This window comes from Exiguobacterium sp. R-17, from assembly GCF_049913315.1.
In the GTDB taxonomy this organism is placed as follows: domain Bacteria; phylum Bacillota; class Bacilli; order Exiguobacteriales; family Exiguobacteriaceae; genus Exiguobacterium_A.
Genome location: NZ_CP184372.1, coordinates 2,095,110 through 2,210,452, shown reverse-complemented (window position 1 = coordinate 2,210,452; position 115,343 = coordinate 2,095,110). Strand labels below are relative to the sequence as shown.

Below are 115,343 nucleotides of genomic sequence, written 5' to 3'. Positions count from 1 at the left end.
GTTCGGTGTTTTTGTCATTCCGAACGGTTTGTTCCAGCATGATACGGAAGGCAAGTTGAAACAGTACTTTGAATCAAAAGCGCACGTCATCGGCATTTTACAATTGCCGTTAACCATGTTCAAACAAGAACAGGCAGCAAAAAGTTATTTGATCGTCCGTAATCATTTAGCCGGTATGAAGATGCCAAACCAAGCGTTACTTGCTGAACTACCATCTTTCACAGATGCCCGTGCGTTTGGTGGTATGGTGAAACAGATTGATGAATGGATTAACACAGAATTAAAATGAATTACGCAAAGTGATTGAAATCTGTCGTTAATTTGACTATTCTAGTTGTAGAACAGAAATAGAAGAAAACCTAAACAGATGTGAATGTTCATTGGATTCAAATGGAAAAGGGGAAAAATCATGGCAAAAATTATGGCGGTAAACGCAGGTAGTTCGTCTTTGAAGTTCCAATTGCTCGAAATGCCGAACGAAACGATGATTGCAGTCGGACTCATTGAACGTGTCGGTAAAGACGATGCAATCTTTACGATTAAATATGGTGAAGGACAAAAGTATACAGATGTCCTCCCGCTTGCAACACATAAAGAAGCAGTCGAGTTATCACTCGAAAAATTAATGGAGTTCGGAATCATCTCGTCTTACGATGAGATTAAAGGTGTCGGACATCGTGTTCTTCATGGTAAAGAAAAATATGCAGACTCTGTATTGATCACGGATGAAGTCATGCAAGATATCGAGTCGTATACAGAACTCGGACCACTTCACATTCCACCAAACTTGATCGGAATCCGGGCATTTCAAGCATTGCTTCCGGAAGTGCCACAAGTGGCGGTCTTCGATACGGCGTTCCATCAAACGATGCCAGAAGAAAACTTCCTTTACAGCTTACCGTATGATTACTACACAGAATACGGTATCCGTAAATATGGTTTCCACGGTACGAGCCACAAATATGTTACGGAACGTGCATCTGAATTACTCGGTCGTCCATTAAAAGACCTTCGTTTGATCTCATGTCACTTAGGTAGCGGAGCATCAATCGCAGCAGTTTCGGGTGGCGAATCAATCGATACGACGATGGGCTTCACACCGCTTGAAGGAATCACGATGGGAACACGTTCTGGTTCACTTGACCCGGCTTTGATTCCATTCTTGATGGAGAAAACAGGGAAAACAGCGGAAGAAGTCTTGAACGTCATGAACAAAGAGTCTGGAATCTACGGACTCTCAGGTCTTTCAAGTGACTTGCGTGACGTCCAAACGGCTGCGAAGGAAGGAAACCACCGTTCAGAGATGGCACTCCGTATCTTCGCGAACCGTATCCACGGATACATCGGGCAATATGCTGCTGAGATGAATGGTGTTGATGCCATTATCTTCACAGCTGGTGTTGGGGAAAACTCAGATTCAATCCGTGAGCGTGTCCTACGTGGTCTCGAATTTATGGGCGTTTACTGGGATCCATCACTCAACAATGGAGCTCATGGAGAAGAACTCTTCATTAACTACCCACACTCACCAGTCAAAGTCATTATCATTCCAACGAATGAAGAATTGATGATCGCACGCGATACAGTTCGTATTGGTGGATTGGTTGCTCAAAACGCATAATTTTTAAAAAGGACTGAATCGTTAATACGACGATTTAGTCCTTTTTTTTGATGAAATCCTAGAAAGTTAATATGCGAACGTATGATCTATTGTTACGACGTTTGTCATACAACGAAAAAAGAAGCGTCATCATCGTAAAAATAAACCTAAAAAAGGGTCATTTCTTAAAAAAATGAGTCTTTTGTAACACAACGGTAATAGTACAGACATATTTTTGTGGTCTATATGTAACGGCACTACTTGCTTTTGTCATGTATATTAATCTCAGTTAACAAACACGAAACAATGATGGAGGAGAAAATACATGATGAAACGAATGCTCGCAAGTGTTTTAACGGTCGTGTTAGCACTCAGTTCGTTCGCAGGTCTTCAAGCAGAGGCTGCAACTAAGAAAAGCGTCAAGTCAACAGTCGATAGCCTAGTCATTCGTCAAAAAGCTACTACTTCTTCGAAGAAACTCGGTCTTCTATATAAGAACCAAACGTTATCGTACAAAGCAAAAACAGGGAACTGGTACAAAGTAAGCTACAAAGGTAAGACGGCTTATCTTAGCGCGAGTTACTCGAAGGTCGTGACGTCAAGCGGATCAAAAAAACAATCTACGGGCGGTTGGAAAACAGTCACGAACGTGAGTGCGACAGCCTATACACCGTATGATCCAGGCAGTGGTAACCTGACAGCAATCGGTTGGAACATCAAAAGCTCGAAAAAGAAAGTCGTAGCTGTTGATCCACGTGTCATTCCACTTCGTTCGACAGTCAAAGTGTATTACAAAGGGAAGTTGAAAGGGACATATACAGCTGCTGATACTGGCGGTGCCATCAAAGGTAAGAAGATGGATATCCTTTACTACTCTCGTTCAGAAGCATTCAACTGGGGTCGTCGTACCGTTACAGTAAAATACAAATGATTTCAAACCATCGGACATCGGTTCGATGGTTTTTTGTTTAAGCAGGTCGTCAAAAAGCCTCTCTTCCTTTGAGATGAAGGGAGAGAGGCTTTGTTTGATAGAAGAGTGGTTCATAAACGAACGATCAAGACATCACATTTTGCGTAACGCGTAATGCTTTCAGAGACACTACCGATGAAGAAACGCTCAACAGCGTTTAAGCCGGTCGCGCCACAGATGATTAAATCAGCATCGTGATTAGGAGCAAGTTTTTTGGCAATCGTGACTTTTGGAGAACCGTATTCAATTGCAACTTCGACTTCCTGTACACCGCGGTCTTGAGCGGTCTTGACATATTCGTCTAGCAATTCCTTCGCGTAAGATTCAGCACGTTCCGTGATGGTACGGTCATATGCTTCTACTGTTGCGAACGTCCGTGTATCAATGACGTGTGCGATGATCAATTTTGCATCATTTCGCAATGAAACATCGATTGCCGTCTCGAAGGCACGTTCTGCCTCTTTTGAGCCATCTACTGCTACAAGTACATTATGATAGACGATTGCCATGATGAATCCATCCCTTCGTAATCGATATGATGAGTACACCCTAATTATACCATTCTCTTACTGGAAGCGGACGAAACATTCAACGAGTTCTAAAAATTGTCCTACCTTTCCATTCCGTCGTAAGATGGAGTCAGTGAAAGGGGGCGATGCCAAGATGAGGCACGCGTTAATTACAGCAGGTACAAAAGGACTGGGAGAACGAGTAACACGCCATTTATTGGAAGAAGGATGGAAAGTAACAGCGTTCCATCGTTCTGAACCCGAGTTTACACATCCGAATCTTGTGACGATTCAAGCAGACGTGACGAACCAAGAAGAAGTGGAACACGCAGCTCAACAAGCGATTAACGAGCAAGGTCGGATTGATGCGTTGATACTTAATGCAGGACCATATATATTCGAGCGGAAAGCATTAGTAGATTATAGCGATCAAGAATGGAATGAAGTCATTACCGGGAATCTGACCGCTAGTTTCTGGTTATTACGTCAAGTATTACCCGTCATGCGTAAGCAAGCCTATGGTCGAATCATCACGTATGGTTTTCCGGAAAGTGCGACAGCGCCAGGATGGGTGTGCCGGGCGGCGTTCGCTGCTGCTAAAAGCGGGATGGTGAGTTTGACGAAGAGTGTGGCGCTTGAAGAGGCAGAGCACGGCATTACGGTCAACATGGTCAATCCGGGGAACATCGTCGGTGATAACAAGACGAAACGGATTTCCGAAGCAGAGCAAGATGAAGAAACACCAGTCGGAAGAACGGGTGTCGGGGAAGATATCGCTCGCGCCATCTCCTTCTTACTCGCAGAAGAATCAAGTATGATCACAGGTGCGATTCTTGATGTGACAGGGGGCGTCAATGTCGTCCATCAATCCCGTAAGTAAATAAAAAACACCTAATCCATCGCTTGGATTAGGTGTTTTTACTGATTTAAGATGATGGAATCGATTGAAGGTGTTTTGGTGTGCGAGTTAACGCAACCGGACCTTCCGCAGTAAGATGGATATCATCTTCGATCCGGACGCCGCCGACTCCGGGAACATAGATACCTGGTTCGAGCGTGTAGACGATACCAGCTTCAGCCGTCAGTAAGTTGTTTGAAGCGAGGGACGGGAATTCGTGAACCTCGATTCCGAGTCCGTGACCAACGCGATGTGTGAAGTACTGACCGTAACCAGCCTCTGTGATGACGTCGCGGGCTGCTTTATCCAACGAGCCGAGTGTCGTACCGATTTGACTCGCTTTTGTTGCGGCTTCAAGTGCTTGGCGGACCGTTTCATAGATTTTCGTCTGTTCTTCGCTTGCCTGACCATAAATGAAGGTCCGTGTAATGTCTGAACAGTAGCCTTTCCAAATGACACCGAGATCGAATAGGACGAAATCGCCTTCTTGGATGACGCGGTCACCTGGGACACCGTGTGGATCAGCACTGTTTGCACCAAATAGGACAAGCGTATCGAACGACATCTCGCGGACGCCTTTTTTCTTCATTTCATATTCGATTTCCGCAATGACTTCGATTTCCGTGATACCTGGACGGATCGCTTGTTTACCGATTTCGATCGCTTCATCCGCAAGTGCTGCTGCTTCTTGAAGGATAGCGATTTCTTCCGGTGTTTTCTTCAAGCGAAGCGCTTGTAAGGACTCACCAATATCAAGAATGGCTGCATTTTCAAGATGTGAGCTCAGTTCTTGATATCGACTAAACGTCATATGTTCACCTTCAATACCGATCCGATTGTTCGAATGTTCAAATGTCTTGAATAATTCAGCTAAACGATCGAATGGATTTTCATGATCCTCATACGTGACGACGTCTCCTTCCCAAGGACTCGCTGCAACGATACTTGCTTCGAGTGCCGGGCAGAATAATACATGTTTGCCGGTTACATCAACGAGGACTGCCATGACACGTTCGTGAGGTTCTGCGTAGACTCCTGAAAAGTAAAAGACATTTGCCTTTGAAGTAATGACGGCTAAATCGATTCCTTGTTCTTTCAAGAAAGCACTAATGTAATTCGTACGTTCGCTCATATGTGACTCCACCTCTCTACTCATTTTCTACATAAGTATACCATCGTCCGATTCGAAAAACATTTCTCGTAAATCAGACTAGTACACGTTTTCATCTTTAGAGTAGTACAGTATAATGACAGGAGAGTAGAAAAAAGGAAAAGAAGGGATACAGTATGCCTACGAAACACGAACAGATCATTCGACATATCGAAGATCTTGATGTCGGAACGAAGATTTCCGTCCGACAAATCGCGAAGGACTTGACCGTATCCGAAGGAACGGCCTATCGCGCCATCAAGGAAGCGGAGAATCTTGGGTTCGTCTCGACGATCGAACGAGTCGGAACGATTCGAATCAAAAAGAAACAAAAAGAAAATATTGAGAAGCTGACATTCGCGGAGGTCGTGAATATCGTCGATGGTCAAGTTCTCGGTGGAAGAAATGGATTACACAAGACATTGACGAAATTCGTCATTGGCGCAATGAAGCTTGAAGCGATGATGCGTTACATCGATGTCGACAGTCTCGTCATCATCGGGAACCGTGAAAAAGCACACGAACTCGTGCTTGAAGCAGGAGCCGCTGTATTGATCACTGGTGGATTTGATACAACGGAGGATGCAAAACGATTGGCGGATGAGATGGAGTTACCAATCATTTCGACGTCATACGATACATTTACGGTCGCAACGATGATCAACCGAGCGATTTATGATCGATTGATCAAAAAAGAAATCTTACTCGTCTCGGATATCTTGATTCCTTTACATGATACGTTCTATTTACAGACGACGGATCCGATTTCACGTTGGCACGAGTTGAACGAACAGACGAAACACAATCGTTACCCTGTCATCGATGAACAAATGAAGGTCGTCGGTGTCGTGACGGCGAAGGACATCATTGACCGTCCACATGACTGGGCTGTTGAAAAAGTCATGACGCGGCATCCAATTACGGTCGGCATTCGAACGAGTGTCACAAATTCTGCGCATCAGATGGTATGGGAAGGCATCGAAATGTTACCGGTCATTGACCAGTATGGGCGATTGCTTGGGATCATTAGCCGTCAAGATGTCCTCAAGGCGTTGCAACTAGCGAATCGCCAGCCGCAGGTCGGGGAGACATTCGATGATCTGATCACAGGGCAGATTAAAGCGGCAGAGGACGAACGGGGACCGTACTTATCCCTTGAGGTTTCTCCACAAATGACGAATTTCATGGGGACTGCTTCAAGTGGTGTATTGACGACGCTTCTCGTCGAAGGGGCGACGCGAATGTTGCGTCACATGAAGAAAGGTGACCTTGTCATTGAAAACGTCAGCATCTATTTCATTAAACCTGTTCAGATCGAGAGCACGGTAACGATCCGGGCCAATGTCTTTGACGTTGGTCGGAAATTCGGGAAAGTCGATGTCGAAATGTATCAAGGTACACAAATCGTTGCGAAAGCACTCGTGACTTCGCAACTCATCGATCGTTAAGTGAATACAAAAAGAACCGAAGTCTATTGACTTCGGTTCCTCTGAATCTCGCTCAGGATTGCTCCATCTCACGGACGACATATGGATAAATCTTTTTGTAACGGATGAATCCAGCGATGAATGAAGCAACACCGACGACGATTAAAATAGAACAGACCACTTTTCCGACGAGTGTCGTTAATCCGTTCCCGGAAACGAACTGATTGACGGCAAATAGGATGACGAACAGACTCAACCAAATGCTCGCTTGTGTATTGAACAAGTATTTTCGGTTCGTACTTTTCGTATGGAACGCGCGGCGTTTTGCTAACAAATACCCACCAAGCGAGAAAACGATGAGGGCGATGAGGATGAATTGCATGTTAAAAGGACCTCCTTTTTGTCTTCATCTAGTATCATATCAAGATTAGAGGAGCTGTGCACAGTGAAAGAGCAAATCAAACAAATGATTGAAGCTGCAAATACGATCATCATTCATCGTCACGAACGACCAGATCCCGATGCACTCGGTAGTCAGTTCGGCTTACAATTGACATTGCAACACCAGTTTCCTGAGAAAACAGTCTTGTCGGCAGGTGAGATGGCGACATCATTGTCATTTATGGGGAAGCTCGATCGGATAGAGAACGAATTATACAAAGAGGCGTTAGTCGTGATTCTGGATACGGCGAATCAAGCACGGATTGATGGGAAGATCGCGATGACAGGAAAAGATGTCATTAAAATCGACCATCATCCCGATGAGGATCCATACGCGTCAGTGCAACTCGTCGATACGACGATGAGTTCGACATCGGAACTGCTCGTTCATCTATTGAATGAATGGGAATACGACATTCCGGCATCAGCTGCTATTCAATTCTATGCGGGAATCGTCGGTGATACGGGACGTTTTCAATTCCGTGGTACGACGAAACGAACGTTTGAAGTCGCGGCGCAATTGATTGATGTAGGGATTGATACAGATTGGTTGTATCGGAACATGTACCAAACAGAACTGGCGGCGCTTCATCTACAAGGATATGTTCTTCAACAGATCCAATTGACGGATAAAGGCGTCGGTTATGTCGTTTTGACACAGGATACATTGAAGCAATTTGGAGCAACGGTCGAACAAGCATCGTTACTCGTCAATAGTTTTGCCGGTTTACAAGGAATGAAGTGCTGGGCGCTGTTCCTCGAAACAGATATGGAAGTTCGCGTCCGAATTCGCTCGAAGGGTCCAGTCATCAATGAAGTAGCAAAAGAATTCAATGGCGGTGGACATCCAATGGCGTCTGGTGCGACGATTGAACAGTTAAGTGAAGTTGAACGTGTCGTTAATCGTCTGAATGAGGTCGCTGCAAACTTCCAGTTTTAAATGGAAAAAAGGCTGCTCGGTCTCATTCCTCTCGTGAGGAAGCGGAGCGAACAGCCTTTTTATGCTTATTTCGTTTTTGTTTCTTCTTGCGGAATGAACCATACGCCACGATCTGTGTGGTCTTCAATGACATTCAGTTGAAGTTCAGCGACCGACTTGCGAATCTTCTCAGCGATTTCTTCCGTTTCAGTAAAAGCAGTAACACCTAACTTTAGTTGTTCAACCTTTTCACGTGCGATTTGACTACGATTCAAAATCATGAGAAATGCTCCTTCCGTACCCGTCATGATATTTCTATACTTATTGTAGCGAATAATAAATCAGATGGCGAGTACTTGAGTTAGTTAGATATGAATGTTCTGAAAACTTTTTAAGCTTTCATCAGAAGAGAGAGGAGAATAGAAGATGCACTTAAATGTCCGGACACAATATAGTCCCTTACAAAGTTTGATTCGAATCGAGACGTACCTCGATGAGCTTGTTCATCGTCAGCTTGGACGAGCGATCATCTGTGAAACGACATTAACCGGAGTTCCGGCATTCATCGAGGCGTGTCAGCGTCGACAGTTACAACCGGTCATTGGCTGGGAACAGCGAATCGAGGAAGAAGACTGTTGTATCTTGTGGTTTGCTTTTTCTTCTGATGGCTTACGGCAATTGTACCGATTAGCTAGTGAACAACCGGTTATTGAAGCCTCGTCGCTCATTGCGGTGCTCGTTCCGCTTCGTCAGGCATCGGAAGATATGACACGTCTACGTCGTTCCGTCGTGCAGTGGATGGGACACGTTCGAGGAGCGCGTACATATATGGGAGTGACTTCGAGTCGCTCGACGGTCGAGCGAGAGAGTCGCATGCGTTATCGGGAAGTAGCCGCATCACTCGGTGTAGAGACAATCCCGGTCGATCCTGTCCGTTATCTTCATCGAGCTGAAGCCCCAGCTTATCAAGCAATACGTGCGATCCGTGAAGCAACGACGTTCCAAGATCAAAAAACAGATCGTCTGATGCATTTAAAGACTCGAGAAGAGTTACTCGAAGACTTTACGGAGCGAGAAATCACGATGGCTGAGCAATTTGCCGCGACATCTGAACGCTTAGAGTTACCGTTCCAGCAACGTCCATTACCGCGCGTCGCAGAAGATTCGAATGCGATGCTACGGACGCATGCTGAAGAAGGATTACTGGCACACGGTCATGAAAGTAAAGAGGCGGAGGAACGCCTCGCCTATGAACTGTCCATCATCGAACAAACCGGATTTGCTGATTATTTCTTGATCGTCGAGGAACTTATTCGACGAGCAAAGGCGAAAGGCATTCATGTTGGACCTGGTCGTGGGTCGGCAGCAGGCTCTCTCGTTAGTTATGCGCTTGGAATCACGACGGTTGATCCGTTGAAATATGGATTACTCTTTGAGCGGTTTTTGAATCCAGAGCGGATTTCGATGCCGGATATCGATATTGATATCGAAGATGAACGACGCGAAGAGGTATTAGAAGATCTCGTGATGCGTTACGGAAAAGACCATGTCGCCCAAATCGGAACATTATCAACGCTTGGTGCCAAAGCCGCTCTGCGAGATGTCGGACGAACACTGGAGTTTTCAAAAGATGAACTGGATGCTGCAGTCAAGCAGCTTGGAAAATCGACGACGTTACAAGGAATCGAACAAAATAAACAGACGTATCGCTGGTTCTCTGGAAGTGAAAAACGTCGACAACTCTTACAGCTAGCGCAAGCAGTCGAAGGTCTCCCGCGACAACGTTCGGTTCACGCAGCCGGCGTCGTCATCGGGTCAGAGAATCTCGTCGAGACGACACCCTTAGAGACAGGACCGAACGAGCGATACGTGACGCAGTTTCTGATGCAAGCATTAGAACGTCAAGGATTACTGAAGATTGACTTGCTGGGGCTGCGCAATCTTAGTCGTTTGCGTCGGATGGAAGAATTGATTCGACGAGAACACCCCTCTTTTACGCTCTCGCAAATTCCAGAAGAAGATCGTGCGACGTTCCAAGTCTTTGCCCGCGCTGAGACGGATGATATCTTCCAATTCGAATCACCAGGCATGAAACAAACATTGCGAGAAGTGAAACCGAATCGATTTGAAGATTTGGTCGCCACGATGTCGCTCTATCGTCCAGGACCGATGAAATTCATTGATCTGTACGCAAAACGAAAAGCCGGTCAACCTTATCAGATGGTACATCCTGTATTAGAAGAGGTGCTGGCGTCGACATATGGCATCATCGTCTACCAAGAGCAAGTCATGGAAATCACACGCCGAGTGGCTGGTTTTACGCTTGCTCAAGCAGATATATTACGACGTGCGATTTCCAAGAAGAGTACGGATTCGCTCGAACAGGAACGTCTCCATTTTTTAGAAGGTGCACGAACGAATGGATTCGATGATACAGTAGCACATTCACTTTATGAACAAATCGAACGTTTTGCCGGATATGGATTTAACCGAAGTCATGCAGTCGCCTACTCAAAGATTAGTTATGCCCTTGGGTATATCAAAGCGCATTTCCCGCAAATTTTCTTTCTCGTTTCGGTGGAACAACCGGAACGCCTCGTCCGGTTGATGCGCGAACGACGTCTCCCTGTCCTATCACCGGACGTCTGGATTTCCGATTATCGTTCTTCACTAGAGGGAAAGGGGATTCGACTTGGAATCCATGTGATTAAAGGTATTTCCGAGCGAGAGTTCGAACGGTTAAAAGAAGCGTCGAAGCACACGGCGACGATCGCCGATCTATTGACTCATGTCGGATGGGGTAAAAAGGAACGAGCAAAAATCGAATCACTACTTTATAGTGGCGCATTAGACCGAGCGACGCACGGCGATCGTGGACTCGCTGAACAAGAGGTGCTCGAGTACTTCACGGAATCATCGAATACCTTATTACCGGACGAACTGGCAATCCTCGGGAAACGCCGGACACAGAAGTCATCGAAACGAAGCGATTCCGACTGGGCACGCCTGGAACGAGATGCACTCGGATTCTGGTTAACGTATTCTCCTTTGACGACAGCGATGAAAGCACCAGTCGAATCTGCTTATTTTCATGATCTTAGTGTCGGAGCAGACACACATTATTTAATCTGCTATATTGATCAAATCCGAGAATTCAAGACGAAACGCGGTCAAGAGATGGCGGTCATTCAAGCGGTCGATGGGTATTCAAATGAAGAAGTCGTCGTATTCCCAAGTCAATTTGAGCGGTTCCGTCGTTCTCTTTATTTAGGGAATGTCTTATTGATCGAGTTGAAGGTTCAAGATCGTGAAGGGGAGCGCCAATTCATTTTGGAACGGCTCCGGCCACTCGGACAAGATGTATTGTTCGTCAAGCTAACATCAAAAAATGAGCTAGCCACACTCGAACAATTGTTAGAAGCTGCGCCAGGCGATATTCCAGTCGTCGTTCGCTACGCTGATTCACGCGAGACGAAATCGTTACCCCCACTTTATGCGGTTCGGCATGATGAGGAATTATTAGCTCGTCTACGTATGCAGTTTGGTGAGGATCATGTTGTCCTGAAAAATGTGCCTCGCTCAAACTAGTAGTAGGTAATAAGATTTGTTATAATAAAGGGTAATTGGTCTGACCAATGCCACCGATTAAAGCAACCGACTGAAGGGTCAGAAAGGTGGTGCCGTATCGATATGGAGAAGAAACGAAATGCGTTTGAAGCCAATATCGCGGCGATTAAATTGATGATCGAACAAGATGGATTAGTTCCAGGAGACCGAATCCCATCAGAACGGGAACTGGCAGAACGACTATCCATCAGCCGACCGTCCGTACGAGAAGCATTACGGACGCTCGCTTATTTAGGCATCGTCGAGACACGGCACGGAGGCGGAAGCTTTCTGTTGAACCGTGACGATCATACCTATATTCAAATCATCGCTCAATTCTTAGTGACTGGCGATTCGAAGTTCGAAGACTTGGCAGGAACGCTCCGCTTGCTTGAGCAAGCAGCGCTCGCGCAGCTGGATGACCTTTCGGTGCTTGCACCAGTCGTTGCATCCGATGCAGCGTTTCGTGAGACGTTGATTCAGACGGTCGATAACGATCTGTTTGAACGAATCTGGCGACAAGTCAATGCCTTCCATAAAAGCTTCGGTCAAGGGGAACTCTATACGCAAGTGGAACGGGAACAACTCTTGAACCGCCCATAGATGACAAGGGGGAACTGAACGTGCAAGCATTTTTTCGAAAACCTAAAAAGTTCGTCACGTTGACTTCAAAGGAGCAACGTGTCGATGTGCCTGTTGGCTTAATGACAAAATGTCCGAAATGTAAATTGATCCAATATACGAAACAACTAGAAGCGAACCTACGCGTCTGTTCATGTGGATATCATCATCCATTGACTGCGCAAGAACGTTTTACGCAATTATTTGATGAAGGTTCGGTAACATATTTTGATCTGCCAGCAGTTCAAGCGGATCCCCTCGGATTTGAGGACTATCCGGAAAAATTAAAAGGAGATCAAGTCAGAACGGGTCTTAAGGAAGCGATCGTCTGTGGCGTCGGGAATGTGAATGGTCACCCACTCGTCGCTTGTGTCATGGATGCGCGATTCCGGATGGGCTCGATGGGAGCTGCCGTTGGTGCTGCAATTTCTGAAGCTGTTCGTTATGCGACGAAACATCGTCTACCTGTCACGATATTCTCTGCTTCAGGTGGGGCACGGATGCAAGAAGGAATGGTCAGTCTCATGCAGATGGCGAAATCGAGTCTCTTTTTAAAACAGCATTCAGATGCAGGGTTACTCTATATTTCTTGTATGACCCATCCGACAACCGGTGGTGTATCAGCAAGTTTTGCGATGCTAGGTGATTTCAACATTGCTGAACCGGGTGCGTTGATTGGATTTGCGGGTCGCCGGATCATCGAACAGACGATTCGTGAAAAACTACCGGAAGATTTCCAAACAGCAGAATTCTTATTGCAAGCAGGTCAACTGGACGATGTCGTATCACGACACGATCTGAAGACGTACTATACGCGAATCTTAAAGCTACATGCGGAGGGAACGAACCATGCAACCATTTGACCAACCAGTCATCGCGTTACGCGAAAAAATTCTTGAGCTTCATGACATGGCGGAAACGCAAGGACTTGATTTCAAGGAAGAACTGCAACTTCTTGAAGAACGCCTTCATCGGTTAGAACTCGATATTTACGGGAATATGAAAGCGTGGAATCGTGTTCAGTTGGCACGTCATCCAGAACGTCCAACGACACTCGATTACATTGAATCGATTTGTGAAGATTTCATCGAACTGCACGGTGATCGTCATGGGTATGATGATGCAGCAATCGTCGGTGGAATCGGAACGCTAAATGGTCGTCCCGTGACGATCATCGGTCATCAACGCGGAAAAGATACAAAAGAGAACATTCGTCGTAACTTCGGGATGCCACATCCAGAAGGGTACCGGAAAGCACTGCGTCTCATGCAACAAGCGGAAAAATTCAACCGACCGATCATTACGTTCATTGACACGAAAGGAGCATATCCAGGACGTGCGGCAGAAGAACGCGGTCAAAGTGAAGCCATCGCGAAAAACTTGTTTGAGATGGCTGGGATGACTGTGCCAATCATCTCGATTGTCATTGGTGAAGGCGGTTCAGGTGGTGCTTTAGGAATCGGCGTTTGTGATCAACTCTTGATGCTTGAGAACTCGACGTATTCCGTTATCTCTCCTGAAGGTGCTGCAGCATTATTGTGGAAAGATGCGAGTCTTGCGGAAAAGGCTGCAGAATCGATGAAAATCACAGCACCTGATTTGTTACGCCTTGGAATCGCGGATGCTATCATTCCTGAAGTCATCGGAGGAGCACATCTTGATGTGTCATTACAGGCGGATAAATTAAAATCTGTCTTGGTACAGAAGCTCGAAACTTTGGTTCATCTGACCAAGGAAGAGCTCCTCGATCAACGGACCGAAAAATATCACCAAATTGGCACATAAGCACCATGTAATCGCTATCATGATTGATATTCCTCATTTCCGGAATTGATGATGAAAAAGATAGTGAAAGTTTATGCAATCTGCCCTGTTGTAAAACAAGAAAACAACGTGCTATTTTAGATTCAGATTAATGGAGAGGTGATTAACGTGAGTTTAAAACGGATTGCTGTCTTAACGAGTGGCGGTGATGCACCAGGTATGAACGCCGCGGTGCGTGCTGTCACGCGTAAAGCGATTTTTCATGGCTTAGAAGTATTCGGTGTCTACAACGGGTATCAAGGATTAATCAACGGGGACATCGTCCAGTTGAACCTTGGATCAGTCGGTGACATCATTCAACGAGGTGGAACGTTCCTACGTTCAGCACGTTGCCCTGAGTTCCGTACAGAAGAAGGACGAGCAAAAGCGGTCGTCAATCTTAAGAAATTTGAAATTGATGCACTCGTCGTCGTAGGCGGAGACGGGTCGTATCGTGGTGCCCAAAAATTGACTGGACTTGGCTTCCCGACAATCGGACTTCCAGGTACGATCGATAACGATATTCCTGGAACGGACTATACGATCGGTTTTGATACAGCGCTCAATACTGCGCTTGAAGCGATCGACAAAATCCGTGATACAGCATCGTCGCATGAGCGGACGTATGTCATTGAAGTCATGGGACGCGATGCGGGTGATATCGCATTATATGCAGGACTTGCTGGTGGAGCAGAATCGATTCTTGTTCCTGAACGTCCTGAAGATTTAAAAGAAGTGCTCGATCGCATTCAAAGTGGTGTCAACCGCGGTAAGAAACACTCGATCGTCATCGTCGCTGAAGGTGCAGGTCGTGCTCAGGACGTGGGAGACGCTATCGCAAAAGAAACAGGTCTCGATACACGCGTCACGGTTCTTGGTCACGTTCAACGTGGTGGAGCACCGACGGCAGCGGACCGTGTACTTGCAAGTCGGATGGGGGCACATGCCATCGAAATCCTACTTCAAGGAAAACAAGGACGTGTCGTAGGTGTACGTGGTGGCAAGATGATTGATCTCGATATCGATGAGGCACTCGACGCAAACAAACATGAGCTGGATCTTGAAATCCTTGAGCTTTCAAAACAGCTTTCGATTTAACGAACATCGATAGGATTGGAATGGGCAAGAGAACTTGGCCAAACACCGTAGGAGGTTTATGGAAAATGCGCAGAACTAAAATTGTATGTACGATCGGACCGGCGTCAGAAAAACGTCTCCCAGAAATGATCGAAGCAGGTATGAACGTCGCTCGTTTGAACTTCTCACACGGCGATTATGAAGAACACGGTGCACGAATCACAGATATCCGTCGTGCAGCAAAAGAAGCAAACAAAATCGTTACGATTCTTCTTGATACGAAAGGTCCAGAAATCCGGACGCATACGTTCGAAGATGGAAAAGCACTTCTCGTACGTGGACAAGAAGTCATCGTCGTCAGTGGTGACGCAAACGAAATCGTCGGAACAAAAGATAAGTTCTCTGTTACGTATGAAGGACTTTATGATGACGTCGAAGTTGGTTCGATGATCATGCTTGATGATGGTCTCATCGGTCTTCGTGTCGTTGAAAAACTTCCAAACCGTGAACTTCGTTGCTCTATCGAAAACGAAGGTGTCATCAAAACGAAAAAAGGTGTCAACTTGCCAAACGTGAAGGTTAACCTTCCTGCTTTGACAGATAAAGACGTAGCTGATATCGAATTCGGAATCAAGAGCGATGTCGACTTAATCGCACCATCATTCGTACGCCGTGCGTCTGACGTCGTTGCGATTCGCCAATTGCTTGAGAAAAACAATGCGACTCACATCAAAATCTTCCCGAAAATCGAGAACCAAGAAGGCGTCGATAACATCGAAGAAATTCTCGCGATTTCAGACGGTTTGATGGTAGCGCGTGGTGACCTCGGTATCGAGATCCCGACAGAGGACGTAACACCAACTCAAAAAGACTTGATCAAGCTTTGTAATGACTTTGGTAAACCGGTCATCACAGCAACACAAATGCTTGATTCAATGCAACGTTTCCCACGTCCAACACGTGCCGAAGCATCAGACGTCGCGAACGCGATTCTTGATGGTACGGATGCAATCATGCTTTCAGGTGAGACAGCAGCAGGGGACTACCCGATTGAATCTGTCAAAATGATGCACTCGATCGCAAAACGTACAGAAAAAATGCTCGACTACAAACTCTTGTTGAAAGATCGTCAAACTCGCAGTGAGCACACAGTAACGGATGCGATCGCTCAAGCCGTTACGCACACAGCAATCAACTTGGATGCAAAAGCAATCTTGACACCGACACAATCGGGCTACACAGCATCACGTATCTCGAAATACCGTCCGGAGCCGAACATCGTCGCTGTTACACCAAGCGCACGTGTCGCACGTCAGTTAAACATCGTATGGGGTGTGTATCCAATCGTCGTCGATCATCTCTCAGACAACACGGATGATATGTTGACACTTGCTGCAGATACAGCGAAAGATGCTGGTTTTGTTACAGACGGTGACCTCGTCGTCATCTCGGCTGGTATCCCTGCTTTGACTGCTGGTACAACGAACATGCTAAAAGTTCACATCGTTGGTAAAGAGATCGCAAACGGTCGCGGAATCGGCGAACGTGGTGTTGTTGGTGAAGTCGTCATTGCAAACAATGCTGAAGAAGCAAATGCGAAAGCGAAACCAGGCATGATCCTCGTTACGAACTCAACAGATCGTGACATGATGCCTGCAATCGAATTGGCTGCAGCAATGATCACAGTAGATGGTGGATTGACTAGCCATGCTGGTATCGTTGGACCATCACTCGGTAAACCGGTCATCGTTGGTGTTGAAAATGCATTGACAGTCTTCAAAGACGGTCAAATGATCTCAATCGATCCACTGACAGGTAAACTGTATAACGCATAATTCATTCATGACGGACGTGACTTAGGTCATGTCCGTCTTTTTTTCATGAGGAGGACGTATGGAAGCTTATCTATTTTTGATTGCCCTCGTCTTCATCGGGGTCATCGCACAAAATAAATCATTGATCATCGCTGCTGCTTTCCTGTTGATCGTCAAGGCGATCGGACTAGATGGTCGATTATTTCCATCCTTGCAGGCAAAAGGAATCACGTGGGGTGTCACATTGATTACGGCTGCGATTCTTGTACCGATCGCAGCAGGGGATATCGGATTTAAGGAACTTATTCAAAGTATTCGGGGGCATATCGGCATCATCTCATTTTTATCAGGAATCTTCGTTGCGATCGTAGCGGCACATGGTGTTGGTCTGATGAAAGAAGACCCACTTGTCACGACGGCATTGCTTGCAGGAACGATTCTCGCAGTTGGACTCTTTCGGGGAGTACCCGTTGGTCCGCTAATTGGTGCTGGGATCGCTGCGCTTGTCATCGGAATGTGGGATATCATCGCAAAAACGTTCACGGGATGAGCAGGATCAGCAAAGAATACGAATTAATTTTTTGATAATAGTATGCAAGTTCATTCACTTTTTGGGTAATTTTGTTTATACTAAGAACAGAAACAAGATGGTCTATTCAAGAGTACAGCGGTACAAGCATGGGGAACGACTCTTGAGTGGACGTCTTTTTTTCAATACGGAAATGAAAGCGTTTTAAATTTCTGGGGAAAAAAAGGGGGATTATTGTCATGACGCAAACTAAAGGTTTAGAAGGAATCGTCGCGACGACATCGAAAATCAGTTCGATCATCGATGGTCAATTGACGTACGGCGGTTATACAATTGATGATTTGGCGGAGCACGCCTCATTTGAGGAAGTCGTCTTCTTATTATGGAACGACCGTCTACCAAAAGAAGAGGAATTGAAGCAACTGTCGGAAGCACTCATTTCCGAAGCACCAGTTGCGACTGCCGTTCTCGAGACGATGAAGGCAGCACCAAAGTCGGCGAATGCGATGGCAATGATTCGAACAGCGCTCTCTCAACTCGCGCTTTACGATGAAACATCAGAAGATATGTCGACAGAGGCGAATTACGCTAAAGCCATCAAATTACAAGCGCAAATCGCAACACTTGTTACGGCTTACGCGCGTATCAAAAAAGGGCAGGAACCAATCGCACCTAAAACAGGTCTTTCTTACGCTGCAAACTTCCTGTTCATGTTGACAGGCGAAGAGCCGACAGAAGTGGCTGAAAAAGCGTTCAACCAAGCGCTTGTTCTTCATGCAGACCATGAGTTGAACGCTTCGACATTCACGGCACGTGTTTGTGTTGCGACACTCTCTGACGTCTACTCAGGTGTGACAGCAGCGATGGGTGCATTAAAAGGACCTCTTCACGGTGGAGCGAATGAAGCCGTCATGAAGATGTTGCTTGAAATTGATTCGGTTGAAAAGGTTGACGAGTATGTTCATAATAAACTTGAGAACAAGCAAAAAATCATGGGCTTCGGTCACCGTGTCTACAAGGACGGTGATCCACGTGCGAAGCACCTTCAGGAAATGAGTCGTCAGCTGACTGCTCAAATCGGGGAACCGAAGTGGTACGAGATGTCAGTTAAGATTGACGAGATCGTCCAGTCGGAAAAAGGATTGAAACCAAACGTTGATTTCTATTCCGCTTCTACGTACCATGCACTTGGACTTGATACAGAACTTTTCACTCCAATCTTTGCAGTAAGTCGAATGTCAGGTTGGTTGGCGCACATTTTAGAGCAGTATAGCGATAACCGTCTGATTCGTCCACGTGCAGACTACACGGGTGAAACGCACCGGACATATGTGTCCATCGAAGAACGTTAAAAGGACGGAGAGGAGTAATCCTCTCCTGATTTTTGATGTAGATTACAATTACTTAAGGGGGATTTTTAGACATGGCTACACTTCAAGGCGAAAACATCACAGTAACGAACGGTACACTTCAAGTTCCAAATGCTCCAATCATTCCATTCATCATTGGTGACGGAACAGGACCTGACATCTGGAATGCTGCGGTACGCGTATTTGATGCGGCAGTTGAAAAAGCCTATAACGGTGAGAAGAAGATTGAATGGAAAGAAGTCTATGCTGGCGAAAAAGCATTCAACAAAACAGGTAACTGGTTACCAGAAGAGACACTCGATCTCATCCGTGAGCACATCATCGCAATCAAAGGACCACTTACGACACCAGTCGGCGGCGGTATTCGCTCATTGAACGTTGCATTACGTCAAGAGCTTGATTTGTACACATGCCTTCGCCCAGTTCGTTACTTCACAGGTGTTCCTTCACCGGTTAAACGCCCAGAAGATACAGATATGGTCATCTTCCGTGAAAATACTGAAGACATCTACGCAGGAATCGAATATGCAGAAGGTAGCGAAGGCGTTGCAAAACTGCTTGAATTCCTTCAAAACGAAATGGGTGTCAACAAAATTCGCTTCCCTGAGACATCTGGTCTTGGAATCAAACCGATTTCAAAAGAGGGAACAGAACGCCTCGTTCGTGCAGCAATCGAATACGCACTTGAGCACAAGCGCGCTTCGTTGACACTCGTTCACAAAGGAAACATCATGAAGTTCACTGAAGGAGCTTTCAAAAACTGGGGTTATGAGCTTGCTGAGCGTGAATACGCAGAGCACGTCTTCACTTGGAACCAGTACGATCGCATCAAAGAAGAAGAGGGAACTGAGGCTGCGAACAAAGCACAAGCTGACGCTGAAGCTGCTGGTAAGTTAATCGTAAAAGACTCAATCGCTGATATCTTCTTACAACAAATCTTGACTCGTCCAAAAGAGTTCGATGTCGTTGCGACAATGAACTTGAACGGTGACTACATCTCGGATGCACTTGCTGCACAAGTCGGTGGTATCGGAATCGCACCTGGAGCAAACATCAACTACATGACAGGTCACGCAATCTTTGAAGCAACTCACGGTACAGCACCGAAATACGCTGGACTCGATAAAGTAAACCCATCATCTGTCATCTTGTCAGGCGAAATGATGTTCCGTCACCTCGGTTGGAACGAAGCAGCAGATCTCATCATCAAATCAATGGAAACATCGATCGAATCGAAAGTCGTCACATACGACTTCGCGCGTCTCATGGATGGTGCGACTGAAGTGAAGTGTTCTGAATTCGCGGACGAACTCATCAAAAACATGTAATCCGATCAGGAGGAATGAGTCGATGAACAGACGGAAGAAGATCGCAGTCATTGGAAGTGGCTTTACGGGAGCGACGACGGCACTTTATCTGGCCCAGCAAGAGTTAGGTGATGTCGTCCTCGTCGACCGGCCAGAGCAAGAGAATCCGACGAAAGGAAAGGCGCTCGATATGCAAGAAGCAGCGCCGATCCTCGGATTTGATGCTTCGGTAAAAGGGACATCGGATTATGCGGACATCAACGGTGCGGATATCGTCGTCATCACTGCCGGTATCGCGCGAAAGCCGGGTATGAGCCGTGAAGACCTTGTGAGTACGAATGCTGCCGTCATGACAGCTGTGACGAAGGAAGTCGTCGAGCATGCGCCGGAATCAATCATCATCGTTTTGACGAACCCTGTCGATGCGATGACGTATACGGTCTATCAAGCATCTGGTTTTCCGAAAGAGCGTGTCATTGGTCAATCCGGCGTCCTCGACACAGCACGTTTCCGGACATTTCTAGCAGAAGAACTCAATGTTTCTGTGAAGGACGTATCAGGGTTCGTGCTCGGTGGACACGGAGATGATATGGTACCGCTACTGCGCTATTCTCAGGCAGGAGGAATTCCGATTGAGAAGCTCATATCGAAAGAACGACTCGATGCGATCGTTGACCGGACCCGTAAAGGGGGCGGTGAAATCGTTCAGTTACTTGGAAACGGTTCTGCTTATTATGCGCCAGCAGCGGCGATCGCTGAGATGGTCGAAGCGATTTTGAAGGATCAGCGACGGATTCTTCCGGCAATCGCTTATCTCGAAGGCGAATACGGATACAACGATATGTACTTTGGTGTACCGGTCATTCTTGGTGGGAACGGTGTCGAGCACGTCTACGAACTCGAGCTGACTGCCGATGAACAAGAAGCGCTGAACCGATCTGCGTCTACCGTCCGTTCGGTACTCGACTTATTAAAATCCTGAATCTAAAAAAGACGAATCTGTCACTTTCGACAGGTTCGTCTTTTTCGCCTTTTCATAATCGATAAGGCGAGGCATGGTGTGATAATTTAGCATACCAAGGACAGACCAGTATGAGCAGAAATGTGAACCATGGAACCAAATAACCGATTCGAAGGAAGTAACCTTGGTGTTCCATATGGAGGTGCTGTTGGTTCTGACAATACGGGCAAGGTAGTCCGTGAGCAGACCATATCAAACGATAAATCGTTCGAGCAGACCAAGATTGACGACAAACAGTACAGCGTGCCACAAAATAGGCTCCTTTCATATATGAGCGTGTAATATAAATTGCTTATTTCACATCATACGATCCATGTAGGATAAAAGTTCCAATTTTAAAAAACATGTAGAATAAATGCTTGTATTAGGGTAAGGACAAAGGTACGTCATTTTATTCCACTAAGGGGGATTTTACATGCGCGCCGTAACGTACCAAGGAACAAAAGATGTTCAAGTCAAACAAGTACAGGATCCATCGATTGATAAAAACGATGACATCATCGTAAAGATCACCTCGACTGCAATTTGTGGTTCGGATCTACACATTTATCAAGGGAATATGCCAGCTCACAAAGACTATGTCATTGGTCATGAACCGATGGGCATCGTTGAAGAAGTTGGACCAGGAGTGACGAAGGTCAAACGGGGAGACCGCGTCGTGTTACCGTTTAACGTTGCTTGCGGTCACTGTTTCTTTTGCGAACATGATATGGAAAGTCAATGTGATAACTCAAACGGAAATCCGCATGTCGATACAGGTGGATATTTTGGTTTTACAGAAGAGTTTGGTGGACATCCCGGTGGTCAGGCGGAATATTTAAAAGTACCATTTGGAAATTTCATGCCGCTCGTAATTCCTGAATCGTGTGAACTAGAAGATGAAGCGTTGTTGTTCTTATCTGACGTTTTACCTACAGCATATTGGAGTGTCCTGCATGCTGGTGTGAAAAAAGGGGACACGGTCGTCGTACTCGGATCGGGACCTGTCGGACTGATGACACAAAAATTCGCATGGATGCAAGGTGCGAAACGGGTCATTGCGGTGGATGATCAAGTCTATCGATTAAATCACGCCAAAGTGACGAATAAAGTCGAGACCGTGAATTTTTCAGATCATGCAGAAAGTGGTGCCTACATCAAAGAATTGACGCAAGGTGGGGCAGATGTCGTGATTGATTGCGTCGGTCTTGATGGGAAGATGTCACCGGTTGAAAAAATCGAACAAAAGATTGGTTTGCAAGGGGGAACGTTGAGCGCCATTGATATTGCGAAGGATGCTGTCCGGAAGTTTGGTACCGTACAGTTGACGGGTGTCTATGCAAAAAAATATAATCAATTTCCACTCGGCGACTTTTTCACTCGGAATATCACACTGAAAATGGGACAAGCACCCGTCGTCCATTTGATGCCGGAACTGTTCCAGAAAATCATCAACAAGGAATTTGATCCGACGGACATCGTAACGCATCGAGTGGCACTCGATGATGCTGCTGCAGCCTATCAAACCTTCAACGATCGAACAGATGGATGCATCAAGGTCGTTCTAAAACCATAAGTCACTTCACATGCAAACAACCCATCCAAAATCGGATGGGTTGTTTGCATTAAAAGAAGAAAACTGGCCACAAGATACCGACAGCTAAACCGAGTAAGAGACCAACGAATACTTGAAACTCAGTGTGACCGACGAGTTCATTCAGAAGAGGGGTCTCATGACGAATTCCCTTAAAATAATCATTGAGTAATTTTGCCTGAACACCAACAGCTTGTCTGACACCCGTCGCGTCATACATGATGATTGTGGCAAATATGGCAGCTAGTGCGAAGAGCGAAGATGAGAAGCCTTCCTGAAAACCGATGACCACGGCTAACGCGACGACAGTCGAGCTATGTGAACTAGGCATACCACCGGAAGCAAACATGATCTCCAGGTCGAACTTTCTGGTCCGTACCAAACTCGTAACAAGCTTCGCTGCTTGAGCGATGAACCATGCCGTGATGGCTGCAAAAAGGGGATGATTCCATTCCATACATTCTACCTCCTACGATTGACGATATGTATTGATTCCCCGTTTTTATCGCTTTTACACGAATGATCAAGAGGGATTCATCGTCTCCTTTAAAGATTATGTAAAGAAACAGCAGAAAGATTTGTGATTTTCCAGTAAAAGTCGGTAAGATGAAGACAGACGAAGCGGATTCCACGGAATTCCTCATTCGAAAGAACGAAACTTGAGGGGGATGCAAGGTTTGAAAGATAAAATTATCGTGGTAGATGATGAATTGTCGATTGCAACACTATTGAAGTTTAATTTAGAGCAGGCTGGTTTTGTCGTCGAAACGGCACATGATGGAATGTCAGGTTTGAAATTAGCGGAAAAACAAGATGCCGCACTGATCGTACTGGATCTTATGTTGCCGGAACTCGATGGTCTGGAAGTATGTAAACGACTACGTCAACAGAAAATCAATACACCGATCTTGATGCTGACGGCAAAGGATGATGAGTTTGATAAGGTGCTCGGTCTAGAACTCGGTGCGGACGATTACCTGACAAAACCGTTTAGCCCACGCGAAGTCGTTGCCCGTGTAAAAGCGATTTTACGACGGATGAGTCATCAGACAGCATCCCCGGATGAGGTCACGGACGGAACGATTCTGATTGGTGACGTCAAAATCGTTCCGGATAACTACGAAGCTTTCAAAGCAGAAGAACGTCTTGAACTTACTCCTAAGGAATTTGAATTGCTCGTATATCTCGCTAAAAATAAAGGACGTGTCTTGACACGAGATCAACTGTTATCCGCGATTTGGAATTATGATTTCGTCGGCGATACGCGTATCGTGGATGTGCATATCAGTCACGTCCGTGAAAAAATCGAACCGAATACGAAAAAACCGATTTATATCAAAACGATCCGCGGTCTCGGGTATAAGATGGAGGAGCCGAAACCAGAATGAGTAAGTATCGGAAACGGTTCATCTTTAAAATGATTTCTTTCATTAGTTTGGTGCTTGTTGCACTCGGTTTTCTACTTGGACAATCATTTAAGGAATTCTATGTTCAAAATGAAAAAGAAAAACTGATGGATGAAACCTCGCTTGTCGAGACGATCCTACAAGGGCGCGAAGTTTCTGATATGGCACAGTACGTGAATCAATTGTATGCCGAATCCAACTTTGACATGATCTTATTTAACGGACGTGGGGAAATCATCGCAGGTACCCCTGTTGATGTCACGAAACTGAAAGTAGCAACTCTCAATTTCTCAGCGATTCCCAAAGATGGCACGTTTGAATCGAAGACGGATGACAGTGTCGTCCAGTTCACGAAGCCTGTTCCAACAGCAGATGGTGGAGAAGTGTACGTCAGTTTCATTCGTTATGCTAAAGATTTGAATATTATCTATTCGCGGATTTGGACGGTCATTTTCTTCTCACTCCTTGCTTCGCTCGTAATCATCTTTTTGACAATCTATCGATCAACGAAACGGTTCCTACGACCAATCGCGGAGGCGACCGATGTGTTGCACGAACTGTCACATGGGAATTACAAGTCACGCGTCTACGAGTTAGCGGCGCCAGATGAATCACGTGATTTAGGACGCTCGATCAATCTCCTCGCACGAAATCTAGAGAATGCATCATCCGGTGAAGCGATGCAACGGGCACGACTCGAATCCTTGATCGAATACATGGGAGCCGGTCTCATGCTGATTGATGAAAAGGGTTATGTACTACTTGTTAACCGTACCTATCGGGAGATGTTCCATATTCACGAACCATCTAGTGGAAAATTATATTACCGTGTGCTTCCGAACGAAAAGATGAGTCAGGTGATTGAAGATGTCTATCTGACAGAAAAACCGAATCGCAAACAATCGAGTGTCCGTTTCGGCATCAACAGCCGGACGTTTATGGTCAGTGCCGCACCGATTTTTGATAAGAACGGTCGCGTGCAAGGAACGACCGTTGTCTTCAACGATATTACGGAAATTAAAAAGCTGGAACAGATGCGCAAAGACTTCGTTGCGAATGTCAGCCACGAATTAAAAACACCACTGACGTCCATCAAGGGGTTTGCAGAAACGTTACTCGATGGTGCGCAAGATGTTCCGGAAATCCGGGAACAATTTTTGCGGATCATTCATGATGAGTCAGAACGAATGCAGTCATTGGTCGAAGACTTGCTCGAACTATCGCGACTGGAACAAGACAACTATCAGCTTGAGACAGCAATCGTTGATGTGACGAGTCTCGTTCGCGAAACCGCAGAGCTGTTGCATCGACGAGCAGCGGAAAAAGAGATGATGATTCATATCGAAACGGAAGAGGAAGTCTTCATCCGGGCAGATTTGAATCGGTTGAAACAAGTCGTAGTCAACTTAGTTGCGAATGCGTTGAACTACACACCGAACGGTGGTAACGTCTGGATTCAACTCGAGGATGGAGAAGAGTCTGTCCAACTCATCATCAAAGATGATGGGATTGGTATTCATCCGAAGGAGACACAGCGTATCTTCGAACGGTTCTATCGTGTCGATAAGGCGCGAAGCCGTAATTCAGGTGGAACGGGTCTCGGGCTGGCCATTGTTAAACACATCGTTGATCTTCACCATGGAGAAATTGATGTCGAATCGGCGGAGCAACAAGGAACGACGTTTACGATTCGTTTACCAAAACATGGCTGAATTTCACAGTGGATTCACAATTCCTTAATAGATGTATCTTATGATGAAAGTACCTTCTTCATCATCTGTATGGCGACTGGATCAGCTCCCATGTCGTCATGCTCTTGGCGGTTGACTCTCCGTGAGTCAATCGTCTTTTTTTGGTCATTTTTAGCGAACAAATGTGTGCAGAGTGATACAATAGGGACAGAAAATCGATTAAAGGGGCGTAGATGATGGAAAATAAATTGTTATTGATTGATGGGAACTCATTGACTTATCGGGCGTTTTTCGCTTTACCACCAATGACGGACGCGCAAGGACGAAATACGAACGCAGCCTATGGCTTTACGATGATGTTATTGAAGTTGCTTGAAGAAGAACAACCGACACATATGGTCGTTGCCTTTGATGCTTCGAGTGAAACGTTCCGTCACGATGTCTATCAGGAGTATAAAGGAAGTCGAGAAAAGACACCGTCCGAACTACGGGAACAATTCCCGATCGTCCGAGACATCTGTGAAGCACTCGGTATTCAAATGATGGAACTCCATCGCTATGAGGCAGATGATTTGATTGGTACGCTCGCACGGACGATGCCAACGGATCGGACGCGGATTGTCACAGGAGACAAAGATTTACTTCAACTTGTCACGGATAAGGTCGAAGTCTTGATCACGAAGCGTGGGATCACGGACGTCCAGTGCATGACAGAGGAACTGTTTGCTGAGACGTATGGTGGTCTAAAGCCGATTCAAATGATTGATTTGAAGGGGTTGATGGGTGATAAATCGGATAATATTCCAGGGATTCCTGGGATTGGTGAAAAGACGGCTGTTAAATTGATTTCGGCATATGGTTCTGTTGAAGGACTGTACGAACATGTCGAGGATTTAAAAGGGAAGCAGAAAGAAAAAGTCATCGCGAACGAAGAGCTCGCACGACTGTCGAAAGAACTCGCGACAATCAAGGTGGATGTCCCGCTCGAGACGACGCTAGATGATTTGCAAATTCGCAATGTCGATACCCAAGTTCCTTATTCGTTGTTCCAGTCACTTGGCTTCAAGTCATTGACGAATCGATTCGCCCCTGTCGTCAAAGAAGAGGATAAAGAACAATTAAACGTCGTGACGATCACTTCACTTCCTAAAGACGTCACGGATGCCGTATTGATTGCAGAACAGCTTCGAGAAGATTACATGGAAGAAGACATCATTGGATTTGCGATAGCAACGCCTGACACGATCTATGTTGCTGCTCCGACGCTCGTCGAGGATCCAGCATTCCGTCAATGGATCGAGTCGGAACATCAAAAGATTTGTCTCGATGCGAAACAAGTCGCATTTGCATTGCGTAAACACGGCTTGACATTGAACGGGTACGAAGATCTGTTATTAGCAGGCTATTTGTTAAACTTAAGTGGCGGTACAACACTCGCTTCGATCGCTGGTCATTATGCATTAATGGCGCCGAATGAGGAAGCAGTACTCGGTAAGGGGGCGAAACGTCTCGCGCCAGAAGATGAAGCTCTTCATCCTTATTTAGCTGAGAAAGCACGGATGGTTGAATTGCTGTTCCCAAAAGTCCGAGAAGAACTGAAGGCGAATCAACAATACGAGTTATATGAAACGTTAGAGCGTCCACTATCAGGTGTCCTCGCTGAGATGGAATGGACTGGGATTCGCGTAGACGTCGCGACGCTCCAAGAGATGCAAGCGGATCTTGCTGGGCGTTTAACAGAACTTGAGACATTGGTCTTTGAAGCAGCAGGTGAGTCGTTCAATATTAATTCTCCGAAACAACTCGGTGTAATTTTGTTTGAAAAACTCGAACTCCCTGCCTTTAAGAAAACAAAGACGGGCTACTCGACTGCCGCAGATGTCCTTGAAAAACTGCGCCCGCTGCACCCAGTCATCGATCACATCATGCTTTACCGAGAACTGCAAAAGTTGCAGTCAACGTATGTTGAAGGATTGCAAAAAGTCATCAAGGAAGATGGAAAAATCCATACTCGTTTTGCTCAGACAATCGCTCAAACAGGTCGTTTAAGTTCGGTCAATCCGAACCTTCAGAATATCCCGATCCGGATTGAAGAAGGACGGAAGATTCGAAAAGCCTTCGTTCCGAGTCAAACAGGCTGGTCATTGTACGCTGCTGATTATTCACAAATCGAATTACGTGTCATGGCCGATATGTCGCAGGATCAGACGCTTGTCGATGCGTTCCTCCATGATGAGGATATTCATACTCAAACGGCAAGTAGTGTCTTCGGTGTCGAACCGGAAGATGTCACAGGAAACATGCGGCGTCAGGCGAAAGCCGTCAACTTTGGAATCATTTACGGAATCAGCGATTATGGATTGTCTCAAAACTTGAACATCACACGCAAAGAAGCGCAATCATTCATCGATCGTTATTTCGAGTTGTTCCCGCAAATCAAACAGTTCATGGATACAGCAATCGAGACGGCACGAGCAAATGGATTCGTCGAAACGTTGATGAACCGTCGCCGCAATATTCCGGATATCAACTCGAAAAACTTTAACTTACGTGGTTTTGCTGAACGTACTGCGATCAATACACCGATTCAAGGTTCGGCTGCAGATATCATTAAAAAAGCAATGCTTGATGTTCATGCTGCTTTGAAAGCATCTAATCTGAAGGCACGCTTGTTATTACAAGTACACGATGAATTGATTTTTGAAGCACCAGACGAAGAACTCGACGCTTTACAAGCACTTGTCAAACAAGCGATGGAGCAGACCGTCGAACTATCCGTACCGCTACGCGTCGATGGGGGCGCAGGGCATACGTGGTACGAAACGAAGTAAGCAAGGAGGAATAGATGTGCCTGAATTACCTGAAGTCGAGACCGTTCGCCGCAGTTTAGAACGTTCGGTCTCTGGAAAGACAGTCTCTTCCGTCAAAGTCTACCATCCGAAAATGATTCGGGGGATGGAAGTGGCGCGATTTGCAGATGCCTTACATCAAGAAAGGATCGAACGCGTCGAACGTCGCGGAAAGTTCCTGCTCTTTGATTTTGATCGTTTTTATCTCGTCAGCCATTTGCGGATGGAAGGAAAGTACTTCCCATATCCACAACCGGTTGAACGGGATAAACATACGCATGTCGTCTTCCGTTTCACGGATGGTTCGGAACTTCACTATAATGATGTTCGGAAGTTCGGAACGATGGAATTACGTGATAAGCAAACAGCGATGCAGACTGCTCCACTGGCACAACTGGAGCGTGAACCGTTTGATCCGGAATTTACAGCAGAAGTGTTAGCGGAGAATTTAATTCGTAAAAAGAGAAGTCCAATCAAAACGGCACTGCTCGACCAGTCCATCTTCCTTGGTCTCGGTAACATCTATGTCGATGAGACCCTTCATGCTGCACGTGTCCACCCGTTGACGAAAGCCGGCGCCTTGACACTCGACGATATCTCACGCATTCATCAAGCCGGTGTCAACGTTTTACGACAAGCGGTGGAAGCAGGGGGAAGTACGATCCGGAGTTATGTCTCGCCGTCAGGAAAAGGTGAATTCCAGCTTCAACTTGCGGTATATGGTCAAAAAGGGGAACCGTGTCCTCGTTGTGGTACAGCCATCGAAAAAATCAAAGTCGGTGGACGGGGAACACATTTCTGTCCGACGTGCCAACAGGTTGCCTTATGAGAGTCGGTCTGACAGGGAGTATCGCAACCGGTAAAAGTACGGTTTCTAGCTATTTAAAACAAAAAGGAATAGCGGTCATCGATGCGGATCTTATTGCGCGAGAAGTCGTTGATCCGGGAGGGCGAGCATATGATGCAGTCCAACTGGCATTCCCAGAGGCGTTTGAAAAAGGACGTCTTGTCCGTCCAAAGCTCGGACAAATCATTTTTCAAGATAGTGAAAAACGACAACAATTGAATCAGTTGATGCACCCGAGTATTCGACAACAGATGCTCGAAGCAGCAGATGCCTATGAACGTTCAGGACATTCTCTCGTCGTATTTGATATTCCGTTACTGCTAGAAGGGGATTGGCGAAACCTGTTCGAACGCGTCATTGTCGTCTATTGCCCAGAAGATATGCAGTTAAGAAGATTGATGCAACGTAATGATTTATCAGAAGCAGAAGCGTATGCACGTATCCATGCGCAACTCGGCATCGAACAGAAAAAAGAGCTTGCAGATGATGTATTCTTCAATGACGGTAGTATTGATTCGTTATACCAACAAATCGATGAGTGGTTAAGTCGGTATGGTGATTGATGCAAATGATGACAAGTTATGAAAGACATGAAGTGAGAGAAGTTTCCATCTTCTCTCACTTTTTTTAGAGAACATAATGAAATCGCTTACATTTCATGATATAGTTCTATCTGTAAACGGAGCTACATCCGTCACATTGAAGGGGGATCCGCACATGGGAGTCAAGGTGGCAGTCAATGGTTTTGGTCGAATTGGTCGAATGGTCTTTCGACGTCTGATCGCTGAGGGGAAAAGCGAAGTCGTAGCAATTAATGCGAGTTATCCAGTCGAAACACTCGCGCATTTAATCAAGTATGATACGGTACACGGAAAATTCAATTATCCGGTCGACATCATCGATGGGGCGTTGATGGTTGACGGAAAAGAGATTCAAATCGTCAGTGAACGCAATCCTGAGCTATTGCCGTGGGGGGAACTCGGCATCGATATCGTCGTCGAAGCAACAGGGAAGTTCAATTCGGATACGGGCGCTGCGAAGCATTTAGTGGCAGGAGCAAAAAAGGTCGTCATCACGGCACCTGCTAAAGGGGATGTTCGGACGATCGTCATGGGTGTCAATGATGACATGTATGATCATGAAACGGATGATATCGTTTCGAACGCATCGTGTACGACGAACTGTCTCGCACCTGTCGTACAAGTCATCGACCGTGCATTCGGAATCGAATCAGGTCTCGTCACGACGGTTCATGCGTTTACGAACGATCAAAATAACATTGATAACCCGCATAAGGATTTACGGCGCGCCCGGGCATGCGGCTCATCGATTATTCCGACGTCGACAGGCGCGGCAAAGGCGATTGCGCTCGTCTTGCCACATTTGGAAGGGAAATTAAATGGACTCGCGCTTCGTGTTCCGACACCGAACGTATCACTCGTCGATCTCGTCGTCGAAGTCAGTCGGGATACGACGGTTGCTGAAGTGAACGAAGCCTTCACGAAAGCAGCGGACGGTGCGCTTGAGGGCATTCTCGGAATGACGATGGAACCGCTCGTCTCAATCGACTTTAACGGAGAAGAACGTTCGACGGTCGTCGACGGGCTCTCGACGATGGTCATGGGTGGTCGTCAGGTGAAGGTCCTCGCTTGGTACGATAATGAGTGGGGTTACTCATGCCGCGTCGTTGATCTCGTACACCTCGTCTCGGCACACTTAGAGGCGATGGGAACCGTTGAAAAAGAACTTGAATTGAATTAATTATAACGGGCAGATCCCAGCAATGACGGGGGCTGTCCCGTTTTTTTTCTTAAAATGTATTAATTTTTGAAATTTATCCTTGTGTATCTTTTTGATACTCGCTATAATTCAAATCGTGAACTTCAATCGGTCTGGCAATCGCAGCTTAAAGGGTTAGGACCTCTCTGGACTAACTTTCCCCCGTGGGTGCGAACGACTCAGGCGCAAAGTAAGTGATCAACTACTTTGAAGACCATTGAATGTAGGGGGGATCCACAAATGGATACTATGGGAAGACACATTATTGCAGAACTTTGGGATTGTAATCCTGAAAAATTGAACGACATGGAATTCGTTGAACGACTTTTCGTTGACGCAGCACTTCAAGCAGGTGCAGAAGTACGAGAAGTAGCATTCCACAAGTTTGCACCACACGGCGTCAGTGGCGTCGTCATTATCTCTGAATCGCACTTAACGATTCACAGTTTCCCAGAGCACGGGTATGCATCGGTTGATGTCTTTACTTGTGGGGATCGGATCGATCCAGCCATCGCAGCGAACTACATTGCTGAAAAGCTCGATGCGAAAATCCGTGAAAATGTCGAAATTCCACGTGGTATGGGACCTGTTCAAGTTCCAGCGGCTACTGTCCAGCACGTCAACTGACAATACACACGAATTCGTCAAGCCCTCGTCGTTCAGACGAGGGCTTTTTAATATGTCTGACGTCTGTTATTCTTAATAGTAGAAGAAACAAAGAAAAGAGGATGACCATGGGACTGAAGGAACGTTTGCAAAAACAGCTAGAGACATCCGATACACATAAAAACGAAAACCTACGCACACACTACTACGCAGCAACTGTGGAGATGTTGTTTGCTGGTTTAGAAAATATCTTAAAGCAAGATGGCGGAACGGTTCGTCGTGTTGACGCGGAACGTGGAGAACTCGCTTTTACCTTAAAAGAAGTCGATGGACTTGCGACAGTCATCATGGTGGCAGGCGGACATACTGCCGTCGATCTCTTCTTACACCGTGAAAGTCTTCTCGGACCTGATCTCGAGAAACAAATTGAGCGAATCTATGCATCACTTGATGCAGGGTATCGATTAAAGATGATTGGAACAAAAGAAATCACGTGAACGGAGGTACGGCATGCGCTGTCCAGCCTGTAATTTTAACGGAACAAAAGTACTGGATTCAAGACCAGTCCAGGATTTCGGTTCGATTCGAAGAAGACGTGAATGTGAGTCTTGTGGCTATCGTTTTACGACATTCGAAATGGTCGAGCAGACCCCTTTAATCATCGTAAAGAAAGACGGAACGCGTGACGAGTTCAATCGCGAGAAAATTCTACGCGGATTAGTGCGTGCCTGTGAAAAACGACCGATTTCGATTGAACAGCTAGAAACAGTCGTCAGTCGGGTCGAAAAGGCATTACGAGCGACAGCTCAGCATGAGATTCCAAGTGAGCAGGTCGGACGTCTCGTATTAAATGAACTAGCATCCGTTGACGAAGTGGCATATGTCCGCTTTGCGAGTGTTTATAAACAATTTAAGGACATCAATGTCTTTTTCCAAGAGCTCTCTGAACTGATGGAGCGACATCAGGAAAATGACCGTGAGAATTGAACGTGATATAAGAGAGGTCGTCTGTCCGGTCAGCGCACCTCTCTTTTTCTCCCTAAGGAAAGGACGAGTCAGATGGTAGAACGTGAACTTTCCGGTACCGACCTTTGCTTAGTGATGAGCAATGGTGTCGTCGACCGTGAAGCTTATCAATCTTTATATTATTTATACCAGCCGATTATCGGTGTTAAAGCGCTTGGGCTCTATCAAACGTTTTGGAGTGAGATGATCCCAGGGAAAACGAAATCCCAGTATATTTCCCATGCGGAACTCGGAACACTACTCGGGTTTTCCGTCGATGAGTTCAAGGAAGAGTTATTTAAGCTAGAAGGGATCGGGTTGATTCGAACGTTCGAAGCGCGCCAAGCCGCTTATCGTTACATTTATCAAATCCGGGTTCCGCTCGCGCCGAACACCTTCTTGAATGACGGGGTGTTATCGAGTCTGCTGTTCTATCGCGTCGGTGAAATCCGGTTCCGGTCGTTACAGCATCGTTTTCGGACGGAGCCGCTTCCGAAGAACATCGTTGATCGGACGGTTCGATTTGATCAAGTGTTCGACGTAAAAGCTGGTCTTGCTTCCGCTCATCAGCCGAAAGCTTATGCGAAACAGGAACGTGCGGTATATGAATTCGACTATTCGTTTGATCTAGAAGAGATGAAGCGACAGACCGATCGTTTCCTGCCACGAACATTTTACTCAAAGGCAATCGATCATCTGCTCGTGAAGCTTGCTTACGTCACGCAGTCGAATGAAGCATTGATGGCGGAACTGTTGAATGCCCGTTTCCGTCACGAAGCGTACTTGCCGATGACCGATGCTGAGAAGCAAGAACGCTGCAAACAGATGATGTTGTCAGCGAAACAAAAACTCAGCCGGGAGAAAAAAGCGAAGGTCGCCTCACTAGACACGATCGAGGTCGGAGACATCGAAGCGACGGAGACGATGGAAAGCACCCATCCGAAGCATTATGTAGCGAAGTTGCGAAAGGTCAAAGCGTTGTCTGAACGGGATGAAGAATTGATCCAACAATTGATCATCGATTATGAGATGTCGTCTGGGATCGTCAATGCTGCGTACTACTATGCGCTCGTCATCAAAAAAGATAATCGCTTCAGCAAGAACTTCCTCTTATCGATCGTTGATGATTGGAAACAGAAGGGATACGTGACGGCATCCGAGGCACTAGCGAAGACGCAGGAGCAGGATGAGTTGATTTCAAAAAAGCAGGAGCAAAAACAAGAACGTGCGCGTCAAACTGTTGGTGGTCGCCGGGGACGGACAAGCAACACGAATGGCGGTCCGAATCCGAAGTGGTTGCAAGAAGAGAAAGCAAAACAGCAGGAGTACGAAGCCTCTAAAAAAGCGAGTTTCGAAGCAGATGTTCCAGATGATGAAGAAATGGAACGGATCTTACGAGAACTGAAGGGGAACTAAAGGAGTCGAGACATGGAACATATTCAATCATCTATCGAAAAAATATTAAGTCGACCGGACGTCGCAGAATCGGTTCGAGCGATTCAACAACGAGTGTTGTCTCATCCAGGTGTCGTCATGTTCTTGCGGACACATCCGGAGATCGATCAACGGATGATCGAGCGGGGCATGCTCAAATTGAATGAATATGCGGAACAGATGGACGGAAATCGACTGATTGAAAGTAAGGCAGTCATCGAAGGGTACCAGCCGATCCTGCACGTCGAAAAAGGACAGATCGTCGTCTCGTATGAGAAGTCGCAAGCGTTAAAAGACCGAGAGGATGAACGTGCGCTTGAGAAGAAATTTAAGAGCCTGTTCCTGCCGGATGAAGTCCGCGATGCGAACTTCAGTGATTTTGACTTGTCGACGACGGACCGTAAGCTTGCCTTACGTGCGGCGTCTCAGTTCCTCAATCATCTCCGCTCGAAGGAGACGGTAAAGGGATTGTACCTTCATGGTAGCTTTGGTGTCGGGAAAACATACCTTTTGGCTGCGATCGGGAATGCTTTGAAAAAAGAACGGATTGCAACGATTCTCGTCCATGCCCCGGGGTTTGTCGCTGAAGCGAAACGGAGGATTCGGTCTGACTCGTTTGATACATTCCTCGAAGGATTTCAAACGATTCCAGTATTGTTGATTGACGATATCGGTGCTGAATCGATCAGTCCGTGGGTACGGGATGAATTGTTCGGGATCATTTTGCAGTATCGCATGATGCATCGTCTGCCGACATTATTCAGCTCGAACTTATCTTATGATGAACTCGAGCTCCATTTCGGAATCACAAATGATCAAGGCGATAAATTAAAGGCTGCACGACTGATGGAACGAATCCGGACGACGACGCAACCAATCGAGTTCCTTGGTGAAAATCGACGTCGCTACTAATTTTCCTTGTCAAGGAAGCAACGGATTCGTTATACTAATGACACGTCAATAGACGATGCAACGATTGAGGATATGAAGTATGAAATGAACCAAACTAGCGAGAGAAGAACGGTGGAAGCTTCTCATGGCATCATTCATGTCTTTACTCCCTCATAGCACGAACGGGGCTAATCCGTTTGCGCCTCACGCCCGTTAACGCGTGTTCGAGCCGAACCAGTGCATGGTCCGGGAACGAGGGTGGTACCACGAGATTAAGACTCGTCCCTTTTTAGGGATGAGTCTTTTTTATTTTGTAAAAGGGGGAAACAGTCATGTCAAACATCGCACTTACATTTCCAGACGGCGCCGTAAAGGAATTTGCAGCCGGCACGACAGCTGAAGAAGTGGCAGCTTCGATCAGCCCAGGTCTTCGTAAAAAAGCCTTTGCTGCTAAACTGAACGGGCACGCCATCGATTACCGTCGTCCAATCGAAGAGGACGGTACAATTGAATTGATCATGCCGGATTCAGAAGAAGGGCTCGACTTGATTCGTCACTCATCAGCTCATTTGATGGCACAAGCCATCAAACGTCTGTATCCGGATGAAACGATTCATCTTGGAATTGGACCGACAATCGAGAATGGTTTTTACTATGACATCGATATGGAACGTCGTCTGACAGAAGAGGACCTTCCAGAAATCGAGAAGATGATGAATAAAATCGCCGGTGAAAACTTGCCGATCGAACGAGAAGTCGTCTCGCGTGACGAGGCACTCGCCATCTATAAAGAACTCAATGATCCGTTGAAGATTGAATTGATCGAGTCGATTCCTGCTGATCAGGATTTGACGATTTACCGTCAAGGCGAATTCTTCGATCTCTGCCGTGGACCACACGTTCCAGCGACAGCGAAGCTACAAGTCTTCAAATTGATGAGCATTGCTGGTGCTTACTGGCGTGGTGATTCGAAAAACAAGATGTTACAACGCATTTACGGTACAGCATGGGCAACAAAAGATCAGTTGAAACAACACCTCCACTTCCTCGCTGAAGCAAAAGAACGGGATCACCGGAAACTCGGGAAGGAACTTGGTTTATTCTTCACTTCTCAAGAAGTCGGTCAAGGACTTCCGATGTGGTTACCAAAAGGAGCAGCGATCCGTCGGACAGTCGAGCGTTATATCGTCGATAAAGAACTCGAACTTGGGTATGAGCACGTCTATACACCGGTCCTCGGTTCAGTCGATCTATACAAGACATCGGGGCACTGGGATCACTATCAAGATGACATGTTCCCGAAAATGGAGATGGACAATGAAGAACTTGTTCTTCGCCCGATGAACTGTCCACACCATATGATGGTCTATAAGAACGAACCACGTTCGTACCGTGATTTACCACTTCGTGTCGCGGAGCTTGGTGGCATGCACCGTTACGAAATGTCTGGTGCCTTGACTGGTCTTCAACGTGTTCGTTACATGGTTCTTAACGATGGACATACGTTCGTCCGTCCTGACCAAATGAAAGATGAGTTTAAAGCCATCGTTCATCTCATTCAAGAAGTCTATGCTGATTTCGGGATCACAGATTACAAGTTCCGTCTTTCATACCGTGACCCAGCGGACAAAGAGAAGTACTTCGACAACGATGCGATCTGGGAAATGGCGCAACGTGAGTTGAAAGAAACAATGGATGAGCTCGAACTCGAATACTTCGAAGCAGAAGGCGAAGCCGCATTCTACGGACCAAAGCTTGACGTTCAAGTTCGGACAGCGCTTGGTAAAGATGAGACGCTCTCAACAGTCCAACTCGACTTCCTCTTACCAGAGCGATTCGAATTGACATACAAAGGGAACGACGGACAAGATCACCGTCCAGTCGTCTTACACCGAGGTGTCGTATCAACGATGGAACGATTCGTTGCTTACTTGATCGAAGAATACAAAGGCGCATTCCCAACATGGCTCGCACCCGTTCAGGTGAAATTGATTCCGGTTTCTGGTGTTCATGAAGACTATGCCCGTGAAATCAAAGCGATCCTGTTGAAAAAGGGAATCCGCGTCGAAACAGATTTCCGTGACGAGAAACTCGGTTATCGTATTCGTGAAGCACAAGTCAATAAAGTACCGGTCATGCTCGTTTTAGGTGACAAAGAAGTTGAATCACGCGAAGTCAACATTCGTCGTTACGGTTCAAAAGACTCGAGTAATGCATCACTCGAACAATTCATTGCAGATTTAGAGCAAGAAATCGCAAATCGTTCAAAATAATTCATGTATACAAAAACAATCCGCCCTGCTGATGTAGGGCGGATTGTTTTTGTGATGGGATGCTTGAAAGAAACCAATTTCATACCGATGAAACAGGTAGAACATCCAACTGAATCTATCTAAAATGACCAAATGTCATTTTTCCTTTAATTGGATAAATGCTATAATAAACCTTCAGTGGATGAAATGTTTTGAAGAATGGGAAGGAAGTTACAGATTGAAGAAAACAACTCTCGCTGTATTCATCGCTTCTTCACTTTTAATCGGTATTCATCCGAGCGAAGCGAAGGCGACAACGATTAAAAAAACATACCGGATTACACCAAAAACAGAAGCGATTGACCCAGCAATCCGTAAATATACGACCTATAATGCAAAGACACGCAATCATTATACGATGCGTTCTTATTTGGAACGACTTGAAAAAGAAGGGGGAGGCACCCTCGTTCTAACAAAGGGAACGTATCTGTCCCCGTTACGTGTTGGTATCCCGTCCAATACGACGGTGATCCTAGAGGATGGTGTCATCATCAAAAAGACGACAGAGACAGGGACGACAAAGATTAGTTCGACGACGAGTGTCTTTGATTTCGTTGCGCCATCTGTTTTACGTCTGAATAAAAAAGTTGGCAAATATAACGGTTCCCAGAATGTTAAACTCGTCGGTAAGGGGAATGCACAGATCGACTTGAATCAATATGCGCGTGGTTCGGCTTTCGCTATTGCCCATAATCAAAATTTGTACATCGGCGGTATTACGGTACGGAATCAAAAGGGTTCACATGCGATGGAACTTGATGCAACGAAGAAGGCAGTCATCGAAAACATGAAATTCGTCGATGCCGTCATGATACCGAATACAGGTCCGAATGAATCGATTAATCTCGATACCCCAGATCCAATCACGAAGGGTTTCAACTGGAAGTGGTCGAATCAAGATGGTACTCCAAATGAAGATATCACGATTCGTAATAACTTATTCCGTAACATCAATGTGGCAATCGGCACACATCAATACACGGAAAACAAATTACACACGAATGTCCGGATTGAAAAAAACACGATTGACGGAACGAAGGATTATGCGATTTCGATGATGAACTGGAAGAATCCAACGGTCCGTTACAATACGATCCGAAACGTGCATCGAGCAGATGGAAAAGCGATGACGATTCTCGGTAGAGGAGTTGTCGGAGGGACGATTCGCTACAATCGATTGGAAGACGCGGATCGCGCGATTCAAATGCAACCGTTCCAAAGTAACGGATATGCTCCAATCTATAATACGTTTACAGCAGATCAAAAACGGTACATGCAACAAAATACGGTCAAGCAGGTTGGACTCGATCAAATCGTCTTATTCAAAAAACTGAACGAGTTCACGTATAAAACGGCAGAGCGTTACGATTTTATTCCATACTAAGACACAAACAAGCACCCAAGACTAGTGTCGAGGGTGCTCGTTTTGCGTTATGAACGCATTTGTTGCAGGAACGGTTCGATATTGACTTGTAAAGCTTCTGATAGCTTCTGACCGAGTGATGCATCAGCACGATAGAAGTTACAGATTGCGAGCAGGACCGTATTTTCATGACGGACTTGCTGAAGGTCGTTGACGAGGTTCTTCAAGAGAGCTGCTTGCTCTTCTTCTGTCAGGCGACGGTATACTTCTCCGGCTTGACCAAAGTTATTCGTCTTCTCGATTTCGAGACGACCGTGTTTATCATCAAGCAACGGTTGATTTTCTTCCGTATACTCGGGTGTTTCTTTTGGTTCTTCTTGATAACGGTTCGGTTCGTAGTTGACCGGACTCGTTTGCTGACCGACCGGCATTGCACCGTCACGTTGGTAGTTGTTCACTTGTGCAAACGGACAGTTGATTGGAAGTTGTTGATAATTCGTGCCAATACGATAGCGTTGTGTATCTGAGTAAGAGAACAAGCGACCTTGTAGTAACTTATCTTCAGATGGCAACATCCCTGGAATCAAGACACCTGGGTTAAAACCAACCGATTCTGTTTCAGCAAAGTAGTTGTCGACATTTTTGTTCAATGTCATTGTACCAACGTGTTGGAACGGAATGACATCCTCAAACCAATCTTTTGTCGCATCGAGCGGATCGAAATCGAACTGATCGACGTCAGCCGGATCAAGTACCTGTACGAACAGATCCCATTCCGGGTAATCGCCATCTTCAATCGCTTGGAACGTATCGTTTGAAGCATGGTTGAAATCTTTTCCTTGAATCTCTGTTGCTTCTTCAGCTGAGAGATTATGAACACCAGCTTTTGGTACCCAGCGTAGTTTCACATAAACCGTATTACCGTGTGCATTCACCCATTTGAACGAGTGAACGGAAGAACCACGCATTTTACGGTAGCTTGCAGGAATACCCTCATCCGTGAAAAGATGCATGAGCATGTTCGTCGATTCCGGACGAAGTGTCATGAAGTCCCAGTAACGGTCAGGATCTTGAATATTCGTGCGTGGATCTGGTTTGAGAGAATGGACCATATCCGGGAATTTCATGGCGTCACGAATGAAGAAGACAGGAAGGTTGTTCCCGACGAAATCCCAGTTTCCTTCTTCTGTATAGAACTTGACAGAGAATCCACGTGGATCGCGGAGCGTCTCTGGAGAATGCGTGCCGTGAATAACAGTCGAGAAGCGGGCGAAAACAGGAACTTCTGTCCCTTCTTCTTGTAAAAACGCAGCTTTCGTGTACTTTTTCATCGAATTTTTGACAGTGAAGACACCGTGAGCACCAAAGCCACGAGCATGTACGACGCGCTCAGGTACACGTTCCCGATCGAAATGGGCCATCTTTTCAATTAATTGATAGTCTTCTAATAAAGTTGGTCCGCGACGTCCAGCCGTACGTGAATTCTGGTTGTCTCCGATTGGTACACCTTGATTGGTCGTTAATCGTTTTTCAGTCATCTGTTATTCTCCCCTTTATGTAAGATTAAATTAATTATAAAACAATAATCATTCTAAATAAACAGTTTTGCTTGCGAATGTTCTGAATCTTTTTTCATGTTATGAATGTACCCGTGAAAAACAGGTTAGAAACTTCTTGCTTATCCGTAAAAGGATTGCTATTATAATCAAGTATGTGAGCAACGTTCTGTAAGAACATAGAAAGCGGCTTGACATCACGGGAAAACAAGTGCTATGATAGCAAAGTGAAATGACAACAAAGCAGAAGCATCCCGCTTCTCACCATGTATGATAACTCGTACTGGTTCATCATGAAGATACGCAATGTATAGCAAATGCTGTGCCTTGGCGTTCCTTATGAGTGTGGGCGGGAAAAACTGCCGACGCTTTTTTTATAGCGTTTTCTATCATTCATTTTTCGTGCATTGCACGATGGAGGTGCTAACCATTAGCAAAGATCTGTTAATCAATGAAAGCATCCGTGCCCGGGAAGTTCGTCTTATCGGAGCGGATGGTGCTCAACTAGGTGTCCAATCACGCAACGAAGCGCTACGTCTCGCAGAGGAAGCGGAACTTGACCTCGTCATGGTCGCTCCACAAGCGACACCGCCAGTTTGTAAGATCATGGACTACGGTAAATACCGTTTCGAGATGCAAAAGAAGGACAAAGAAACTCGGAAGAATCAGAAAGTGATTCAGATGAAAGAAGTTCGTCTTAGCCCGACGATCGAGGAGAACGACTTCCAAACGAAATTCCGTAATGCGAAGAAATTCTTGGAGAATGGTAACAAAGTGAAAGCGAGTATTCGTTTCCGCGGTCGTGCCATCACTCACTCGGAAATCGGTAGACGCGTTCTCGAACGCCTCGCAACGGATTTAAGTGAGTTCGGTGTTGTGGAACAGAGACCGAAGATGGAAGGACGCAGCATGTTCCTCGTGCTTGCTCCTAAGAAAGAAGACTAATCGAATCGAAGTAGGAGGGAATCTCTCATGCCTAAAATGAAATCGCACCGCGGTGCTTCTAAACGTTTCAAACGTACTGCTTCTGGCAAATTGAAACGTGGTCGTGCTTACACAAGCCACTTGTTCGGTAACAAATCAACAAAAGCGAAACGTAAATTACGTAAAGCTAGCATGGTATCTACGGGTGACTTCAAACGCATCCGTCACATGATCGCGAAGTAATTTATCCAATCGTATACAGATTTAGGAGGGAATTTATATGCCACGCGTAAAAGGCGGATATACGACTCGTCAACGTCGTAAAAAACAACTCAAATTAGCTAAGGGCTACTACGGCTCGAAACATACACTCTTCAAGGTTGCGAAACAGCAAGTCATGAAATCTCTCATGTACGCTTACCGTGACCGTCGTCAAAAGAAACGTGACTTCCGTCGCCTCTGGATCACTCGGATCAATGCAGCAGCACGTATCAACGGTCTTTCTTACAGCCGCATGATGCATGGTCTTAAATTAGCAGGTATCGACGTTAACCGTAAGATGCTCGCTGACCTCGCAGTTACAGATGCAACTGCATTTGCTTCACTTGCTGACACAGCAAAAGCAAAATTGAACGCTTAAGTTCTACAATTCGTCGGGGAATTTAATTCTCCGACGTTTTTTTCGATTTAATGATAAAATAAGAAGGCACGTCGATGAGACGGTCATATGATTTTTTTAGATAGAAGGAGAATTAAAGATGGATTGGTTGACACTTTTTGAGATGCAAGAACAGTTGGATAAACGGATTCAGTCAGAACATCAATTAACAGGCAATCAATTCGACGAGCGTCTGCTTGCCTTATTGGTCGAACTCGGTGAACTTGCGAACGAGACACGTTGCTTTAAGTTCTGGTCGAACAAAGGACCATCCGCTCAAGTCACAATTCTTGAGGAATATGTCGATGGCGTCCATTTTCTACTCTCACTAGGTCTAGCGCTTGAGTACAAGAAGAGTCATTTTACAGAAGGTGACTTCTATTTGACAGCAACAGATGCTTTTTTAGACGTCTATAACAAAACGAACGTTTTTGCGATCTCGCGGACGGAACAAAGTTATGACGTTCTGATTGGTGCATACCTTGCATTAGGTGCTACACTAGGCTTTACACAGGATATGATTTTCAAGGCTTACATTTCTAAAAATGAAGCAAACCATGTGCGACAAGACAACGGTTACTAAGGAGGAAATCAGATGAATGAACAATTACATATGCTAAAACGTCTCACGGACGCAACAGGTGTACCGGGAAACGAAAAAGAAGTCCGAACCCTCATGCGTGAATATTTAGAACCTCATGCAGAAGCACTCCACCAAGATGGTCTCGGTAGTCTATTTGCTGAACATAAGGGCGCAGGCGAAGATGCACCACGTGTACTGATTGCTGGTCACATGGATGAAGTCGGATTCATGGTCACGAAGATCGATGAAAAAGGATTCCTTCGTTTCCAACCACTCGGCGGTTGGTGGGGACAAGTCCTCTTGGCACAGCGTATGAATATTGTGACGTCATCTGGTGAAGTCATTCCAGGCGTAATCGGGGCAAAACCACCTCATGTTTTACCACCGGAAGCGCGCAATAAGCCGGTCGACATTAAAGATATGTTCATCGATATCGGTGCTTCATCAAAAGAAGAAGTCGACGGTTGGGGAATTCGTCCGGGTGATACGGTCGTTCCACATTGCGAATTTACTGTGATGAAAAATGAGAACTTCTTGATGGCAAAAGCGTGGGACAACCGGATTGGTTGTGCTATCGCAATCGAAGCAATCAAACGCTTAAAAGCAGACGGACATCCGAACACGATTTTCGCAGGAGCGACTGTTCAGGAAGAAGTCGGGTTACGTGGGGCTCAAACCGTCGCACACCTGCTTAAACCATCAATCGCCTTTGCTGTCGATACAGGTATCCCGGGTGATACACCAGGAATGACCGATCGTGAGGCATTGTCGAAATTAGGTGAAGGCGTTCAAGTCATCATGTTCGATGCAACGATGATCGCGCATCGCGGATTGATCGATTTCGTGACGAAAGTCGCAACAGAAGAAAATATCAAGTATCAACTGGACTTAACACCAGGTGGCGGAACGGATGCAGCGAAATTCCATTTGTCTAATACAGGTGTTCCATCACTTGCATTGACTGTACCGATTCGTTACCTGCACACGAACGTCTCGATCATGCATAAAGCCGATTTCGAAGCAGCCGTCGATTTAGTCGTTGCTGTGACAAAACGTCTTGATGCAGAGACTGTCCAAGCGATCTACGAGGGGTAATAACATAATGAAGCACATCGCATCAGCAAAGAACGAAATCGTCAAACAATGGAAAAAACTTTTAACGAAAAAAGGACGTCTGCAGACAAACCGTTTCTTGATCGAAGGAGAACATCTGATTGAAGAGGCTGTTCGCGCCGGAATCGTCAAGGAATTGATTGTACGTGAATCGTATCAAGTACCCGGTTCTTGGAAACGAAATGCCGATGTCTTTACGATCGATGAAGCCGTCATCAAAGTACTGGCTGAGACGGAAACGTCGCAAGGCATCTTCGCTGTCTGTGAGATGAAACAAGCCTCGGCACAATTAGAGCGAGGACGCTATCTGCTACTCGATCGTTTGCAAGATCCAGGGAATGTCGGGACGATGATTCGGACAGCTGACGCAGCTGGATTCGATGGTGTCGTCGTCGGACCGGGAACAGTTGACGTCTATAACGGAAAAGTCATTCGTGCGACACAAGGATCGCTTTTCCACTTACCTGTTATCGCAATGCCACTCGAAGACGCAGTCAACGCCCTGCACGAGCAAGGAATCGCTGTGATCGGAACGGCGTTAGAAGGAGCGACGTCTTATCAAACGATCGCACCGATGGATGCACTCGGTTTGATCATCGGGAACGAAGCACAAGGCGTTGCGCCAGAGTTGCTCTCTTATTGTGATGAGCGTGCCTACATCCCGATCCGCGGTAAAGCGGAGTCATTGAATGCGGCAGTAGCGGCTGGCATTTTGCTCTATCATTTTGCAAGCGTGGATTGAAACCGACAGGCGTTCATGCTAAAGTGAACATCAGGAATACATCACGGACGTTGATGGAACAGAGTACGTTAGGGAACGATTCAATCAGGGAGAAGCGGTCATAGACTGGAAACTGCTTCGTGAATCTGCTAACCGAATTCACTCCGGAGTCGCACGAGAGATCGTGACGGGATGCGCCCGTTATCGCGCAATTGGAGGACTTTTCGATTGAAAAGTCAAACAAGGGTGGTACCACGGTGTTTACATCGTCCCTTCGGCATTTGCCGGAGGGACGTTTTTTTATATCTTCAACTAAAGGAGTGGGAAAGATGCGCGAGCAATTAGAAGCGTTACGCGATGAAGCGTTGACATTAGTCGATCAGGCAACAACACAAAAAGATCTCAATGACGTTCGAGTCAAGTATCTCGGGAAAAAGGGACCAATCACGGAAGTATTACGAGGAATGGGAAAATTATCAGCGGAAGAACGACCAGTCGTCGGTGAGATCGCGAATACGGTTCGTCAAGCGATCCAGGAGCAACTCGAACAACGTCTGACAGCCGTCAAACAGCAGGAAATGGATGCGAAACTGGCAGCGGAAGCAATTGACGTCACATTACCAGGACGTCCGAAAAAGGTCGGTCATGCGCACCTCTTGCAACAGGTGTCAGATGAGATCGAAGACATCTTCGTCGGACTCGGTTATACGATTGCGGAAGGTCCAGAAGTCGAGCAAGATCTTTTCAACTTCGAGATGTTGAATTTACCGAAGGATCATCCGGCACGTGATATGCAAGATTCATTCTACATCACGGAAGAAATTTTGATGCGAACGCATACGTCACCAGTCCAAGCGCGGACGATGCTCGCTTCTAAAGGGGAACCGATTCGCATTCTCTGCCCAGGTAAAGTCTATCGCCGGGATGAAGATGATGCGACGCATTCGCACCAATTCATGCAAGTCGAAGGACTCGTCGTCGGAGAATCGATTTCGATGGCAGACTTAAAAGGAACACTTGAAGCCTTCGCGAAGCAGATGTTCGGTGAAGCACGTGAAGTCCGCTTACGCCCAAGTTTCTTCCCGTTCACAGAGCCGTCTGTCGAAGTCGACGTCTCGTGCTTCAAATGTGGCGGTAAAGGATGCAACATCTGTAAACAGACGGGTTGGATTGAAATTCTAGGTGCTGGAATGGTACATCCTCACGTTCTCGAAATGGCTGAGTATGATAGCACGAAAATGTCAGGTTTCGCATTCGGGATGGGTATCGAACGGATTGCCATGTTGAAATACGGTGTCGATGATATTCGTCACTTCTATACGAATGACGTTCGCTTCAGCGAACAGTTTTAAGGGGGAACGCAGATGTTAGTCTCAAAACAATGGTTGAACGAATATGTGGATGTCAGTCATACATCAGGACAAGACCTGGCTGATTTGATTACGAAGAGTGGAATCGAAGTCGAAGGCGTCGATGTCCGGGATGAAGCGTTAAACAACATCGTCGTCGGACGTGTATTAACGAAAGAAAAACATCCAGAAGCAGATAAATTAAACGTTACGACAGTTGACATCGGACAAGACGAACCAGTTCAAATCGTGTGTGGTGCACCGAACGTCGAAGCAGGACAAGATGTCATCGTCGCGCGTGTCGGAGCTCGCTTGCCAGGGATTAAAATTAAACGTGCCAAATTGCGCGGTGTCGTCTCGGAAGGGATGATCTGTTCACTCGAAGAACTCGGATTCGAAAAAAAATATATCCGAGAAGATGAGCAGGACGGAATCCATACGTTCCGTGAACCAGTCACACCAGGACAAGACGTCTTGGAATTACTCGGTCTACGTGATGAAATCCTCGAACTTGGATTAACGCCGAACCGTTCGGACTGCCTCAGCATGTATGGTGTCGCACACGAAGTGGCCGCGCTTTATGACACGACACCGACTTTCCCGGTCGTTGAAGTCAACGAAGCAGAAACTGCGACGGCAGTCGACGTGACGCTTGATTCAGAGGACTGCCCGTTCTACGCGGCACGAGAAATTCAAGGGGTGACGATTCAAGAATCACCGACTTGGTTAAAAAACCGCTTGATCGCGAACGGCATTCGTCCGATCAACAACGTCGTCGACGTCACGAACTTCGTTTTACTTGAAACAGGTCAGCCGCTTCATTCATTCGATGCCGAAAAACTCGGGAAACAAATCGTCGTGCGTCAAGCACGTGCAGGGGAGTCATTCACGACGTTAGACGAAGTCGAGCGGACACTTGATTCTTCGATGCTCGTCATCACAGACGGTGAACGCCCGGTCGCGCTTGCTGGAGTCATGGGTGGAGCAAATACCGAAGTGGACGGTAATACGACATCGATCATTTTAGAGTCTGCTTATTTCGCACCGATTTCTGTCCGGAAGACGAGCCGTGTTCTTGGACTCCGTTCTGACTCGAGTGCGCGTTTTGAAAAAGGTGTCGATCCACGTCGTGTCTTGTTAGCACTCGATCGTGCTGCAGCTTTGATTGCTGAACTCTCGGGTGGAACGGTTCAAGCCGGTGTCGCTCAAGCCGGAACGCTCGAGCTTGACGATCATTTGATTGAAGCGAGTGTCTCGTACATCAATCATCGTCTTGGTATGGAAATTGAAGGAACGGTCATGCAAACGTTACTCGAACGTCTTGGTCTCGGTGTTGAATTATCGGGGGATGCCTTGACGGTCAGCGTACCGACTCGCCGCCAAGATTTGAAAATTCCGGCTGATTTAGCGGAAGAGGTCGCACGTCTCTATGGATATGATGCACTGACTTCAAGCTTACCGTCTGAAGCGAGCCGTGGTTTCTTACCAAAACGGAACATCCATCGTCGTCATTTACGCCGGACATTGCAGGGAGCGGGTCTCTCACAAGCAATCACGTATTCATTGACGAGCGAGCAACGCGCGATGCAATTCAATGAACGGGAAGATCTGCATCCAGTCAAACTGGCGATGCCAATCAGTGAAGCACGTTCGACATTGCGGACATCACTTATTCCGGGACTCCTTGAAGTCGCACAACATAACGTCGCTCGACAGCATGCAGATGTCGCGTTCTATGAACTCGGTAGTGTTTATCTACAACGAGATGCTTCACTTGAGACACTTCCAATCGAACAAGAAATGATTGGTGGCGTCGCAGTTGGTGTATCAGAACAACACCGTGCTCATGGTACACTTGTTAAAACAGATTTCTTCGTCATGAAAGGAATCGTCGAGACACTCGCATCTGCGTCTGGTATCACGTTGACGTTTGAGGCAGCGAGCATTCCATCGATGCACCCAGGGCGGACGGCACGTATTCTGCTTGATGGAGAAGCAATCGGATTCGTCGGTCAAGTGCATCCTGGTCTGTCAAAAGAACAGTATGGTCTAAAAGAAGTGTACGTCTTCGAGTTAGAGGCAATGGCATTGCGTTCGAAGGAAGAACAGGTCTACTCGGAAATCTCACGTTTCCCATCGATGACACGTGACTTAGCAATCGTCGTTGAGCGATCAGTGACGGCACAATCAATCGTCGATGTCATGACGGAGGCGGCCGGTCCACTTCTACAGGCAATCGAATTATTCGATGTCTATACGGGAGAGAACGTTGGAGAACATGAAAAATCGTTCGCCTTCTCTCTTCGTTACCAAAACAAAGAACGGACGCTCGTCGACGAAGAGATTACGACAGCGCAACAGCGAGTCGTTGATGCAGTGAAAGAAACTTTCAATGCGGAACTTCGTGCATAATCAGAATGAAAAAAACAGCCGCTTTCCTCTTAGAGGAAGGTGGCTGTTTTCGTTTGACGAGATAGATTTAAGAAGCTAGTTCTTCTGCTTCAGATGATGTAGCTTGTCGTTTCGTAAAGATAAAGTACAGTAGACCACTTACGAGAACGATTAGACTACAGGATAAGAACATATTCGAATAGCCAATACCGCTTGCAACTGTGGCGAGAATCAAGGCACCGATTCCGAAGCCTGTGTCGTAAGCAAGGAAAAAGGTCGAGATGGCTTTCCCTTTCTGTGCGGGAGGTGCGAAATTCAAGAGAACGGTTTGAAGACCCGGGAAGATAGATGCCGAACCGACACCAATGATGACGGCAGCAGTCAATAAACCGGCAAAAGAAGGATACATGCCGAGAATGACAAAGCCAATCATATAAAGAACAAACGATGGCAATAACACGAATGCGGCACCCCGCTGGTCGAACAGTTTTCCGGCAATTGGTCGAATCCCGACCATTCCAAGAGCAACTAACGCATAAAAATAAGAAGCATATGCCACATGTCCGATCGAGTCCGTATACAGTGAAATGAATGCTGAAGTACTAGAAATTGCAACGCCTGCCAAAAGGGTCGCTACTAACAAAAGTGGACGCGATAAAAAGAGAGACTGGCTTAAACGAAATGCGGATGTGCTTGGAATATGTTGGCTTGTTAGTGGCAAACGCATCATTAACAATAAGGCGATGATGGCTAGGGCAGCAACCGTCACGAAATAAAGAGCAAAGGCTTTTTCTTGAATAAAGGTTAGACCGATGACAGGACCAAGAACGGATGCCAAGTTCATCGATAGTACAAAATATCCCATACCTTCGCCTTGACGTGTTTTTGGGATCAATGTCGTGACAGCGAGACTGATTGAAGAAGACAACATCCCAAAACTAAAACCATGAATGATACGGATGATGATCAAATAGAAGAATGATTCCAGTGGTAGGACGAGCAGGTAACAAATGCTCATCATTGTAAAGAGAGTCGCAGAGATCATCAAGACGCGCTTCAAATCGTAACGATCCAACCAGTGACCAATCAATGGACGAGAACAGACCGTTGCCAGGATGAAGCTAGTCACAATCCATCCGAGTGCTGAAGCAGAGACTGGAAACTGCTTAGCAGCCAGTAAAGGCAGTGAGGCATTGAGTAGGTAAAACGTGATGAAGAGCAATAAATTGATGATCAACGTCATGACGTAATGACGTGAAAATAATCGAGTGGTCATGAGGATTCCTCCTGTCGATGTAGAGTGAGTAAGTGCGTCATCCATTCACCGAGTTGTTGCTGATCGGTAAGGGGGAAGGGGGCAAGTAATCGTTGATGTGTCTCTTGGACAGCAGCGTCGATTTGATCGAACCGTTCGATGGCTAAAGGTGTCAACGAGACGAAGTGTGTTCGTCCTTCTTTCGTTCGATTGATGAATCCGAGTGTCTCAAGACGTGAAACGGTTTTTGTCACAGCTGGTTTTTCGATGATCAAATAATGTGCCAATTGAACTTGTGAAACAGGTTGTAATAACGCAACTGCTTTCAATAGCGCCCATTGACCCGTATGTAAGGAATATGGAGCTAAGGTAGCATCAACTTCTCGTTTGACGAGACGTGATACTTTGGATAGTTGTCCGAGGACATCTTCTTGAGTATAAAGCATATTTATTTCTCCTTTAGTTAACTAGTTAACCTTAAGAGTGTATCAAAGCTGGGTGAGAGGTGCAAGGTGAAAAAACTTCGTGCATGTATTAACAGGAATGAGGTTCTTGAATGAAAAAGATTAAGCAATGCTTGAACGGGGTATGTTCCGTAAAAGGGTATTTGTATAACTTAAAACATCGAGTGCTTGCTCTTACGATAAGTTGACTGGACTATTTGGACATAGAGAGAAGAAGGGAAGAGTACATCATGAATCGACTAGCGAAGCTTCTGACTGAACTATTGCCAATTCCTATAAATGAAGCAATCAATCCATTGATCACGAATATCGCCACCGATTCACGTCAAATCAAACCGAATGGACTGTTTATTTGTATCGACGGTTACACCGTTGATGGTCACGATTATATCAATCAAGCAATCGAAAATGGAGCTGTTGCAATTTTGGCTGAACGGCCGTTTCCCGACTGTCCAGTTCCTATCATCATCGTACCGGATACAAAACGACTTGCAGGTCAAGTCGCGAATCGCTTTTACAACCAACCGAGTCAAAAAATGCGTGTTTATGGTGTAACAGGAACGAACGGAAAAACGACGACAACGAAATTAGCGTACGATCTCTTTCGGGCGACTGGTGTGAAAGCCGGCATGATCAGCACGGTCGGTGCACGGATCGATGAAGAACTCATCGAGACGCCCAATACGACGCCCGAAGCGATCATTCTGCATCGATTATTGTTCGAGATGGTTGAACAAGGTGTGACGGATTGTATTATTGAAGTGTCTTCTCATGCGCTCGCTGAAGGGAGAGTCGAGGGAGTTTCCTTCCATTCGGCAGCCTTTACGAATTTATCGCATGATCATCTTGATTATCATCATTCGATGGAAGAGTACGCCAAGACGAAAGCTTTGTTATTTCAACAAGTTGCTGCGTCAAATGGACAGACCATCGTCTTAAATCGAGAAGACGGTTGGAGTCGTGTCATGCGAGAGGCCGCACCTTTGCAACCAGTTATTTGGTATACGACGCAACCACACCGGACGTCACAAATCGCAGTCGAATGGCTGACCGACACCATCAATGTCCGGATCGATGAGACGACGACACGTGTACCGACAGCTTTACTTGGTGAATTCAATGCGGCGAATTTAGCGGCAGCAATGGGGTTATTGCGGGCAGGCAATGCCAATCTGTATGCACTGATTCGTCATATTCCAGAACTGGAGTTACCGAAAGGACGACTTGAACGACTGGAATGGACTTCTTGCGAAATCTATCTCGATTATGCGCATACCCCAGATGGTCTAGAAAAATGTTTACAGGCACTTACTTATATAGGCGAGTCGCTATCGATTGTCTTGAGTGCAGCTGGAGAGCGTGACCGATCAAAACGAGCGGAGATGGGACGAATCGCAAGTAAATATTGCGAACATATCATAGCAACCGTTCATGATGCGAGATCAGAGGCTCCGAATCAGATCATCGATGAGTTAATTGTTGATGTTCCGAAAGAGCGGTTAATTGGGTGTCACACGTCTCGTCATGAAGCACTCGTACAAGCCGCACATCTCGCACATCGAGGGCAACGCGTCGTCATTGTCGGAAAAGGGCATGATGAGGTGGAACGAATCGGAACTAAAACGATTCCATTTAATGAAAAACATATACTGCTTGCGGAACTAGAACGGCTGTCTGAAGAAGAATCCGTCATTTAAAAACCGACCATTCCGCAAGGGTCATGGTCGGTTTCGTTTCGTAGCTAATTGTTGTGCCTTTTTTGTATTCGCAAAATGAGCTTTCGTCCAGTCACGCAGTTTGTCAGAGCCATAACGTAAAATCAGTGAAGCCGCGACTTGGTCAACCTTGGCGCCAGCACCTTTAGGAATGACGACACCTGTAGACTCACTTAACTTGTCCATTTCCTTGAGAAAAATCGCACGAGCAATGATGGATGAAGCAGCGACGGCGACATGAAGTTGTTCCGCTTTAGTCGAGAAGTAGACATTTTCTCGAACGGGATTCACGACACCAGATAGGTGTTTATAATAGACACTTTTTTCGGCGAACTGATCAATTAAAATCGCTTCTGGTTTCGTCTCCAGTTGGTCAAGAAGCCGCTCGATTACATCATTATGCATCAGGGCAGTCATCTTTCCTTGAGTCATCGTCCGTTGCATCTGATTGTATTCTGGATTATGTAGAATACGATATGTGTACGGAATGACAGCATGGAGATCGCGAGCAATTCGACGAATCTCGATATCGTTCAAATGTTTGGAGTCTCGGACACCGAGTTCGTGAAGAAGTGCGATCTGCTTTCGATCAACAAAGGAAGCGGCGACGACGAGTGGACCGAAGAAATCGCCTTTCCCGACTTCGTCACTACCAACGACGGACCATTCCGAAAAACCGTTCGGTAACGTTGAAACAAGTGGTTCTCTCGACTTAGTCGGCGAAGCCGTACCGAAACGTGTAGCGATAGCTTCGGCTTGCGGTCCTTGAAACATCACTTTTCCAGAATTATAAATCGTGATGACACAACCAGGAATCTTGGCAGCAAAACGGGCATACGGAGGAGACTTCGTCTCGTTCTGTTTGAAGTTCTGTATGACTAAGTCCTGTTTTTCTTTAGATAAGCGTAAAACGGTCGTTCCCATAGGATAACCTCCCTTTCCGGGATTAAGCATACCATCCTTAAGACCGATGGGGGACTTCTTTTCCTAAAACGAAAATGATGGTACTATATGAAAGAAGCAAAGTATGAGGAGGACAGAAAAATGGCTGATTCAGAAGGGTTGAACCGGACGACGATTCATATCGCAGGCAATGATTATACGATTGTCGGAACGGAGTCGCCAGAACACGTACGCGAAGTGGGTCTCCTCGTAGATACGAAGATTCGAGAAATCCGAGAACAAGCACCACAACTCGACGTTCGTCAAATCGCCGTCCTAGCGGCGCTTAATATTGGTAGTGATTATGTAAAAATTAAAAAGAATTTGGGTGAACTATAAACTATGATTTCTATCGTTATCTTATTACTTCTCGCCTTAGGTGTCATGACAGGGGTCCGAAGGGGAGTTGTGTTGCAGGCCGGTCATTTGCTCAGCCTGATCATTTCCTTCATCGTTGCACTGTCGTTCTATGAGGAACTGGCTACGAAATTCCGATTGTGGGTACCATATCCGTCTACACTGGATGATGCGGGAATCGATTTGACGATGTTCGCGATTCCAAGTTCAGCACGACTCGATGAGGTGTTCTACAAAGCCTTTTGGTTCGTCGTCCTGTTCTTCGGTACAAAAATCATCTTATCGATCTTATTGTCGATGTTTGATTCGTTGACGAATGTCCCGATTCTAAAACAAGTCAAAGGGTTGTTAGGTGGCGTCTTTGGTTTCATCGAGATGTATATCTTCATCTTCCTGCTCTTGTTCTTAGCGGCATTCGTTCCAATCCAGTCGATACAGGATGCGATCGCGGACTCGAGTTTAGCAAGCTTCATTATCCAGCACACTCCGCTTCTTGCGAACTGGCTGATGGATCAAGTTGGATTGATAAAATAAACAGGCTCCCACGATTGGGAGCTTTTTTTGAGGGGAGAACTGCACATGCGTACGATTCAAGATGCGATGCGTCATTTGGAACGGATATCGGTCTACCTAGAGGTCAAAGGGGAAAATCCATTTAAGATTAATGCTTTTCGGAAAGCAGCAAGTATTCTCGAAGCGTCCGATGCTGACTTCATGGCGATCAAGGATTTCACGGCGATGAAGGGGATCGGGAAAGGAACGGCTGCTGTTCTAGAGGAATACCGGGAAACGGGAACGAGCACGGCAATGACAGAACTTGAACAAGAAGTGCCAGAAGGATTGATTGCCTTATTGAAGATTCCGGGTCTTGGTGGGAAAAAGCTCGCTAAACTGCATGAAGTCGGCGTCATTGATGCAGATTCCTTTGCAGAGAAATTAGCAGATGGTACAGTCGAAGCGATGCCTGGGTTCGGCAAGAAGACGGTCGAGAAGTACGTTAAAGCACTTGAAACGTTTGAAACACGACCGGAGCGATTACCATATGGTGTCATGCGAAAGATCGTCGCTGAATTGAATCAGACACTTGCATCGTTTGATGCAATCATTCGTTTTGAAGTTGGTGGAAGTTTCCGTCGAGCAGAAGAGACGTGTAAGGATCTTGATTTCATTCTCTCAACGAATGAACCGGAACGAATCAAGGAGCAGCTCCTAGAACTGTCGCTCATCGATGAAGTCATCGCAGCTGGTAGCACGAAAGTATCGCTCATCTTAAAACGAGACGTTCATTATATCGCGGTTGATTTCCGAATCGTGGATGATGCGGCGTATGCATCCACATTACATCACTTTACGGGTTCGAAGGATCACAACGTCCGGATGCGCCAACTCGCAAAAGAGCGAGGAGAGAGTATTTCTGAATATGGTGTCGAGACCGAGCAAGGATTAGTGCAACCGAAGACGGAAGAAGAACTGTTTGCGCGGTATGATTTACCGTTCATCGCGCCTGAATTACGAGCGGGACGACACGAATTCGAGCAAGATTTATCACGTCTCCTAACGGAACAAGATATTCAAGCAGATGTGCACATGCATACGACATGGTCAGATGGTACGTTGTCTGTTGAAGAATTGGTCGATGCCTGTGCCGCACGTGGATATACGTGGATGGCGATCACGGATCATAGTAAATATATGAAATTCGTCAATGGATTGACGGAAGAGCGTTTGCGTGCACAACGTATTGAAATCGAAGCGGCACGCGAGAAACATCCCGATATGACAATTTTATGTGGTGTCGAGATGGATATCTTGCCCGATGGATCACTCGATTATGAAGATGAGTTCTTAAAAGAAATGGACTATGTCATCGCCTCGATCCACTCGAAGTTTGATCAGACGGAAGAAGAGATCATGCAGCGGCTCGAGAATGCTTGTCGTAACCCTTATGTTTCCTTGATTGCTCATCCGACGGGACGAATCATTGGAAGACGAGAAGGATACGCCGTCAATGTCGATCGATTGATCGAACTAGCAGCGGAGACAGGAACAGCGCTTGAGATGAACGCGAACCCAGCACGTTTTGATTTAACGGCAAGTTCGCTTGCGAAAGCGAAAGCTGCCGGCGTGAAGATTTTAATTAATACGGATACACACCGACCAGAAATGTTAGAAGATATGAAACTTGGAGTCCTCCATGCTCGTAAAGCTTATTTGGAGGCGTCTGATGTCATCAATACGTGGTCTGCTGAAGAAGCACTCGAATTCTTCGGTCGAAAACGTTTAGGAGTGGATTAAATGAATGCCAACGCATTACGCGTTTTAGAATATGAGAAGTTAAAAGAAAACATGCTCGCCTTCACGGCTAGTTCACTCGGAGCACAGTTCGTCCGGGCAATGCGTCCGGCGGAAGACTTCGAGCAGGTCAAGGAACTGTTAGCTGTCACGACGGAAGCAACGACGGTCTACCGGTTGCGTGACCGTTATCCGTTCGGTGGATTGACGGACGTCCGAAGTGAAGTCAAACGGGCAGAGATTGGCTCTGTTCTCTCGACGAGTGAACTTCTAGCCGTCGCAGACGTCGTCTACTCGGGACGTCAAGTGAAGGCGTTCCAAGAACGGCTACATGAAGACCATGCGGATCTACGATTACCGCGCCTTGATAGTCGAATCGAGCAAATCACGAAGCTCGTCGAGATCGAACAGGGGATTCGCCATGCCATCGACGATCAAGGGACTGTCCAAGATTCAGCGAGTGATAAATTACGAGCGTTACGCAGTCAGTTACGCTCGCTCGAAGGACAAGTTCGTTCAAAAATCGATAACGTCTTACGCAGTAAAGCGAAGATGCTGTCTGACGCCATCGTGACGATGCGAAACGATCGTTATTGTGTACCGGTCAAACAAGAATATCGTCAAGCGTTCGGCGGAATCGTCCATGATCAGTCCGCTTCTGGAGCAACGTTGTTTATCGAACCGCAAGCTGTCGTCTCTGCGAACAATGAAATTCAAGAAGCGCGTTTGAAAGAACGGGCGGAAATCGAACGAATTCTTGCACAACTATCGGCACTTGTCGGTAGCGTTGGTGATTCGCTACGCATCAATCTGGATGTATTAGCAGAACTTGATTTCATCATGGCAAAAGCATTATACGGTCATCAGATTGGAGCGGTCGAGCCACGCTTGAACGAAAACCGCCATATCATTCTGAAGGAAGCACGACATCCGTTCATCCCGAAAGAGGAGGTCGTACCAATTACCGTATCACTGGGTGGTGATTTTACATCACTCGTCATCACCGGTCCGAACACCGGCGGTAAGACAGTTACCTTAAAGACGATCGGTCTTTTGCAATTGATGGTGCAATCAGGACTATATGTGCCAGCTGCAGATGAGACTGAGCTCAGTGTCTTTGATGCGATTTATGCCGATATCGGGGATGAACAGTCGATTGAACAAAACTTATCGACGTTTAGTTCACACATGACGAACATCGTCTCGATGATGGAAAAAATCGATTTTATGAGTTTGGTACTGTTCGATGAGTTAGGTGCGGGAACGGATCCGACAGAAGGGGCTGCCTTAGCAATCGCGATTCTTGATGAAGTGAAGCGACGCGGAGCACGTGTGGCAGCGACGACGCACTATTCAGAATTAAAAGCGTACGGCTATAACCGAGAAGGGGTCGTCAATGCGTCGATGGAATTCGATGTCGAATCACTCAGTCCAACCTATCGCTTACTCATCGGTGTACCTGGACGCTCGAATGCGTTCGAGATTTCAAAACGTCTTGGACTCGAAGACCGGATCATCGACGCGGCACGTGGTCAGATCGGTAGCGACGCACAGTCTGTCGAGACGATGATCGAACGATTAGAAGAAGCGAAACAGCGGGCTGAAACGTTAGAGGCACAGTTGTTAGAAGAGAAAAAACGACTTGTCGAAGAGAGAGAGCAGTTCGAGCAAGAACAAGCTGAAATCCAGGAAGAGAAAAACGAAATTCTGGCAAAAGCGGAAGAAAAAGCAGCACGTGCGGTCGAACGCGCTCAAAAAGAAGCAGAAAGCGTCATCAAACGTCTGAAGGAATTACGAGACGCTGGTGCCGTCAAAGAGCATGAACTGATTGAGGCGCGGAAGCGACTCGAAGACGCGAAGCCGAGTCTGCAAGAGAAGCGGATAGCTAAAGTAAAAGCAAAATACGACCAAACGCCGCGATTCGATAAAGGCGAAGAAGTTAAAGTCACGACCTTCAATCAAAAAGGCTACATTATCAACCAACAGGCGAACGGCGAGTATACCGTCCAAGTCGGCATCATGAAGGTGAACGTCAAACCGGAAGATCTCGCGAAGGTTGGCAGTACACCAAAACGTCCACAAACGAAAGGGCGCTCTGGTGGAACGAGTGTGACGAAACAATCGACACCTTCGGCTGAACTGGATTTACGTGGCGTGCGTGTCGAAGAAGGGTTGTCGAAGCTCGAACGCTTCATGGACCAAGCCTTGTTATCGAACTACGACCACATCCGTGTCATTCATGGCTTGGGTACGGGAGCGATGCGACAAGGTGTCCAAGAATTCTTGAAAGGTCATCGTCACGTCAAAGGTCACCGGTTAGGTGGTCAAGGTGAAGGCGGACACGGTGTGACGATCATCGAACTGAAATGAGGAAAGCAAGATGAACATTTTTGAGAACGTCTATGTCTATACGACAGCGCTCTATTCGGTCGCGGGATTACTGATCATTTTGGGGCTTGCACTTTTTGAGTTGACAACCCGGTATAAAAACTGGGAACATATCAAGAGTGGCAACATCGCCGTTGCGTTAGCAACAGGTGGAAAAATCATCGGACTCGCCAATATCGTTCATTTCGCTGTTCAAGGGGAAGAACGGGTCGGGTCGATATTTCTTGAAAGTGCCTTTGGCTTCTTATTGTTGATATCGACATACTGGATCTTTGAATTCCTGACACCGAATTTGCCGGTAGACCGTGAAATCGAGAATGGCAACATTGCTGTCGGTATCATTTCATGCGCTTTATCGATCGGCATGTCCTACGTCATCGGATCAGCGTTAGTGGGGTGAATCCGTGTTAGAACGTTTAGCGAAAATCATGTTCGGGGTTTCGATCGCCTTTTTGGTTGTCGGTATCCTCTGGATTGTATTTAATTAAAAGAACCGGTCTTACCGTGTGATCATTCCGTACTGACATCGTTTCAGTACGGAATTTTTATTGAGCCACGCCTAATCAAAAAAGGAGGAACGCATATGAACGTACGAAAAACATCAACAACGACAGAAACGAGACGCCGTGCTTTTGAGGCGATGCAATTGATTTCTTGGAAGGACATCTTCTGGGTTATCATCGGGTCGTCGATTCTCGCCTTTGGAATCAACTACTTTACGATTCCAAATGATCTCTCAGAAGGTGGATTGATTGGGATCACGGTCATTTTCTACTATCTTTACGGTTGGGATACGGGACTAGTCTCCTTGCTTGCGAACGCTTTGCTGTTCGTTGTCGGTTATCGATTCCTTAGCCGGAAGACGATGCTTTACTCAGTCATCTCAGTCGCCGTCACATCGTTTGTCCTCTCTTCGACAGCAAACCTTGCGACATCATCGGATAGCCGTTTGATTGGTACGGTCTATGCGGGTATTTTGATTGGTGTCGGAATCGGACTCGTCATTCGTGCGGGAGGAACGACGGGAGGTGGTGTCATTATCGCTCGACTGATGAATAAATACTTGAATCTCAGTATCGCAGTCTCGATGTTCATCATCGATGTCGCTGTTGTCGGTGCGTCAGGTTTTCTATTTGGAGAAGAGACGATGCTGTACACGTTAATTGCGATTATCATCGGTTCGTATTTGATTGATCTCGTCAGCGAAGGATTGAATGTCCGCGAAGCGGTCACGATCATTAGCCATCGCCAAGAAGAAATCGCGACGATCCTGACGGAGACGCTCGGACGTAGCGCAACTGTCATCCACAGTCATGGTCATTTCACGAAACAAAAGAATGACATGTTGTATATGATCGTCGATAAACGACAACTGGCACCGTTGAAACAAATCGTCGAAGCAGCGGATCCCCGCGCCTTCGTCGTCATTCATAAAGTGCGCGAAGTCATCGGAGAAGGATTCACATATCCCTCCCGGTAATATGGATTCAAAAGTAGTGCTTCCCTTTTTCGGAAATCGAGAAAGGGAGGTGCTGTTTTTTTAGTATCAAAATTTTGATTGAAAAAACCAAAAAAACAAGCAGATTCAATTTCTTTTTTTGGATTTTACTGGCATGTCGAATTCAAATCAACGTATAATGAAAATGAATAGTAATTCATTATCAGGGAGGGAAACGTATGGAATCCGTTTGGTTATCTGATTATCCAAAGCAAGTACCCGTATCGATTGATTACCGAGAAATACCTCTTTATCAGGCACTTGATGAGGCAGCGACTGATTTTCCAGAACAACGTGCCTTAAGTTTCTTGGGGAAACGTATGACTTTTCGTGAAGTGTGCGACGAAGCACATGCACTCGGAAGTTTACTTCAAGAGCACGGCCTTAAAAAAGGAGATCGCGTCGGACTGATGTTACCGAACTGTCCACAATATATGATCAGTTATTATGCTGTCCTCTATGCTGGTGGAATCGTAGTGCAGGTGAATCCGCTCTATACGGACCGTGAACTCGAACAGATCCTCATCGATTCAGGTGCGCATCTGCTCGTGACCCTCGACCTACTTTATCCGAAAGCATCTCGCGTCAAAGCGGCGACGGCACTCAAAACGGTCGTGACGACAAGCATCGCAGATTACCTTCCCTTCCCTAAAAATAAACTGTATCCCATTAAAGCACGGAAAGATAACAACATCATCATCGATACGACGGGTTCGATTCCATTTTTATCGCTACGTGGTTATGAACCGATTACACCGATTGCGATTCAACCGAAAGAAGATGTCGCGGTTCTTCAATATACGGGTGGAACGACAGGTGCTCCCAAAGGTGTCATGCTGACGCACTATAACCTGAGTGCGAATGTCGAGCAAATCGACAAATGGTTTTATAAATATGAGCGGGGAGATGGACGGAAACTGTTAGCTGTCGTTCCGTATTTCCATGTCTATGGCATGACATGTAACCTCAATTTCGGTATTTTTAATGCCTATGAGCAAATCATCGTTCCAAAATTCGACATCGAACAAGTATTGAAAATGATTCATAAGGAAAAACCCAATCTGTTTCCTGGTGCACCGACGATGTATGTTGGTCTGTTGAACCATCCGAAGCTAAAGAAATATGATCTGTCTTCAATCGAAGCTTGTATTTCAGGTTCAGCTCCACTGCCGGTCGAAGTCCAGGAAAAATTCGAAGCATTAACGGGCGGACGAATCGTTGAAGGATATGGTTTGTCTGAGACGAGTCCGGTGACGCATACGAACTGTATCTGGGATCGCCGGATTCCTGGAACGGTTGGTATTCCGGTACCCGATACGCAAGCGAAAATCGTCCAAGCGGATGGAGAGACACCCGCAACTCCTGGTGAGATCGGTGAGATCATCGTCACAGGTCCGCAAGTCATGAAAGGATACTGGAAACGACCAGAAGAGACGCAAGCTGTTCTTCGAAACGGTTGGTTGCACACGGGAGACCTTGGCTATATCGGCGAAGATCATTACTTCCGGATCGTTGATCGGAAAAAGGATTTAATCATTGCTTCTGGATTTAATATTTATCCACGTGAAGTCGAAGAAATCTTGTACGAGCATCCGGCCGTCAAGGAAGCCGTCGTCATCGGTGTTCCGGATGCCTATCGTGGAGAGACCGTTAAGGCGTTCATCGTCGTCAAAAATGAGATGACGGTCACAGAAGAAGAGCTTGATCAATTCTGTCGTAAACAGTTAGCGTCATTTAAAGTGCCAAAGCAGTACGAATTCCGACAAGAGTTACCGAAGACGTTCGTCGGGAAGATTCTCCGCCGTGTTCTTGTTGAAGAAGAACGTGCCAAACAACTCGAAGAAAGCAGTTGACAGGACAAAATGGCATGATAGAATAAATATGAATGAACCATCATTCATTTTATGCGTTAGGAGATAGTGGAATGAAACGAACAATGTCAAAGAGTGACCGCATCATTGATGCCGCCGTAAAAGTCATCGCTAAAAACGGCTACCATGGAGCGAAGGTGACCGCCATCGCAAAGGAAGCCGGTGTTGCGGATGGAACGATCTATCTGTACTTCAAGAATAAAGAACATCTGCTGATTTCGCTATTCCAAGCGAAAATGGGAAGCTTCATCGAATATTCCGAAGGACAAATCGCGAATCACACGTCAGCGACAGAACAATTGGCCGCATTGATCGAAGCACATCTTGAGCAATTATCCGCCGATTATGATTTGGCTGTCGTCACGCAAATCGAGCTACGTCAATCCAATCAAGACATGCGCCAAAACATTGCCGCCGTCTTGAAACCGTACCTGCATCTGATTGACCGTGTCATCAAGCACGGGATGACGACAGGCGAGTTTTCAAACGAACTCGATTATCGATTAGCACGTCAGATGATCTTCGGAACAATCGATGAGGTCGTGACGAGCTGGATGGCAAGTGGATTCAAATATGAGTTGCTTGAGACACGCGACGGGATCCATCGGATGTTGATCAAAGGGCTGAGTTAAGCCCTTTTCATGACAACAGTTATGTAAGCGGATACAAAGGATGATGGTGAATAGACGATAAGGGGGAGCATGAGATGGAAATCTATGTACTTTTGAAACGCACATTTGATACGGAAGAAGCAATCCAACTCGAAAATGGTCAAATCGATGAGGATGGGGCTGAGTTTATCATTAACCCATATGATGAATATGCGGTAGAAGAGGCGATTCGTGTCCGTGATGCACAAGGGGGAACGGTGACGGTCGTGACGGTCGGTCCGGAAGACGCGGACAAAGAATTACGAACAGCACTCGCAATGGGAGCGGATCAAGCAGTACGCATCTCGATTGAGGATGACATCGAAGAGGCGGATCATTTCACGATTTCTGAGGTACTTGCTAGTTATTTAAAGGAACAGACAGTCGATCTTATCATCGCTGGAAACGTCGCAGTTGATGGCGGAAGTGGTCAAGTGGCACCACGCGTCGCAGAATTGCTCGATATTCCTTACGTGACGACGATCACGAAACTCGAACTCGACGGCACGAAGGCTGTCGTGACACGTGACGCTGAAGGGGATACAGAAACGATTGAAACAACACTTCCGTTACTCGTGACTGCGCAGCAAGGACTGAATGAGCCGCGCTATCCAAGTCTTCCGGGGATCATGAAAGCGAAAAAGAAGCCGCTTGAAGAACTCGAACTCGATGATCTCGAACTCGATGAAGATGAACTCGCACCACGTTTAGAGACGATTGAACGTTTCTTACCACCGAACAAAGCAGCCGGTAAGATTCTCGAAGGTGAACTAAACGAGCAAGTCGCACAGCTCGCATCATTATTACGCAACGAAGCAAAAGTGGTCTAAGGGGGAGAAACGAATGACAAAAGCATTAGTACTCGCAGAATCACGGGATGGCAGTTTACGGAATGTGTCGTTTGAGGCTATCGCAGCAGCGCGACGTGTCGCAGATGAAGTCATCGCAGTCCTGATTGGACACGATGTCGCTAAGGATGCCGACGCATTAGCGTCACGCGGAGCGGATCAAGTCCTCGTCGTCGAGGATGAGCGTCTTCTACACTACACGCCAGACGGTTATGGACAAGTCTTCCTTGAGTTGATGAACCGGACGTCACCTGACGTGCTCGTCTTCGGTCATACGTCGCTCGGCAAGGATTTATCACCGAAGATCGCGGCAAAACTGCAAGCCGGTCTAATCAGTGATGTGACGGCGATTGAAGGGGAAGGCGCGGAAGCAACTTTCATCCGACCGATCTATTCAGGGAAAGCATTCGAGAAAGTCAAAGTCGCAGAAGGCAAGACACTCTTTACGGTCCGTCCGAATAACATCGATCCGCTCGAAACGGGGAGTTCACAAGGAACCGTTGAGTCGGTCAAGGTCGAACTGAAGGATTTACGGACGATCGTCGCAGACATCGTACGTAAAGCAACAGGTGGTGTTGATTTATCAGAGGCAAAAGTCATCGTTGCGGGTGGACGCGGTGTCAAAAGCTCAGACGGCTTCGCACCGTTACAAGAACTGGCGGATGTCCTCGGAGGAGCAGTTGGTGCTTCGCGTGGTGCTTGTGATGCAGACTACTGCGATTATGCACTTCAAATCGGTCAGACGGGGAAAGTCGTTACACCAGACTTGTATATCGCGTGCGGGATCTCGGGTGCGATTCAACACTTAGCGGGGATGTCGAATGCAAAAGTGATCGTTGCGATCAATAAGGATCCAGAAGCGAATATCTTCTCTGTCGCGGACTACGGGATCGTCGGAGATTTGTTCGACGTCGTGCCGTTATTGACAGCTGAATTCAAAAAAATGCTTGTTCACGGATGAGTGAATGTACCGGTGCCATGCAGATGGTACCGGTTATTTTTTACGAATTCTTCACGTGAGCAGTTTCGTTTGTTGGAAGAGACTGCTATGATATACTCGAATCAATAAAGAGATCACCCATTTTTTTACCGGGTTGATCTACTCATTAGGAGGTTATAATCAATGGCAATCGTACACGCAACTAGCCAATCATTTAAAGAAGAAACACAAGAAGGACTCGTCCTTGTTGATTTTTGGGCAACATGGTGTGGACCATGTCGTATGCTCGCACCAGTTCTTGAAGAACTCGATGCTGACATGCAAGATGTAAAAATCGTCAAAGTTGACGTGGATGCAAACCCAGAAGTAGCTGGAGCATTCCAAGTTCAAAGTATCCCGACACTCGTTCTCTTCAAAGATGGACAACCTGTCAACAAAACAATGGGCTTCATGCCAAAAGACGCACTTAAAGAATTCGTTGAAACATCTAACTAATTCTTTCCTGCATATCAAAACAGACCGTTCTGCACAGGCAGAACGGTCTGTTTTTTTAGATTACATTGGCGTACAAAGTTCGATGAGGTGACCATCCGGATCAAGCACGTACGCAACGACTTGCCCCCATGGTTTTTCAACAGGCGCGAGTACGGTCTTGTATCCGGCAGCTTCCACCTTTTGAAAAAGCGTAGGGACGTCGTCCGTGACGAAACCAATCTCTAACGTCTGCTGCGCTTTTCCGCTTGGGATCGTGTAATCCGGAATCAACTGTTGCACGTCTTCACGAGTATTGAAGGCAAGTGTTGTCTGACCGGTCTCGAACTCAATGTAGCTTCCGTGCTCCGCTTTGACGGATAAGCCAAGAACGTCTCGATAGAATGTCAGCGTCCGTACAGTGTCTTCAACGTATAAAATCGTATAGCCGTATTGAATCATCAAAAAGCCTCCTGTCAATCCTCGAATAACGAAGCAATGTCTGAAGCAGGTGTCGGGTAAGCAAATCCAGTCTGTTGCATCGAAGTACTAGGAATCCGGTGTTGCATCGCAAACGAGAAATAGTTTGCGAGTTCCGCCGCATTGACACCAATGAAGTGTGCGCCTAGTACTTGATCATCTTCCCCGACGAGCACTTTCGCCCGAGCAAAATTATCCTTGATGCGTGCGTTCGTTTGCCAAGAGGACGTATCAATCAAGCGACCACGGTACGGAATACCTGCTTTTTTTAAGGCAACTTCCGTTTCACCGACGAGGGCAAGGTTCGGCGCAGTGAATACGACGCTAGGTACAGGGAGCAGTTCCAGTTTCCGGTTATTCCCTTCGAGCATGTTATCGGCAGCGAGTCGTCCTTCGGTTCCAGCAAACGGCGTCAACGCGGGATTCCCGCTGACAGCGACATCTCCTGCGGCATAGATATGTTCGACAGAAGACTGCAGGTACGCATTGACATGGATTCCTTTTTCATTATGGGAAACACCGATTTCTTCAAGTCCGAGTTGATCGATACTTGCGACACGTCCAGTCGCATTCAAGACGACGTCCGTCTTCAACACGTCACCGTTCGATAAACGAAGTGATTCCTCTTCGTAAGCGACGACCTCTGCTTCTTTGATGATCGAGATGCCAAGTGCTCGCGTAGCATCGAGTAAGACATCGACGAGTTCACTCTCGAATTGTTTTAAGGGGTTAGAACGTAAGACGATCGTGACGTCTGCACCAGCAATCCGAGCAAGATGCGCGAACTCGAACGAGATGTACCCGCCACCAATACAGACGAGTCGACGTGGGAGGTCTTTTAGTTCCAAAAACTCATTACTCGTTATAAAACGTTCACTACCGGGTACAGATAACTCGCGAGGGCGTAAACCAGTTGCGATCAGAATTTGTTTCCCTTCGATTTCTTCTTCACCAATCTGGAGACGGTGTGAAGAGACGAAGCGGGGTTCGCCGTGGAAATAGTCGATGTCCGTTTCCTCGTATCGTTTTCGTGTTTGTTCCGGAATGGCGCGCGTATATTCATTCTTGCGCTCCATCAACTGACGCCAATCGATTGAAATTAATCCCTTTACGCCATATCCGAGCAAGCGCTCGACCGCATCCTTCGTCTCACTACCCGTCAGCAGGATTTTTTTAGCGTCACACCCACGTTGGGCACATGTGCCCCCTGGCGTGAAATTTTCAACGATGGCAACACGTAGTCCTTTTTCAGCAAATTTATAAGCCGCTTGATTTCCAGCGGAACCTGTTCCAATCACGATGCAATCATATGTACGCATTTTTCATCCTCCGTATGTCATAATCAATGTATGGTATTTACCCGAACGAATAAAACTAAAAACGGTGAAAGGAGACATTTATTTGGGACATCAAGAACATATCAAAGCGAAATTATCCCTTTTGCCTGATGAGCCGGGATGTTATCTACACAAAAATGAATTTGGTGAAGTCATTTATGTCGGAAAAGCAAAAAATCTCAAGAACCGTGTCCGTTCCTATTTCACAGGAGCACATGATATCAAGACGGAACGCCTCGTTGCGGAAGTTCGTGATTTTGAATACATTATTACAGCGAGTGAACTAGAAGCGTTGTTGCTTGAGATGACGCTTATTAAGAAACATGATCCGAAGTACAATATCATGTTGAAGGATGACAAATCCTATCCTTACCTGAAGATTACGAATGAGACATATCCGCGCTTGATTACGACGCGTAAGTTGAAGAAGGATGGCGGACATTATTTTGGTCCTTACCCGAATGCATATGCAGCGAACGAAACGAAACGTCTGTTAGATCGTTTATATCCGCTACGCAAATGCCAGCCGATGCCGAAGAAGCTCTGTCTGTATTACCATATCGGTCAGTGTCTCGGTCCATGCGAAATCCCGAATCTCGAGTCGGAACAAAAAGCGCTCGTTTCGGAAATTCGACGTTTTTTGTCCGGAGACACGAAGGAACTCGTCGAAAGCTTGAAGCACAAGATGGCGGAAGCAGCTGAGACGATGGAATTCGAGCGTGCCGGAGAATTACGGGATCAGGTCCGAGCCATTGAGTCGATCATGAACAAGCAAAACATGATTACAGCAGATTTGACATCACGCGATGTATTCGGGATCCACGTTGATAAAGGCTGGATGTGTGTCCAAGTCTTCTTCCTCCGTGGCGGAAAAATGATTGAACGTGATGTCTCGCTTTTCCCGATCTACGGGACACCAGCAGAGGAACTCGAAAGTTTCATCGTCCAGTTCTATGAGAAGAACATCAAACCAAGTGAACTGTATGTACCACCACTCGTTAACCAACTTCTGCTCAAAGAGGCGCTCTCGATCAAAATTCATGTTCCGGTCCGAGGATCAAAACGGAAATTACTTGATTTAGCAACGAAAAATGCTGAAAATGCGATTTCGGAACGCTTCGAATTGTTAGCAAAAGATGAGAAACGGACCGTTCAAGCAGTCGAAGAACTCGCCGATGCGATTGATGTTCATCCACTATCACGGATCGAGATCATCGATAATGCGAACATTCAAGGAGCGGACGCCGTTTCGGCACTCGTCGTCTTTGAAGACGGTAAGCCACTTAAAAAGGAATACCGAAAATTCAAGATTCGAACAGTCCAAGGACCGGACGACTATGAGTCGATGCGTGAAATCGTTCGTCGGCGTTATCGACGCTTGTTACTTGAGGGAGCGCGCCTTCCGGACCTCGTCCTGATTGACGGAGGAGTCGGACAGTTGAATGCTGCTTTAGAAGTCATTCAAGATGAACTCGGCCTATCCCTGCCAGTCGGCTCATTAAAAAAAGATGACAAACACCGGACGAGTCAGTTGTTGTTTGGAGAAGATGCGCGATTGATCGAACTCAGCCCTCGTTCAAGTGCATTTTATTTACTTCAGCGTATGCAAGATGAGGTCCACCGATTCGCGATCACATTCCACCGCTCGCTTCGCTCGAAAGGGATGACCCGTTCCTTGCTCGATGAGATACCAGGAGTCGGACCAAAACGACGCCAACAGCTGATCCGTCATTTCGGGTCGATGCGTAGTCTAAGACGTGCGACGATCGAACAGTTGGCTGAGGCAGGATTGCCTGTGAAATTAGCGGAAACCGTTGCTGAGTATTTAAGCCAAGCGAATGAAGAATGAACAAAAGCCGTCCTCGTGAAGAGAACGGCTTTTGTTATGGCATTAGTTGTTGATGTACTTCTCGTAGTACGAACCGAAATCACGCTGGTTCCACTGATGGTAGTGACCTTGAAGCCAATCGAAGGATTGTTCAGACAACTCCTTGAATGTTTGCGGAACGTTCATGTCGCCTTGGCGAAGACCACCGAGAATCGTGACCGAATGATTTAATGAGCTATTCGCGAACTCGAGCATCTTTTGTCCTTCGTATTGTTTTTCAGCGATGGCAAGTAATGTCTTATACAGATCCTTTACATGCTCCAGTTGTTTTTTATCAACGTCGATCGAATAATGTTTGCCACCGATCTCGAACTTGATCTCGACATCGAGGTCGACTGTTCCGGCCGTTTCGAACATGACGTGGCGAATTGGATAATGTGCATATGGATAGCGGTAGAGTACACGTTTTGAACTGACAGCACTTTCTCCATCAAGGTGAATCAAGGCTAAGTTCGTAAAGCAATACTCGTCAGATTTGGACTTGATCAAGAAATAGATTTTTTCGCCGTCTTCATGTAAAACATAATCGTCAGCGGCTGCCTTGTCGAAATCATCAGGATGAATGACTTGTCCGATATCACTGAATCCCGTTAAATCTGCTGCTAGTTTTTTGAACATGTAAAGTTCCTCCTCGCAATTTGTGTACGCATGATTTTACGATCACTTGCTACAAAAAGTTTCATGGATCTATTTCGATGTTGAAAATAAAGATTCCTGTCACATTCTATGTAAAGTTCAACCGATTGGTTCGAGCGGATCTTTTGGATCGATTTGGACCGTGATTTGAACAAACTCTTTACTTGTCTCAGCATATCCTTCCGCAACACATCCATTAAAACGAGAAAACTGTTCAGCGAGGAAACCGGCTTCGAGTTGAAAGTAGCCTTGTGGCCGTTCATCTCTCGTCGTATCAGGAGGAGACAGTACGAACGAGATGACCGTTCCTTTACGTTTCTTGATTTCGAGCATTCCCCAACCGGCTTGTTCAAAGAATGAGGCCAATTCAGATTCATCCACGACAGGGAATTGACGCGCGAGACGTTTACCTGCCCAGTAGATGACTTGCCGATAATCCGACCCTAGAAGATCGGTTAACACATAATCCCGGATCAGTTCGATTCCGAAAAGTGGTGTTTGGTTTGGTGTAACATCCATCATGATTCACTCCTATCTGCCAACCATTATACCGAGATGATTCTAGCAGGTCATTGTTTTCCTGAAAAAATTTGCAGTTAAATGCAACGGCTCGGGTTGTCTTCTAAAAAGGACAGGAGTAGAATAAGTGATGAAAAGACGAATTTCCTTATGAAAGCGCTTTTCTACCAAAATGCGCCAACGGTTGATTGGCAAACAAAAGGGGGGATTTGGATGGCGAATCATCGTGATTTCGTGAGTCGTAAAATACACTCACTGCTCGGCGTCATTCCAATCGGGTTATTTTTACTTTCGCACTTAACGACGAACTACTTCATCGTACGTGGTGAGGAAGACTTCAATAAGGCCGCGGAATTTGTGGGGAGCGTTCCGTATCGATTGTTCTTAGAGATCTTTGTCATCTTCATTCCAATCATCTTGCATGGTGTCTACGGTGTTTACATCGCATTCACGGGTTCTGCGAACGCGGGACGATATACATATTTCCGGAACTGGATGTATGTCTTGCAACGGTTTAGCGGAGTGTTCCTCGTCGTGTTCATCACATGGCACGTTTGGGAGACTCGGATTGCCGCTGCGATGGGAACAGAAGTTGATGCGAGCATGATGCAGAACATCGTCGATAACGGATTCATGTTAGCGTTCTATATCGTCGGGATCTTGGCAACGACATTCCACCTCGCGAACGGACTCTGGACGTTCTGTATTACTTGGGGAATCACGCAGTCACCAGCATCTCAACGGGCGATGTCTTACGTGGCAGCACTCGTATTCATCGGTTTATCGTTTGTAGGCGTACGCTCGATCTTAACGTTTGCAGGCGTGTTGTAAGGAAAGGGGAACTGACAACATGGCGAACAAGAATCTTGTCATCATTGGCGGAGGGCTTGCCGGTCTGATGGCTACGATAAAAGCAGCAGAGCAAGGCGTACCAGTTAAGTTATTCTCACTCGTACCCGTCAAACGCTCACACTCTGTTTGTGCACAAGGTGGCATCAACGGAGCAGTCAATACGAAAGGGGAAGGGGATTCACCATACCAACATTTCGATGACACGGTATACGGTGGAGACTTCCTCGCAAATCAACCACCTGTTCAAAAAATGGCGGAAGCAGCACCGAAGATCATCCATATGTTTGACCGCATGGGTGTCATGTTCAACCGGACACCGGAAGGGTTACTCGACTTCCGACGCTTCGGAGGAACGTTGCATCACCGGACGGCATACGCTGGAGCGACGACGGGGCAACAGTTATTGTACGCATTAGATGAACAGGTTCGTAAGTTCGAAGCGCAAGGTTTGGTAGAAAAATATGAAGGATGGGAATTCCTTCGTGCCATCATCGATGACAATGGCATCTGTCGTGGAGCGGTTTGTCAAAACCTCCGGACGATGGAAATCGAGGCATTTGCCGCGGATTCTGTCATCCTCGCGACAGGTGGTCCTGGGGTCATCTTCGGAAAATCGACGAACTCGGTTATCAACACAGGACAAGCGGCAGCAGCTGTCTATCGTCAAGGTGCGATCTATGCGAACGGTGAGTTCATCCAGATTCACCCGACAGCGATTCCTGGGGATGATAAATTACGTCTCATGAGTGAATCAGCACGTGGTGAGGGCGGTCGCGTCTGGACGTATAAAGACGGTAAACCTTGGTACTTCCTTGAAGAGAAATATCCGGCATACGGAAACCTTGTCCCACGAGATATCGCGACACGCGAGATTTTTGACGTCTGTGTCAATCAAAAACTCGGTGTCAACGGGGAGAACATGGTCTATCTTGATCTATCACATAAAGACGCAAAAGAACTCGACGTCAAACTCGGTGGGATCCTTGAAATCTATGAAAAGTTCGTCGGTGATGATCCACGAAAAGTACCGATGAAAATTTTCCCGGCTGTTCACTATTCAATGGGTGGACTATGGGTCGACTACGATCAGATGACGAATATTCCTGGACTATTCGCAGCAGGCGAATGTGATTATTCGATGCACGGAGGAAACCGTCTCGGAGCGAATTCACTTCTTTCTGCGGTATATGGTGGAATGGTCGCTGGACCGTCAGCGATCGCGTATATGAATGAACTTGAGACATCGGTTCATGAGATGAGCGAAGACGTCGTCGAAGCGCATAAAATCGAAGAAATCAATCGTTTTAACGATATCTTATCGATGGAAGGTACAGAAAACGCGTATCAGATCCACCGTGAACTTGGAGAAATCATGACGGATAATGTCACGGTCGTCCGTTATAACAATAAGCTCGAAGAGACACTCACGAAAATCAAGGAACTTCGTGATCGGTTCACGCGCATTTCGGCAACGGACACAGCGCGTTGGAGTAACCAAGGAGCGTCGTTCATCCGTCAGCTCGACCACATGCTCGACCTAGCCGAAGCAATTACGCTCGGTGCCTTAAAACGTGACGAGAGTCGCGGGGCGCACTACAAACCGGACTTCCCGGAACGTAATGATGAACAGTTCTTGAAGACAACGATGGCTCGTTATACGAATGGTCATCCAGAAATCTTCTATGAAGATGTCGACACGTCGCTGATTCCACCGCGGAAACGCGACTACAGTAAGAAGTCGAAGAAAGAGGTGAAAGCATAATGGCGACACCACTCGAATCATCTACTACGCAAAAATCGGTTCAATTCATCGTTCAACGTCAAGATGGACCTGATGGTAAACCGTATGATGAAGCGTTTGAAATTCCGTACCGTCCGAACATGAACGTCATCTCTGCTTTAATGGAGATTCGTCGTAATCCTGTGAATGCAGCCGGTGAAAAAACGACACCGATCAACTGGGATATGGGTTGTCTAGAAGAAGTATGTGGCGCTTGTTCCATGGTCATCAACGGTACACCACGTCAATCGTGTACGGCACTCGTCGATAAACTCGAACAACCGATCCGCCTTCAACCGATGCAGACATTCCCGATCGTTCGTGACCTTCAAGTCGACCGTCAGCGCATGTTTGATGCGTTGAAAAAGGTTAAAGCATGGGTTCCGATCGATGGAACGTACGACTTAGGTCCAGGACCACGGATGCCAGAGAACAAACGTCAATGGGCGTATGAGTTATCGAAATGTATGACATGTGGCGTATGTCTCGAAGCATGTCCGAACGTCAACGATCGTTCGACGTTCATCGGACCAGCATCGATCTCGCAAGTTCGTCTATTCAACTCGCATCCAACAGGTGCCTTCCATAAGGAAGAACGTCTTGAAGCCTTGATGGAAGATGGCGGGATCATGCAGTGCGGTAATGCTCAAAACTGTGTCGAGGTTTGTCCGAAAGGCATTCCGCTGACGACTTCGATCGCAGCGATGAACCGTCAGACGACACTTCACTCATTCAAGAAGTTTTTCGGTAGTGACGAAGGACGGACAGGTGAAGCAGTTAGTTCATAAGTTATTAAAGAAGGAGCTTGCTCCTTCTTTTTTCATTCAGACAGGAGGAACCGATTGTGCGCGTACCAGCTTATATTCCAGAACTCGAATCATGGCTTGAACAAATGAAACATGGAACACGACTCGACGTCGCTGTTCGTTTTGCAGAGACTGATGCCTATGGTCATATGAATAACCGGGTACCTTTCGTCTATTTCGAGGACGTTCGGACATTGATGTTAGAGGAGACCGGATACTCGCTTGCAGAAGACGGGATCATCGTCGTTGCGGATGCCCAGTGTAATTACATTCGCCAAGTGTATCCACGGACGCGTCTCGCCGTCTATGCGTACCCAGTACATGTCGGAAGTGCATCGTGTGACGTCCATTATGCGGCATTTGATGAGCAGGGTGAACTGATGTTCACAGGACGGACATCGATGGTACAAATCAATCGTGCCGGGAAAGCCTTCCCATGGAGTGAGGCATATAAAAATTCCTTGCAGAATCGATTCGAATCCGTTATCATTTGATAATGAGTTCACATATTCGAAAACGACTCACTAGTACGTTATTAGTGAAGGGAGATTTCTTAATCATGGAAAAAACATTCAAAGTCATCGCGGATTCAGGCATTCACGCTCGTCCCGCTACTCAGCTCGTCAACACAGCTTCTAAATTCCAATCAGACATCAACTTGGAATACAACGGAAAGACTGTCAACTTGAAGTCAATCATGGGTGTTCTTTCACTCGGAATCGCGAAAGATTCAGATATCAAAATCGTTGCAAACGGTGACGATGCTTCTGAAGCAATCACGACTCTTTCAGATATGCTGACTAGCGAAGGTCTTGCTCAGTAATCCTGTAATCGTACATTCTCGGACGCCGGTCTTGCACCGTCGTCCTTTTTTGTTACCATAAGATTGAGAGAAAGAGGTGGAGAAGAGTGAATCGAGCGATTGGAGTACTGGATTCCGGAGTCGGTGGATTGACGGTCGCACGTGAATTGATGCGACAGTTGCCCCATGAGCGAATCATCTATGTCGGGGATACACTACGTTGTCCGTATGGTCCACGTCCAGAAGAAGAGATTCGTGAGTTTACGTGGGAGATGATTGATTATCTCGTACAACAAGATGTGAAATTGATCGTGATCGCCTGTAATACAGCTACGGCTGTCGTCTTAAAAGAAGCGCGAGAACGTTTAAATATACCTGTCATCGGTGTCATCGATCCGGGTGCCCGTGCAGCAGTCAAGGTGACACGTACGAAACGAATCGGTGTCATCGGAACAAAAATGACGATTACAAGTAATTCCTACGAAAAGGCGTTACGACATGTCGAAGGACAAGTCGTCGTTGAATCGTTAGCGTGCCCGCCATTCGTTCCGCTCGTCGAGTCGATGCAGACGGATGGCGCATACGTCGAACGTGTCGTTGCGAATACGCTACGACCTTTAATGAATTACGATATGGATACACTAATACTCGGGTGCACCCATTATCCGCTCTTAGCAGATGTCATTGGACGGGTCATCGGACCAGGCGTTCAACTCATCTCTTCAGGGGATGAAACCGCACTCGAAGTAGCAGCACTACTTGACTACAACACGATTTCAGCAGATGTGACACAAACACCAGAACATCGTTATTACGCGACAGGCGATATCCGCTCATTCGACCAAATTGCAACGGACTGGCTCGATCAGCCCATTCATGCGGAGCGCATCGTCCTTGGAACGGAGGAAGATTAAATGCGGACAGACCAACGAACGGCGGACGATCTCCGTCCAGTACAGTTATCGGTTGATATCAATAAACACGCGGAAGGTTCGATTTTGATTGAACTGGGTGATACGAAAGTCCTCTGCACGGCGACCGTCGAGGAAAGGGTACCACCATTTCTACGTGGAAAACGCCAAGGCTGGATCAATGCGGAATATTCGATGTTACCGCGGGCAACCGCTCAGCGGACTGCACGAGAAGCCGTTCGCGGCAAACAGACGGGCCGGACGATGGAAATCCAACGTCTCATTAGCCGATCGCTTCGGGCGGTCGTCGATTTAGAAAAACTTGGTGAACGGACGATCTGGATCGATTGTGACGTCATTCAAGCTGATGGCGGAACACGAACAGCATCGATCACCGGTGGATTTTTAGCACTCGTTCGAGCTATCGATCAACTGATTCAAGCGGGAAAACTGACCGATACACCAATCAAAGAGGGCATCGCCGCCATCTCAGTTGGAATCGTCGAATCGAATGTCTTACTTGATTTATGCTACGAAGAGGATGCTGCAGCTGAAGTCGACTTCAATCTCGTCATGACCTCATCCGGTAAAATCGTCGAGATGCAAGCAACAGGAGAAGAGTCGACCTTTTCCCGTCAAGAGATGCTCGAAATGCTCGAACTTGGGGAAAAAGGTATTAAGGAACTGATTGAAGCCGGTCGCGAGGCACTCGGTGTTTCGTGGTGGTATGTAGGAGAAGAAGTGGGGGAACATAAATGAAAGTCATCGTCGCAACACATAACGCTGGTAAAGTGAAGGAACTCGAAAGCATGCTTGGGCGTCTCGGCTATACAGTCGAGTCGTTACTCGATCATGCGGATGCTCCAGAGACGGATGAGACAGGTGAAACATTCGAGGAGAATGCACTCTTAAAAGCAACAGAAGCAGCAGCCTACTTTGGTCACGCAGTACTTGCTGACGATTCAGGTCTTGAAGTCGATGCTTTAGATGGCGCTCCAGGTGTCTACTCGGCACGCTTCGCGGGTCTTGAAAAGTCGGATGCAGCGAACAACGCTCTACTACTTGAAAAGTTAGAAGGTGTTCCGGAAGAGGAGCGGACGGCACGCTTCGTTTGTGTACTCGCGCTAGCAAAACCAACAGGCGAAACATTGACGGTACGCGGAACAATGGAAGGGCGAATCGGTTTTGAAGCAACGGGATCGAACGGTTTCGGTTATGACCCATTGTTCGTCACGGCAAGTGGACAAACAGCTGCTGAGTTGACGAAAGAAGAAAAAGCGATGATCAGTCATCGTGGCAATGCATTGCGCAAGCTCGAACAGGACTTAACTACTTTCCTAGGAGTGTGATGAAGATGAGAGCGTTGATCGTTAGTGATAGCCATGGATTAGAACAAGAACTGCTTACGATATTCGAACGTCATCAGGACGTGGATTTGGCATTTCATTGTGGAGACTCCCAATTGACGCGTGACATTGAATCATTATATCCATATCGTGTTGTACGGGGGAACTGTGATTATGGACACGATTTCCCGGAAGAAGTCACGTCGGAAATGGACGAGCATAAGGTCCTCTGTGTCCACGGACATCGTCAAGACGTCAAATATAGCCTAGATGTCTTGCAACATCATGCGAACGAAAAGCAAGCTGATATCGTTTTGTATGGTCATTCTCATGTTGCGAAGGCGGAGTATCGGGATGGTGTGTTATTCATCAATCCAGGATCGATTCGGATGCCACGCCATCGCCCAGACAAGACGTATGCGATTCTTGAAGTAGAACAAGACCGCTATTCTGTCGATTTTCTTGACATGAACGGGGATCGCGTCAATGCACTTCACCTCGACGGAACATTTTTGTAATAAAATAAATGCAATCTTTGTAATGTGATTGACACGAAAGAATTGTTCTAGTATAGTTTATTCGTGTTGACACGTCCCAATAGCTCAGCAGGATAGAGCAACGGCCTTCTAAGCCGTCGGTCGGGGGTTCGAATCCCTCTTGGGACGCTATAATTAAAATAGAGACTGCCCTTACGAGGGCGGTCTCTTTTTTTTATTTCAATTTTCGCTTATAATTAAGGTATCATGAACTCGAAAGGAATGAACGCGATGTGGAAGAAAGTTGGTACAGTCCTGTTACTCAGTACGTTTCTTGCAGGGTGTAGTGAGATTTCAAATACAGTTGATGATGCAAAACAACAGGTCAACGATGTGAAAAATAGTGTCGATTATGCTGGAGAACTTCAAGGGATTGCGAAAGATACGGCACAAGTCACGTCCGACTTATCTTCTTCTTTGAATGAAGCGGCTACGAAAGCACGCGAATCCACGAATCCGGAGCAAGCGCTCGACCAACAAATCGAGAAGTTAAAGGAAAACGGAACGATTGATCAGTTCAATCAAGAGCTGGACCAAATCGACCAACGATTGGCGGGACTTGAAAATCCACCGCAAGAGTTACAAAATTTAAGTGCAAAGCTCGAGCAGTTCGTGAATCAATCAGAAGATATCACACGACTTCTTGAAACAGACGTCTCTCTCGATACATTAAATCGTCTTGGCATCGAACAAGCAGGGAAATTACAAGAGGCGATCACGAACTGGACATCATTGCTTGATCCATTCACAAACTGAACAGTGAATTAAAAGGAGTGTCGGAATATGGGGACATCCCGCTGGATGGAACACGAATTAGAAGCGGAACGAGTGCGCATCCTCCGTTTGCCCGCATCTGAACAGGAACGGCTGGTCCAGGAATTAGAGACTGACCAATTGACAGGAGAAGACGTATTATACCGACTCTATGTCATTCAACCGCTATTACTGCATGACCGTGAACGATACGAAACTGTAGCAGAACGTTTTCTTGAAGTCGAGGGTGTGGAGCAAGTGCTCGCACTCTTTCTTTATGAACTCGGAGAACGATATCCAATGAAGCTCGCTCTACGCTCGGCGTCACCGTATCTGCCGTATGGACTTGCGCTTCGATTAGACGAGATTAAACAGCGGATGACGGTGCGAGAACAAAAGACGACACCGGTTCAAAAAAACAATACTACTCAGAGTGCTGTAACTTCCGGAACGGCGTTGATGCATGTGTTGCAACATGGAAGCTGGGTCGAACAAATGCGCCATTTGGCTGGTGCTGAATTCGAACGAACACCTGCGCTCTTTGACTACATCACACACAGATATCTTCGTGCTCAGGATACAGAACATCAAAGCCTACTCGTCATCGATCAGTTATTAGGAAGTGTGATTGAGCATCTGTCCTATCCAGCAGACATTTATGTGCCACATTTAAATGTACACTGGACGATCTCGACGCGTCAGGATTTAGAAGAGGTACTGATTGCGCATCAACAGGAACAACAAGCGTTACTCGCATCCATGCATACATTCGAAAAAATGGATCCTTTTCGAGCCTTACTCGTCTTGCGTTCGGACCAGTTGATTCATCTTGAAGAACGAGAAGCAATCGGGTCGGATATGGAGAAATGGCTCCTCGCATGCGAAGAACTAGCAGGGCTGTCGTTTGAAAAAGAAGAGCCGGAACGTGTCTTAAGTCCGCTAGCGAAGCGATTATATCAGGGGGTGCATATCCTCTATCCGGAAGTCATCGCATTCGAGCAGATTTACTTCGATTGAGACATCTGGAAACGATTCGTTCAACAGTGGTAATCGTCAGAACGATTGTGCTATAATGTGACTTGTTGTACACACATGTACGCTAATTGACAATTTTGGAGGGACTCAGCATGACTGCAAAATGGGAAAAACAATCAGGTAGCCTCGGCGTCCTCACGTATGAAGCGCCTGCTGAAGCATTTGATAAAGCGGTAGACCAAGCGTTCAAGAAAGTCGTTAAGACTTTGAACACACCAGGTTTCCGTAAAGGAAAAATGCCACGCGCAATGTTCAACAAAATGTACGGTGAAGAAGCACTGTACCAAGATGCACTCGATATCCTTTATAAGGACACAATCGAAGGTGCAGTCGTCGAATCAGGAATCGAGCCAATCGCGCTTGAAAACATCGACGTTGAAACACTCGAAAAAGGCAAGCCAGTAGAATTCAAAATCACGTTCGTCATCGAGCCAGAAGCTACACTCGGTGAGTACAAAGGTCTTGAGTACACAGCAGTTGAAACGAACGTTACTGACGAAGACGTCGACGCTGAACTCAAAACATTGCAAGAACGCGGTGCAGAACTCGTCGTTAAAGAAGATGGCGTCATCGAGAATGGCGATACAGTCGTATTCGACTTCGCAGGTTTCGATGGGGAAAACCAATTCGACGGCGGAACTGCTGAGAACTATTCACTCGTTATCGGTTCTGGAAACTTCATTCCTGGATTCGAAGAGCAAATGGTCGGTTTAAAAACTGGCGAGCAAAAAGATCTTGAAGTGACATTCCCTGAGGAATACCACGAAGCATCACTCGCTGGAAAACCAGTTACATTCAAAGTAACAATCCATGAAGTCAAAGCGCAAGAGCTCCCTGAATTGACAGATGAGTTCGCAAAAGAGATGGATGAAGAAGTTTCTTCACTCGACGAGTTGAAAACAAAAATCCGTACGCGTCTCGAAAACACACGCAAACAAGAAGCTGATGCTTCAATGCGCGATGAGTTAGTCGAAGCGGCTACGAAAAACGCGACAGTTGATCTTCCAGAAGTCATGGTCGAAAACGAAGTCGAGCGTATGGTTCAAGAGTTCACACAACGTATTCAATCACAAGGCATCGACCTCAACATGTACTTCCAGTTGACTGGAACGACAGAAGAGGCAATGCGTTCTGAAATGAAAGAGCAAGCGGAAGAGCGCGTTAAAGCACGTCTCGTCCTTAAGCAAATCGTTGCTGACGAAAAAATCGAAGTAACAGACGAAGAAACACAAACTGAACTTCAATCAATGTCAGAACTCTACAACATCCCTGCAGATCAACTTGAAACGATGCTTGCACCACAAGGTGGTCTTGAAACGCTTAAAGGCGATCTTCAATTCCGTAAAGCTATCGATGTTCTCGTCGACAACGCAAAAGCAAAATAAGCCATTTCATGGTTTTCGATCGACTTCAAGCCCAATTTCTGGTCTTGGAGTCGATTTTTTTGTACGATAGGTCAAACAAGGACAAACAATCCTTGGTTCAGGACATCAAACTGTAAATCGTTCGTCCAGGATTTGAAAGACTTTCCTTGTTCATGCTACAATCATAAATAGTAAAACGTGAGACGGGATGCTACAGGCGTCCATACAATTTCCACGTTAAAGGGGTGGACCTTTATGTTTAAATTCAACGAAGAAAAAGGTCAGCTAAAATGTTCTTTCTGTGGAAAGACACAAGAACAAGTACGCAAACTTGTTGCTGGACCTGGCGTTTACATTTGCGACGAGTGTATCGAACTCTGCAATGAAATCGTAGAGGAAGAACTCGGTACAGAAGAAGAAGTCGAGCTGAAGAATGTTCCAAAACCGCATGAAATTCGTACGACACTTGACGATTATGTCATCGGTCAAGAAAAAGCGAAAAAATCGTTATCTGTAGCGATGTATAATCACTACAAACGAATCAATGCTGGTGGTCGCGCAGATGATGTCGAGCTCTCAAAATCAAACATCGTCATGATCGGTCCAACAGGTAGCGGTAAGACACTTCTTGCCCAAACGATGGCACGTATCTTAAACGTACCGTTTGCGATTGCAGATGCAACAAGTTTGACGGAAGCCGGTTATGTCGGTGAAGACGTCGAGAACATCCTGTTGAAACTCATCCAAGCAGCGGACTATGATGTCGAGAAGGCTGAAAAAGGAATCATCTACATTGATGAGATCGATAAGATCGCTCGTAAATCAGAAAATCCGTCAATTACACGTGATGTTTCTGGTGAGGGTGTTCAACAAGCCTTGCTGAAGATTTTGGAAGGAACTGTTGCAAGTGTACCGCCACAAGGTGGACGCAAACATCCGCATCAAGAATTCATCCAAATCGATACGACGAACATCTTGTTCATCGTTGGTGGAGCATTCGATGGTATCGATCAGTCGATCAAACGTCGTCTCGGTAAAAAAGTCATCGGCTTCGGAAACGATTCAGAGAACCGTAACCTCACACAAAAAGAAATTCTAGCAGCCGCATTGCCAGAAGATCTTCAAAAGTTTGGTTTGATTCCTGAGTTCATCGGTCGTTTGCCAGTCATGGCAACACTCGAGCCACTCGATGAAGAGGCACTCGTTCAAATCTTGACGAAACCGAAAAACGCCCTCGTGAAACAATATAAGAAAATGCTTCAACTTGATGATGTCGAACTCGACTTCACGGAAGATGCACTTCTTGAGATTGCGAAGCTCGCAATCGAACGTAAAACAGGTGCGCGTGGTCTTCGTTCCATCATCGAAGAAACTATGCTAGATATCATGTTCGAAATTCCATCGCGTGAAGACATCGCGAAAGTCATCATTACAGCAGAGACGTTGACTGGTAAGCGCGGTCCAACGCTTGAGTTGAAAGATGGTACAATTGAACATGGGAAAGAAAAAGAAACGGCGTAACACCGTGACAAATCGGCTCGGAGGCTACTTGTACGCCTTTCCGAGTCTTTTTGTTTAGGAGGAATTCGAATGAAGAAAAAACAATATCCACTTTTACCGTTACGCGGTGTCGTCGCGTATCCGTTGATCGGATTGACGATTGATGTTGGGCGTCCGGTATCCTTAAAAGCCTTACTTGCATCAAAGGAACATGAGATCGATCTCGTCGTCGTCACGCAACGTGACCCAGAAGCAGAGCCGTCTGTCGACGGGTTGCATCAGGTCGGTACACTTGTTCAAATCGCGAAGATGAGTGAACTTGGGAATGATACAGTTCGTGTTCGTGTTATCGGGAAGGAACGCGTCCGGATTGAAAACGTTGAGGAGACGGACGAAGGATATCAAGCAGTCATCGAACCAATCGAGAAGATGGACATCAAAGGGGCGAAACAAGAAGCGCTCGTTCGTCTAATTAAAGAACAGTTCGGTCAACTCGTCTCTCGTATCAAAGGCATCGGAACAGATGAGCGTCGTCGGTTCGAGACCTATGAACGTCTCGACTCATTGACGGACTATATCACGTCGAAGTTACCGATCGATATCTCGAAGAAACAGGAGTTCCTCGAACAACAGGATCCGGTCGAACGGGGATTGATGTTGCTTGACGTCATGAAACATGAATATGAAGTCGTCGAACTCGAACGTGAGATGCGTGAACGAACGAAGAAGACGATTGAACAATCGCAACGCGAGTATTACTTGCGGGAACAATTGAAGACGATTCAACAAGAACTCGGTGGCGAGTCGGCATCCGTTGAAAGCGATGCGACGAAATACCGGGAGCAACTATCCATGCTTGATTTACCGGAAACGACGGTTGCGAACGTCGAGAAGGAAATCAGTCGTTTAGCTGTCGTACCGGCGACAAGTCCCGAACATGGGGTCATTCGTAACTATCTCGAGTGGTTCTTCTCGTTACCTTGGAATGAGGCGACGGACGATTTCTTGAACGTTTCAGCTGCTTCGGAACAGCTCGACGAGGACCATTATGGTTTAGAAAAGGTGAAGGAACGGATTCTTGAGTACCTTGCTGTTCGTCAGTTGACGGATTCGCTACGGGGTCCGATTCTTTGTTTATCAGGTCCTCCGGGGGTCGGTAAAACGTCGCTTGCTCGCTCGATCGCAACAGCACTCGAACGGAAGTTTGTCCGCGTCTCACTTGGTGGCGTGCGCGATGAAGCGGAGATCCGTGGACATCGCCGGACGTATATCGGTGCGATGCCAGGTCGAATCATCCGCGGTTTAAAACAAGCAGGAACGAACAACCCGGTCTTCTTACTGGATGAGATTGATAAGATGTCAAATGACTTCCGTGGTGACCCATCGTCCGCGATGCTTGAAGTTCTTGATCCGGAACAAAACAACAGCTTCTCCGATCACTACATCGAAGAACCGTTCGATTTATCAAATGTTCTCTTCATCGCGACAGCAAATGATGTCTCGAACATCCCAGGACCGTTGCTCGACCGAATGGAACTGATTCAGATTGGTGGCTATACGGAACAAGAGAAGACGGAAATTGCCGTTCGTCATCTATTATCGAAGCAACTTGCTGAACACGGTCTGAAAAAGAGTCAATTGACAGTCAAAGCAGACGCGCTAGAAGAAGTCGTTCGTCGTTATACACGAGAAGCCGGTGTCCGTAATCTTGAACGTGTCCTCGGCTCACTTTGCCGGAAAGCAGCAAAACAAATCGCGATGGGTGAGAAGAAGCGGGTGACGGTGACCAAGCGTAATCTAGATGATTTCTTAGGTAAACCGATCTACCGTTATGGTCAAGGCGAGCTAGAAGATATGATTGGCGCAGTGACTGGTTTAGCGTATACTGCTTTTGGGGGCGATACGTTGACGATCGAAGTCAGTCTTGCTCCGGGTAAAGGGAAACTGCAGTTAACCGGGAAACTCGGTGACGTCATGCAAGAGTCCGCTCAGACTGCGTACAGCTTCGTCCGAGCAAATGCGACGTCCCTTGGCATCGAACCGAACTTCTACGAAACGCAAGACATCCACATCCACGTCCCTGAAGGTGCTGTACCAAAAGATGGTCCATCTGCTGGTATTACACTGGCAACAGCACTGATTTCCGCCTTGACGAAGCGTCCGGTTCGCCGGGACGTCGGGATGACAGGTGAAATCACACTACGTGGACGGGTCTTACCGATCGGTGGACTAAAGGAAAAGTCACTCGCAGCACATCGTGCGGGCTTGACGACCGTTCTTCTACCACAAGATAATACGCGGGACATCGATGACATCCCGGAAAGCGTCCGCGCAGGAATGGAATTCATTCCGGTCGCGACGATGGAGCAAGTGCTCGAACATGCATTAAAAGGAGAGTAACATGAAAATTTATAAAGCTGATTTTATTACGAGTGGCGTAAACCCGGAGCATTATCCGGAGCCATTGTTGCCAGAAGTGGCACTCGCAGGGCGATCGAATGTCGGAAAGTCCTCTTTCATCAATAAACTGGTTCAGCGAAAAGCACTCGCGCGGACATCTTCGAAACCAGGTAAAACGCAAACCTTGAACTTCTTTAACATCAATGATGAAGTCATGTTCGTCGATGTACCGGGTTACGGGTATGCGAAAGTCTCGAAGACGGAGCGTGAAGCGTGGGGCAAGATGATGGAGAAGTACTTCACACAACGTGAAATCCTCAAAGGTGTCGTACAGCTCGTCGACATCCGACATGATCCGTCTGCGGATGACGTGACGATGTACGATTTCTTGAAGTATTACGATCTACCGGTCATCGTCGTTGCAACAAAACTCGATAAAATCAAAAAAAGTCAACGTGATAAACATATCGCGGCAATCAAACGTAAATTGCAATTTGATGGTCAAGATACCTTAATTCCTTTCTCATCTGAGACAGGAGAAGGCGTCGATGCCGCATGGGAAGCGATTTATCGTCTTTTGTAAAAAACGAAACGTTTTGTTCTCCTACAATAGGAGAGCAGGACGTTTTTTTATGAGGGTTAAAGTAATCTAAAAATAGTATCTAATTATTTCCTTACAACATTTTTGATTTCCATTATATGAACATCATTTGATTCACGTTACAATGATAGGAACAAATTGTTCTAGTGGGAGGCTATGCCAATATGAGGCGTTATAAATGGACGTTCGCAATCGTCGTCTTACTCATTCTGACACCATTTGCCATTTGGTTTTTGAAGCAGGAAAAGACATTAAACATTGCGCTATTTGATTACACGAACGGAACGGAAGAGCGAGAGCATGCCGGAACGACGTGGTTATTGAATCACTTAAAGATCCGAAATACGCAAGGGCAAGATTATACGTATTCGGACTACATCAACCGTTATGATGGTACACAAGGTAAAAAAATGTTACAACAAGCCTCTAAAGCAGATGTGCTGTTGTTTACGGATACGTACGGAAAATCATATGACGTCAACGGGAAAAAAGAACATCGTGGTGGCTTGACGACAGAAGATGTCGAGCTTGCAACTGAAGCGATTTCGCAAGGAAAAACCGTCGTGGCGGAATTTAATACAGCAGCAAGTCCGACGTCAGTCGAGCGTTCCAATGCGTTTCGACAATTATTCGGGACGGCTTGGACAGGATGGATAGGTCGATTTTTCCCAGATTTAACAAAATTGCAAGGTCTTGAGAAAAACGTCGTAGCTCAATTAAAAACACAAGCGAAAGAAAAAGAGTTCAAACTAACAGGTCCGGGTTATGTTTTTATTAATGATTCGACCGAAAAAGCTTTTTTCGTCAATGATGACACTCCTTTACTTTACAAGTGGGACCAAAATAAGGGGAATGCAAAAGATGAGGTCCGTTATAACTACTGGTTCGAGATTCTTGAACTAGATGGTGGGAAACAACAAGCGCATTTCTCTTGGAAACCTTCGAAACAGACACAAGCAATGCTTCGAAAATATCAGTTGCCGCTTGAGTTTCCAGCGTATGTCACGCAAGGAAGTGGTCACTATTTTGCCGGTGATTATACGGACGTCGCGGATATTCCACGTTATTATCGATACAGTGGTCTCGATTGGTTCCGCAAACAGTTCATCCTCGATAGTGCGGAAAGTGAATCGGCGTTCTTCTGGAAGATTTATGCCCCAACGCTGACGCGTATTCTTGAGGATACGAAACGGATCTCGACACAAACTGCGAAGGTCAAACCACTTTCACAAACGAAGGTCGGTAACCAAGAGTTGCGGACCCGAGCTCGTGAAGGACAGGACACGCTTGAGATGTATCAAGATGGTGAATGGAAGCCGTACTTCGTTAAGGGTGTCAACATTGGACTTGGTCGACCAGGTGCATTTCCCGGGGAACATGCCATCAGCCGAAACGAATATGATCGTTGGTTGAAGGAAATCGGAGCGATGGGGGTCAATACGATTCGTGTGTACACGTTGCACCCTCCTGCTTTTTACGATGCATTAAAAGCTTACAACGAAAAGGCGAAACAACCGATTTATCTCATGCAAGGCATGTGGGTCGAAGAGAAGCCGTTCGAGGAACTAAAAAATGCATTCGATCCAAAGTTCATGAAGATGACAGATACGGAAGCAAAACGAATGGTTGATGTCATTCATGGAAACGCAGTCGTTAAAGAAGTTGTTGGTCATGCTTCCGGAACATACACTTCAGACGTCTCGCAATACGTTTCAGCATTCGTCTTCGGAATCGAATGGTTACCGGAAGCTGTCGTCGAAACAAATAAAAAGAACAAAGGAACACGTTTCGAAGGACAATACGTAACGACGACGAAAGAAGCGTCTCCTTTCGAATCGTGGTTAGCAGGTCGGATGGATACGGCGACTGCACATGAAATCAAAGAGTACGGCACAACACGACCAATCGGTTCGACGAACTGGCCGACGACAGATCCGTTGAAACACCCGAAAGAGATTGAGGAAGAACAGGACCTCGTCTCCATTGATTTCAATCACTTAAAAGCAACGAAGGATTTCCCGGGTGGCTTGTTCGCGTCTTACCACATCTATCCGTACTATCCTTCGTTCATCAAGGAAGAATACAGTCAAAAAACGGACAAAGGATCTGAATCGTATGCTCGTTACTTGAAGAAGATGAAGGATTATCATGATATGCCGCTACTTGTATCAGAATTCGGAATTCCGAGTTCTCGCGGGAAGACGCACCTCGGACCAAATGGTTTCGATCAAGGGCATGTCAGTGAGAAGAAACAAGGCGAACTCGTCGCACAACTCTATCAAGACATTAAAGACGTCAAAACAGCCGGTGGACTCGTCTTCATCTGGCAAGATGAATGGTTCAAGCGGACGTGGAACACGATGGATTATGATGATGCCAATACGCGCCCCCGTTGGTCGAATGTCCAGACGAGCGAACAACATTTCGGTATGCTTGGTTTCCTGCGTTCAGATATCGTCATTGACGGGAAATTGGATGATTGGAAAGGGTATGCACCAGTCGCTGAAAATAAGGATCAAGCGATATATATGACATCCGACGAAGCCTATCTCTATTTGCGTATCGACCGGAAAAAAGCAGAGCCGACGACACTTGCGCTATCGACGAAACCAAACGATGGGAATACGAAAGTCGGTCCGTTGAGGCTTGATGAAGGAGCGGAATATCGCCTGACGATCGATCAGAAGGCGCGCATCGATGTCGATGCTCGTTATGATATCTTCCGTTATCACTATGGTCTCAAGATGCCGTTTGAGATGGTAAAACCACCGTCTGATCAAAAAGACAGCGGTAAGTTCGTTCCAATTTATCAAATGCTCGATTATGCAAGACGCGACCCGGTGACGAAAAAAATCGTCAAACCAGCCGTCAAGTGGGACACGGGTGTTCTACATGAAGGAGAACCAGACGATATCTTGACAGATATCTCAGATATCACGAAACCAACCGTAGAGCTCCGTATTCCATGGATGGTCTTGAATATGCGAGACCCTAGTAAACATGAAATTATCGGTGACTTCTGGAAAGATGGATTAGAAGCGAAGATGATTACGGAAGGAATCGAAGTCACAGGTCAAGTCGGTGAGACACGTATCCCTGAAAAAGATCGTGGTTTCTACAACTGGGCAGAGTGGACGAATCCGCAACAGCGAGAAGAACTGAAACCTGTCTATCGGACGATGAAAAAAGCATTCACTGAGGGAGGAAACTAAATGCGACGTGAAGAGATGTGGAAATTAATCAATCAGTCGTTTGAATCAATAAGTCAAGATCGTGAAGTCAGTTCGACGATTGAATGGACGGAAGAAACCGTCCGGCAATCGTCGACGAATATCTTGTTCGTGCACACAGTCGGACAAATGCCGGAGGCGGTCAACAGACTGATTGAAGAGGGGTGGTGCGTGCGGACGGACATTTCTTATGCCGATGTCGTTCTCGCAAGCGAACCTGTCATCGAAGAACGAATTCCCGTCGTGTATTTTAATACGGAGACCTCTTTCTATGGTTTAGAAAATGCGCGAGAAATTCTACCGGCGACACTGTCGCGGGAGCTTGTCCTTGACCGGCTAGCGCGTTATAAGAAAATCCATCATATCGCGGATGTCGTCGTCGTAACGGAAGATCCGCATATCCGTCGGATGATGGAACGGGAACTGACGGAACGCTTCGAACGGTTCGTAACATTCGAACGAGCAGAGACATTCCTTGACGAGTACGTAGCATCCCGTCCGTATTTACTCGTGTTTACGTCAGCACTACCACGAGCAGATGGGCTGGAATTACTACTGCGAGCGAAACAACAGAGTGTCGCACCGTTCCAATCGATGATGATCTCGATGTACAACCGTGAACGCGATCATGTTCTTGCGATTGACCGAGGTGTTGATTACATTATGACCCTTCCGTTAAAAATCGAAGAATTCCGCGCGTGGATTCGAAAAGTTGAGGATGGCCGATGATGCAGGCGATTCTAGTATTTATCGTTGTACTCGTTTTCTTACAAGGTGGAGCATTGGTCTATCTCGTCGTTCAAAAACGAAAACGTGCCAATCGCGAGCATGCCCGTAGCGATTGGCAACTTGCCTTTCGAGATGACATCTACGACTATGCGACAGGTGAACGTCAGGACATGCCGACGGTTCAAAAAGGAAACGAGGATCTAGCTGAGCTTGAGCTCTTCGCACTGTCTAACTTGACGGCAACACCGGCACATCTCGAACGAGTGCAAGCTTTTGTCGCTGCTAATATGCAAGTCTATTACGAACAAGAATTGAAGCATCGTCGGATTGACCGTCGCTTGAACGCTTATGAGGCCGTCTCTCAATTCCGTTTGGTAGCAGTCGCACCGATGATTCATGCGCGTTGGGGAAACACGATTGAAAAAGAAGAGAGCGATGTCATCGTTCGGACCCTCGTCTCACTATCACCGCAAGATGCGATCGCCATCGCCAAGCAAGAAAATGGGATTAGTTTCTTCGGTGCGATTCTTGCGGTCGGTCGTAGTCAAGACTTAGAGGAGTGGGTGGCTGCGTTCGAAGAATTGACACTGTCCTTTAAGTTAGCAATCCTTCAGTTGATCTTTGACCGCGATGAGACACGTTATATCGCACTCGTTCGTGACAAGACGACAGATGAAAATCCAGAAATCCGAAAACGTGCCCTTCGTGCGCTCACGCGAATCGGGCTTGAGGAGGACTGGAAGTTATATGTGCCTTACTTGGAAGAAGAATCAAGTTGGGTTGAGCAAATGCTTGCCCTTCGTTTCTTAGAACATGTCGTTCCAGCCGATGCGATACCAGCGATCTTGCCGTTTGTCGGTAGTCGATCGTGGTGGGTCCGGACAGCTGCCTTTGATGCGCTGCTTGCTTGTGGCGGGATCGAACAATTGGCGAAGGTATCAAGTACACATCCCGACCGCTATGCACGTCAAAAAGCTACAGAACGGTTGGCAAAGGAGATGAAGCATCATGTCGTCTGAGACAATCCAAGCCATTATTGAAGTCCTTTCATGGACAGTGTTGATTTATATGTTACTCGTCATCGTGTTCTATTCGATGCTTTACCTGATTTCAGCTCAAATGGTGCGACGGCAACGCTTCCGTCGGAAAGAGAGCTCTTACTTGCCACTGATGCGCTCTCTCTATACACGACCGGTCAGTATCCTTGTACCAGCGTACAATGAGGAATATACGATCGTCTCGAGTGTCCAAGCCTTGCTAGCACTTGACTATCCGGAGCATGAAGTCATCGTCATCAATGATGGTTCAAAGGACGGAACGATGGACGAATTGTTCCGATCGTATGAGCTGGAGAAGGAAATCCGCTATCCGCGGATTCTGATTGGTTCGAAGCCGGTCAAACAAGTCTACCGTTCGCGGATCGATAGTCGTTTGATCGTTATCGATAAAGAGAATGGTGGAAAGGCAGATGCCTTGAATGCCGGTATCGACCATTCCAGTTATCCGTATTTCTGCTCGCTTGACGCGGATTCGATTTTAGAGCGGGATGCCCTATTAAAAATCATGAAACCGATCGTCGAGTCCGACGAAGAGGTCGTCGCGACATGTGGTTCAATCTTCCTCGTCAATGGCTGTACGATTGAAGGTGGTGAAATCGTCGAGATTCGGACACCAAAACAACGGATTGTCTTGATGCAGATGATTGAATATTTCCGAGCATTCTTATTTGGTCGCCTTGGACTTAGCCGTTTCAACATCTTATTGATTGTCTCTGGTGCGTTCGGTCTGTTCCAAAAGAACATCGTTGTCCAAGCAGGTGGATATAAGGAAGGACTTGTCGGTGAGGACATGGAACTTGTCGTTCGTTTGCACCGGTACATGAAGGAAAACAAGCTTGATAAACGCATCGAGTACGTTCCGGCACCAGTCTGTTGGACGCAAGCTCCGGAGTCAATGGAAGTGTTACGGTCACAACGTACACGTTGGCACCGTGGGCTAGCTGAGACGCTCTGGACGCATAAGCGCATGATCGGTAATCCGAAATATGGTTCTGTTGGTGGCGTTTCGATGCTATATTTCTTTTTGATTGAATTACTCGGACCTATCGTTGAACTGATTGGATATTTCATCATTCCGCTCAACCTGCTCGTCGGGACGCTTAACTTTGAATTTGGTATCGTCTTATTGGTCGTTGCTTTACTCTATGGTTCCTTATTATCAGCAGGTGCCGTATTATTGGAAGAGTGGACGATGCACCGATTCAAGAACGTCAAAGAATTGATTCGGTTGTATTTATGGTCCTTGACCGAGTCGTTCTGGTACCGTCCGATTTTAGTCTTCTTCAAACTAGGTGGATTGATTCAATTCTTGACTGGTCGAGGAAACTGGGGACAGATGGAGCGCCAACGCCTCGAAGACGTCACCGAGGAAAAAGTCGGCTGACGAATAGGTATGAGGAGGATATGCTAGGTGGATTTGTTACGAAACAAATGGTTTAAAGCATTAATTTGGGTATTAGTGATTTTTCTTGTCATCTGGGTCGGTACAAAGATCTCATTTTTATTCCAGCCGATAAAAGTCATGCTGGCATTGATCTTCCCACCGCTCATTATTGCGGGTATTTTCTATTACTTCACGCTTGGGATCGTAGATACGTTGCAAAAACGAGTCAAGAAACGTGGTCTTGCCGTGTTGATCGTTTTGCTTGGTTTCATCACGATCCTGACGATCGCCGTCGCTTCAATCGGACCGATCTTAGTTGAGCAGGTGACAGATTTTGCAACGAGCATTCCGACGCTCGTCATCGAATTGCGTGATCAAACGTTAAATTTACGCGATCAGCTGATGGACAATCGTTTTATCTCGACCTGGGTACATGAGAATACAGATTTATTTGATAAGTGGACGAATGAAGCGACATCGTATGTCGGTACTGTCTTCAAGTCCGTCTCGACGTCCGTTGGAACGATTTTCGGTGTCATCTCTTCGACGGTCTTAATCATCGTCTTAGTGCCGTTCATTTTAGTGTATATGTTGCTTGACGGGTATAAGTTCCCTGACTCCGTCGTGAAATTGTTACCGCGTAACTACGAAACGGAAACGCGTAAAATTCTGCACGACATGCACGTGACAGTGAAGCATTACGTCAACGGACAGGTCATCGTCTCAATCTGCGTCGGTGTGATGTCCTTGATCGGCTTTTTCATTGCTGACATTCAATATGCGTTATTGCTTGCCTTATTCTGTACGGTGACGAACATCATCCCGTATCTTGGACCTTACATCGGTGCCGTACCGGCAGTCATTGTCGGGTTCATTGATGATCCGATTAAAGCGGTCTATGCGATCATCACGATCGTCGTCGCGCAACAAATCGAATCGAACTTGATTTCTCCTTACGTTCAAGGGAAAACGCTCAAGGTCCATCCCCTGACGATCATCATAGTTTTGCTCGTTGCCGGGAAAATCGGTGGCATCATCGGTGTCATCTTGGCAGTTCCGACCTATGCGGTCTCAAAAGTCGTCATTCAGAACATCGCTCGGATTTATCGTTTACGTCAGCAACGTCTCGACGTACCGGACGTGACGGTATCACCTGAATCATTGAAGTAAAGTGTAACCCTCTGCTCTTTTTAGGAGCAGAGGGTTTGTGATTTTTACGGGAGAGGGATAAGGTAGAAGAAGAGAAAAAATGAAGAAGATTTCACAACTTCGACTCATTTTAGTTTATAAATTGATTGGAATCTTTTTTATAATGGTTATAATGTAGGATAGAGAACGAAAAGATAGATCGGAACGAAATCTTTGGACGTAAGGGGTAGAGCGCATGCATATCGTAGTGGTCGGCTTGAATAACAAAACAGCGCCTGTATCAATACGCGAACAAGTCTCATTTGGGGAGCATGAGATGAAGGGAGCGGTCGTCGCATTGCGCGATGAAAAAAGTATCTTTGAAAGTGTCATCGTCTCGACATGTAACCGGACGGAACTATACGTCGTGACGGATCAGCCACATACAGGACGGTATTATACAAAACGTTTCCTTGCAAACTGGTTTGGTTTGACGATGGAAGAGCTCGAGCCGTATCTCTTCATCCATGAAGGATTCGATGCGATGAAACATCTGTTCCGCGTGACAAGTGGTCTTGATTCAATGATCGTCGGTGAAACGCAAATCCTTGGTCAGGTCAAGACAAGCTTCTTCATGGCACAGAAGCTTGAAACGACAGGAACGGTCTTTAACAAACTCTTCAAAGAAGCGGTCACGCTCGCCAAACGGGCTCACGCAGAAACTGGAATCGGTGAAAATGCCGTTTCTGTCAGTGCTGCTGCCGTCACGCTTGCCGAACAGTTACTCGGATCGCTTGAAGATAAATCGATTGTCGTCATCGGTGCGGGAGAAACTGGCGAATTGACGACGCTCAACTTATATGAAGCAGGAGCTCGTGACATCACGGTCTTTAACCGGACGCTTGCCAAAGCAGAAGAGGTCGCGAATCGGTTCGAAGGATCAGCGCATTCGATTAATGAAATGCAGTGCGGTTTGCTTCGGGCAGACATCGTCATCTCTTCAACAGGTGCAAAACGTGCCATCATCAAACGGGAAGACATCGCAGCAGCACAGCTGTTCCGTCACGATCGTCCATTCTTGTTGATTGACATCGCAGTACCGCGCGACATCGAACCGACCGTTGGTGACTTGCCAGGCGTTCATTTATATGATGTCGATGATCTGACATCGATCGTCCAGCAAAACATGGCGGAACGGATGAAGGAAGCGGCGAAAATCGAACAACGAATCGAAGCGGCAATCGCCGAGTTCGAAGGGTGGATGACGACACTTGGTGTCGTGCCGATCATCACGGAATTACGAGACCAAGCGTTGCGGATTCAACAAGAGACGATGCAAAGCTTGGAACGGAAATTACCGGAGATGTCAAAACGTGAAAAAACCGTCATTGGTAAACACATGAAATCCATCATCAATCAATTGTTGCGTGAACCGCTATCTTACATCAAAGATGCGGCAGCGAAACCGGATGCCGATGAGCGGATTGCGCAGTTCATGGATACGTTCGCATTAAACGAAGACTTGTTTGATGGGCTCGAAGATGAAATCGTGACGTCAGAAGAGACGACACCTGCAGCAAAAGCTGTGAACCGGTGAACAAAGTACGATTTGTGTTACAATAGAAAATGCATGGGGCGGACTTGTGCCGCCCCTTTATCATTGTACAGGGGGATTTTAGCATGCGAAAAATCATTGTTGGATCGCGAAGCTCGAAGCTAGCGATGACACAGACGAAATGGGTCATTGACCAGTTGAAACAAGCCGGCGCGCCGTATGAGTTCGAAATCAAGAACATCATCACAAAAGGAGACCGCATTTTGGATGTGACGCTCTCAAAGGTCGGTGGTAAAGGGTTATTCGTAAAAGAGATCGAACAGCAGATGATTGACGAAGAAATCGATTTTGCTGTCCACAGCATGAAGGATTTACCGTCTGAACTACCGGATGGTCTCATCATCGGTGCCACACCGGCACGTGTCGATGCGCGTGATGCCTTGATCACGAAAACAGGAGAAGGTCTTGCTTCCTTGTCAGAAGGTGCGGTTGTCGGCACGAGCAGCTTACGTCGTGGATCACAATTGCTAAAACTCCGCCCTGATTTAAAAATCGAATCGATTCGCGGAAACATCGATACACGACTTGATAAATTAAAGAACGGTCCGTTTGACGGGATTCTGCTTGCAGCAGCTGGTTTAAAACGGATGGGTTGGTCTGAAGATGTCGTTTCGGAATATCTTTCAACAGAAGACATGATTCCAGCTGTCGGTCAAGGAATCCTCGGTATCGAATGTCGCGAACATGATCAAGAAGTACGTGATCTCCTGCACCTGATCCATGATCAGATGACAGAAAAAGTGGCTTACGCAGAACGCGCTTTCCTAGCAGCCATCGAAGGTAGCTGTCACGTTCCTGTTGGTGGTTTCGCGACGATTAACGAAGACATGTCAACGACACTTGTCGGATTCATTGGATCCGTCGATGGAGAGCAAATTCTAATCGAGCGCGAATCAGGTCTTGACCCGATGCAACTCGGTCAAGACGTTGCCGAACGTCTGCTTGCTTCGGGCGGTCGTGAGATTCTCGCAACACTTCCGGATGACTTGTAAGCAGGTATTGTTCACGGGAAGTCGACCACCGACGAACGAGCAGATGGCGCGACTGCGTGACGTCGCAATCGAGTCGGTGCATTATCCGGTCATTGAAACGCGACCTGTTTCGTTTACGTTGCCGAGGGGAATTGATTGGCTCATCGTGACGAGTCCGAATGGCGTCCACCGGGTTGCTGATGCATTGCCTGAATTAGCAGAAACGCGTATCGCGGTCGTTGGACGAAAGACAGCAGATGCACTTGCGAAGTATGGTCGAACAGCCGACTTTTGTCCATCAACCTTTACAGGAGACGCACTTGTCGCAGAACTGGGACCATACTTGTCTGACGGCGATCATATCGTTTTTGCGCGAGGGAACCGTTCGCGGCAAGCACCGGTCGATCAGTTACGAAAATTGAATCGATATACGATCGAGGATATCATCACCTATGAAACCGTCACCCGTCGACTACCTGAAGCACTTATCAGAAATGCCACCTATATTGGACTGCAGAGTCCTTCCGCTGTCGAAGCGATTGCTCCGCTAGACCTGAAGACGACCTTCATCGTCATCGGGACGATCACGGAGCAAGCAGCAAAAGCAGCCGGACTTCAACCGATTCATGTCGCCCGTGAATTCACGGTGGACGGCATGATTGATCGTATCATTGAGGAGGAATCAGCATGAACACATTAGAATACGCACGTCACCGTCGTTTACGTCATACCGCATCACTCCGGTCACTCGTCCGCGAGAACCAGTTGCATAAATCAGATTTGATTTATCCGATCTTCGTTGCTGAAGGCGAAGATATTAAACGCGAAGTCAGTTCGATGCCAGGCGTCTTCAACTTATCACTTGATCATCTGACGGCTGAGATCGAAGAAGTCGTCGCACTCGGAATCGAATCTGTCATCTTATTCGGTGTCCCGCACGACCACTTAAAAGACGAGCAAGGATCAGGTGCGTTTCACGATCACGGGATCGTTCAAGAGGCAACACGTCTCGTTAAAAAGGTTGCTCCGCAGCTAACGGTCATTGCCGACACATGCTTATGTGAATATACGTCGACAGGTCACTGTGGAATCGTCGCGGACGGAACGGTCGATAATGATGCGTCATTACCGCTTCACGTCAAAACAGCCATCTCACAAGCTCAGGCGGGTGCCGATGTCATCGCTCCATCATCGATGATGGACGGTTTCGTCGCAGCGATCCGTCAAGGGTTGGACGAGAACGGCTTCAGCCATATTCCGGTCATGAGCTATGGCGTTAAATATGCATCTGCTTATTACGGTCCATTCCGTGACGCTGCGAACTCGGCACCAGGAGAAGGCGACCGGAAAGGCTACCAAATGGATCCGGCAAACCGTCGCGAAGCGTTCCGAGAAGCAACAGCGGACGTCGATCAAGGAGCTGACTTCATGATCGTCAAACCTGCGCTTGCGTTCATGGACATCATTCGTGATGTGCGCGAGCGGATTGATCTACCAATCGTTGCGTACAACGTATCGGGTGAGTATGCGATGGTCAAAGCTGCAGCCTTGAACGGCTGGATCGACGAAGAACGAATCGTCCTTGAGACGATGCTTGGCTTTAAACGAGCAGGAGCTGATTTAATTATCACCTATTTCGCAAAAGACATTTGTCGTTACCTGGAGGGGTCGAAATGAGCTTAATTAACCAGAACTCAAAATCAAAAGAAGCGTTCGAGCGGGCACTCCCGCTCATGCCGGGTGGTGTCAACAGCCCAGTCCGTGCCTATAAATCGGTCGGGATGACACCAATTTTCGCAGATCATGCCAAAGGATCGAAGCTCTATGATATCGATGGAAAAGAGTATATCGATTACGTCCTGTCATGGGGACCGATGATTCTCGGTCATGCCGATCCAATCGTCACGTCAGCGATTCAAGAACAAGCGACGCGTGGTTGGAGTTACGGGACGCCAACAGAAATCGAATCGGCGATGGCGGAAGTCGTCATCAGTCGTGTACCGTCAGTCGAAGTCGTCCGGATGGTCAATTCGGGTACAGAAGCGACGATGGCAGCCCTTCGTCTCGCGCGCGGCTATACAGGTCGGACAAAAATCCTCAAGTTCGAAGGCTGTTACCACGGTCATGGGGACTCGCTCTTGATTAAAGCGGGTTCAGGTGTCGCGACACTTGGACTACCGGATTCACCAGGCGTTCCAGCGCAAATTGCGAGCATGACATTGACGGTTCCTTACAACGATTTGGATGCTGTCCGGATCGCGTTTGAAAAACACGGCGACGATATCGCTGGTGTCATCGTCGAACCGGCTGCTGGGAACATGGGCTTCGTGCCACCAGAACCAGGATTCCTTGAAGGCTTACGGGAAATTACATCAGAAAACGGTGCGTTATTGATTTTTGACGAAGTCATGACCGGTTTCCGTGTCGGATTCCACTGTGCGCAAGGACACTTCGGTGTCACGCCGGATATCACGTGTCTCGGTAAAGTCATCGGCGGCGGAATGCCAGTCGGTGCTTATGGCGGACGTCGTGACATCATGGAACAGATCGCACCACAAGGTCCAATTTATCAAGCAGGTACGTTATCCGGGAACCCACTTGCGATGGCAGCGGGTCTAGCGACACTGACGCAATTGAAACCCGAGCACTATGAAGAGTTCGACCGGAAAGCGAGCCGTCTGTCTGAAGGCTACCTGAACGCTGCGGCGAAATATAACATTCCGCTGACGACGAACCGTGCGGGTGCGATGTTTGGTGTCTTCTTCACGGATGAACGTGTCACGAACTTCGAAAAAGCGAAAACATCGAACCTTGAGATGTTCCGTTCGTATTATCAAAAGATGGCGGCGCGTGGTGTCTTCTTACCACCATCACAATTCGAAGGTCTCTTCCTCTCGATTGCTCATACGGACGAAGATATCGAACAGACGATTGAAGCCGTCGAATTGACGTTCAAGGAACTCCAAGTTGAGTTCGATCGTTAAGCAGTTCTTGACGATTGCTTGAACTCTCGGCTAAAATGAATAAAGAAGAAAATGGCAACAGCGATGACGGGAAGAGTAATCCTGTATTCGTACCGGCGTAGAGAACACATCCTTGGCTGAAAGATGTGACGGACGAACAGGAGGAAGGTCACCCCACGAGCTGGTATCGTGAGTCTTACGAGCGATATCCGTCCTCCACACGTTACGTGGCTCGAGGGCATCCGATGTTGGATGAACTAAGGTGGTACCGCGGAAAAAAGCAACGGCTTTCTTTCGTCCTTAGCATAGGACGAGAGAAGCCGTTTTTATTATGGACAAAAAGGGAGCGATCAGGATGCAGGAATTATCAATGCCAACGAAGTATGATCCGCAGGCAACGGAAGAAAAATGGCACGACTTTTGGTTAAAGGGAGAGTACTTTAAAGCCGATCAAGATCCGGAGAAAGAGCCGTACACGATCGTCATTCCACCACCGAACGTCACAGGTAAATTACACCTTGGTCACGCTTGGGACACAACATTACAAGATATGCTGACGCGGATGAAACGGATGCAAGGGTTCGACGTCCTGTATCTACCGGGAATGGACCATGCCGGTATTGCGACGCAAGCAAAAGTCGAACAAAAATTGCGAGCAGAAGGGAAATCACGTCTTGAAATGGGTCGTGAGAAATTCCTCGAACAATCTTGGGCATGGAAAGAAGAGTATGCGTCAACGATCCGTGCACAATGGGCAAAACTCGGTCTTGGACTCGATTACTCGCGTGAACGCTTCACGCTCGACGAAGGGTTGTCGGAAGCAGTTCAAGAAGTCTTCGTTAAACTTTACGAAAAAGGCTTGATCTATCGTGGCGAATACATCGTTAACTGGGACCCAGCGACGAAAACAGCGATCTCAGATATCGAAGTCATCTACAAGGATATCGAAGGGGCGTTTTACCACCTCAGCTATCCACTGACGGACGGTTCAGGTCATGTTGAACTAGCGACGACACGTCCTGAGACAATGCTTGGTGATACAGCGATTGCCGTGAACCCGAAGGATGAGCGTTACGCTCACCTCGTCGGAAAAACGATCACGTTACCAATTGTTGGTCGCGAGATTCCGATTGTTGCGGATGAATATGTCGATATGGAATTCGGTACAGGTGTCGTGAAGATTACACCTGCACACGACCCGAACGACTTCGAAGTCGGTAACCGCCACGAATTACCACGTGTCCTCGTCATGAATGAAGATGGAACGATGAACGAGAATGCAGGTAAATACGAAGGCATGGATCGTTTCGAATGCCGGAAACAAATCGTTGAAGATTTAAAAGCAGAAGGTGTTTTGATCAAAATCGAACCACACTTGCACTCTGTTGGTCACTCGGAACGTTCAGATGCAATCGTCGAGCCGTATCTCTCACTCCAATGGTTCGTCAAAATGGAGCCACTCGCGCAAAAAGCACTCGAGGAGCAACAAGGACCAGACAAGGTCAACTTCGTTCCACAACGCTTTGAGAACACATATGTACGCTGGATGGAAAACATCCGTGACTGGTGTGTCAGCCGTCAACTCTGGTGGGGACACCGGATTCCGGCTTGGTACCATAAAGAAACAGGCGAAGTATACGTTGGCAAGGAAGCACCAGCAGACCTCGAGAACTGGGAGCAAGACAACGATGTTCTCGATACATGGTTCTCTTCAGCCCTTTGGCCATTCTCAACGATGGGTTGGCCGAATACGGACGCCGCGGATTATCAGAAATACTTCCCGACATCGACACTGGTTACGGGATACGACATCATCGCCTTCTGGGTATCACGGATGATCTTCCAATCGTATGAATTCACGGGACAACGTCCATTCCAAGACGTCTTGATTCACGGCCTGATTCGTGATTCGGAAGGACGCAAAATGTCGAAATCCCTCGGAAACGGGATTGACCCGATGGATGTCATCGAGAAATACGGTGCCGATTCACTGCGTTGGTTCTTAACGACTGGATCGACACCAGGGAACGACCTCCGCTTCTACTGGGAAAAGATTGAAGCAACGTGGAACTTCTCGAACAAACTATGGAACGCAAGCCGTTTTGCCTTGATGAACATGGATGGTTTAACGTTTGATCAGATCGATTTGACAGGTGAGAAATCACTCGCAGATAAGTGGATCCTGACACGTTTACAGACAACGATCGATGACGTGACACGTCTATCAGATAAATATGAGTTTGGTGAAGCAGGACGTATTCTCTATCACTTCATCTGGGAAGACTTCTGTAACTGGTATATCGAGATGGCGAAATTGCCGCTCAACGGAGAAGACGAAGCAGCGAAACAAACGACGCGTTCGGTTCTTGCCTATACACTCGACCGGATCATGCGCTTGATGCATCCGTTCATGCCGTTCATCACGGAAGAAATCTGGCAACACTTACCGCATGAAGGTGAGACGATCACACGTGCCGCATGGCCAACACGTGATGCGTCACTCGACTTCCCGGAAGCTGTTCCAGCATTTGAAGCGGTTCAGAACGTCATCCGTTCGGTTCGTAATATCCGCGCGGAAGTGAACGCACCGATGTCGAAACAGATCCAACTGTTCATCTCGACGAATGACGCACGTGTTCAAGACGACTTGTCGTCAAACAGCTCGTACTTGCAAAAGTTCACGAACGCGTCTGAACTCCGGATTGAAGAGCAAATGCCAGCGCCAGAAAAAGCGATGAGTGCGATCGTAACGGGGGCAGAATTGTTCATCCCGCTCGCAGACTTGATCAACATCGAGGAAGAAATCGCCCGCTTGAATAAAGAACTCGTCAAGTATACGAAAGAAGTCGAACGGGTCGAGAAAAAACTCAACAACCCTGGCTTCGTCGGTAAAGCACCGGCACATGTCATTGATGAAGAAAAAGCGAAGGCACTTGATTATACGGAAAAACGTCAAGCTGTCGAAGCACGCATCAACGAACTCTCACACTAATTACAGCAGTGGCTCAAGTCTCCTTGAGCCACTTTTTTTAAAGGAGCGAACAGCATGAGGACGCGAGAAGATGTATTGGATTGGTTATCGAGCTTACTAGCATTCGGCGTCAAACCAGGTCTTGAACGGATGCAGGCGATGTTACTGGAATTACAGATTGACCCGGACGCGATTCCGACGATTCATGTCGCCGGAACGAACGGAAAAGGATCGACGGTCGCGTTCTTGCGTGAGATGGGAATTGCGGAAGGATTGCAAATCGGGACATTCACGTCACCGTACATCATTCAGTTTGAGGAACGGATCATGTTGAATGGGGTACCGATCGCAGAAGATGATCTCGTTACAGCTGCCACAGCTGTTCAGGCTGCCATCGGAAACATTGATCGGTCACTCGGTACGGTCACTGAGTTCGAAGCATTAACAGGACTTGCTTTCTATTATTTTGATCAGATCCGTCCGGATTTCGTCATCTATGAGGTCGGACTCGGTGGACTGTATGATTCGACGAACGTCTTCAAAAAGCCGGTCGCAGCAATCATCACATCAATCGGTCACGATCATCAAGCGATTCTCGGAGATACGCTCCAAGAGATCGCCTTACAGAAGTTCGGCATCATCAAACAAGGGACACCGGTCATCGCCGGGAAACTGCAAGAAGAACTGACGGTGCCGTTAATGGCATATTGCGGCGACCGGAATGCGACATTGAAATGGAGCCAGGAAGCAATCATCCGTTACCGCTTAAAGGAAACCGGGACCTGGGCGACGTACGACGGGATTCCAGAGACCCGCTTAGGTCTCGAAGGCCATCATCAAGTCCATAATGCGGCGAACGCCGTTATTTGTGCGCGACGTCTCGGATGGTCGAAAGCGGCGATCCGAAAAGGGCTACGAGAAGCGAAACATCCAGGTCGGTTTGAAATCATCTTGCGCAAACCACGAATCATTCTCGATGGTGCGCATAATCCGGAAGGCATCACGGCACTTGTTGAACGGTTAAAGGAAGAATCAAAACCCGTGACGTTGCTCTGTTCGATTTTGCGTGATAAAGACCGGTCGGCGATGCTTGCGCAGCTACGCAACATAACGCCAGATATTTACGAGACGACATTCGATTTCCCACGAGCAAGGACACTCGATGAGTTAAAACAAGACGGGGGTAATGTAACGACGGTTGAAGAGTTCTTCGATCAATTAGAGATGGACCGGACATACGTCGTGACGGGATCACTCTATTTCATCAGTGAAGTGCGTCATTATTACGCTTCCATTTTTACAAAAAAGGGAAAATCCTGATTCTCTCGTTATAATGAAATGGGGGAGTATAGTCCCATATTTTGATGACACGATGAGGAGACGATAAATGATGAAGCAGTGGATCCGTCTAGCCTTAGCTACCTTACTGATTTTTTCAAGTTTTACGTATATACAGGAGCCACATTCTAAAGCCGCAACGGGTGAAAAGTTTAAGATTTTAGAGATTCGCGATGAATGGTCGACGACGAACCGGATTAATCCGGGAACGACAATTACGTCGTTGTCACTGTTAAAAGAGTTGAGTACTAGTCAATATGATGTCAAGATGATGACGGTTAAGGAGCTAAATGCGTCTCGTTTCCCACTTGATGGAGCGTTTGATGCAATCGTTTTTGATCCTTCAATCAATAGTAATAATCAAGAGAAATATTCAATTAAATTATCTGAGTTTGATAAAAGAAATCATAATACAAGTAAAATCGAAAATGATATTACAGGACTAAAAAGTAATGAAATCCTCAATGCATATGTTCGAAAAGGACTGCCAGTGTATCTGCATAAAGATGTCTTCACGCATGATCAAAGTAATTTCTCAAAGGTCTTGAAGAACTATGTATCGACACAAGCAACTGTTTCTTACGAAAATATCAATGATGTCATTAACTCATTGAAGCAAAAAATCAACGTGCGTCCCCGTATCTCGAATGTGACAGTAAAGCAAGCAGGAAACACATTGTCGTCTATCGGTTCGATAGCGGTTCCGAATCGACCAATTGAGTTTAGTTATACTCTTGATCAGTCGATAACTGATACTACAGCGACACTTTATATCGATTTTGACAGTAATGATCAGTTCGATGAATCAGAAAAAGTCGATGAATTACCAGCCGCAGCTAACGGGAAACTTACCTATACATTTGACGTTCCGAGTTATACAGGACCACGACAGTGGATGATTCGAATCAATAAAAGCAATGGATTGTCGGATTATAAGACAGGTAGTTTTTTAATGAAAGATCAATTAGCTGAAGCAAAAGTACTTCAGGTTCTTGGAACGAGAGGAACTGGTTCTCTTCTAGATAATCTAAAAGGAGAAAATTTAAGTAAAAATGATTTTTATAATTTTAATTTAAATGTCATAGATTCAGCTAAATTTTCGAGTGAAGTAACTTCGAAAGATTTAAATGCTTCATATGATATGTTGATTTTCGGATTCCAAGATTCTTATGGTACTGCTAGTCTTACTGACCTGGCATTTGATAAAGTTAAGTCATTTACTAATACGGGACAGGGACTCATGTTGACACACGATACCATCTTTAGATCGAATGTAAAAAATACGCCAACTCGCTGGGAAGCAGACTACGCTACAGCATCTGGTCAAACCTACTATACAAATATGGGGTTTGCAGCACCTAAAAAATCCACGAAAGCCATTCGTCAAAATGAAGGACAAATGACATCATTTCCTTTTACGTTAGACAATGAGATTTCGATTGCGCAAACACACAATCAATATTTTGCTCTTGATTTAGAACAACCGGATTTAATACCTTGGTATAACATCAAGGAAACAGAAGCAAGTACGGAGACTGGTAGGACGGTAGGAGATGCTCGAAATCACTACTATATGTACACCAAGGGAAACATCACATATTCAGGTGCTGGACATACCTCTTCCTTTACAAATGTAGGGGAGCAGAATCTATTTACCAATACGATGTATCGCGCTTTTATCGGTGCGAATCATAAACCTTTAATCAAAAGTCTTCTACCATATGACAAATCAAGTTATCTTGAAAATGAGCCTTTAGCAATCTCATACCAAATAAACGACTACGATCTACAAGATCGTGAGTTGAAGACGCGCATCTATATTGATGATGAAAAAGTGTTTGAAAACAATAAGTTGAAAAACAACTCATTCGTCAGTCAATCGTTTGAATCGAAACTTAAAGGAAAAACGAGCGTGACGATCCGAATTGAAGCAGAAGATCAACGCGGTGCGAAGACAATAGAGACACGGACCGTTCAAGTCGTGCGTCCAGCTGCCTCTGCACCATTCGTCCTGTCCCGTTCGATTGATCCAGCAACGATTCCAAAAGGGGAAACAGCAGATATCACCTATACCGTCAAAATGTCTCCGATGATGCAAAAGGATGCCATCGGAAACAATGGATACATCATGGGTCAGTTCTCGGTGACGATGGAAAACATTCTGTTCAACGAACAATTCCCGAGTAATCTTGAAATTTTATCGACGACGGGTCTGACTGAAACGAATATTACAGGACAGACGATCAAAGGAAGACTCCCAGATATCGAATACGACGAAGCGATTGAAGGCGTTCATAAAGGGGAATGGATCGCGAATCAATCGGAAGTGACGTTTACTGTCAAAGTACGTGCGAAAGATGCCGCAGGAGTTCATTTACTCGATAAAAAAGACAACAAGTTGACATCAATAAAAAATATATATCGTGATAAAAAGAATGGGAAAGATAAATCGACGATCGTCGCAAATGATCCCCAAGCTTTTCCGACGATTGGTTATGCACTGACACCATCCTTTGCGACAAGTGTGAAGATTCCGTCCGTTAAGATGGATATCACGACGACATCGTATAAAGTATTGCCAGAAATTAATCCTTCAGGCAGTCAATATGGCGCGTTAAAATGGTCGATTATCGATTCGGAAATCGCATCGATTGATGAAGCCGGTGTCATCAAACCGAAAAAAGTCGGGACGACACAGATTAAACTCGTCGTACCAGTCGGAAACGGAAAAGAGCTGACAGCGACTTCAGAACTCGTCATCAATGATGTATTTAGAGGATTAACCGTTCAAAATATACCGGATACATTATACGTGGGAGAGACAAAATCAATGTCCGGAATTGCTTCGATGGTATCGGGACGAAACACACCGATTCAATGGATCGTAACGAACGATTCTCGTGTGACGACGAATGGCTTAACTAAAAATACGTTGGAGCTGACAGGAAAGACACCAGGAATGGTCACGGTCAAAGCGGTTGTACCTGCAACAGCCGGAAGCTCAACTTATCTTGCTCAGTCACAAGAGTACACGATCCAAGTCAAGTTACCGGAGCTATCGGTCTCTCCAAGTAATCTGGAATTGTGGGTCGGATCGAATCAAGACGTAACGGCGACGTTTAAACCAAATTACCCATTATCATTTACGGCATCAACTGTAAGTAGTGCGATTGAGTTGAAACAGACGGCGTCAGGTTACACGATTACAGGTAAAGCCGGGACACCAAATGGACCAGTCGAAGCGTTACTAACGTTAACTGATTTCCCAGATACGGTCGCGAAGACACTCGTTCGGGTACGCGAGAACCCACTCAATCTGACAGCGGATGATATCGCAATGACGATGAAAGATGATAAGAAATCACCGATTCTGCGCTGGTTCCCAGTGACGACGACAGAACGCTTCTATCGTTTAGAAGTCCTACAGGGGAAAGAATACGTCAAGATTGATCCAACAGGACAAGCGTTGCAACCACTTCGTCCAGGTGTAGCACGAATCAAAGTAACGGCGTTAAAAGAGAATAAAGATGTGCTCGAAGTCATGAAAGATAATCAAAAAACACCACTAACGACGACATTCAAGGTAACGATTGGTTCTGAATCAGGAACATCAGACTTGGATGGAGATGTTTACTAAGAGGTGGGGACGCGAGATATGAAACGCAAACGAATCATTGCCGTCCTCTTGATTTTGATCATCATTGGAATCGGGGGAGCGGTATACGTCATAAAAGCGAATCAACATGCAGCACTTGAACAAGGACTACGTTCAGAAAAGCCGGAACGACTTGCTTCTGCGTTAAAAGATGCCTCTTTATCGACAAAGGAGAAAAATCGTTACATTCGTCGATTCCAAGAAACACTCGCCTTTGACAAGGCAAAGCTTCTCCTTGACGAACAGACCGTCCAAAATAAAGCGAACTGGTTTTATGCAGCACAATTCACGCCGCGTAGTACAGTAGCTGAATGGTTGGCAAAAGGTGCAAAAATCAGTCAACTGAATGCTCAAGGTCAGTCGGTCCTTCATGTCGCGACAAGTGTGAATCGATCGATTGATGTCTATACGCTTCTCGTGAAAAAAGCTTCAAAAAAAGAAATCAATCGGATCGATGACTTCGGACATACACCACTCTTTTATGCCACACTGGATCAAAACGATGCAGCGATTGAACTGTTATTGCAAGCAGGAGCTGATCCGAATCGTGGGAAAGAGCAACCAGTCTATGAAACGATTAAACAAAATCGAAAAGATCTATATGTGATGTTACAACAGAATGGTGCAACGGTAGAAAAGAACAAGGTGAAAAAGCTTGTTAAACAATACCGAGCAACGAAATTTTAATCAAAAAAAGAGTCGTTCGTCGCTGACGAATGACTCTTTTTCATGCTCCTTATGGTTGAATACGTTTTGGTGTTTCAACATACAATTGGACGGCTCGGTTGAGTGGAAGTAGTGCAGTAGGGTTTTTCAATACTGTCGCATCATACGCCATGCGTAAACGGGAAGCTTCGAAATCCGGTGATTTGTTGGCGACCATCAGTTTTTCGAGCTCCGTCACGTTTGCAGGGAACGCATTTTCAGGTAAATTCAGTTTCCCACGGTAAGCATTCACCTCGAGTTGTCCTTTCGTGAAGATTCCTCCACGTACATTCATCGTCGAACCTACAGAATAAATCGTATTTTTTTGATCGTCGTCACTATATAGAAACGCATTTAAATCAGGTGTAGTCGTTTGGGGCGTCGAAAATTTATTGACGCGGTTAATGACAAGATTTCCTTTACTAAGTAAAATCAATGTATTTTGTTTCGCAGTTGAAGTCAGCCCTTGAATGTTTGCGTCATCTAGACGACTCGTTCCAGTCGCATAAATCGTCGTTGCAAATCCAACATTTCCTCGAATCAGTAAGTTGCCAAGAACAACGAGAGGACGTTTGATCTCAAGCGGCTGGGTCAAAGGGTTCAACGAAGAAATCGTTAAATTTCCGTTAATGATCAAAGGTTCGAGTGTTTCTTGAACAAGATCATCTGTCAATGTCACAGTATTGCCTGTATTCAATGCTGGACTGATCATTTGTCGCTTCGTATCAAGTTCTGTTAAAAATGGTCCCTTTAATATAGATTGTGGAATTGAAGAATTTTTTAATGCAGAAGCCACTTGCGTAAAAGGCGTATCCACTGGTAATTTCAAAAAATCGTTCAACGCATAGTCGAAATCAAACGGAACTAATGTTTCTTTCGTTGATACTAGCTCCGTCGCACCTTTCGGATCAAAAATCGTTTTATCACACACGAGGTAATCCCCACACTTCAATAATGGCTGAGTCTTCTCTTGGAAAACGCGTACCTGACCTGCGATGTAGGGAAGTGCTTTAGTATTAGTGAAGGTACCATCCTCATTATTGTATTTGAATATCGGGGTCGCAGTTGCTTGCAGGGCGTTGCGGGAAAAAATATTGCCTTCGATCAAGGGAGCACCATTTAAGATGACTTGATCATCTGAGCCTAACGTATAGTACAAAAAACTAGGAATGGCAGATAAATAGACACGTTGTCGATACGTTTTTTTTATTGTCGGCTGGTCGCCTTTTTGTTTTGAAACTGTCGCTGTTAAATCAAACGCTTTGACCCGGACGTTTGATGCGGTTTCATTCAGCTTGACGGTCACGTTCGGAACAATTGTTTTTAAGGGTGAAACGATAGAATTATCGAGATTCTCAAACAATGCCTGAGAAGAAGTCGTTGGTGAAGTCCCGGTCGTCTTAGAGACGATGTTTTGCAGGGAGGCGACTGCTAAATCAAGATCATTTTGTGTCGTCGTCTCGACATCGATATCTGTCTCACGGATTTCAGTCAGGCGATTCGACTGTAAGCTGATACCGATCGTCGCAACAGCGAGAACGGACAGGACTGTTAAAGTCACAAGAACGAAAAGTAATGTATAGCCTTGTTCGGATTTACGCATACCGTGTTCCTTTCTGAGTTAAAACCCAATCGTACTCGTGAAGGTCTGAACTTCCTCTTGATCTGTCGATTGAATTGTAGTTGTAATCGTTAAAATACCGTGAATGACGTAGCGACCCGGATACGTTCCTGATGTAATGGTTTGATACTCCGGACTCGATAACTTGAAAGTCTGAAGTAATTCAGTTTGGTCGTCGATTGACTGTGTCGCTGATTCATACGTTAGTTCGGTACTGTCCAATGTTTGTTCTGCGAATGTATAACGGACTGGTCTCGCTTTCTCTTCAGAAGAAGAAGATTCTTCTGTTGCGTCAAAAGGTTCGAATCCACTGGCGCGTTCAAGTAATCCAGTATCGGCATTCAAGACAGGAAGTGATCTTTTATAAAACGATAATTGTTTTGTTTCATCGACCCGAATTGCATCAAATCCACCGATTTCATTTAAGATGATACCGACTCGACTATCAGCTTCACTGCGTAGTTCACTGATGATCCCAGTTGCCCGAAAGCTTTTCGTACCCGAAATGAATACGGTCAAAATGACCGCACTAAAAATCGAGGCAATGACGATCGCAACAAGCAATTCGACAAGTGAGAATCCATCATTTTGTTGTCGGAAAACTTTGATTGAGCGTCGCATTCGTAATCGATCCTTTCAATGACGTAATCGGTTCAGATGTACCTTCTATATAGACGAATACATGTAGGTCAAGAAGATTTGGATTAACGACTCCTTCTATTTTCCGAGGTGTCACACTGTATTTGACGTCAAAGGCAATATTATTGATTTCAGGATTAGTAAAGATTGATGTACATATAGCCGATAGTCCACAAGAAGGAGACGTAGGCTCGGGAATGACATAGTTTCCATTTAGATAAGTGGCTTTGTCTGCTTGTGTAGATAGAGAACTAAAAGCGAATGGTTCGTCATGTGTCGCTTCTAAAGCTTCTCGCTTGATATAAGATGTTGCGTTTTTTGCCAGATAATTCGCGAACGTCAACTCTGTACTGTCACGCGAAGCAGCCAGTGACTGAGAAAAAATACTGATAAGAGATACCGATATGATAGATAAAATCGTGATACTGACTAGTACTTCGATTAGCGAAAAACCGCCTTGCTCGCGTTGCATGGATTCACCTCTACTTCATGATAGATGAGGATGAGAGGTCCTCAATGATTTTTCTAGAAAATCAAAAACAGCACCTATTCACAGATCATGAAAGGATTTGTCAGGATAGGACTTATGTTTCATCATAATATTCATTATAATGGAAATACTAGGTACCTGAAATGATTAAATTCATACAGAAAGGAAACAGATGATGATTAATCCGAAGCGTTTTGTTATACATACACTCTTATTACTTGTACTTGTAGCCCTGATTTACGTACCATCGTTTGCCTTGATTTCCTTTACCGGTAAAGCAACGGCACCCACGACATTTTCTGAGACAGCACGTATTGGATCGGTTCCAGTCAGTGGCATGGATCGAAAGGAAGCACAATCGAAAGTCGAGAAAGCGATTACAGAGTGGACGAAGAAAACGCCGCTGTCGACTGGAACGGGAGAAGAGACGACACCGATTCCAACAGAAGTCGTGAAAATCAACGCTGATGACTCTGTTAAAAAAGCTTCTTTGAAAAAAGGTGGAGACTTGATGGTTGCGGTAGACGAAGCAGCGCTTGAGAATTTTCTGGCGACACAGCCGATCAGTTACTCGGATGAGCAACTCGTTGCCTTTAAGACATGGTTAATCGATACGAGCAAAACATTGCAGGAAGGAAACTTTGATCCTGCTCAATCGGAAACTGCAGTCGATCCAACAGGAGAGGTCGTTTCAACGGTTTCATTCTCGACACGTTCTGCTGCTGAAGAACAGATGATCACGGCAATGATGAATGTCGAAATCAAGCCGGGACAATTGATGAATGTCAAGACGTACGGTATGGATGCAGTCGCAGGATCGTATGTCGGTAGCAAGCTATACGAACTGTTCGCAAAGACACCATTTGAAATCGTCGAACGGATGCCGCATGAGTCGTTACCAGATGGTGTCACACTTGGATACGATGTCAAGATTGACGAGAAAACTGATTTTGCCGTTCGTAATACACAAGCATCCATCTATCGTGTCGTTGCGACACAAAACGGAAGTGATGTCACGCTTGAATTGCGAGGCACACCGTTCAAGGAAACGGTTACGACCATTCTTGAAGGCGAAAAAACGATTCCCTTCCGGACGATCACACGTTATTCTGCAACGCTTACAGCTGGAACGACGAGTGATACACAAGCGGGAGAAGAAGGGAAATCGATTGAAGTCTATCGTGTGACGAAGACGACTCAAGGGGAGAAGAAGCAGTTATTGTCTCTTGATTTTTACTCAGCCATCCCAGCAATCGTGACAAAGAGTAGTCAAGAAGAACAAGCACCAGTCGTCGTACCTGAACCAGAAGACGACACGAACGCTGATGATTCGACGGATACGAATGATTCCAATGATTCAACGGATACAAATAATGACCAAACGACGGATGAACCGCAGACAGATGGCGTCGAGACGCCAGATACACCAACGTCTCCGACAAGTCCGACGTCACCCGATACACCTGATAGTAACGAAACGGGTGATCCTGCTTCACCAGTAGAAGGTGAAACAACAGGAGAACCTGTCGGATAAGAAGGAGGAAACAAGATGAACTGGACGACGATAGCAATTGAACTCGGTATCATCATCGGTCTAGCGACAATCATCTGCGGTCTGATGTTTGCGGTGACGATCCCTTACGTGACGACGGTGACGACGAAAGCGATTTTATCTGTTGCGGCGATTTTGATCGTGACGTTGATCTATTTCAGTATTCAACTCGACTGGATTACAAACCCACTCGTTCTCGTGGGGATTGTCGTCTTATGTTTGTTGACGGCAGTCGTGACAAGTATAGTTGATGAAAAACATCAAAAACCGGATGTGTTAGAGGAAGAAGAAACATGGCACGCGGAAGGATGACACGTTAAATGGCAATGAAACGAAAACGTTTAGGGGAAATGTTGATCGAAGAAAGCCTCGTGACGGAACAGCAAGTCGAAGAGGCGTTGACGGTCAAACGGTCGACCGAAAAACTCGGGGATGCACTGCTCCGACTTGGTCACTTGACGGAACAACAATTATTAGAGGCGCTACACCACCAATTAAAGATTCCGATCATCCAGTTGTACAACTATCCAGTTGACGTCGCCGTCACGAAACTGATTTCAAAAGACCTCGCACAGCGACATACACTCGTCCCGGTCTACCGGGAAGGAAACCGTTTATTCATCGCGATGGCCGATCCAATGGATTTGATCGCGATTGATGATTTACGTATGCAGACCGGTTTATCGATTGATGTCGGAATCGCGACACGTGACGAAATCAGACGAACGATTCTGAAGTACTATGATATTGATTCGTCGTTACGAGAGCTGCTAGAATCTGACGACATGATGGAGTCGGATCAATCTCGTGATGTCGTGACGCGCGAAGATGCACCAATCATCCGGCTCGTCAACCAAATTCTAGAGAACGCGATTGCGCAGCGTGCATCGGATATTCATATGGATCCGCAGGAAACGTCAATGACGATCCGGATCCGGATTGATGGAGAATTGCGAACGGAGAACAATTATCCGAAACAGATCCAAAGCATTCTGACGACCCGGATCAAAGTCATGAGTGAACTTGATATCACCGAGTCACGCTTACCACAGGATGGGCGGATTAAATATGTCTTTAACGGATTACCATATGATTTCCGTGTCTCGACCTTGCCGACTGTTTACGGTGAGAAGGTCGTTATCCGGATTCTTGACAGCTCGAACTCGAACATCTCGATTTCAAAAATCGGTTTTAGTTCGCGGAATGAATCACAGTTCCGGGAGATGCTGAAGCGTCCGAACGGCATCATTTTGATCACCGGTCCGACCGGTTCCGGGAAATCATCGACATTGTATGCTGCGTTAAATGAGCTGAACGACGAGTCACGCAACATCATCACGGTCGAAGATCCGGTCGAGTATCAGGTCGATGGGATCAATCAGGTCCAAGTCAATGCGAAGATTGGATTGACGTTTGCGAGTGGTCTTCGCTCGATCCTTCGTCAGGATCCGAACGTCGTCATGGTCGGGGAAATTCGCGACATCGAGACGGCTGAGATTTCGATTCGTGCTTCGCTGACAGGACACTTGGTTCTTTCAACCTTGCACACGAACTCTGCCGTTAGCTCGATCACGCGATTGATTGACATGGGAGTCGAACCGTTCCTCGTAGCCGCTTCAATCAGTGGATTGATTGCTCAACGACTCGTTCGCCGTGTCTGTCGTGATTGTGGCGAAGTCCATCCGATTTCTAAACGAGAACAAGAGTTATTTGATCAAGAGGGAATCGAAGCGACGACGGTGATGCGTGGACGTGGCTGCTCGTCTTGTAATATGACGGGTTACCGTGGACGGGTTGCGATTCAAGAGGTCATCATGGTCGACGAAGTGTTACGCCGGATGATCATGAACCAATCGACGGAAAGTGATATCACAGCATACGTTAAGGAGCAAGGGCAACGATTCCTACTTGCAGATGGTCTATCAAAAGTCGCGGACGGTATTACGACGACAGAAGAGATTTTACGGACGGTGATTTCAGAATGAACAGTACGATGGAACGGGCACAAATCGAAGATATTTTACGCTCCTCAAAAGAACGAGGAGCGTCCGATGTCCACTTGACGGCGGGATCACCGCCCGTCTTTCGGATCAACGGGACGTTGACACCTTTTGGGACGGAGAAGATGAAACCGATCATCATTGATGGGTTTGTGCAGTCATTGATCACGGAAGAGATGTATCAACAGCTGAAACAGGACCGGGATATCGATTTTTCGTTCGGTGTGACCGGTGTCGCTCGGTATCGGGTCAACTGTTTTTATCAACGGGGTGCTTTATCAATAGCGTTTCGGACGATTCCGACTGAGGTGCCGACGCTTGAGCAATTAGCGTTGCCTCCTGTTTTAAAACGATTCTTAACGAAACCACACGGCTTGATTCTCGTCACGGGTCCGACTGGTTCTGGAAAATCGACAACACTTGCAGCGATGATCAACGAAATCAATCAGACGATGTATAAACGCATCATTACGCTCGAAGATCCGATTGAATACTTACATAGTCATCATAAAAGCCTAATCGATCAGCGAGAAATCGGGATCGATGCGCCACGCTTTGCGACCGGGTTACGGTCAGCGCTCCGTCAAGATCCAGATGTCATTTTGCTTGGGGAGATGCGGGACCTTGAGACGATTGCGACCGCCGTGACGGCAGCTGAGACGGGTCACCTCGTCTTTGCAACGGTCCATACGTCGACGGCTGCCTCAACGGTTAGCCGAATCATCGATGTTTTTCCGTCAGAGCAACAAGACCAGATTCGGGCTCAACTGGCGAACGTCCTTGCGGGTGTCATCTCGCAACGCTTGATGCCGCGTTCGGATGGAACAGGTCGCGTCGCAGCCCTCGAAATCATGGTCGATACACCAGCTGTCTCGAACTTGATTCGGACCGGTAAGGAATATCAGATTCAATCCGTCCTGCAGACGGGTAAACAATACGGCATGCAGACGATGCAGATGGCATTGCAGGATCTCGTCAGTCGGGGATTGATTCCGGCTTCTGCTGCATCACCGTACATATCGGGGTGAACACATGGCAGTATTCATTTATGAAGGTCGGACGATGGCCGGCAAACGAAAGAAAGGCAAGATTACAGCACTGACGAAACGAGAAGCCGCAGAACGGTTGCGGACGGATCAGATTGCTGTGACTTCGCTTCAAAAGCAAGAGTCAAAAGGATTAAACACCGAGATTACGTTTCTCAGTGCAAAACCGAAAATTGAACATCTCGTCATGTATGCCCGTCAGTTCGCGACACTTGTGCGGTCCGGTGTCTCAATCGTCAAGGCGACGGAAATTCTGCGGAAGCAGACGGAGTCGAAACCACTCGAACGGGCGCTCGTTGAGGTCGAAGATGACTTACGGAGTGGGATTCAGTTTTCGCAAGCGATTGAAAAACACCCACGGGTCTTTGATACATTCTTCGTCAGCATGGCGATGGCGGGAGAAGCGAGTGGGAATCTCGAGGAAGCACTTGATAACATCGTCACCCAACTTGAAAAACAATATGAAATCAAACGGAAAGTCATCTCGGCATTGATCTACCCAGCGGTCGTTTCACTCGTTGCCGTGGGGGTAGTCGTCTTCTTGATGATGAACGTCGTACCAACGTTTGCATCGATCTTTGATCAGCTTGGTAGTGAGTTGCCTTTGATCACGAAGCTCGTCGTCGCCGTATCGGATTTCTTCGTCGCGTACTGGTGGGTCATGTTGTTAATTGCTTTTGGATTAATTGGATTACTGTACTTTAATTTAAAAAACGAACGCCAACGACTATTTTTCGATCGCTTTTTATTAAGTATTCCCGTTTTTGGTCCCCTGATCCAAAAGTCGCAGATTGCCTTGATGACCCGGGGGCTGTCCGTCCTGCTTAATGCTTCCGTCCCAATTTTAGCCTCACTCGACATCACGGAGCGAATCGTCACGAATCGGATCATCCGGAAAGGGATTGCGGGCGCCAACGAAGCGATGGCACGTGGCATTCCGATGCACGAACCACTTGAGAAAAACAAATATTTTCCACCTCTCGTCACGCAGATGATTGCGATCGGGGAAGAGTCAGGACGTCTTGATACGATGCTGACGGAAGTCGCGAACTTCTATGAGACAGAAGTCGAGACGACGACAGACCGTTTAAAGTCAATTATTGAGCCACTCTTGATCGTTGTCTTAGCAGCAATCGTTGGTGTCATCGTCATTGCCGTCGTCGTACCGATGTTTAAAATTTACTCGGATATACAAGCGAGTTGACAATTGTAAAAACATTTACCTGATGTGAAAAAAAGACATATTCTACAAAAAATATGGTGCTACTATAATAGTATTCATCTGGATAGTATTACCTACTAACCAAGAACAGTGAAAAAGTACTAGGGAGGCATAAAGAAAATGGTAGAACGGTTAAAAGAAATCTGGTTAGATGCAAAACAAATGCGCGATGAGCGTGGATTGACGTTGATCGAGTTACTCGTCGTCGTCGTTATCTTAGGAATCATTGCAGCAATCGCTGTCGTCGCAATCGGTGGGTTGATCGAGAACTCACGTAAGGATGCCGTTGTTTCCGATGCGAAGCAATTAGTTGCAGCAGCAAAACTTTATACATCTTCAAATCCTGTCCAACCAGGTGAAACAGTGAAAGTTGGAGTTAATGACAATAACAACGCTATCGAGGCTAATGATGTTTCTAAAGGTACTGCAGCAGCACCGCGTACTGACACTTTGAAAAAATATATTGATGATATGAAAGATGCATTAAACTCAGATGAAGATTACAAAAATTCATATGTAGTCGTCACTGAGAAAAATGGTTCTTACACATATGCAGTTACGTTAACTAGTAAATCAACAGATTATACTTATTTCAATGCTTCAGCTCCTTCAGCATTGAAGCGCGGTGGAGTACAAGAAAAGAAATAATTACCACCCCCTCCTCGGGGGTTTTTTTCTGAACTTTTTTGAAAGGGAGGTCGTGTCATGACGATCGTCTTCACGGTTTATTTTTTCTTGTTAGGCTTACTCATCACGTCGTTTACGAACGTCGTCGGTCTGCGCGTCCCGGTCGGGGAGTCGATCGTTCATCCGCGCTCCCATTGTCCGACGTGTGGACATGTCTTAGGACCGCTCGAACTAACACCGGTACTCGGTTATGCTGTACTTGGTGGGAAGTGCCGCTCTTGCGGACAATCGATTTCAATCAAGTATCCAGCGCTTGAATTACTCGGAGGTATTCTTTACGCGTATGCCTTTTGGCAGTTCGGCTGGTCGATGGAACTGGCGTTGACGCTCGTCCTGACGAGCTTGTTATTTATCCTGACGATGTCCGACTTAGCCTACATGCTGATTCCAAATAAAATTTTACTCATCTTTTTGCCGATTGCCTTGATTGTGCGCTACCTTTCTCCACTCGAAAACTGGTATAATCCAATTATTGGTGGAATCGTTGGGTTCGTTCTATTATTCGTCATCTTTCTTGCTTCCCGTCGTGGTATGGGAGCAGGGGATGTCAAACTGTTCGGACTGCTCGGAATCTTCCTTGGACCGCTTCACGTCGTCATTGCCTTGTTCGTCTCGGCATTCGTTGGTTCCGTTCTTGGCTTAACATTACTTGGACTCGGACGCGTGAAACGGAAACAACCCATTCCCTTCGTTCCGTCGATTGCCGTCGGAACATTACTGACATATTATTTTGCGGATGATTGGGTATCGTGGTACCTCGATTTACTGCTTTAAGAAAGGAAGAACGTACATATGGCGCAACGGCGTAAAGGGACTTATATCTACTTTAATTTTACCGACGTCGCAATCTTCGGTGCGGTCGTCAAAAAAGGCGTCATCAAGCGCCGGGCAGTCGTCGCGCTGCCGCCAGGAACACTGCAAGGAGGCTGGTTACAGCCGGAAGCCTCGCTTGATTTCATCTTTGACGGGTTACTGACGAAACTAAAAGT

General features: G+C 46.4%; 104 protein-coding genes, 1 tRNA gene and 1 other annotated feature (2 of these 106 cut by a window edge). Of the genes, 89 read left to right on the top strand and 16 right to left on the bottom strand.

From position 1 onward, the window contains the following. From ACN9MT_RS11715 to ACN9MT_RS11705, 3 genes are all read left to right on the top strand, one after another. Positions 1-289 carry the final stretch of a class I SAM-dependent methyltransferase gene (locus ACN9MT_RS11715; RefSeq protein WP_426272226.1) on the top strand. The gene continues 620 nt to the left of window position 1, outside the view, so the window shows 289 of its 909 coding nt (coding positions 621-909); its start codon lies off the left edge, out of view; it ends in the stop codon at positions 287-289. Positions 290-409: 120 nt separating this feature from the next. After that, on the top strand, positions 410-1,621 hold the full coding sequence (locus tag ACN9MT_RS11710) for an acetate kinase (RefSeq protein WP_426272225.1): 1,212 nt from the start codon (positions 410-412) through the stop codon (positions 1,619-1,621). Between the two features lie 304 nt (positions 1,622-1,925). Further along, on the top strand, positions 1,926-2,531 hold the full coding sequence (locus ACN9MT_RS11705; protein WP_035406242.1) for a 3D domain-containing protein: 606 nt from the start codon (positions 1,926-1,928) through the stop codon (positions 2,529-2,531). Positions 2,532-2,641: 110 nt separating this feature from the next. Here the strand turns inward: ACN9MT_RS11705 and ACN9MT_RS11700 are convergent, their stop codons facing one another. After that, positions 2,642-3,079, bottom strand: a complete 438-nt coding sequence (locus ACN9MT_RS11700; protein WP_029342342.1) for a universal stress protein — start codon at positions 3,077-3,079, stop codon at positions 2,642-2,644. Positions 3,080-3,233: 154 nt separating this feature from the next. Between ACN9MT_RS11700 and ACN9MT_RS11695 the strand changes: the two genes are divergently transcribed. Beyond that, complete coding sequence (locus ACN9MT_RS11695; protein WP_426272224.1) at positions 3,234-3,959, top strand: SDR family oxidoreductase; 726 nt, start codon at positions 3,234-3,236, stop codon at positions 3,957-3,959. A 46-nt stretch (positions 3,960-4,005) separates the two neighbouring features. Here ACN9MT_RS11695 and ACN9MT_RS11690 read toward each other — a convergent pair whose 3' ends face one another. Continuing rightward, positions 4,006-5,109 (bottom strand): M24 family metallopeptidase, encoded by a 1,104-nt coding sequence (locus ACN9MT_RS11690; protein ID WP_035406247.1) that lies wholly within the window; start codon positions 5,107-5,109, stop codon positions 4,006-4,008. A 155-nt stretch (positions 5,110-5,264) separates the two neighbouring features. On the opposite strand from ACN9MT_RS11690, the gene ACN9MT_RS11685 reads away from it, so the two are divergent. Continuing rightward, the gene (locus tag ACN9MT_RS11685; RefSeq protein ID WP_023469046.1) at positions 5,265-6,575 is read left to right on the top strand and encodes a DRTGG domain-containing protein; all 1,311 of its coding nucleotides are present in this window, start codon (positions 5,265-5,267) and stop codon (positions 6,573-6,575) included. A 52-nt stretch (positions 6,576-6,627) separates the two neighbouring features. On the opposite strand, the gene ACN9MT_RS11680 is transcribed toward ACN9MT_RS11685, so the two are convergent. After that, the gene (locus ACN9MT_RS11680; protein ID WP_035406252.1) at positions 6,628-6,936 is read right to left on the bottom strand and encodes a YtpI family protein; all 309 of its coding nucleotides are present in this window, start codon (positions 6,934-6,936) and stop codon (positions 6,628-6,630) included. Positions 6,937-6,999: 63 nt separating this feature from the next. Between ACN9MT_RS11680 and ACN9MT_RS11675 the strand changes: the two genes are divergently transcribed. Then, positions 7,000-7,935 carry a DHH family phosphoesterase gene (locus tag ACN9MT_RS11675; RefSeq protein WP_426272223.1) on the top strand — a complete coding sequence of 312 codons (936 nt, stop codon included), beginning with the start codon at positions 7,000-7,002 and terminating at the stop codon, positions 7,933-7,935. A 65-nt stretch (positions 7,936-8,000) separates the two neighbouring features. Here the strand turns inward: ACN9MT_RS11675 and ACN9MT_RS11670 are convergent, their stop codons facing one another. Then, positions 8,001-8,195: a hypothetical protein gene (locus ACN9MT_RS11670; protein WP_035406258.1), complete on the bottom strand. Its 195-nt coding sequence runs from the start codon at positions 8,193-8,195 to the stop codon at positions 8,001-8,003. 145 nt (positions 8,196-8,340) lie between these two features. On the opposite strand from ACN9MT_RS11670, the gene dnaE reads away from it, so the two are divergent. From dnaE to ACN9MT_RS11615, 11 genes are all read left to right on the top strand, one after another. After that, positions 8,341-11,502 (top strand): DNA polymerase III subunit alpha, encoded by a 3,162-nt coding sequence (gene dnaE / locus ACN9MT_RS11665; RefSeq protein WP_426272222.1) that lies wholly within the window; start codon positions 8,341-8,343, stop codon positions 11,500-11,502. A gap of 102 nt (positions 11,503-11,604) precedes the next feature. Beyond that, positions 11,605-12,123 (top strand): FadR/GntR family transcriptional regulator, encoded by a 519-nt coding sequence (locus ACN9MT_RS11660; RefSeq protein ID WP_035406263.1) that lies wholly within the window; start codon positions 11,605-11,607, stop codon positions 12,121-12,123. 20 nt (positions 12,124-12,143) lie between these two features. Next, on the top strand, positions 12,144-13,004 hold the full coding sequence (accD, locus tag ACN9MT_RS11655) for an acetyl-CoA carboxylase, carboxyltransferase subunit beta (RefSeq protein ID WP_056062672.1): 861 nt from the start codon (positions 12,144-12,146) through the stop codon (positions 13,002-13,004). Beyond that, the gene (gene accA / locus ACN9MT_RS11650; RefSeq protein WP_035406271.1) at positions 12,991-13,926 is read left to right on the top strand and encodes an acetyl-CoA carboxylase carboxyl transferase subunit alpha; all 936 of its coding nucleotides are present in this window, start codon (positions 12,991-12,993) and stop codon (positions 13,924-13,926) included. The genes accD and accA overlap by 14 nt, the downstream gene beginning before the upstream one ends. A 147-nt stretch (positions 13,927-14,073) precedes the next feature. Continuing rightward, on the top strand, positions 14,074-15,042 hold the full coding sequence (gene pfkA, locus ACN9MT_RS11645) for a 6-phosphofructokinase (RefSeq protein ID WP_035406276.1): 969 nt from the start codon (positions 14,074-14,076) through the stop codon (positions 15,040-15,042). Between the two features lie 65 nt (positions 15,043-15,107). Continuing rightward, complete coding sequence (gene pyk / locus ACN9MT_RS11640; protein WP_035406280.1) at positions 15,108-16,856, top strand: pyruvate kinase; 1,749 nt, start codon at positions 15,108-15,110, stop codon at positions 16,854-16,856. A gap of 58 nt (positions 16,857-16,914) precedes the next feature. Next, positions 16,915-17,385: a DUF441 domain-containing protein gene (locus ACN9MT_RS11635; RefSeq protein WP_035406282.1), complete on the top strand. Its 471-nt coding sequence runs from the start codon at positions 16,915-16,917 to the stop codon at positions 17,383-17,385. A gap of 218 nt (positions 17,386-17,603) precedes the next feature. Next, a complete protein-coding gene (citZ, locus tag ACN9MT_RS11630) occupies positions 17,604-18,716 on the top strand; it encodes a citrate synthase (RefSeq protein WP_035406285.1) in 1,113 nt (370 codons plus the stop codon). Between the two features lie 71 nt (positions 18,717-18,787). Beyond that, the gene (gene icd / locus ACN9MT_RS11625; protein ID WP_426272221.1) at positions 18,788-20,062 is read left to right on the top strand and encodes an NADP-dependent isocitrate dehydrogenase; all 1,275 of its coding nucleotides are present in this window, start codon (positions 18,788-18,790) and stop codon (positions 20,060-20,062) included. 22 nt (positions 20,063-20,084) lie between these two features. Next, on the top strand, positions 20,085-21,023 hold the full coding sequence (mdh, locus tag ACN9MT_RS11620; protein ID WP_426272220.1) for a malate dehydrogenase: 939 nt from the start codon (positions 20,085-20,087) through the stop codon (positions 21,021-21,023). A 454-nt stretch (positions 21,024-21,477) separates the two neighbouring features. Continuing rightward, complete coding sequence (locus tag ACN9MT_RS11615; protein WP_035406295.1) at positions 21,478-22,617, top strand: zinc-dependent alcohol dehydrogenase; 1,140 nt, start codon at positions 21,478-21,480, stop codon at positions 22,615-22,617. A 49-nt stretch (positions 22,618-22,666) separates the two neighbouring features. On the opposite strand, the gene ACN9MT_RS11610 is transcribed toward ACN9MT_RS11615, so the two are convergent. Continuing rightward, on the bottom strand, positions 22,667-23,092 hold the full coding sequence (locus ACN9MT_RS11610; protein WP_035406299.1) for a divergent PAP2 family protein: 426 nt from the start codon (positions 23,090-23,092) through the stop codon (positions 22,667-22,669). Between the two features lie 211 nt (positions 23,093-23,303). On the opposite strand from ACN9MT_RS11610, the gene ACN9MT_RS11605 reads away from it, so the two are divergent. From ACN9MT_RS11605 to ACN9MT_RS11545, 13 genes are all read left to right on the top strand, one after another. Then, complete coding sequence (locus ACN9MT_RS11605) at positions 23,304-24,023, top strand: response regulator (RefSeq protein WP_369792024.1); 720 nt, start codon at positions 23,304-23,306, stop codon at positions 24,021-24,023. Next, positions 24,020-25,753, top strand: a complete 1,734-nt coding sequence (pnpS, locus tag ACN9MT_RS11600; RefSeq protein WP_290785337.1) for a two-component system histidine kinase PnpS — start codon at positions 24,020-24,022, stop codon at positions 25,751-25,753. Before ACN9MT_RS11605 ends, pnpS begins: the two co-directional genes overlap by 4 nt. Positions 25,754-25,965: 212 nt before the next feature. After that, complete coding sequence (gene polA / locus ACN9MT_RS11595; RefSeq protein ID WP_426272219.1) at positions 25,966-28,563, top strand: DNA polymerase I; 2,598 nt, start codon at positions 25,966-25,968, stop codon at positions 28,561-28,563. Positions 28,564-28,579: 16 nt separating this feature from the next. Then, positions 28,580-29,410 carry a DNA-formamidopyrimidine glycosylase gene (mutM, locus tag ACN9MT_RS11590; protein ID WP_426272218.1) on the top strand — a complete coding sequence of 277 codons (831 nt, stop codon included), beginning with the start codon at positions 28,580-28,582 and terminating at the stop codon, positions 29,408-29,410. Then, the gene (gene coaE / locus ACN9MT_RS11585) at positions 29,407-29,991 is read left to right on the top strand and encodes a dephospho-CoA kinase (protein WP_426272217.1); all 585 of its coding nucleotides are present in this window, start codon (positions 29,407-29,409) and stop codon (positions 29,989-29,991) included. The genes mutM and coaE overlap by 4 nt, the downstream gene beginning before the upstream one ends. Before the next feature lie 154 nt (positions 29,992-30,145). Further along, complete coding sequence (locus ACN9MT_RS11580) at positions 30,146-31,189, top strand: glyceraldehyde-3-phosphate dehydrogenase (RefSeq protein WP_312067473.1); 1,044 nt, start codon at positions 30,146-30,148, stop codon at positions 31,187-31,189. Between the two features lie 258 nt (positions 31,190-31,447). Next, positions 31,448-31,834: an adenosylmethionine decarboxylase gene (speD, locus tag ACN9MT_RS11575; protein WP_023469024.1), complete on the top strand. Its 387-nt coding sequence runs from the start codon at positions 31,448-31,450 to the stop codon at positions 31,832-31,834. Between the two features lie 107 nt (positions 31,835-31,941). Then, positions 31,942-32,310 carry a hypothetical protein gene (locus ACN9MT_RS11570; protein ID WP_426272216.1) on the top strand — a complete coding sequence of 123 codons (369 nt, stop codon included), beginning with the start codon at positions 31,942-31,944 and terminating at the stop codon, positions 32,308-32,310. A 13-nt stretch (positions 32,311-32,323) separates the two neighbouring features. Further along, positions 32,324-32,800, top strand: a complete 477-nt coding sequence (gene nrdR, locus ACN9MT_RS11565; protein ID WP_035406313.1) for a transcriptional regulator NrdR — start codon at positions 32,324-32,326, stop codon at positions 32,798-32,800. A gap of 72 nt (positions 32,801-32,872) precedes the next feature. Then, the gene (locus tag ACN9MT_RS11560; RefSeq protein ID WP_035406315.1) at positions 32,873-34,234 is read left to right on the top strand and encodes a replication initiation and membrane attachment family protein; all 1,362 of its coding nucleotides are present in this window, start codon (positions 32,873-32,875) and stop codon (positions 34,232-34,234) included. Positions 34,235-34,246: 12 nt separating this feature from the next. Further along, positions 34,247-35,164, top strand: coding sequence for a primosomal protein DnaI (dnaI, locus tag ACN9MT_RS11555; RefSeq protein WP_035406319.1), 918 nt, complete (start codon positions 34,247-34,249; stop codon positions 35,162-35,164). Positions 35,165-35,475: 311 nt separating this feature from the next. After that, positions 35,476-37,416 carry a threonine--tRNA ligase gene (thrS, locus tag ACN9MT_RS11550; protein WP_035406322.1) on the top strand — a complete coding sequence of 647 codons (1,941 nt, stop codon included), beginning with the start codon at positions 35,476-35,478 and terminating at the stop codon, positions 37,414-37,416. A 217-nt stretch (positions 37,417-37,633) separates the two neighbouring features. Next, complete coding sequence (locus tag ACN9MT_RS11545; protein ID WP_290751950.1) at positions 37,634-38,839, top strand: right-handed parallel beta-helix repeat-containing protein; 1,206 nt, start codon at positions 37,634-37,636, stop codon at positions 38,837-38,839. Between the two features lie 47 nt (positions 38,840-38,886). Here the strand turns inward: ACN9MT_RS11545 and ACN9MT_RS11540 are convergent, their stop codons facing one another. Next, entirely contained in the window at positions 38,887-40,356 is a 1,470-nt protein-coding gene (locus tag ACN9MT_RS11540) for a catalase (RefSeq protein WP_035406325.1), read from the bottom strand. Between the two features lie 432 nt (positions 40,357-40,788). Between ACN9MT_RS11540 and infC the strand changes: the two genes are divergently transcribed. From infC to pheT, 8 genes are all read left to right on the top strand, one after another. Continuing rightward, a complete protein-coding gene (infC, locus tag ACN9MT_RS11535; protein ID WP_035406328.1) occupies positions 40,789-41,319 on the top strand; it encodes a translation initiation factor IF-3 in 531 nt (176 codons plus the stop codon). Between the two features lie 27 nt (positions 41,320-41,346). Further along, positions 41,347-41,541, top strand: coding sequence for a 50S ribosomal protein L35 (rpmI, locus tag ACN9MT_RS11530; RefSeq protein ID WP_023469015.1), 195 nt, complete (start codon positions 41,347-41,349; stop codon positions 41,539-41,541). A 37-nt stretch (positions 41,542-41,578) separates the two neighbouring features. Next, on the top strand, positions 41,579-41,938 hold the full coding sequence (gene rplT, locus ACN9MT_RS11525) for a 50S ribosomal protein L20 (RefSeq protein ID WP_012371057.1): 360 nt from the start codon (positions 41,579-41,581) through the stop codon (positions 41,936-41,938). A 118-nt stretch (positions 41,939-42,056) separates the two neighbouring features. Next, positions 42,057-42,539, top strand: a complete 483-nt coding sequence (locus tag ACN9MT_RS11520) for a dUTP diphosphatase (protein ID WP_035406331.1) — start codon at positions 42,057-42,059, stop codon at positions 42,537-42,539. Between the two features lie 12 nt (positions 42,540-42,551). Continuing rightward, complete coding sequence (locus tag ACN9MT_RS11515; protein WP_426272215.1) at positions 42,552-43,634, top strand: M42 family metallopeptidase; 1,083 nt, start codon at positions 42,552-42,554, stop codon at positions 43,632-43,634. Next, a complete protein-coding gene (locus tag ACN9MT_RS11510) occupies positions 43,609-44,394 on the top strand; it encodes a TrmH family RNA methyltransferase (RefSeq protein WP_426273514.1) in 786 nt (261 codons plus the stop codon). The genes ACN9MT_RS11515 and ACN9MT_RS11510 overlap by 26 nt, the downstream gene beginning before the upstream one ends. A 308-nt stretch (positions 44,395-44,702) precedes the next feature. After that, the gene (pheS, locus tag ACN9MT_RS11505) at positions 44,703-45,725 is read left to right on the top strand and encodes a phenylalanine--tRNA ligase subunit alpha (protein ID WP_056062640.1); all 1,023 of its coding nucleotides are present in this window, start codon (positions 44,703-44,705) and stop codon (positions 45,723-45,725) included. Positions 45,726-45,737: 12 nt separating this feature from the next. Next, positions 45,738-48,134, top strand: a complete 2,397-nt coding sequence (pheT, locus tag ACN9MT_RS11500; protein WP_426272214.1) for a phenylalanine--tRNA ligase subunit beta — start codon at positions 45,738-45,740, stop codon at positions 48,132-48,134. Positions 48,135-48,201: 67 nt separating this feature from the next. Here pheT and ACN9MT_RS11495 read toward each other — a convergent pair whose 3' ends face one another. After that, positions 48,202-49,389 carry an MFS transporter gene (locus ACN9MT_RS11495; protein ID WP_426272213.1) on the bottom strand — a complete coding sequence of 396 codons (1,188 nt, stop codon included), beginning with the start codon at positions 49,387-49,389 and terminating at the stop codon, positions 48,202-48,204. Beyond that, positions 49,386-49,814, bottom strand: coding sequence for a MarR family winged helix-turn-helix transcriptional regulator (locus tag ACN9MT_RS11490; protein WP_426272212.1), 429 nt, complete (start codon positions 49,812-49,814; stop codon positions 49,386-49,388). Before ACN9MT_RS11490 ends, ACN9MT_RS11495 begins: the two co-directional genes overlap by 4 nt. Positions 49,815-50,062: 248 nt before the next feature. Here ACN9MT_RS11490 and ACN9MT_RS11485 point away from each other — a divergent pair, with 248 nt between their 5' ends. Beyond that, entirely contained in the window at positions 50,063-51,529 is a 1,467-nt protein-coding gene (locus tag ACN9MT_RS11485; RefSeq protein ID WP_426272211.1) for a UDP-N-acetylmuramoyl-L-alanyl-D-glutamate--2,6-diaminopimelate ligase, read from the top strand. A 21-nt stretch (positions 51,530-51,550) separates the two neighbouring features. On the opposite strand, the gene rnhC is transcribed toward ACN9MT_RS11485, so the two are convergent. Then, positions 51,551-52,471 carry a ribonuclease HIII gene (gene rnhC, locus ACN9MT_RS11480; protein WP_426272210.1) on the bottom strand — a complete coding sequence of 307 codons (921 nt, stop codon included), beginning with the start codon at positions 52,469-52,471 and terminating at the stop codon, positions 51,551-51,553. A 120-nt stretch (positions 52,472-52,591) separates the two neighbouring features. Here rnhC and zapA point away from each other — a divergent pair, with 120 nt between their 5' ends. From zapA to trxA, 11 genes are all read left to right on the top strand, one after another. Beyond that, the gene (gene zapA, locus ACN9MT_RS11475) at positions 52,592-52,828 is read left to right on the top strand and encodes a cell division protein ZapA (protein ID WP_029342308.1); all 237 of its coding nucleotides are present in this window, start codon (positions 52,592-52,594) and stop codon (positions 52,826-52,828) included. Positions 52,829-52,831: 3 nt separating this feature from the next. Beyond that, positions 52,832-53,380, top strand: a complete 549-nt coding sequence (locus tag ACN9MT_RS11470) for a CvpA family protein (RefSeq protein ID WP_426272209.1) — start codon at positions 52,832-52,834, stop codon at positions 53,378-53,380. Positions 53,381-53,425: 45 nt separating this feature from the next. After that, entirely contained in the window at positions 53,426-55,141 is a 1,716-nt protein-coding gene (gene polX, locus ACN9MT_RS11465) for a DNA polymerase/3'-5' exonuclease PolX (RefSeq protein ID WP_426272208.1), read from the top strand. Beyond that, positions 55,142-57,508: an endonuclease MutS2 gene (locus ACN9MT_RS11460; RefSeq protein WP_426272207.1), complete on the top strand. Its 2,367-nt coding sequence runs from the start codon at positions 55,142-55,144 to the stop codon at positions 57,506-57,508. A 10-nt stretch (positions 57,509-57,518) separates the two neighbouring features. Continuing rightward, entirely contained in the window at positions 57,519-57,926 is a 408-nt protein-coding gene (locus ACN9MT_RS11455; RefSeq protein ID WP_023469001.1) for a DUF350 domain-containing protein, read from the top strand. Positions 57,927-58,109: 183 nt separating this feature from the next. Next, positions 58,110-59,006, top strand: a complete 897-nt coding sequence (locus ACN9MT_RS11450; protein ID WP_035406360.1) for a YitT family protein — start codon at positions 58,110-58,112, stop codon at positions 59,004-59,006. A 197-nt stretch (positions 59,007-59,203) separates the two neighbouring features. After that, positions 59,204-60,877 (top strand): long-chain-fatty-acid--CoA ligase, encoded by a 1,674-nt coding sequence (locus ACN9MT_RS11445; RefSeq protein WP_426272206.1) that lies wholly within the window; start codon positions 59,204-59,206, stop codon positions 60,875-60,877. 71 nt (positions 60,878-60,948) lie between these two features. Next, complete coding sequence (locus ACN9MT_RS11440) at positions 60,949-61,527, top strand: TetR/AcrR family transcriptional regulator (RefSeq protein WP_426272205.1); 579 nt, start codon at positions 60,949-60,951, stop codon at positions 61,525-61,527. Between the two features lie 74 nt (positions 61,528-61,601). Beyond that, positions 61,602-62,375, top strand: coding sequence for an electron transfer flavoprotein subunit beta/FixA family protein (locus ACN9MT_RS11435; RefSeq protein WP_426272204.1), 774 nt, complete (start codon positions 61,602-61,604; stop codon positions 62,373-62,375). Between the two features lie 13 nt (positions 62,376-62,388). Then, positions 62,389-63,354 carry an electron transfer flavoprotein subunit alpha/FixB family protein gene (locus tag ACN9MT_RS11430; protein ID WP_426272203.1) on the top strand — a complete coding sequence of 322 codons (966 nt, stop codon included), beginning with the start codon at positions 62,389-62,391 and terminating at the stop codon, positions 63,352-63,354. 162 nt (positions 63,355-63,516) lie between these two features. Beyond that, positions 63,517-63,828 (top strand): thioredoxin, encoded by a 312-nt coding sequence (gene trxA / locus ACN9MT_RS11425; RefSeq protein ID WP_023468994.1) that lies wholly within the window; start codon positions 63,517-63,519, stop codon positions 63,826-63,828. 60 nt (positions 63,829-63,888) lie between these two features. Here the strand turns inward: trxA and ACN9MT_RS11420 are convergent, their stop codons facing one another. Together ACN9MT_RS11420 and ACN9MT_RS11415 are read right to left on the bottom strand one after the other, a co-directional pair. After that, positions 63,889-64,269: a VOC family protein gene (locus ACN9MT_RS11420; RefSeq protein WP_426272202.1), complete on the bottom strand. Its 381-nt coding sequence runs from the start codon at positions 64,267-64,269 to the stop codon at positions 63,889-63,891. Positions 64,270-64,280: 11 nt separating this feature from the next. Next, positions 64,281-65,603 carry a dihydrolipoyl dehydrogenase family protein gene (locus tag ACN9MT_RS11415; RefSeq protein WP_426272201.1) on the bottom strand — a complete coding sequence of 441 codons (1,323 nt, stop codon included), beginning with the start codon at positions 65,601-65,603 and terminating at the stop codon, positions 64,281-64,283. 82 nt (positions 65,604-65,685) lie between these two features. Here ACN9MT_RS11415 and uvrC point away from each other — a divergent pair, with 82 nt between their 5' ends. After that, positions 65,686-67,470 (top strand): excinuclease ABC subunit UvrC, encoded by a 1,785-nt coding sequence (gene uvrC, locus ACN9MT_RS11410; protein ID WP_426272200.1) that lies wholly within the window; start codon positions 65,686-65,688, stop codon positions 67,468-67,470. A 42-nt stretch (positions 67,471-67,512) separates the two neighbouring features. On the opposite strand, the gene ACN9MT_RS11405 is transcribed toward uvrC, so the two are convergent. Further along, the gene (locus ACN9MT_RS11405; protein WP_058703870.1) at positions 67,513-68,127 is read right to left on the bottom strand and encodes a PH domain-containing protein; all 615 of its coding nucleotides are present in this window, start codon (positions 68,125-68,127) and stop codon (positions 67,513-67,515) included. Positions 68,128-68,244: 117 nt separating this feature from the next. Next, positions 68,245-68,667 (bottom strand): YslB family protein, encoded by a 423-nt coding sequence (locus ACN9MT_RS11400; protein WP_426272199.1) that lies wholly within the window; start codon positions 68,665-68,667, stop codon positions 68,245-68,247. A gap of 210 nt (positions 68,668-68,877) precedes the next feature. Here ACN9MT_RS11400 and ACN9MT_RS11395 point away from each other — a divergent pair, with 210 nt between their 5' ends. From ACN9MT_RS11395 to ACN9MT_RS11250, 30 genes are all read left to right on the top strand, one after another. Then, positions 68,878-69,495: a succinate dehydrogenase cytochrome b558 subunit gene (locus tag ACN9MT_RS11395; RefSeq protein WP_214852958.1), complete on the top strand. Its 618-nt coding sequence runs from the start codon at positions 68,878-68,880 to the stop codon at positions 69,493-69,495. Between the two features lie 19 nt (positions 69,496-69,514). Continuing rightward, positions 69,515-71,278 carry a succinate dehydrogenase flavoprotein subunit gene (gene sdhA / locus ACN9MT_RS11390; RefSeq protein WP_426272198.1) on the top strand — a complete coding sequence of 588 codons (1,764 nt, stop codon included), beginning with the start codon at positions 69,515-69,517 and terminating at the stop codon, positions 71,276-71,278. Beyond that, complete coding sequence (gene sdhB, locus ACN9MT_RS11385; protein WP_023468986.1) at positions 71,278-72,084, top strand: succinate dehydrogenase iron-sulfur subunit; 807 nt, start codon at positions 71,278-71,280, stop codon at positions 72,082-72,084. Before sdhA ends, sdhB begins: the two co-directional genes overlap by 1 nt. A 56-nt stretch (positions 72,085-72,140) precedes the next feature. Next, entirely contained in the window at positions 72,141-72,596 is a 456-nt protein-coding gene (locus tag ACN9MT_RS11380; RefSeq protein WP_426272197.1) for an acyl-CoA thioesterase, read from the top strand. 65 nt (positions 72,597-72,661) lie between these two features. Continuing rightward, complete coding sequence (locus ACN9MT_RS11375; RefSeq protein WP_012371023.1) at positions 72,662-72,925, top strand: phosphocarrier protein HPr; 264 nt, start codon at positions 72,662-72,664, stop codon at positions 72,923-72,925. 86 nt (positions 72,926-73,011) lie between these two features. Then, complete coding sequence (gene racE / locus ACN9MT_RS11370; protein ID WP_035406391.1) at positions 73,012-73,818, top strand: glutamate racemase; 807 nt, start codon at positions 73,012-73,014, stop codon at positions 73,816-73,818. Beyond that, entirely contained in the window at positions 73,819-74,574 is a 756-nt protein-coding gene (gene rph / locus ACN9MT_RS11365; RefSeq protein ID WP_426272196.1) for a ribonuclease PH, read from the top strand. Then, on the top strand, positions 74,571-75,164 hold the full coding sequence (locus ACN9MT_RS11360; protein WP_426272195.1) for an XTP/dITP diphosphatase: 594 nt from the start codon (positions 74,571-74,573) through the stop codon (positions 75,162-75,164). The genes rph and ACN9MT_RS11360 overlap by 4 nt, the downstream gene beginning before the upstream one ends. 5 nt (positions 75,165-75,169) lie before the next feature. Beyond that, complete coding sequence (locus tag ACN9MT_RS11355; RefSeq protein WP_214852973.1) at positions 75,170-75,679, top strand: metallophosphoesterase family protein; 510 nt, start codon at positions 75,170-75,172, stop codon at positions 75,677-75,679. Positions 75,680-75,752: 73 nt separating this feature from the next. Continuing rightward, a tRNA-Arg gene (locus ACN9MT_RS11350) sits at positions 75,753-75,826 on the top strand. Between the two features lie 102 nt (positions 75,827-75,928). Continuing rightward, on the top strand, positions 75,929-76,453 hold the full coding sequence (locus ACN9MT_RS11345) for a hypothetical protein (protein ID WP_368914672.1): 525 nt from the start codon (positions 75,929-75,931) through the stop codon (positions 76,451-76,453). 27 nt (positions 76,454-76,480) lie between these two features. Continuing rightward, the gene (locus tag ACN9MT_RS11340) at positions 76,481-77,467 is read left to right on the top strand and encodes a hypothetical protein (RefSeq protein ID WP_426272194.1); all 987 of its coding nucleotides are present in this window, start codon (positions 76,481-76,483) and stop codon (positions 77,465-77,467) included. Positions 77,468-77,577: 110 nt separating this feature from the next. Continuing rightward, positions 77,578-78,870: a trigger factor gene (tig, locus tag ACN9MT_RS11335; RefSeq protein WP_023468978.1), complete on the top strand. Its 1,293-nt coding sequence runs from the start codon at positions 77,578-77,580 to the stop codon at positions 78,868-78,870. Positions 78,871-79,104: 234 nt separating this feature from the next. After that, entirely contained in the window at positions 79,105-80,370 is a 1,266-nt protein-coding gene (gene clpX, locus ACN9MT_RS11330; protein ID WP_023468977.1) for an ATP-dependent protease ATP-binding subunit ClpX, read from the top strand. A gap of 69 nt (positions 80,371-80,439) precedes the next feature. After that, a complete protein-coding gene (gene lon, locus ACN9MT_RS11325) occupies positions 80,440-82,749 on the top strand; it encodes an endopeptidase La (RefSeq protein WP_056062601.1) in 2,310 nt (769 codons plus the stop codon). Position 82,750: 1 nt separating this feature from the next. Beyond that, positions 82,751-83,332, top strand: a complete 582-nt coding sequence (yihA, locus tag ACN9MT_RS11320) for a ribosome biogenesis GTP-binding protein YihA/YsxC (RefSeq protein ID WP_023468975.1) — start codon at positions 82,751-82,753, stop codon at positions 83,330-83,332. A gap of 182 nt (positions 83,333-83,514) precedes the next feature. Continuing rightward, positions 83,515-86,562: a hypothetical protein gene (locus ACN9MT_RS11315; protein WP_426272193.1), complete on the top strand. Its 3,048-nt coding sequence runs from the start codon at positions 83,515-83,517 to the stop codon at positions 86,560-86,562. Further along, positions 86,563-87,309 carry a response regulator gene (locus ACN9MT_RS11310; protein ID WP_426272192.1) on the top strand — a complete coding sequence of 249 codons (747 nt, stop codon included), beginning with the start codon at positions 86,563-86,565 and terminating at the stop codon, positions 87,307-87,309. Then, positions 87,306-88,328 carry a HEAT repeat domain-containing protein gene (locus tag ACN9MT_RS11305; RefSeq protein ID WP_426272191.1) on the top strand — a complete coding sequence of 341 codons (1,023 nt, stop codon included), beginning with the start codon at positions 87,306-87,308 and terminating at the stop codon, positions 88,326-88,328. Before ACN9MT_RS11310 ends, ACN9MT_RS11305 begins: the two co-directional genes overlap by 4 nt. Next, the gene (locus ACN9MT_RS11300) at positions 88,318-89,751 is read left to right on the top strand and encodes a glycosyltransferase family 2 protein (RefSeq protein WP_426272190.1); all 1,434 of its coding nucleotides are present in this window, start codon (positions 88,318-88,320) and stop codon (positions 89,749-89,751) included. Before ACN9MT_RS11305 ends, ACN9MT_RS11300 begins: the two co-directional genes overlap by 11 nt. 27 nt (positions 89,752-89,778) lie before the next feature. Further along, positions 89,779-90,921: an AI-2E family transporter gene (locus ACN9MT_RS11295; protein WP_426272189.1), complete on the top strand. Its 1,143-nt coding sequence runs from the start codon at positions 89,779-89,781 to the stop codon at positions 90,919-90,921. A gap of 214 nt (positions 90,922-91,135) precedes the next feature. After that, positions 91,136-92,476: a glutamyl-tRNA reductase gene (gene hemA, locus ACN9MT_RS11290; RefSeq protein ID WP_426272188.1), complete on the top strand. Its 1,341-nt coding sequence runs from the start codon at positions 91,136-91,138 to the stop codon at positions 92,474-92,476. Between the two features lie 83 nt (positions 92,477-92,559). Beyond that, on the top strand, positions 92,560-93,486 hold the full coding sequence (hemC, locus tag ACN9MT_RS11285) for a hydroxymethylbilane synthase (RefSeq protein ID WP_426272187.1): 927 nt from the start codon (positions 92,560-92,562) through the stop codon (positions 93,484-93,486). Continuing rightward, positions 93,452-94,156 carry a uroporphyrinogen-III synthase gene (locus tag ACN9MT_RS11280; RefSeq protein WP_426272186.1) on the top strand — a complete coding sequence of 235 codons (705 nt, stop codon included), beginning with the start codon at positions 93,452-93,454 and terminating at the stop codon, positions 94,154-94,156. The genes hemC and ACN9MT_RS11280 overlap by 35 nt, the downstream gene beginning before the upstream one ends. Further along, positions 94,153-95,142: a porphobilinogen synthase gene (hemB, locus tag ACN9MT_RS11275; protein WP_035406433.1), complete on the top strand. Its 990-nt coding sequence runs from the start codon at positions 94,153-94,155 to the stop codon at positions 95,140-95,142. Before ACN9MT_RS11280 ends, hemB begins: the two co-directional genes overlap by 4 nt. Next, positions 95,139-96,449 (top strand): glutamate-1-semialdehyde 2,1-aminomutase, encoded by a 1,311-nt coding sequence (gene hemL / locus ACN9MT_RS11270; protein ID WP_056062584.1) that lies wholly within the window; start codon positions 95,139-95,141, stop codon positions 96,447-96,449. The genes hemB and hemL overlap by 4 nt, the downstream gene beginning before the upstream one ends. Before the next feature lie 54 nt (positions 96,450-96,503). After that, positions 96,504-96,733: a binding site (T-box leader), on the top strand. Between the two features lie 50 nt (positions 96,734-96,783). Continuing rightward, on the top strand, positions 96,784-99,420 hold the full coding sequence (locus ACN9MT_RS11265) for a valine--tRNA ligase (protein ID WP_426272185.1): 2,637 nt from the start codon (positions 96,784-96,786) through the stop codon (positions 99,418-99,420). 54 nt (positions 99,421-99,474) lie between these two features. Continuing rightward, entirely contained in the window at positions 99,475-100,719 is a 1,245-nt protein-coding gene (locus tag ACN9MT_RS11260; protein WP_426272184.1) for a bifunctional folylpolyglutamate synthase/dihydrofolate synthase, read from the top strand. Between the two features lie 67 nt (positions 100,720-100,786). Beyond that, positions 100,787-104,374 carry a DUF5057 domain-containing protein gene (locus ACN9MT_RS11255; RefSeq protein ID WP_426272183.1) on the top strand — a complete coding sequence of 1,196 codons (3,588 nt, stop codon included), beginning with the start codon at positions 100,787-100,789 and terminating at the stop codon, positions 104,372-104,374. A gap of 18 nt (positions 104,375-104,392) precedes the next feature. Then, positions 104,393-105,079 (top strand): ankyrin repeat domain-containing protein, encoded by a 687-nt coding sequence (locus ACN9MT_RS11250; RefSeq protein WP_426272182.1) that lies wholly within the window; start codon positions 104,393-104,395, stop codon positions 105,077-105,079. A 49-nt stretch (positions 105,080-105,128) separates the two neighbouring features. Here the strand turns inward: ACN9MT_RS11250 and ACN9MT_RS11245 are convergent, their stop codons facing one another. Genes ACN9MT_RS11245 through ACN9MT_RS11235 form a run of 3 tightly spaced genes read right to left on the bottom strand, consistent with a single transcriptional unit; the run spans position 105,129 to position 107,829 of the window. Next, a complete protein-coding gene (locus ACN9MT_RS11245; RefSeq protein ID WP_426272181.1) occupies positions 105,129-106,700 on the bottom strand; it encodes a type IV pilus modification PilV family protein in 1,572 nt (523 codons plus the stop codon). A gap of 18 nt (positions 106,701-106,718) precedes the next feature. Then, the gene (locus tag ACN9MT_RS11240) at positions 106,719-107,339 is read right to left on the bottom strand and encodes a type II secretion system protein (RefSeq protein WP_426272180.1); all 621 of its coding nucleotides are present in this window, start codon (positions 107,337-107,339) and stop codon (positions 106,719-106,721) included. Further along, positions 107,302-107,829, bottom strand: coding sequence for a prepilin-type N-terminal cleavage/methylation domain-containing protein (locus ACN9MT_RS11235; RefSeq protein WP_426272179.1), 528 nt, complete (start codon positions 107,827-107,829; stop codon positions 107,302-107,304). The genes ACN9MT_RS11240 and ACN9MT_RS11235 overlap by 38 nt, the downstream gene beginning before the upstream one ends. A gap of 190 nt (positions 107,830-108,019) precedes the next feature. Between ACN9MT_RS11235 and ACN9MT_RS11230 the strand changes: the two genes are divergently transcribed. From ACN9MT_RS11230 to ACN9MT_RS11195, 8 genes are all read left to right on the top strand, one after another. Then, on the top strand, positions 108,020-109,381 hold the full coding sequence (locus ACN9MT_RS11230; protein WP_426272178.1) for a G5 domain-containing protein: 1,362 nt from the start codon (positions 108,020-108,022) through the stop codon (positions 109,379-109,381). A gap of 15 nt (positions 109,382-109,396) precedes the next feature. Further along, a complete protein-coding gene (locus ACN9MT_RS11225; RefSeq protein WP_426272177.1) occupies positions 109,397-109,711 on the top strand; it encodes a hypothetical protein in 315 nt (104 codons plus the stop codon). Positions 109,712-109,719: 8 nt separating this feature from the next. After that, entirely contained in the window at positions 109,720-111,384 is a 1,665-nt protein-coding gene (locus ACN9MT_RS11220) for a GspE/PulE family protein (protein ID WP_426272176.1), read from the top strand. Then, complete coding sequence (locus ACN9MT_RS11215; protein WP_426272175.1) at positions 111,381-112,427, top strand: type IV pilus twitching motility protein PilT; 1,047 nt, start codon at positions 111,381-111,383, stop codon at positions 112,425-112,427. The genes ACN9MT_RS11220 and ACN9MT_RS11215 overlap by 4 nt, the downstream gene beginning before the upstream one ends. Positions 112,428-112,431: 4 nt before the next feature. Beyond that, complete coding sequence (locus ACN9MT_RS11210; protein WP_290785251.1) at positions 112,432-113,649, top strand: type II secretion system F family protein; 1,218 nt, start codon at positions 112,432-112,434, stop codon at positions 113,647-113,649. 138 nt (positions 113,650-113,787) lie between these two features. Beyond that, positions 113,788-114,315, top strand: a complete 528-nt coding sequence (locus tag ACN9MT_RS11205; protein ID WP_056062556.1) for a type II secretion system protein — start codon at positions 113,788-113,790, stop codon at positions 114,313-114,315. Positions 114,316-114,372: 57 nt separating this feature from the next. Then, positions 114,373-115,128: a prepilin peptidase gene (locus ACN9MT_RS11200; RefSeq protein WP_035406466.1), complete on the top strand. Its 756-nt coding sequence runs from the start codon at positions 114,373-114,375 to the stop codon at positions 115,126-115,128. A gap of 18 nt (positions 115,129-115,146) precedes the next feature. Next, positions 115,147-115,343, top strand: the start of a protein-coding gene (locus ACN9MT_RS11195; protein ID WP_426272174.1) for a fimbrial assembly protein. The gene runs 1,543 nt beyond the window's last position; the window shows 197 of its 1,740 coding nt (coding positions 1-197); its start codon is at positions 115,147-115,149; its stop codon lies beyond the right edge, outside the window.

Excerpts from the sequence above, each read along its gene's own strand:
- ACN9MT_RS11710 (WP_426272225.1), top strand. The coding sequence starts at position 410 with ATGGCAAAAATTATGGCGGTAAACGCAGGTAGTTCGTCTTTGAAGTTC.
- ACN9MT_RS11705 (WP_035406242.1), top strand. The coding sequence starts at position 1,926 with ATGATGAAACGAATGCTCGCAAGTGTTTTAACGGTCGTGTTAGCACTC.
- ACN9MT_RS11700 (WP_029342342.1), bottom strand. The coding sequence starts at position 3,079 with ATGGCAATCGTCTATCATAATGTACTTGTAGCAGTAGATGGCTCAAAA.
- ACN9MT_RS11695 (WP_426272224.1), top strand. The coding sequence starts at position 3,234 with ATGAGGCACGCGTTAATTACAGCAGGTACAAAAGGACTGGGAGAACGA.
- ACN9MT_RS11690 (WP_035406247.1), bottom strand. The coding sequence starts at position 5,109 with ATGAGCGAACGTACGAATTACATTAGTGCTTTCTTGAAAGAACAAGGA.
- ACN9MT_RS11685 (WP_023469046.1), top strand. The coding sequence starts at position 5,265 with ATGCCTACGAAACACGAACAGATCATTCGACATATCGAAGATCTTGAT.
- ACN9MT_RS11680 (WP_035406252.1), bottom strand. The coding sequence starts at position 6,936 with ATGCAATTCATCCTCATCGCCCTCATCGTTTTCTCGCTTGGTGGGTAT.
- ACN9MT_RS11670 (WP_035406258.1), bottom strand. The coding sequence starts at position 8,195 with ATGATTTTGAATCGTAGTCAAATCGCACGTGAAAAGGTTGAACAACTA.
- dnaE (WP_426272222.1), top strand. The coding sequence starts at position 8,341 with ATGCACTTAAATGTCCGGACACAATATAGTCCCTTACAAAGTTTGATT.
- ACN9MT_RS11660 (WP_035406263.1), top strand. The coding sequence starts at position 11,605 with ATGGAGAAGAAACGAAATGCGTTTGAAGCCAATATCGCGGCGATTAAA.
- accA (WP_035406271.1), top strand. The coding sequence starts at position 12,991 with ATGCAACCATTTGACCAACCAGTCATCGCGTTACGCGAAAAAATTCTT.
- pyk (WP_035406280.1), top strand. The coding sequence starts at position 15,108 with ATGCGCAGAACTAAAATTGTATGTACGATCGGACCGGCGTCAGAAAAA.
- ACN9MT_RS11635 (WP_035406282.1), top strand. The coding sequence starts at position 16,915 with ATGGAAGCTTATCTATTTTTGATTGCCCTCGTCTTCATCGGGGTCATC.
- citZ (WP_035406285.1), top strand. The coding sequence starts at position 17,604 with ATGACGCAAACTAAAGGTTTAGAAGGAATCGTCGCGACGACATCGAAA.
- icd (WP_426272221.1), top strand. The coding sequence starts at position 18,788 with ATGGCTACACTTCAAGGCGAAAACATCACAGTAACGAACGGTACACTT.
- mdh (WP_426272220.1), top strand. The coding sequence starts at position 20,085 with ATGAACAGACGGAAGAAGATCGCAGTCATTGGAAGTGGCTTTACGGGA.
- ACN9MT_RS11615 (WP_035406295.1), top strand. The coding sequence starts at position 21,478 with ATGCGCGCCGTAACGTACCAAGGAACAAAAGATGTTCAAGTCAAACAA.
- ACN9MT_RS11610 (WP_035406299.1), bottom strand. The coding sequence starts at position 23,092 with ATGGAATGGAATCATCCCCTTTTTGCAGCCATCACGGCATGGTTCATC.
- ACN9MT_RS11605 (WP_369792024.1), top strand. The coding sequence starts at position 23,304 with ATGCAAGGTTTGAAAGATAAAATTATCGTGGTAGATGATGAATTGTCG.
- pnpS (WP_290785337.1), top strand. The coding sequence starts at position 24,020 with ATGAGTAAGTATCGGAAACGGTTCATCTTTAAAATGATTTCTTTCATT.
- polA (WP_426272219.1), top strand. The coding sequence starts at position 25,966 with ATGATGGAAAATAAATTGTTATTGATTGATGGGAACTCATTGACTTAT.
- coaE (WP_426272217.1), top strand. The coding sequence starts at position 29,407 with ATGAGAGTCGGTCTGACAGGGAGTATCGCAACCGGTAAAAGTACGGTT.
- ACN9MT_RS11580 (WP_312067473.1), top strand. The coding sequence starts at position 30,146 with ATGGGAGTCAAGGTGGCAGTCAATGGTTTTGGTCGAATTGGTCGAATG.
- speD (WP_023469024.1), top strand. The coding sequence starts at position 31,448 with ATGGATACTATGGGAAGACACATTATTGCAGAACTTTGGGATTGTAAT.
- ACN9MT_RS11570 (WP_426272216.1), top strand. The coding sequence starts at position 31,942 with ATGGGACTGAAGGAACGTTTGCAAAAACAGCTAGAGACATCCGATACA.
- nrdR (WP_035406313.1), top strand. The coding sequence starts at position 32,324 with ATGCGCTGTCCAGCCTGTAATTTTAACGGAACAAAAGTACTGGATTCA.
- ACN9MT_RS11560 (WP_035406315.1), top strand. The coding sequence starts at position 32,873 with ATGGTAGAACGTGAACTTTCCGGTACCGACCTTTGCTTAGTGATGAGC.
- dnaI (WP_035406319.1), top strand. The coding sequence starts at position 34,247 with ATGGAACATATTCAATCATCTATCGAAAAAATATTAAGTCGACCGGAC.
- thrS (WP_035406322.1), top strand. The coding sequence starts at position 35,476 with ATGTCAAACATCGCACTTACATTTCCAGACGGCGCCGTAAAGGAATTT.
- ACN9MT_RS11540 (WP_035406325.1), bottom strand. The coding sequence starts at position 40,356 with ATGACTGAAAAACGATTAACGACCAATCAAGGTGTACCAATCGGAGAC.
- infC (WP_035406328.1), top strand. The coding sequence starts at position 40,789 with ATGGAGGTGCTAACCATTAGCAAAGATCTGTTAATCAATGAAAGCATC.
- rpmI (WP_023469015.1), top strand. The coding sequence starts at position 41,347 with ATGCCTAAAATGAAATCGCACCGCGGTGCTTCTAAACGTTTCAAACGT.
- rplT (WP_012371057.1), top strand. The coding sequence starts at position 41,579 with ATGCCACGCGTAAAAGGCGGATATACGACTCGTCAACGTCGTAAAAAA.
- ACN9MT_RS11520 (WP_035406331.1), top strand. The coding sequence starts at position 42,057 with ATGGATTGGTTGACACTTTTTGAGATGCAAGAACAGTTGGATAAACGG.
- ACN9MT_RS11515 (WP_426272215.1), top strand. The coding sequence starts at position 42,552 with ATGAATGAACAATTACATATGCTAAAACGTCTCACGGACGCAACAGGT.
- pheS (WP_056062640.1), top strand. The coding sequence starts at position 44,703 with ATGCGCGAGCAATTAGAAGCGTTACGCGATGAAGCGTTGACATTAGTC.
- pheT (WP_426272214.1), top strand. The coding sequence starts at position 45,738 with ATGTTAGTCTCAAAACAATGGTTGAACGAATATGTGGATGTCAGTCAT.
- ACN9MT_RS11495 (WP_426272213.1), bottom strand. The coding sequence starts at position 49,389 with ATGACCACTCGATTATTTTCACGTCATTACGTCATGACGTTGATCATC.
- ACN9MT_RS11490 (WP_426272212.1), bottom strand. The coding sequence starts at position 49,814 with ATGCTTTATACTCAAGAAGATGTCCTCGGACAACTATCCAAAGTATCA.
- ACN9MT_RS11485 (WP_426272211.1), top strand. The coding sequence starts at position 50,063 with ATGAATCGACTAGCGAAGCTTCTGACTGAACTATTGCCAATTCCTATA.
- rnhC (WP_426272210.1), bottom strand. The coding sequence starts at position 52,471 with ATGGGAACGACCGTTTTACGCTTATCTAAAGAAAAACAGGACTTAGTC.
- zapA (WP_029342308.1), top strand. The coding sequence starts at position 52,592 with ATGGCTGATTCAGAAGGGTTGAACCGGACGACGATTCATATCGCAGGC.
- ACN9MT_RS11470 (WP_426272209.1), top strand. The coding sequence starts at position 52,832 with ATGATTTCTATCGTTATCTTATTACTTCTCGCCTTAGGTGTCATGACA.
- polX (WP_426272208.1), top strand. The coding sequence starts at position 53,426 with ATGCGTACGATTCAAGATGCGATGCGTCATTTGGAACGGATATCGGTC.
- ACN9MT_RS11460 (WP_426272207.1), top strand. The coding sequence starts at position 55,142 with ATGAATGCCAACGCATTACGCGTTTTAGAATATGAGAAGTTAAAAGAA.
- ACN9MT_RS11455 (WP_023469001.1), top strand. The coding sequence starts at position 57,519 with ATGAACATTTTTGAGAACGTCTATGTCTATACGACAGCGCTCTATTCG.
- ACN9MT_RS11450 (WP_035406360.1), top strand. The coding sequence starts at position 58,110 with ATGAACGTACGAAAAACATCAACAACGACAGAAACGAGACGCCGTGCT.
- ACN9MT_RS11445 (WP_426272206.1), top strand. The coding sequence starts at position 59,204 with ATGGAATCCGTTTGGTTATCTGATTATCCAAAGCAAGTACCCGTATCG.
- ACN9MT_RS11440 (WP_426272205.1), top strand. The coding sequence starts at position 60,949 with ATGAAACGAACAATGTCAAAGAGTGACCGCATCATTGATGCCGCCGTA.
- ACN9MT_RS11435 (WP_426272204.1), top strand. The coding sequence starts at position 61,602 with ATGGAAATCTATGTACTTTTGAAACGCACATTTGATACGGAAGAAGCA.
- ACN9MT_RS11430 (WP_426272203.1), top strand. The coding sequence starts at position 62,389 with ATGACAAAAGCATTAGTACTCGCAGAATCACGGGATGGCAGTTTACGG.
- trxA (WP_023468994.1), top strand. The coding sequence starts at position 63,517 with ATGGCAATCGTACACGCAACTAGCCAATCATTTAAAGAAGAAACACAA.
- ACN9MT_RS11415 (WP_426272201.1), bottom strand. The coding sequence starts at position 65,603 with ATGCGTACATATGATTGCATCGTGATTGGAACAGGTTCCGCTGGAAAT.
- ACN9MT_RS11405 (WP_058703870.1), bottom strand. The coding sequence starts at position 68,127 with ATGTTCAAAAAACTAGCAGCAGATTTAACGGGATTCAGTGATATCGGA.
- ACN9MT_RS11400 (WP_426272199.1), bottom strand. The coding sequence starts at position 68,667 with ATGATGGATGTTACACCAAACCAAACACCACTTTTCGGAATCGAACTG.
- ACN9MT_RS11395 (WP_214852958.1), top strand. The coding sequence starts at position 68,878 with ATGGCGAATCATCGTGATTTCGTGAGTCGTAAAATACACTCACTGCTC.
- sdhA (WP_426272198.1), top strand. The coding sequence starts at position 69,515 with ATGGCGAACAAGAATCTTGTCATCATTGGCGGAGGGCTTGCCGGTCTG.
- sdhB (WP_023468986.1), top strand. The coding sequence starts at position 71,278 with ATGGCGACACCACTCGAATCATCTACTACGCAAAAATCGGTTCAATTC.
- ACN9MT_RS11375 (WP_012371023.1), top strand. The coding sequence starts at position 72,662 with ATGGAAAAAACATTCAAAGTCATCGCGGATTCAGGCATTCACGCTCGT.
- rph (WP_426272196.1), top strand. The coding sequence starts at position 73,819 with ATGCGGACAGACCAACGAACGGCGGACGATCTCCGTCCAGTACAGTTA.
- ACN9MT_RS11360 (WP_426272195.1), top strand. The coding sequence starts at position 74,571 with ATGAAAGTCATCGTCGCAACACATAACGCTGGTAAAGTGAAGGAACTC.
- ACN9MT_RS11355 (WP_214852973.1), top strand. The coding sequence starts at position 75,170 with ATGAGAGCGTTGATCGTTAGTGATAGCCATGGATTAGAACAAGAACTG.
- ACN9MT_RS11345 (WP_368914672.1), top strand. The coding sequence starts at position 75,929 with ATGTGGAAGAAAGTTGGTACAGTCCTGTTACTCAGTACGTTTCTTGCA.
- ACN9MT_RS11340 (WP_426272194.1), top strand. The coding sequence starts at position 76,481 with ATGGGGACATCCCGCTGGATGGAACACGAATTAGAAGCGGAACGAGTG.
- tig (WP_023468978.1), top strand. The coding sequence starts at position 77,578 with ATGACTGCAAAATGGGAAAAACAATCAGGTAGCCTCGGCGTCCTCACG.
- clpX (WP_023468977.1), top strand. The coding sequence starts at position 79,105 with ATGTTTAAATTCAACGAAGAAAAAGGTCAGCTAAAATGTTCTTTCTGT.
- lon (WP_056062601.1), top strand. The coding sequence starts at position 80,440 with ATGAAGAAAAAACAATATCCACTTTTACCGTTACGCGGTGTCGTCGCG.
- yihA (WP_023468975.1), top strand. The coding sequence starts at position 82,751 with ATGAAAATTTATAAAGCTGATTTTATTACGAGTGGCGTAAACCCGGAG.
- ACN9MT_RS11315 (WP_426272193.1), top strand. The coding sequence starts at position 83,515 with ATGAGGCGTTATAAATGGACGTTCGCAATCGTCGTCTTACTCATTCTG.
- ACN9MT_RS11310 (WP_426272192.1), top strand. The coding sequence starts at position 86,563 with ATGCGACGTGAAGAGATGTGGAAATTAATCAATCAGTCGTTTGAATCA.
- ACN9MT_RS11305 (WP_426272191.1), top strand. The coding sequence starts at position 87,306 with ATGATGCAGGCGATTCTAGTATTTATCGTTGTACTCGTTTTCTTACAA.
- ACN9MT_RS11300 (WP_426272190.1), top strand. The coding sequence starts at position 88,318 with ATGTCGTCTGAGACAATCCAAGCCATTATTGAAGTCCTTTCATGGACA.
- hemA (WP_426272188.1), top strand. The coding sequence starts at position 91,136 with ATGCATATCGTAGTGGTCGGCTTGAATAACAAAACAGCGCCTGTATCA.
- hemC (WP_426272187.1), top strand. The coding sequence starts at position 92,560 with ATGCGAAAAATCATTGTTGGATCGCGAAGCTCGAAGCTAGCGATGACA.
- hemB (WP_035406433.1), top strand. The coding sequence starts at position 94,153 with ATGAACACATTAGAATACGCACGTCACCGTCGTTTACGTCATACCGCA.
- hemL (WP_056062584.1), top strand. The coding sequence starts at position 95,139 with ATGAGCTTAATTAACCAGAACTCAAAATCAAAAGAAGCGTTCGAGCGG.
- ACN9MT_RS11265 (WP_426272185.1), top strand. The coding sequence starts at position 96,784 with ATGCAGGAATTATCAATGCCAACGAAGTATGATCCGCAGGCAACGGAA.
- ACN9MT_RS11260 (WP_426272184.1), top strand. The coding sequence starts at position 99,475 with ATGAGGACGCGAGAAGATGTATTGGATTGGTTATCGAGCTTACTAGCA.
- ACN9MT_RS11255 (WP_426272183.1), top strand. The coding sequence starts at position 100,787 with ATGATGAAGCAGTGGATCCGTCTAGCCTTAGCTACCTTACTGATTTTT.
- ACN9MT_RS11250 (WP_426272182.1), top strand. The coding sequence starts at position 104,393 with ATGAAACGCAAACGAATCATTGCCGTCCTCTTGATTTTGATCATCATT.
- ACN9MT_RS11245 (WP_426272181.1), bottom strand. The coding sequence starts at position 106,700 with ATGCGTAAATCCGAACAAGGCTATACATTACTTTTCGTTCTTGTGACT.
- ACN9MT_RS11240 (WP_426272180.1), bottom strand. The coding sequence starts at position 107,339 with ATGCGACGCTCAATCAAAGTTTTCCGACAACAAAATGATGGATTCTCA.
- ACN9MT_RS11235 (WP_426272179.1), bottom strand. The coding sequence starts at position 107,829 with ATGCAACGCGAGCAAGGCGGTTTTTCGCTAATCGAAGTACTAGTCAGT.
- ACN9MT_RS11230 (WP_426272178.1), top strand. The coding sequence starts at position 108,020 with ATGATGATTAATCCGAAGCGTTTTGTTATACATACACTCTTATTACTT.
- ACN9MT_RS11225 (WP_426272177.1), top strand. The coding sequence starts at position 109,397 with ATGAACTGGACGACGATAGCAATTGAACTCGGTATCATCATCGGTCTA.
- ACN9MT_RS11220 (WP_426272176.1), top strand. The coding sequence starts at position 109,720 with ATGGCAATGAAACGAAAACGTTTAGGGGAAATGTTGATCGAAGAAAGC.
- ACN9MT_RS11215 (WP_426272175.1), top strand. The coding sequence starts at position 111,381 with ATGAACAGTACGATGGAACGGGCACAAATCGAAGATATTTTACGCTCC.
- ACN9MT_RS11210 (WP_290785251.1), top strand. The coding sequence starts at position 112,432 with ATGGCAGTATTCATTTATGAAGGTCGGACGATGGCCGGCAAACGAAAG.
- ACN9MT_RS11205 (WP_056062556.1), top strand. The coding sequence starts at position 113,788 with ATGGTAGAACGGTTAAAAGAAATCTGGTTAGATGCAAAACAAATGCGC.
- ACN9MT_RS11200 (WP_035406466.1), top strand. The coding sequence starts at position 114,373 with ATGACGATCGTCTTCACGGTTTATTTTTTCTTGTTAGGCTTACTCATC.